This window comes from Pseudomonas sp. GW823-FHT05G12, assembly GCF_058795575.1.
In genome coordinates this window covers 285,342-398,932 of sequence record NZ_CM179501.1, presented here as the reverse complement: position 1 = coordinate 398,932, position 113,591 = coordinate 285,342, and the positions used below count along the sequence as shown (strand labels likewise).

Below are 113,591 nucleotides of genomic sequence, written 5' to 3'. Positions count from 1 at the left end.
GCATCAATACAGGGTTGTAGGTTCGCCGGCCGTTGCCCAGGTGATAGCAACCCGTCAGGTGATCGACCATCTGCCCGGTGAAGGCAATATTCCTTGCACCAGCACAGGCCCCGTATGCTGAATAGGACTTTGGAATCCCGCCCATGTGGGCAGGGATAACGGGTTGCAGCATGCCATGCATGATGAACGCTCAGCCGATAGTGATCGCTCATCCTACTCGCCTGGAACAGGACTGCTAACTGATAGAAATGATAGGTTCTTGGTACTTATTCACAGGTTTTGACTCAGGTGATCCTGAATTTTCACCTGCACTCAGGGTTCAAGCGTGTGTGAGCCCCGATTGGCTGTTTTCTGATCAAAGCACTCGAAGACAGGAACGGCGTGGCCTACAGCCGGTATCAAACAGATTATCCACAGACCGGCTCACAGAGATTGTGGGAAAATCCTGGCAAAAAGCAGCATGCCCGCATCAGGCGATGCCAAGGGAAGCTGATCATTTTATGATCTAAACCGTGTAAGCGCCGTTATATAAGGCTCCCAGCCATGCACCAACAATTTATCCACACCTTGGCGAACAGATTCCGTGGGCAAAACGGAGCGTACCTGACATTCAGCCGTTTTGCTGGAATCCAGGCATGTGAGGGGGGAAGTGAATAACTTATACACAGGGGACTGGGCTATGAATTGTGTCGCAGGGGCCGCAGCGGGCCCCAGGATCTCGAGTCTGGCTCAGGATTGTCAGGGCTGCTAAGCGGCCTATCGCGTAACACAGGCCGCTCCCACGGGACTCAGCGCAATACGCCCTCTTCCACCAGCAGCTTGAGGATCGCCTCAGCGCCTTCCTGCGGCGAAACGTCCTTCAGCACCTTGCCACCACCGCCACTGGCCTTGGCCGTCGCCGCCTTCATGCGGTCGGCGCCGCTCTTGGCCTTGATCACCTTCAAGCGCTTGGGCCTTGGACGGGCCGGTTGCAGCTCGGCTTCAGCCAACAGCTCATCTTCGACAATGGCCACGTTACGCGCCGCCAATACCCCCCGGCGCGCAGGCCCAAAAGCGCTCTGGCGCGGCTTGGGCGCCGCGTTATCCACAGTCGCCAGCAATGGCAGACGCACCTTCAAGCGACGCCGCTGACCACGCGGCAGAGCCTGCAACACCTGCGCGGTGCCGTTGTCGATCGACTCCACCTCAGCCAACCCGACAATCAGCGGCCAGCCGAGCTTTTCGGCCAGCAGGAACGGCAACATGCCCGACCCCTCGCCAGTCTCGGCCTGGCTGCCGGTCAGCACCAGTTGGGCCCCGGCGTCGCGCAGATAATCGCCCAGCACGCCCAGCACATCGGCCCCGGCCGGTTGCTCCAGCACGTCGAGGTGGTCCAGGCCCATGCCCAGGTAAGCGCGCAAGGCCTCTTCCTGTGGATCGCCCGCATGCACCACCTGCAAGTTATCCCCAGCCAGCTGCAAACCCAACTCCACGGCGCGGGCATCCTGCTCGGCGCGGCGGGCGCGGCCGGAGCTGGGGTGGGCACCAATGGAAACCAGGCTGATCACTTTCGTACTCATGCTCGTGCCCTTATGCCGCGTCGCGCTGGCCGCCGCTGCGGTAGTTGTCCACAGCCTCGATCAGCGCCTTGAGAATCGCCGAGCTGTCGCCAATCACCGACAGGTCAGCCCGTTTGATCATGTCGCAGCCCGGATCCATGTTGATCGCCACCACCTTGTCGCAGGCACCGATACCCTGCAGGTGCTGGATCGCGCCCGAGATACCCACAGCCACGTAGACACGCGCGGTAACCCAGGTGCCGGTAGCCCCCACCTGGCGGTTGCGCGGCATGAAGCCGTCGTCCACCGCCACCCGCGAGGCACCTTCGGTAGCGCCGAGGGCTGCGGTGGCCTTGTGGTACAGGTCCCAGTCCTTGACACCGTTGCCGCCCGAGACGATGAACTCCGCTTCGGCCATGGCAATGGTGGCCGGGTCGACGGCCACCGAGCCAAGGTCTTCGATGCGCGGCAGGCTGCGCACCACACTTGTGGACAACTCCACCGGCAACGCTTCGTGACGGGTTTCGCTGACCGGCTCGGCGCACTCGGCCGCCGCCAGGATCAGGCGCGGCACAGTGCGTTGCAGGTCTTGCTGGCCGGCGCCGGCGCGGCCGATGCACTGGCCGTCCTTGACCTGCCATACCCGCGTTGCCGGGCGCTCGCCCAGCGCGGCGCCCAGGCGCCGACCCAGTTCCCCGCCACCGGTGCGGCTGTCAGGCAGCAGCCAGTGGCGCGGCGCGAACTGGTTATCCACAGCCCGCAGGCCTTGCACCAGTTGCTCCGGTGCATAACCTTCAAAGGCCTCGCCTTCGATAACCAGCAGGCGATCGACACCGGCTGTGGAAAAGTTGCTTTCCTTGTGCTCGTTGAACACCACGGCCAGCACCGCCCCGTCGCTGCCAGCCAGGCTGTGGGCCAGGCCAAGCAGGTCGCGGTCGTGGCTGCTCAGGCGGCCGCCAACCATGTCCGGCACGACGGCAATGTAGAACGCCGGCGCCGCCACCTGGTGCAGTGGCAACTTGACCTCGGCTGCTGCCGTGCGCCGCCCGCCCGCGCCGGTGCCCTGCTGGGCGCCGCTGCGGTCGATGCGCTTGATGCCGGCCGGGCCGACAAAGCCTGCGGCAATCGCATGTGGGTTCTTGCGGATGATGCCGTTGGGCCCCATCCAGCTGGTCTGTTGCGTCTGCATCGCGGCATGCAGCGGGTGCAGACGGTTACGGGCGATCCACTCGGCGCGTGGATCGCGGCGGATAATGTCGCTCATCAGTGCACCTCCGCAGGTTCACGTTTAGCCGTTTGCGGCTTTGGGACAGTGGATGCGTCCTCCTCGATCAGCACGTCGGCCACCAGTTCGGCCAAGTCCTTGATCTGTGGGCGCGGCTCGACCACGCCTTCAAGCATGGCGGTGCACTGCGGGCAACCCACGGCTACCAGCTCGGCCTCGGTCTCACGGATGTCGTCCATGCGCATATCGGGAATACGCTGCTTGCCAGGGATGTCAGTGATCGGCGCACCGCCACCACCACCGCAGCAACGGGAACGGAAGCCCGAGCGCTGCATCTCGCGCACCTCGATACCCAGCGCCTTGAGCACTTCGCGCGGGGCTTCGTACTCGCCGTTGTAGCGGCCCAGGTAGCACGGATCGTGGTAGGTGACGCTGCCGCCCTTGTGCTGGCCCAGGTTGAGCTTCTTGGCCGCGATCAGTTCGGCGATGTAGGTGCTGTGGTGCTGCACCTGGTAGTCACCGCCCAGGGCGCCGTATTCGTTCTTCAGCACATGGAAGCTGTGCGGATCGCAGGTGACGATACGCTGGAACTTGTACTTGGCCAGGGTCTGGATGTTGCGCTTGGCCAGTTGCTGGAAGGTTGCCTCATCGCCCAGGCGGCGCGCCACGTCGCCGCTGTCGCGCTCTTCCAGGCCGAGTACGGCGAAGTCCACACCCGAGGCTTTCAATACTTTGACAAACGAACGCAAAGTGCGCTGGTTACGCATGTCGAAGGCACCATCACCGACCCAGAACAACACTTCGGTCGCTTTCACTTCAGACAGCAGCCGCAGGTTAAGGTCGGCAGCCCAGTTCATGCGCCCGCCGGGGGCGAAGCCGCCAGGGTTGTCGGTGGCGATCAGGTTGTCCAGCACCTCGGCGCCCTTGTTCGGGGTGGCGCCCTTTTCCAGGGTGAGGTGGCGGCGCATGTCGACGATGGCATCGACGTGCTCGATCATCATCGGGCACTCCTCGACGCAGGCACGGCAGGTGGTGCAGGACCACAGCGTCTCGGCGTCGACCAGGCCATTGACGATCGGCTGGTGTGGATTGCCGCCGTGTTCGCCGATTGGTTTGCCAGGGTATGGGCTACCGGCGAATTGCGCGTCAGTGCCACCGGCAAGGCCGATGACCATGTCCTGGATGAGTTTTTTCGGGTTCAACGGCTGGCCAGCGGCAAAGGCCGGGCACATGGCTTCACATTTACCGCACTGCACGCAGGCATCGAAGCCCAGCAGCTGGTTCCAGGTGAAGTCCACCGGCTTTTCCACGCCAAGGGGAGCGTTCGGGTCTTCCAGATCCAGCGGCTTGAGGCCGGTGGAGCGACCGCCGCCGAAGCGTTCGGCACGGCGGTGCCAGGCCAGGTGCAGGGCACCGGCGAAGGCGTGCTTCATCGGGCCGCCCCAGGTCATGCCAAAGAACAGCTCCGACACACCCCACAGCACGCCCAGGCCCAGAATGGCGACCATCACCCAGCCACCGGTGTTGGCCGGCAGGATACCGGCGACCGGCAGGGTGGCAATGAAGAAGCTCACGGCGAACGCCAGCAAACTCTTCGGCAGGCGCATCCACGGGCCCTTGGACAGGCGAGAGGGCGGGTTGAGGCGGCGTTTGAAGACAAAGATGGCACCGGTGAACATGATCACCGTGGCGATCAGCAGTGCGTAGCCGAGAATCTTGCTCTGCAGGCCAAAACCATGCACCAGAATGGCCAGCACAGCAGACAGCACAAAGCCGCCCGCAGTGGCCACGTGGGTCTTGGACATGTATTTGTCGCGCTCAACCACGTGGTGCAGGTCCACCAGGTAGCGGCGCGGCATGGCCAGCAGGCCGCCGATCAGGTTGACCTTGGACGGCCGGCCACGGCGCCACATGCGCACCCGGCGCAAGGCACCGAGCACTGCCAGGCCAAGGGCAGCGAACAGCAGGATGGGTAGAAGGGTGTTCAACATGGGAGACTCCCACAAACAGCTGGATTCTTGCGCCGACCAGAGGGCGAGACTGGCCCCATGTAAGAGCGGGTTCACCCGCGAATGCGTCCGGTCAGGCAACAGTGTTGTCAGTGCTGACGCATTCGCGGGTAAACCCGCTCCTACAGGGATCGCGCCCGATGGCGGCGACTGTTAACGATCAGAAGTCCTTGCACAGGCGCAAGGCGTCGTAGATCGCCGCATGCACGTTGCGCTGGGCCACGCAGTCGCCGATGCGGTACAGCAGGTAGCCTTCGCCCGGCTGGCTGAGGATCGGCTGTGGCTTGATGGCGAACAGCGCCTCCACGTCGATCTGGCCCTTGTTGCGCGAACCTTCCTTGAGCGCGTAGTACAGCTCCTCGTCAGGGCGCACGCCGTTTTCAACCACGACTTGATCGACCACGCGCTCTTCCTTGGCGCCGGTGTATTCGTTCTCCAGTACCGCCACCAGCTTGTCGCCTTCGCGGTAGACCTTTTCCAGCATCATGTCGCCGGTCATGATCACTTCTTTGGGGTACATGCTGCGGTAGTAGGTGGGGAAGGTGGTACCACCCATGGCCACACCTGGCTTGATGTCGTCGGTGACGATCTCGACCTGGCTACCCTTGTCGGCGATGAAGTCGGCGACCGACATACCGGTGAATTCGCAGATGGTGTCGTACACCAGCACGTTCTTGCCCGGCGCTACCTTGCCATCGAGCACATCCCAGCTGCTGACCACCAGCCCTTCAGCGGCGCCCCAGTGCTCGTTCTGCTCCAGGAACGAGTGTCCACCTACGGCCAGCACGATGACGTCCGGGCGCAGGTCCTGGATGGCGGCCACATCAGCGGCAGTGCCCAGGCGCAAGTCGACTTTCAGGCGAGCCAGCTCAAGCTGGTACCAGCGGGTGATACCGGCAATCTGGTCACGCTGCGGGGCCTTGGCGGCAATGGTGATCTGCCCGCCAATCTGGTCCCTCTTCTCGAACAGGGTCACGTCGTGGCCGCGTTCAGCAGCCACGCGGGCCGCTTCCATGCCGGCAGGGCCTGCGCCAACCACCACCACCTTGCGCTTGACGCCGGTGGTCTTCTCGATGATGTGCGGCACACCCATGTACTCACGGGAGGTCGCGGCGTTCTGGATGCACAGCACATCCAGGCCCTGGTACTGGCGGTCGATGCAGTAGTTGGCACCGACGCACTGCTTGATCTGGTCGATCTGGCCCATCTTGATCTTGGCGATCAGGTGCGGGTCGGCCATGTGCGCACGGGTCATGCCGACCATGTCCACGTAGCCGCCTTCAAGAATGCGCGTGGCCTGGTTCGGGTCTTTGATGTTCTGCGCGTGCAGCACCGGGACCTTGACCACTTCCTTGATACCGGCCGCCAGGTGCAGGAACGGCTCCGGCGGGTAGCTCATGTTGGGGATGACGTTGGCCAGGGTGTTGTGGGTATCGCAACCCGAGCCGACCACGCCGATGAAGTCGAGCATGCCGGTGGCGTCGTAGTAGGCGGCGATCTGCTTCATGTCCTCGTGGCTGAGGCCATCAGGGTGGAACTCGTCACCGCAGATACGCATGCCCACGCAGAAGTCGTCACCCACTTCGGCGCGTACGGCTTTCAATACTTCCAGGCCGAATTTCATGCGGCCTTCAAAGGTGCCGCCCCATTCGTCGGTACGCTTGTTGACCCGTGGGCTCCAGAACTGGTCGATCATGTGCTGGTGCACCGCCGACAATTCCACGCCGTCCAGGCCGCCCTCTTTGGCGCGACGCGCAGCCTGCGCGTAGTTGCCGATTACCCGCCAGATCTCTTCCACCTCGATGGTTTTGCAGGTGGCGCGGTGCACAGGTTCGCGAATGCCCGATGGCGACATCAGCGTCGGCCAGTTGAAGCCGTCCCAGCGCGAGCGACGGCCCATGTGGGTAATCTGGATCATGATCTTGGCGCCATGCTTGTGCATGGCGTCGGCAAGGTTCTGGAAGTGCGGGATGATGCGGTCGGTCGACAGGTTGACCGATGCCCACCATTCCTGCGGGCTGTCGATGGCCACCACCGACGAGCCGCCACAGATGGCCAGGCCGATGCCGCCCTTGGCCTTCTCTTCGTAGTACTTCACATAGCGGTCGGTCGTCATGCCGCCGTCAGTGGCGTAGACCTCGGCATGCGCGGTGCTGAGCACACGGTTGCGGATGGTCAGTTTGCCGATCTGGATCGGCTGGAACATTGCTTCGAATGCCATGACGCTATCTCCGGCTTACAACGGCTTTGTAACGAACAGGCCATCTTCGTGGCCTTCTTCCGACCCGCCATAGACCTGCTCGGCCACGGTGCGGATCTTGCTGCCGCGGGCAGCGAGAATCTGGTCCATCGCGCCAGCGAACCAGCCGGTGAACATGTAGTCGACCTTGCGGCCGCACTTGCCATAGACGTACACGAACGCAGAGTGCTTGAGCTTGACGCTGCAGGTACCTTTATCCAGGTCGATATCCTGGATCTCGAACAGGCCCCAGCCACGCTGGCTCAGGCGCTTCATGTAGTGCTCGAACACCGCCACGCCTTCCAGGCCATGGCACTCGGCCTCTTTTTCACACCAGTGCCAGGCAGACTTGTAGCCAGCCTTGTAGAGGATCTCGGCATAGGCGTCGGCGCCCAGCACTTCCTCGATGCCCATATGGTTATTGACGAAGAAATGCCGAGGCACATACAGCATCGGCAAGGCGTCGCTGGTCCAGACACCGGTCTCGCTGTCGACTTCGATTGGCAATTGCGGGGCGATTTTGGCCATGGAAACTCAACTCCATAAAATTTTTTGTGGGTGCCCCGGCGTTGCTGGCAGGGGCTATCAGGCTTGGAGAGCGGCTTACTCGCCCCAGACATCCTTGAGGACGTTTACCCAGTTCTCGCCCATGATCTTGCGCACCACGCGCTCGGAATGGCCGCGTTTGAGCAAGGTCTCGGTGAGGTTGGGGAATTCGCCGACGGTGCGAATGCCCAGCGGGTTGATGATCTTGCCGAAGTTGGTCAGGCGGCGGGCGTAGCCCTTGTCATGGGTCAGGTATTCGAAGAAGTCCTGGCCGTGACCCTGGGTGAAGTCGGTACCGATACCTATGGCGTCTTCACCGACGATATTCATGGTGTACTCGATGGCCTCGGCGTAGTCATCGATGGTCGAGTCAATGCCTTTGGCCAGGAACGGCGCGAACATGGTGACGCCGACGAAACCGCCGTGATCGGCGATGAACTTCAGCTCTTCGTCCGACTTGTTGCGCGGGTGCTCTTTCAGGCCCGAGGGCAGGCAGTGCGAGTAGCACACCGGCTTTTTCGATTCGAGGATGACTTCTTCGGAAGTCTTGGAGCCGACGTGGGACAGGTCGCACATGATGCCGACACGGTTCATCTCGGCAACGATCTCGCGACCGAAGCCGGACAGCCCGCCGTCACGCTCGTAGCAGCCGGTGCCCACCAGGTTCTGGGTGTTGTAGCACATCTGCACGATGCCCACGCCCAGCTGCTTGAACACATCCACATAAGCGATCTGGTCCTCGAACGCATGGGCGTTCTGGAAGCCGAAGAGGATGCCGGTCTTGCCCAGCTCCTTGGCCTTGCGGATGTCGGCGGTGGTGCGCACCGGCATCACCAGGTCGCTGTTGTCGCGGATCAGCTTCTGGCTGGACGCGATGTTGTCGACGGTAGCCTTGAACCCTTCCCAGACCGACACCGTGCAGTTGGCCGCAGTGAGGCCGCCTTTGCGCATGTCTTCGAACAGCTCGCGGTTCCATTTGGCGATGATCAGGCCATCGATGACGATGCTGTCGGCGTGTAGTTCGGCTGGGCTCATCAGGCTGTCCCCTTTTATAGAGTTGGGTCGCGCCAAACCTTCTGCCGGCGCTTTGAGGCCAGCATATGCCTGTGCCCCGAGGCGCCCCGGTGCAAAAACGACAGGGGGTTTGCCGAAAGCGTCAATGCGCGACAAGAGCGCGTCTGGCGCGTGTTCCGGGGATGAGAGACAGTCTCGATAACGACATTTGCGGCCGGTACATGAACATTTGGTCAGGGAGCTACCACCTGACCTCTGGCTGAGCGAGAATCCCTGCGATTCGACAGCCTGTTGAGGAGAAAACGGATGAAATCAATGGCATGGCTGGTGCTGCTGGCCATCGTGAGCGGGGCCCAGGCCGGTGAGGAAGAAAGCACACCTTGCGACAATGTGGAGACCGACCAGCAAACGTTCGCCTGTGCAGCATTCAACAAGCAGGTCGCCGAGCGTGAGCTGCAGTCGGCCTACGACGAACTGATCGAGCGCATGCGTGATCAGTTTGGCGACGAGGCTGGCCTGATGTCGCGAATAGAGGCAGCCGAGAAAGTCTGGAGCCAACTGCGCGATGCAGACTGCAAGGTCGAAACCCATGCTGAACAACCCGGCAGCAACGCCTACCAGATCGCCTGGAACAGCTGCATTGCACAGCGCAGCGATGAGCGGGCGGAGTATTTGCGCAGCCTGGGCTCGCAAAACAGTGACGAGCCGGCACCCGAAGATTGATCAGCACGCGCGAGTGAAGGATCAACTCCAGAGGAACAACATGCCGCTGATGCCCCCTGCGTAATTGCTCGATAGTGCCCTCAGACCACGTGCTCACCATGTGTGTCTTGGAACTCACAACTATCAAGGAATTACAAAGTGGCTGACATCAAAGTTGAAATGGAAAAAATCCGCAAAGAGGGTCAAGAGCGCGTAGCCGCTACCGGCCAGACCATCTGCATCTTCGCTGACAATGTGCCTGCCAACATTGCAGAAGACATCCTGGCCGGCATGCGCTTGATGACCGAACTGGCCAATAAGAAGTTCGACAAGGAAACCCAGCAGCGCGAGTGGTACAACTTCTACAACGATGGCCTGATCAAGTTTGGCTGGACCATGACGGGCGCAGCACATGCCGAAGATGCCATTGATGAGGACAACCTGACCCTGGCAGAGCTGATCACCAAGTCCGTCACCATCAGCGTCTCCGCGGACCCTCGTCGCGCCGCCTGCGCCAGGCGTGTTCTGCAAATTGTCGTGCAGAAGCCGGAAGTCAAGGCGCACCTGGAAAAGCACAGCCATAGCGAAACCGGCAAATCGAGCAACTTCGTGGTCGCCCAGTGCGAAATGACGCCACAAGGCCTGCCTGCGATGCACATGACCAGCTTCCAGGCCAGCTACGACTCGAAAGTCGAGCGTGAAGGCGCCCTGACCCGCAAGGTCGACAAAACCTCTACCCGCGTCTATCGCGCTTCGCAACAAGGCACGTTCAGCGTTCGTCACTTCGACGCTGCACGTGATCTTGTGAATGAGAAGATCAAAGGCGACCTCGGCGCGTTTCTCGCTATCTGATTAGCGAGGCCGGGTACCAGAGCGCGCTGGTACCCGGTTCTGGTCATCTGCATCCATCAAGGAGCAATGCCACATGGACGATACGAGCCTGGACACCCGAATATTCGAGGAGCGGCTAAGCATCAAGCCTGCGCCCTGGCTGACACTCGATACATGGGAAGATTTGCAGCTATGCCTGCGTTATTCGCAAGCAGTAGCCAATGAAAAATACTCGATGGAAACCCAGCCTCAGCAATGGTTCACTGTCGCTATCGCCACCTTGCAATCATTGAAATTCACCCTGCTCGAACATACACATAAAACCATTGTGTATGAGCCGCACTTGCTTGCATTAAGCGATGTGTACAGTGGCTTTCTACCCCCACCGCGCGAAAAAGGGCCTTGGTTCAAGAGCCTCGACGAAAATGTTCAAGCCGCTCTGCAGTCGGCAGGTACGCGTACCTTCACCGTCATGAACGCCTCTTCACATCTCAGTATCGAAATGGACCATGAAGGGGACCAGGTCCCGGTTGCGATCCTGTTCTATGCCTACTGCATTACCGACCCGGTCGAGCCCACTAGAAAGCTGAACCTGATATTCGATCACCTGGGTGCACGCTTCAATGCAGCAGGTTTCGCCCAGCTTCGCGAGGATCTGCAAGCAAGGAATCGCGAAAAGCTAAGGGCCATTCTCGAGCGTGAACTGGATTGAAGCTCACTTTGTACCGCTGGGCCGTCGCTCCTCCCGCGGGCACCGTCCAAACCTCAGCTTGTAGCGCCGCGTGAAATAGGATGGCAGTTCAAACCCGCACGCAAGGCTGACTTCAGTCACCGACATGTCGGTCTGGGCCAACAGCTGGCGCGCCTTGTCCAGCCGTAACCCGAGATAGAAACCACTCGGTGTTGCATCCAGGTGCATGCGAAACAAACGCTCCAGTTGACGCCTTGTCACCTTGATCGCGGCAGCCAGTTCCAGCGTACTCAGCGGTGGCTCGATGTGTTTTTCCATTTCGCCAATGGCATGGACCAGCTTCTTGTTGCTGATGCCATAACGCGCACCGATCTGCATGCGCTGGTGGTCCTGGCGCTGACGGATACGACCCAGCACGAACTGCTCGGACACCTTGACCGCCAGTTCGCTGCCGTGAGACTGGGCAATCAGGTGCAGCATCAAATCGATCGAGGCCGTTCCGCCGGCACAGGTGATGCGGCTGCGGTCGATCTCGAACAGCTCCTGGGTGGCTTGAAGGCCTGGATAGCGTTCCTTGAATGCCTCCAGCGCCTCCCAATGCAATGTCGCCCGGTAGCCCTCGAGCAGCCCTGCCTCGGCCAGCACCATCGCGCCCGTGTCGATGCCACCGAGCATGACAGCTTCGTGGTTGAGCCGGCGCAGCGCATGCAGCAGTTTGGGTGCGACATTGGCCAGTGGCTCAAAGCCCGCAACCACCAGCAGGATGTTGGCCGGCTCTCCTTCCCCCAGGGCGGCATCGGCATTGATCGACATGCCATTGCTCGCCAGCACCGCCTCACCGTCCAGGCTAAGCACCTGCCACCGGTACAACTGCCCACCAAAACGATTGGCCACCCGCAGCGGCTCCACTGCCGAAATGAACCCCATGGCAGAAAAGCCGGGCACCAACAGAAAGGCAATCGTCTCCATCATCCCCTCCTCCACAGAAACTGGTCGCCCCGGTGCTAATTCCTGTCGCTAGCGTGCGCTTGGGCAAGGTAGCGCCAGCGTAGCGTATTCACACGGTCCGCAGAGGCCGCCCTCAATAACAATATGCACTGCCGATGGAGAGCCACCATGCACAGCTTGATCCGCCGCAGCCTGTTGCCCCTTGCCCTGAGCAGCATCGTCGCCACCCCGCTTTTCGCCGCCGAGCCCGCCGCCTGCAAAAACGTGCGCCTTGGCGTGGTCAACTGGACCGACGTCATTGCCACCAGCGCCATGGCCCAGGTACTGCTCGACGGCCTGGGGTACCAGACCAAACAGACCAGTGCCTCGCAACAGATCATCTTCGCCGGCATACGCGACAAACGCCTGGACATGTTCCTGGGTTACTGGAACCCGATCATGACCCAGACCATCACCCCGTTCGTCGATGCCAACCAGGTCAAAGTGCTGGACAAGCCAAGCCTGGAGGACGCGCGCGCCACCTTGGCCGTGCCGAAATACCTCTACGACAAGGGCCTGAAGACTTTCGCCGACATCCACAAGTTTGAGAAGGAGCTGGGCGGCAAGATCTATGGCATCGAACCGGGTTCCGGCGCCAACACCCAGATCAAGGCAATGATCACCAAGAACCAGTTCGACCTGGGCAAGTTCCAGCTGGTCGAGTCCAGCGAGGCCGGCATGCTCGCCGCCGTCGACCGCGCGGTGCGGCGCAAGGAGGCCGTGGTGTTCTTCGGCTGGGCGCCGCATCCGATGAACGTGAACATCGACATGGCCTACCTGGGTGACAGCCAGGATGCGCTTGGGCCTGACGAAGGCCGTGCGACGGTGTGGACGGTGACGGCGCCGGACTATGCCGAACGCTGCCCCAATGCCCACCGCCTGCTGGCCAACCTGAAGTTCAGCGCCGAGGACGAGAGCCGCATGATGCAGCCACTGCTCGACCACAAGGATGCGCTGGAATCGGCCCGCCAGTGGCTCAAGGACCACCCCGAGGACAAAGCCCGCTGGCTTGAGGGTGTGACCACCTTCGATGGCAAGCCGGCTGCGGACAACCTCAAGCTTACCGCCAACTGACAGGGCCCTTTCGCGGGCACGCCCGCTCCCACAGGTACAGCGCCACACTCGGGATCACATTGATCCTGTGGGAGCGGGCATGCCCGCGAAAAAGCCAACACAGACATCACAAGGAACTGCACCATGAACCACGACGTCATCATCACCTGCGCCCTCACCGGTGCCGGCGACACCGCCTCGAAAAGCCACCTGGTCCCGGTCACCCCCAAACAGATCGCCGAATCCGCCGTAGAGGCCGCCAAGGCCGGCGCCACCGTGGTCCACTGCCACGTCCGCGACCCGCAGACCGGCCGTTTCAGCCGTGATGTAAACCTCTACCGCGAAGTCATGGAGCGTATCCGCGAAGCCGACGTGGACATCATCGTCAACCTCACCGCCGGCATGGGCGGCGACCTGGAAATCGGCCCGGGGGAAACGCCGCTGGCGTTCGGTTCGGGCACCGACCTGATCGGCCCGCTGGAGCGCCTGGCCCATGTCGAAGCACTGTTGCCGGAAATCTGCACCCTCGACTGCGGCACCCTCAACTTCGGCGATGGCAACTCGATCTACGTGTCCACCCCGGCCCAACTGCGCGCCGGCGCCAAGCGCATTACCGAACTGGGGGTGAAGGCCGAGCTGGAAATCTTCGACACCGGCCACCTGTGGTTCGCCAAGCAAATGATGAAGGAAGGCCTGCTCGAAGACCCGTTGTTCCAGCTGTGCCTGGGCATCCCGTGGGGCGCACCTGCCGACACCACCACCATGAAGGCCATGGTCGACAACCTGCCTGCCAACGTCACCTGGGCCGGCTTCGGCATCGGCCGCATGCAGATGCCCATGGCCGCGCAGGCCGTGTTGCTCGGCGGGAATGTGCGGGTGGGCCTGGAAGACAACTTGTATCTGGACCGTGGCGTGCTGGCCAGCAATGGCCAACTGGTGGAACGCGCAAGCGAGATCATCACCCGCATGGGTGGCCGCGTGCTCAGCCCGGCAGAAGGCCGGGAAAAAATGAACCTCAAGCGCCGCTGATTCAACGATCGCAAATGCGCCGAAGACCCTGTGGGAGCGGGCGTGCCCGCCAAGCAGGCAACGCGATGGATGGCACCGGCCGTGCCGGTGTTCGCGGGCATGCCCGCTCCCACAGGGTTAGCCATGAACCCTGATGACTGTGTTTTACCCTGAGGACTAGCTATGCCCTTTATCACTGAAATCAAAACCTTCGCCGCCCTGGGTAGCGGCGTGATCGGCAGCGGCTGGGTCGCCCGCGCCCTGGCCCATGGCCTGGATGTGGTGGCCTGGGACCCGGCGCCCGGCGCCGAACAGGCACTGCGCAAACGTGTCGCCAACGCCTGGCCGGCACTGGAAAAACAAGGCCTGGCCCCTGGCGCATCGCAAGACCGCCTGAAGTTCGTGGCAACCATCGAGGAATGCGTGCGCAACGCCGATTTCATCCAGGAAAGCGCACCAGAGCGCCTGGACCTCAAGCTCGACCTGCACGCCAAAATCAGCGCCGCAGCCAAGCCTGACGCAATCATCGGCTCAAGCACTTCGGGCCTGTTGCCCAGCGAGTTCTACGAGTCGTCGACTCACCCTGAACGCTGCGTCGTCGGCCACCCGTTCAACCCGGTTTACCTGCTGCCGCTGGTCGAGATCGTCGGCGGTAGCCGCACCTCACCCGAGGCCATTGAAGCTGCCAAAACCATCTACACCGCACTCGGCATGCGCCCGCTGCATGTGCGCAAGGAAGTGCCAGGCTTCATCGCCGACCGCCTGCTCGAAGCGCTCTGGCGCGAGGCCTTGCACCTGGTCAACGACGGCGTTGCCACCACGGGCGAAATCGACGACGCGATCCGCTTCGGCGCAGGATTGCGCTGGTCGTTCATGGGCACGTTTCTGACCTATACCCTGGCCGGTGGCGATGCCGGCATGCGCCACTTCATGTCACAGTTCGGCCCGGCCCTGAAGCTGCCCTGGACGTACCTGCCAGCACCGGAACTGACCGACAAGCTGATCGACGATGTGGTGAGCGGCACTTCCGAGCAACAGGGCGAGCGCAGCATCGCTGCACTGGAGCGCTACCGTGACGACACCCTGCTGGCGGTACTGGAAGCGGTGAAGTCCAGCAAGGCCAGCCACGGCATGTCGTTCAGCGATTAAGGAGACCAAGATGCCTGCTCTGATCACCTACCGCACCACGGTCCAGGAGGACTGGGTCGATTACAACGGGCACCTTCGCGATGCCTTCTACCTGCTGATCTTCAGCTACGCGACCGATGCCCTGATGGAGCGCATTGGCCTGGACGCCGACAGCCGCGGGCAAAGCGGTAATTCGCTGTTCACGCTGGAGGCGCACATCAATTATCTGCACGAGGTGAAGCTGGGCACCGAGGTGTGGGTGCAGACGCAGATCATCGGTTTTGATCGCAAGCGTCTTCACGTGTATCACAGCCTGCACCGGGCAGGGTTCGACGAGGTGCTGGCGGCAAGCGAGCAGATGTTACTGCACGTGGACCTGGCGGGGCCGCAGTCAGCGCCTTTTGGGCACACAACTGTTTACCAATTGAACCACTTGGTAGAGCAACAGGAGGGGGCGCCGGCGCCGCAATACATCGGGCGCACCCTAAAACTTCCTTCTTGAATGATCAGGGAGCCGGCGCCAAGGTCTCCACAGATACGAAGCACCCTGGCGCCTTCACCCGCAACAATCAGACAGTACAGAAGCGGATAATCATAACGATCACTCGTATGACACTCTATAGACTGGCCCTATCAGCCTTCTTGTAAATGTGAACCCTTCTGGTTTACCACCGCCAGAATGTACACTCGTGATGACGAAATCCCCAGAAAAGTTACTTCCCGTATAGCAGCTCTTTACCGTGTACAAAATGTTGGCGAAGCATAATTTTCTCGGGGTCGAACCACTGTAGAAGTCTTTTACATCAACCCGTACGGGGTCGACATCATTATCCTTGCATTCCGTATACCATGAGAGCAAGACTTTTCCACCCGGCCTCAAATCAATGAAGCAACCACGGTTCGACCCGTGCAACCACAAACGAACGGGATGGGCAGGGTCCGGATAAAAATTGGCAACAGTGTCCCGATTTTCATTGAAAGTCCGCGCCACATCATTTTTATCTACCGTACCCATAGGAGCCCCTTGATACTGCAGCCGCGGGTTGGAGAAATAGGGTATGGCACCATGCGAGGTCTTCATATGCGTATGAAAATTTGGCGCTGTATGCTTGTAGCCATAAGCGTAGCTTGGTAACTCCGGTCTTTCCTCCTCGTGGTTATGCGTAGCCCCCATATTATGACCTAATTCATGAGCTAACGCACCAAAGCAACTAATAGCCGAAACAGCCGTCTCCTTTTTCGCCGGCGTATAAGCTAAACCACAGTAATTACTGAACGTCGAAAGCATTGAAACCAGATCGGCGCGCGCCTTCTGACGCTCGATATCTATCTTGGCCCCTAGTGGTTTATCAGCCATCATACTCCTCAGCTGAGTTTCGGCATCTATACCTGCTTCACTGTAGTCAGAATCGTAAATTCCAGACAGCTCGTAGACAGCATCGACTTTACTATTGATCAAGTATTGATTCGCGCTCTGTAACGCCTGAGCCAACTCGATCTTATAATTCGGAAATAGCGCCCTGGACTGCTGGGTTGTCACGAGTAGCACCCTAATCGTACTTTTTGACGACAGAGGCGCAGTAAGTGACGTGGTATTGCCCTGTGGTTGCACCGGAGCAGATATCGGCGCTGCTTCTGGTGGTAATTTTGATTCATCAACCTTGACCAAAACTTGCTGGCCTTTGCCAACCGCCGTTAACCGGTACAGCTGCCCCTCCACCCGGATATCCCCAACGACCAGGTTACCGTCACTCACCAACGAAACCCAGTTTAGCGGATCCATATCGATTTCCGCAGGTGAGGGGTAGAGCTGCCTGCGATTGGAAGGCATATCGCCAACCCACCCTACCATTCCCGAAGCAACACTATCGCTTCTTGACAACTTGAAACTCACCGTTCGGCCGTCAGTCAGAGGTATTGATAGCATCGCCGTATCTTTCGATACAAGCCCAGGCTTGACCTGCACTTCCTTAACTTCAGCATCTTCTGCCACACTCAACAAAAGCTTCAAATACTGGTCAGTACCCGATTGCCGCTCAAGGGCGGCGAGGTTCTGGTCTGGCTTGATCTGAAACAGCGTATCCGCCGAACTGTCGAGATAGTTTGTAGGGTCCGAAGCGGTGCATCCTCCAAAAAGAAACACAGCACCTAGCAAGCAGAATTTCAATTGTTTCCGGTTCATGTTCATGCTCCAGATATCGGAGCTTTACTGGACCACGGGCATCGATTCCCAACAACTGACATAAATAACAGTTGCAAAAAAATAACCCCGGGAAGCCGTGAGCTACCGGGGCCAAGAGCGAGCAACATCCACTGCGTGTGAGCGAGGGTGACCAAACCCTCTGTACCGTGAATGGCCTCAGTGTGCGTGCTTGCCTGGCAGGGGATTTAGTCGTAAACGACCTGTTCTTAGCCAAAGCAGCCATGGCGACATTCTGTCCTTGCGAGGCTGTCGCACACGTCACAGAATCGGTCGTAAATCACAGCAGCACTCTCTTAGCGATAAAAGGGACAACAGCCATGATGCATGCGGATTTGATTGATCAGGACGACCTCGCCGGCCACCTGCGCGCGCGCGGTTTCGATATTCCTGCCGGGGCCAGTGCCGAACAGGCGTGTGAAGCGGTGGTTCGTGGGCTGACTGAGCCCAATGCGCGGGCGCTGAAGGGGATGGTGGAGCAGATGTACACCGGTAGTGCGACGATCCTGCCGGCAGTGCGCCAGGCCATCGACAAGCAACTGTTGCCAGCGTTGGCGCAGTTCAACAAACGCGCGTAATTCATTTACCCAGGCCCGGCCTCTTCGCGGAACAAGCCCGCCCCCACAGATCACCGCTGGCTTAGTTCAGCGGGTGACCTGTGGGAGCGGGCGTGCCCGCGAAGAGGCCGGCGCGGTATCAGAGCCTTACACTGGCAAATGTCGACTCGTTGCGCGCCTGGCTCAGGGCCGCCATCGGCCCGCTGTGCGGCGACAGGGTCATGGCCTGCGGAATCGGCATCATGGCTACCTGCTGTGCGGTGTTGGAGCCCACACGCTCGTCACGCGGCGGAATACCGAAGTACTCGCGATAGCACTTGGAGAAGTGCGGGGTCGACACGAAGCCGCATACCGATGCCACTTCGATGATCGACATCGGCGTCTGCTTCAGCAGCTGCCGCGCGCGGATCAGGCGCAACTTCAGGTAGTAGCGCGAAGGTGAGCAGTGCAGGTACTTCTGGAACAGGCGCTCCAGCTGGCGTCGCGAAACCGACACATAGACCGCCAGTTCGTCCAGGTCGATCGGTTCCTCAAGATTGGCCTCCATCAGCGCGACGATTTCCTGCAACTTCGGCTGGTTGGTGCCAAGCATGTGCTTGAGCGGCACACGCTGGTGGTCCTGCTCGTTGCGAATACGCTCGTAGACGAACATCTCGGAGATCGCCGCCGACAGCTCGCGGCCGTGATCACGGCTGATCAGGTGCAGCATCATGTCCAGCGGCGCGGTGCCACCGGAGCTGGTGAAGCGGTTGCGGTCAAGGGTGAACAGGCGGGTGCTCATGTTCACCCGCGGGAAGGCTTCCTGCATTGCGGCCAGGCATTCCCAGTGCACGCTGCAATCGAAGCCGTCGAGCAGGCCGGCGCAGGCCAGTGCCCAACTGCCGGTGCACACGGCGCCCAGCCTGCGCGACTGACGGGCCTGGGCTTGCAGCCAGGTGACGTGTTCACGGGTGACGGAGCGCTGGATGCCAACACCACCACAGACAATCACGGTGTCGATGGGCGGAGCATTGCTGATTGCGGCATCCGGTGTGATTTGCAGGCCATCGCTGGCCCACACCTGGCCGCCATCGATCGTCAGCGTGTGCCAGCGATACAGCTCACGGCCAGACAGCTGATTGGCCATGCGCAGCGGCTCGACCGCCGATGCCAGGGAAATCAGGGTGAAATTGTCCAATAGAAGAAACCCGATGGACTGGGGTGTTGTGCGGTTCTGGGTTGGATTCCCGGAGGTGTACGACGTCATCGCGATTTCTCCTCACACAAATGCAGGGTGTGCCTCAGGCGGGCACTTACTTCTTGTTATGACCCCTCGGTCATTTTCCGGGGGTAGGCTTGCCAATCTCAACGCAAACGTCGTGCCTAAAATTGAACGGCTATCCAAAAAAACCTGAAAACGACGCCTTTACTGGGCATTTCAAGTGCTTGCATCGTGTTGGCCAGTCGTCCAGAACAGGCGAGCTAGCGCGTTGCCTGTAACGGTTGAGCAGTTTAGTGACACGCGCCGCGTGGGTTTCCCAGAAGCGACACCCTTAAGTGTCACCGACAAGGCCTACACTGATCGCGACATCCGACGATCGGTAGGCGGGGCGCCCATCACCGCACCATAAAGAGGCATAGGCGGTTGTGTTGCACCTGCATCAGCCTCAAGGGCTCTTCGCGGGCAAGCCCGCTCCTACAGGGATTGCACAGTTCCTGTAGGAGCGGGCTTGCCCGCGAAGACGCCCAGAAGGTCAGATCAGGAAATCAGCACTCGATAGCGCTGACCGCCAGGCCGCCGCGCGAGGTCTCTTTGTACTTGTCGTGCATATCGGCGCCGGTATCGCGCATGGTGCGGATTACCTGGTCGAGGGAAATGAAGTGCTCACCATCGCCGCGCAACGCCATCTGCACCGCGTTGATGGCCTTCACCGCAGCAATCGCGTTGCGCTCGATGCAGGGCACTTGCACCAACCCGCCCACCGGGTCGCAGGTCAGGCCAAGGTTGTGTTCCAGGGCAATTTCAGCGGCGTTCTCAACCTGTGGCGGGGTGGCGCCGAGCACTTCGGCAAGCCCCGCTGCGGCCATCGCGCAGGCCGAGCCGACTTCCCCCTGGCAGCCCACTTCGGCACCAGAGATCGAAGCGTTCTTCTTGCACAGGATGCCCACAGCGGCGGCAGCCAGGAAGTAATCGACAACACTGGATTCATCCACCGCATCGCTGAAGCGCATGTAGTAATGCAGCACTGCCGGAATGATGCCCGCCGCGCCGTTGGTAGGCGCGGTCACCATGCGCCCACCGGCGGCGTTTTCTTCATTGACCGCCAAGGCAAACAGGTTGACCCATTCCATGGCACTCATGGTCGAGCCGATCACGTTGGGCTTGCCGATTTCCTGCAGGCTGCGGTGCAGCTTGGCGGCGCGGCGACGCACGTTCAGCCCGCCGGGTAGCGTGCCCTCGTACTTGAGGCCGTTGTTGACGCATTCCTGCATGGCTTCCCAGAGCTTGTGCAGGCCAGCGCGGATGTCTTCCTCGCTGCGCCAGACCTTCTCGTTGGCCATCATCAATTGCGACACGCTGAGGTCGTTTTGCTTGCACAGGCGCAGCAGTTCGGCGGCGCTGTTGAAGTCGTACGGCAGCACTGTCTGGTCAGCATCCAGCACACCGCTGGCGGCTTGGGCTGCATCGACCACAAAGCCGCCGCCCACCGAGTAATAGGTGTCGCGGTGCAACTCGCCCTGCTCGCCTTCGGCAATCAGGGTCATGGCGTTGGGGTGATAGGGCAGGTTCTCGTCCAGCAGCAGCATGTCGCGGGCCCAGACAAACTCGATGGGCAAGCGGCTATCCAGCTGCAGGGTGTTGGTTTCGCGCAGGTCGGCGATACGCGGCACGATCTGGGTCGGGTCAATGGCGTCAGGCCACTCGCCCATCAGGCCCATGATGGTGGCGTTGTCGGTGCCATGACCGATACCGGTGGCCGACAGCGAGCCATACAGGCGCACTTCGATCCGCTTTACACGTTCCAGCTCGCCGCGTTCTCGCAGGCCCTGAACGAACAGGGCGCCAGCACGCATGGGGCCGACGGTGTGGGAGCTGGAGGGCCCGACACCGATCTTGAACAGGTCGAACACGCTGATGGCCATTGTCGAATCACCTCTTGCTGGGCTTGTCTCTGCGCGCCATGCGCAGGGCGGCGTAGCTGCTAGGCTCAAACAGCGGGCCGCCTTGAATGCCAGCATCATCGGGCTTTTACCGCCCACCTCGCCGTCTGCAACCGACGTACTTTTGTCCAGCAGCGCCGCGCTGTTTTCAACCAGGAACTGCGCCCACCGCGCCGTTTTCCAGCGGCCTGGTGACGCAAAAATGCGCGCGAGGGGGTGGAAAAATCCATAAGCGACATCGCCCATACTGGATACGACCCGTTCCGTACTGGATACGACCCCACCAGTAGGCGATTGCCCGGCGCTGGAGGATTATCGAAAGCGACTCGTAAAGCACGGCCACGCATCCTGCCCTCTGCAGGCCTGGTCGACCGGACCCTCAGAAAGCCCGGCGACCCACGCGAACCCGAAGACAATATCTCAGGAGTCCATCCATGAAAGGTTCACCCTCGCTGTTGCTGGTTGCGTTGCTGTCCGCGCCATTGCTGGCCCAAGCAGCCGAACCCGAGCAATGTCAGACTGTACGCTTCTCCGATGTCGGCTGGACCGACATCACAGTCACGACCGCGACCACCAGCGTTGTGCTCGAAGCCCTGGGTTACAAAACCCACACCACCATGATCTCGGTACCGGTGACGTACAAGTCGCTGGCCACCGGCAAGGACCTGGACGTGTTTCTCGGCAACTGGATGCCGACCATGGAGAACGACATCAAGCAGTACCGCGATGCCGGCACGGTAGAAACCGTGCGCGCCAACCTGGAAAACGCCAAGTACACCCTGGCAGTCCCCCAGGCGCTGTACGACAAGGGCCTGAAGGATTTCAGCGACATTCCCAAGTTCAAGAAGGAACTGAACGGCAAGATCTACGGCATCGAACCGGGTAACGACGGCAACCGCACCATCCAGAGCATGATCGACAAGAACGCCTTTGGCTTGAAGGACGCCGGTTTCAAGATCGTGCAGTCCAGCGAGGCGGGCATGCTGTCGCAGGTTGATCGCGCGCAGAAACGCGGCGAGGCCTTGGTGTTCCTGGGCTGGGAGCCACACCCGATGAACACCCGCTTCAAGATGCAGTACCTGACCGGCGGGGACGAATTCTTCGGCCCCGACTTCGGCAAGGCGACCGTGCTGACAAACACCCGCAAGGGATATACGCAGGAATGCAGCAACGTTGGCCAACTGCTTAAGAACCTGTCGTTCGAGCTCAAGGATGAAAGCACCATGATGGGCTATGTCCTGGACGACAAGATGAAACCCGAAGCCGCCGCCAAGAAATGGATCAAGGACAACCCAGGCAAGCTGGATGCCTGGCTGGCCGGCGTTACCACCGTGGATGGCAAACCTGGCCTGGAGGCGGTCAAGGCCAAGCTTACGCAATAACGAACTACGCAGTAGCGCTACCTCGGGGCAGGACCGTGCCTGCCCCGGGTTGATTTCAATCTATGCAGGTGGAAGCTCGCTATCATGCTTATCGATCAGAAAATACCCCTGGGCCAGTACATCGCGTCGTTCGTCGAATGGCTGACCCAGAACGGCGCGAATTACTTCGACGCCATCGCGCAAGGCCTGGAGTTCATGATCCATGGCGTCACCAGCGCCCTGACTTTCTTCAACCCGTTCGTACTTATCGCCCTGTTCGCCGCCCTGGCGCATTTCATCCAGCGCAAGTGGGCACTGACCGCATTTGTCGCCCTGTCGTTCCTGCTGATCCTCAACCTGGGTTACTGGCAGGAAACCATGGAGACCCTGGCGCAGGTCACCTTCGCCACAGTGGTATGTGTGGTGATCGGCGTGCCTCTGGGCATCCTCGCTGCGCACAAGCCGATGTTCTATACCGCCATGCGCCCGGTGCTCGACCTGATGCAGACGGTGCCCACCTTCGTCTACCTGATCCCTACCCTGACCCTGTTCGGCCTGGGCGTGGTGCCGGGGCTGATCTCCACCGTGGTGTTCGCCATTGCCGCGCCCATTCGCCTGACCTACCTGGGCATCTGCGACGTGCCGCAGGAGCTGATGGACGCCGGCAAGGCCTTTGGCTGCTCGCGTCGTCAGCTGCTTACCCGTATCGAACTGCCGCACGCGATGCCAAGCATCGCCGCCGGTGTCACTCAATGCATCATGCTGTCGCTGTCGATGGTGGTCATTGCCGCCCTGGTTGGCGCTGATGGCCTGGGCAAACCTGTGGTCAACGCACTGAACACCGCCGATATCTCCCTGGGCTTCGAAGCGGGCCTGGCGATCGTGCTGCTGGCAATCATGCTCGACCGTATCTGCAAGCAACCGGAACTGCCGGTAAGGGGTGAGGCATGAGCATCATTCGTTTCGAAGACGTCGACGTCATCTTCTCCAACAAGCCGCGCGAGGCACTGGCGCTGCTGGACCAAGGCCAGACCCGCGAGCAGATCCTCAAGCAGACCGGCCTGGTGGTAGGTGTCGAAAAGGCCAACCTCGATATCAACAAAGGCGAGATCTGCGTGCTGATGGGCTTGTCCGGCTCGGGCAAGTCGAGCCTGCTGCGCTGCATCAACGGCCTCAACACCGTCAGCCGTGGCAAGTTGTTCGTCGAACACGAAGGCAAGCACATCGACATTGCCAACTGCTCCGCGGCCGAGCTGAAGATGATGCGCACCAAGCGCATTGCCATGGTATTCCAGAAGTTTGCCCTGATGCCTTGGCTGACGGTGCGCGAGAACATCAGCTTCGGCCTGGAAATGCAGGGTCGCCCGGAAAAGGAACGGCGCAAGCTGGTCGACGAGAAGCTTGAGCTGGTGGGCCTGACCCAGTGGCGCAACAAGAAGCCGGATGAGCTTTCTGGCGGCATGCAGCAGCGCGTGGGCCTGGCCCGGGCGCTGGCGATGGATGCCGACATCTTGCTGATGGACGAACCGTTCTCGGCCCTGGATCCACTGATCCGCCAGGGCCTGCAAGATGAGCTGCTTGGCCTGCAGGCCAAGCTGAGCAAAACCATCGTGTTCGTCAGCCATGACCTGGACGAGGCGCTGAAACTGGGTACCCGCATTGCGATCATGAAAGACGGTCGGATCATCCAGTACAGCAAGCCGGAGGAGATCGTGCTGAACCCGGCTGACGAATACGTGCGCACCTTCGTCGCCCATACCAACCCGCTGAACGTGCTGTGCGGGCGCAGCCTCATGCGCAGCCTGGACAACTGCAAGCGGGTCAATGGCTCGGTGTGCCTGGACCCAGGTATCGATTCGTGGCTGGACCTTGGCGAAGGCGGCGCGCTCAAGCGTGCACGCCAAGGCCAGAACGGGCTGGACATGCAGAAATGGGCACCGGGGCAAGATGTGGAGCTGCTGGAGCGCAGGCCGACCGTGGTGCACGCCGACATCGGCATGCGTGAGGCACTGCAGATTCGTTATCAAACCGGCAACAAGCTGGTGCTGCAGGATAACGACAGGGTGGTGGGGATACTCGGGGATACCGAGCTTTACCACGCGCTGCTCGGCAAGAACCACGGTTGAGGCAATTGGGGCCGCTTCGCGGCCCTTTCGCGGGCACGCCCGCTCCCACAGGTTTGGACTGCCCCCAAGAAGTTGGACACCAATCCAACTCTTGGGGGGCAGTCCAGGTTTGCTGAGATCTCTGTGGGAGCGGGCGTGCCCGCGAAGGGCTGCAAAGCAGCCCCGATCAATGGATCAGCGAACAACAATCCCGCGCGAAGCCATGTAAGCCTTGGCTTCAGGCACTGTGTACTCGCCAAAGTGGAAGATGCTGGCCGCCAGCACCGCGCTGGCATGCCCTTCCAGAATGCCGTCTGCCAGGTGCTGCAGGTTACCCACACCCCCCGAGGCAATCACCGGAATCCCCAGCGCATCACTGATAGCGCGGGTAACGCCCAGGTCGAAGCCGTTCTTCATGCCGTCCTGGTCCATGCTGGTCAGCAGGATCTCGCCAGCGCCCAGGCCTTCCATCTTCTTCGCCCACTCGACTGCATCCAGCCCGGTCGGCTTGCGCCCGCCGTGAGTGAAAATCTCCCAGCGCGGCGCTTCACCTGGCCCGGACACCTTCTTGGCATCGATGGCGACAACGATGCACTGCGAACCGAAACGGTCCGCCGCCTCACCGACAAACTCTGGGTTGAACACCGCGGCGGTGTTGATCGAGACCTTGTCGGCACCGGCGTTGAGCAGGTTGCGGATGTCCTGCACGGTCCGCACGCCACCACCAACCGTCAGCGGGATGAACACCTGGCTGGCCATGCGCTCGACGGTATGCAGCGTGGTGTCGCGCCCATCGACGCTGGCGGTGATGTCGAGAAAGGTGATTTCGTCGGCACCTTGCTCGTCGTAGCGACGGGCGATTTCCACCGGGTCGCCGGCATCACGGATGTTCTCGAACTTGACGCCCTTGACCACCCGGCCGTTGTCCACGTCCAGGCAAGGGATAATGCGCTTGGCCAGTGCCATGGTTCAGTCCTCAGCCTTGGTAGTTGTCACAGAAGGCCTGGGCCTCAGCGACATCCAGGGTGCCTTCGTAGATGGCACGGCCGGTGATGGCGCCGATGATGCCCGGGGCCTTGGCGTCCAGCAGGGCCTTGATGTCACCCAGGTTGTGAATGCCGCCCGAGGCGATCACCGGGATACGGGTGGCTTCAGCCAGTGCCTTGGTGAAGGGCACGTTGCAGCCCTGCATCATGCCGTCCTTGGCTATGTCGGTGTAGACGATCGCCGAGACGCCATCGGCCTCGAAACGCTTGGCCAGGTCGATGACCTGCACCGAGCTCACTTCGGCCCAACCGTCGGTGGCGACGAAACCGTCCTTGGCGTCCAGGCCGACGATGACCTTGCCCGGGAAGGCTTTGCACGCTTCAGCGACGAACTCGGGCTGCTTGACGGCCTTGGTGCCGATGATCACGTAGCTGACGCCAGCCTTGACGTAGTGTTCGATGGTTTCCAGCGAACGGATACCGCCGCCGATCTGGATCGGCAGGTTCGGGTAGCGCTTGGCGATGGCGGTAACCACTTCACCATTGACCGGCTGGCCTTCGAAGGCGCCGTTGAGGTCGACCAGGTGCAGGCGGCGGCAGCCACCCTCGACCCACTTGGCGGCCATGCTCACCGGGTCGTCGGAAAATACCGTAGAGTCTTCCATGCGGCCCTGGCGCAGGCGCACGCAAGCACCGTCCTTCAGATCGATAGCGGGGATAATCAGCATCTTGGGAACCTGTCTATTTGTTGGGTTTCAGGGCTTCTCGAGTGCCCACAGGTCGCTTTCGATGCTCTCGAACCGCTCCTTGAGGTGCAGCTGAACATCGGCAATCGCCCTGTTGTAGTAATGGGGTGCAATCTCTTTGCTGAACAGCTCGAGGACCTCGGCCACCTCGAACGACCCCAACTGCAGCTCGAAGCGGTCTTCGAGAAAACGCTTCAAGCTGTCGAGCGCTTCGCGCTCCTGCTCGGGGGCCAGGGTGATGGTCGGGGCTTTGGTCTTCGACCTGCTCATTTACCAGCGCCCGTCCCAGGCGATGAAGTTCTGCAGCAGCTGCAGGCCATGGGTATGGCTCTTCTCCGGGTGGAACTGCACGGCAAAACGCGAACCGTCGGCCAGCGCTGCGGCAAAGTCGACGCCATAGTGACCGCGACCCACCACCTGGCCCGGCTTGCCGGCATTGATGTAGTAGCTGTGCACGAAGTAGAAACGTGCGCGGTCAGGGATGTCGTGCCACAGCGGGTGGTCGATGGTCTGGCTGACTTCGTTCCAGCCCATGTGCGGCACCTTCAGGTGCTCGCCCTCTTCTTGCAGGTCTTTGCCGAAAAAGCGCACCTGGCCAGGGAACAGGCCAATGCAGTCGACGCCAGTGTTTTCCTCACTGTGCTCGAGCAGCGCCTGCATTCCGACGCAGATGCCGAGGAACGGGCGGTCCTGGCTGACTTCGCGCACCAGGCTGTCGAAGCCCAGGCGGCGGATCTCGGCCATGCAGTCGCGAATCGCGCCCACGCCCGGGAACACCACACGGTCGGCCTCGCGGATCACTGAGGCATCGCTGGTAACCAGCACCTTACCTGCACCTACGTGCTCAAGCGCCTTGGCCACCGAGTGCAGGTTACCCATGCCATAGTCGATTACGGCTACCGTTTGCATTTACAGGCACCCTTTGGTGGAAGGCATCTGCCCGGCCATACGCTCGTCGAGGGTGATGGCCATGCGCAGGGCGCGGCCGAAAGCCTTGAATACGGTTTCGATCTGGTGGTGGGTATTGTGGCCACGCAGGTTGTCGATATGCAGGGTTACCAGGGCGTGGTTGACGAAGCCCTGGAAAAACTCCTGGAACAGGTCGACATCGAAGCCGCCAACGCTTGCACGGGTATACGGTACGTGCATCTGCAGGCCTGGGCGGCCAGAGAAGTCGATGACCACGCGTGACAGCGCTTCGTCCAGCGGCACGTAGGCGTGACCGTAGCGGAAGATACCTTTCTTGTCACCGATGGCTTGGGCGAATGCCATGCCCAGGGTGATGCCGACGTCTTCGACGGTATGGTGATCGTCGATATGCGTGTCACCCTTGCACTCGATATCCAGATCGATCAACCCATGGCGGGCGATCTGGTCCAGCATGTGTTCAAGGAAGGGCACACCGATATCGAATCGGGCCTTGCCACTGCCATCGAGGTTGATCGAGCACTTGACCTGGGTTTCCAGGGTATTGCGCTCGACGGAAGCCTTACGTTCAACCATCACCAGCTCCGCAAAATCATTGGGCGAAAAGGGTTTCATTATAGGCCCAGAACGCGCCAGCTTGAAACGCGGATGACATATGGCAAAGCCAGGTTTTACGCGGGCTGGATGCCGCTACAGGTCTATACAACCACAACGGCCCGCTCCTGCATCTGCGAAAGGGGCGCAACGCGCCCCCCCTGCTGATCAATGGAACAGCACAGCGGTCTTCTGCAAGGTCACCCAGACACCCCAGGCCAACGGCACGACCACCACCGCCCAGGCCAGCAGCACCAGTGGCAGGCTGCCTGGAGCCGCTTTCCACTCCAGCGACCGCGCCCCATCGGCGCCCTTGTCATGGCTCAACGCCCGCTCGGCCGCCAGTTCGGCATCACTCATGAAGTGCTTGTCGGCCACCGGGCGCACCAGCATGTTGCAGATAAAGCCCAGCACCAGCAGACCCGCGAGGATGTACAAGGTCATGTCATAAGCCGCCGCCCGCTCCACGCCCGCTGCCAGTTGATACTCGCGCAGGTAGGTGATCAGCACCGGCCCCAGCACCCCCGCTGCCGCCCAGGCGGTCAGCAGGCGGCCATGGATGGCACCCACCATCTGCGTGCCGAACAGGTCGGCCAGGTAGGCCGGCACGGTTGCAAAACCACCTCCATACATCGATAGGATGATGCAGAACGCTGCCACGAAAAGCGCCACGTTGCCCAGGTGCCCCATGTTCGGCACCAGGCTGTACAAGCCCACGCCCAAGGCGAAGAAGGCAAAGTAGGTGTTCTTGCGGCCGATGTAATCGGAGAACGATGCCCAGAAGAACCGGCCGCCAATGTTGAAAAGGCTCAGCAGGCCGGTAAAGCCGGCGGCGATCGCGGCAATCTGCGCCAGCTGCGCAGTGCTCAGCTGGCTGAAGGTCAGTTCGTTGCCCAGTAATTTACCGGCGAACACTTCCTGCAGCAGCGGTGACGCCATGCCCAAAATGCCGATGCCCGCCGACACGTTCAGGCACAGCACCAGCCAGATCAGCGCGAACTGCGGGGTCTTCCAGGCCACACTGACGTGCACATGACGGTCGGTGACCATGGCGTTACCGGCATTCTTCAACGGCGCAGCCCAGCCCTCAGGCTTCCAGCCGGTCGGTGGTACGCGATACGCCAGGGCGCCAGCGGTCATGAACACAAAGTAGATTGCCGCCATGGCGACAAAACTCTGCCATACGCCAACCTCGTGCTCATTGCCAAAATGCCCCATAAGCGCGGTGGCCAGCGGCGCCCCGACCATGGCCCCGCCGCCAAAGCCCATGATCGCCATACCGGTGGCCATGCCGCGTTTGTCCGGGAACCACTTGATCAAGGTCGACACGGGTGAGATGTAGCCCAGGCCCAGACCGATACCGCCAATCACGCCCGAGCCAAGCCACATCAGCCACAGCTGATGGGTTTTCACACCTATCGCCGAAAGCAGCATGCCACCGCACCAGCACAAGGCCGACACCAGGCCAGCCTTGCGCGGGCCGGCGTGCTCCAGCCAGCCGCCCAGCACCGCCGCCGAGCAACCGAGGAAGACGAAGAACAGGGTGTAGATCCAGCTCAGCATCGAGATTGGCCAGTCGCATTCGGCGCTGAACATCCGGGCCATGAAGCCCATGTCTGCCGCACAGGCGACGGGGGCGGTGATCCCCAGGGCTTGCGACAAAGGCAGCCAGAATACCGAGAAGCCGTAAGCCATACCGATGCACAGGTGAATGGCCAAGGCAGCTGGCGGGACCAGCCAGCGGTTGAAGCCCGGGCGGGCGATTATGCGTTCCTTCGACAGGAAGCCTGGCTCACTGGCCGAGCTTCCCGTCGCGACGGTACTGGTCATGAATCTGATCCTTGTTATAGGGAGGGTGCTCGCAAAGCGGCGCAAGGGTAGCAGCATCAGGCAGCATGAAAGCAATCTGCCATCGTTCATTTTCGCCTGACTGAAACGGTCATGTTCCCGGCAAAAGCTCAATATTAGGCTGTCGAAAGCCGTACCCTCTGATGCAGGCGTAGGAATTTCCTACATCTCTAGTCGTACAAGCAGGGGTAACCGCTACAGCGTTATACTCTGCCGCCTGAACTCACTAACGGACTAAAAGGACTCGCCCATGAAAGCGTTCGGCAAAATCCTGGGGCTGGGGCTTCTCGGGTTACTGCTGATCATCGTGGCGCTGGGCTTCGCCCTGACCCACCTCTTTGATCCCAACGACTACAAAGACGAGATTCGCCAGCTGGCACGCGACAAGGCGCACGTCGAACTGACCCTCAACGGTGACATCGGCTGGAGCCTGTTCCCGTGGCTGGGCCTGGAGCTGCACGAAGCCAGCATCGCCACCCTGAACAAACCCAAGGAACCGTTCGCCGACCTGCAGATGCTTGGCCTTTCGGTCCGTGTGCTGCCGCTGCTGCGCCGCGAAGTGCAAATGAGCGACGTACGTGTCGAGGGCCTGAACCTGACCCTGGCGCGTGACGAACAGGGTCATGGCAACTGGGAGGACATCGGCAAGCCGCTGCCCGCGCAGAATGGCGCAAGCACCGATGCATCCGCACAGGCACCTGCCGAGCAGACGCCTGCGACCACCAACAGCAACGACCGCGCCATCAAGCTGGACATCGACAGCCTGACCGTGAACAACGCCCGCGTGCAGTACACCGATGCCAAGACCGGCCACAGCTACAGCGCCGAAAGCATCCAGCTGAGCACCGGCCCAATCCATGAAGGCGCAAACATTGCGCTCAAGGCCAGCGCCTTCATCAGCGCCAGCCAGCCGAGCATCAAGGCCCGTACCGAGCTGGCTGGCGAATTGCGCTTCGACCGCAAGCTCAAGCGCTACAACTTCGAAGACATGCGCCTGTCGGGCGAGACCTCGGGTGAGCCTACCGGCGGCAAGACCGTGACCTTCGCCGCCCAAGGCCAACTGCTGGTCGACCTGGCCGCCAATGTCGCCTCGTGGAACGGCCTGAAACTTTCGGCCAACCAACTGCGCGCCCTCGGTGAGCTGAACCTGCGTGATCTGGACAAGGCACCCCAGCTGAGCGGCGGCCTGTCCATCGCCCAGTTCAACCTGCGCGCCTTCCTTGAAAGCATTGGCCACCCGCTGCCGGCCACCAACGACCCGGCCGCCTTCGCCAAGCTGGAGCTGGTGACTCGCCTGCAGGGCACACCCAGCAGCCTGGCCCTGGAAGACCTGGCAGTGAAGCTGGACGACAGCACCTTCAGCGGCCGCGTGGCCGTCGAAGATTTCGCCAAACAAGCCCTGCGCCTGCAGCTTAAGGGCGACACCTTCGACGCCGACCGCTACCTGCCGGCCAAGAGCGAAGAAGCCAAGGGCGCCACCGCTGCGCGCCAGGCCGAGGTCAAGCAACAAGAGGCCAGCGCCGTAGCCGGTGCCGGCACCACACCACTGCCCAACGCCCCAACACAAGTGGCATGGAGCGACGACAAGCTGCTGCCGGTCGACCGTCTGCGCGCCCTCGACCTGCAGGCCGACCTGGCCTTCGGCTCGTTGACCCTGGATAAGCTGCCGATCGAGAGCGCCCAGCTCAAGGCCGTTGGCCAAGGCGGCCTGTTGACCCTGCAAACCCTGCGCGGAGAGCTGTACAACGGCACCTTCGAAGCCAAGGGCACGGTCGACGTGCGCCCTGCCGTGCCACAGCTGGGTGTGAACACCAATATCCAGCGGGTGCCGGTGGAACACTTCATCAAGACCGAAGGCAAGGAACAGACGCCGCCGGTCAAGGGCCTGCTGACCCTGACCAGTGATCTGACAGCCACCGGTAACAGCCAGAAAGCACTGGTCGACACCCTGAACGGCAGCGCAAACTTCGCCATCAACGATGGCGTGCTGGTCAATGCCAACCTGGAACAGCAGCTGTGCCAGGCCATCGCCACGCTCAATCGCAAGACGCTGAGCAGCGAACCACGCGGCAAGGACACCCCGTTCCAGGAGCTGCGCGGCAGCCTGGTAGTACGCAACGGCGTCGCCAGCAACCCGGACCTCAAGGCGCGCATCCCGGGTCTGACCGTCAATGGCCATGGTGACCTCGACCTGCGCGTGCTGGGCATGGACTACAACATCGGCATAGTCGTCGAAGGCGACCAGCGTGCCATGCCGGACCCGGCCTGCCAGGTCAACGAACGTTATGTGGGTGTTGAAGTCCCCCTGCGCTGCCGTGGTCCGCTGGAACTTGGCGCAAAGGCCTGCCGCCTGGACCAGAACGGCCTGGGCAAGGTTGCCGCCAAGCTGGCCGGCAACCGCCTGAAAGACAAGATCGATGAAAAACTTGACGAAAAACTTGGAGACAAAGTGAGCCCGGAACTGAAAGACGCGCTCAAGGGGCTGTTCAACCGATGAGCCCCGAGCAGTTCTCCAGCGCAGTGCTGGACTGGTATGACGAGCACGGCCGGCACGACCTGCCCTGGCAACAGGGCATCACGCCGTACCGGGTGTGGGTGTCGGAAATCATGTTGCAGCAGACCCAGGTCAGCACCGTGCTCAATTACTTCGACCGCTTCATGCAGGCCCTGCCAACCGTGCAAGCCCTGGCCGAGGCACCGGAGGACGAAGTGCTGCACCTGTGGACGGGCCTGGGCTACTACACCCGCGCACGCAACCTGCAAAAGGCCGCCAAGGTCGTCGTCGAACAACATGGCGGCGAATTCCCGCGCAGTGTCGAGCAGCTTACCGAGCTGCCCGGCATTGGCCGCTCCACTGCCGGCGCCATCGCCAGCATCAGCATGGGCATCCGCGCACCGATCCTCGACGGCAACGTCAAGCGCGTGCTGGCACGCTACACCGCCCAGGCCGGCTACCCTGGCGAACCCAAGGTTGCCAACCAGCTATGGGCCACCGCCGAGCGCTTTACCCCGCAACAACGCGCCAACCACTACACCCAGGCGATGATGGACATGGGCGCCACGCTGTGCACGCGCAGCAAGCCCAGTTGCCTGATCTGCCCGTTGCAGCGCGGCTGCGAAGCGCACCTGCACGGCGAAGAAACCCGCTACCCCGAGCCCAAGCCACGCAAGGCTCTGCCGCAACGGCGCACACTGATGCCACTGCTGGCCAACCACGAAGGTGCCATCCTGCTTTATCGACGCCCTTCCAGCGGCCTTTGGGGGGGCTTGTGGAGCCTGCCGGAGCTGGACGACATCGCCCAACTCGACGACCTGGCCTACCAGCACGGCCTGCGCCTGGCTGGCCGCCACGCCATGGACGGCCTGACCCATACCTTCAGCCACTTCCAGCTGGCGATCGAGCCCTGGCTCGTGCACGTCGACCCGGTCGGCGAGCACGTGGCCGAGGCCGACTGGCTCTGGTATAACCTCGCCACCCCGCCGCGCCTGGGCCTCGCCGCCCCGGTGAAAAAGCTGCTTGAACGCGCGGCCGACGAACTGATCGCAGGAGACGCCCGATGACCCGCACCGTGATGTGCCGCAAATACCAAGAAGAACTGCCAGGCCTGGAACGCCCGCCCTATCCCGGTGCCAAGGGCCAGGACATCTTCGAACACATCTCGCAGAAAGCCTGGGCCGACTGGCAGAAGCACCAGACCATGCTGATCAACGAGAAGCGCCTGAACATGATGAACGCCGAGGACCGCAAATTCCTCCAGGCTGAGATGGACAAGTTTTTCGCCGGCGAAGAATACGCCCAGGCCGAAGGCTACGTTCCACCGGCCGAATGACCCCAAAAATCGTAAGCGACGGAATTAATTTAAAATTTTTTCAAAAAGTCGTTGACGAGCGGTCCGGAAATCTATTTAATTCACCTCGTCGCCCAGATAGCTCAGTCGGTAGAGCAGAGGATTGAAAATCCTCGTGTCGGCGGTTCGACTCCGTCTCTGGGCACCACCTTCAAGCTTCTGGTGGTTGCAAAGTTACCCGAAGCGACAACAAGAAACCCGCCTAGTGCGGGTTTTTTGTTGTCTGTGATTTTTAACTTCAGGCGGCTTCGAAGAACACCAGATTTCACAACGCAACCTGAAGGCTCGCCATGCAATCGAGAAACCCGCAGCCTAAGCAGACTGCGGGCCAACCCTTACTCGTCCGACATGGAACGAAGATGATTGAATGCGTCCTCGGTCATGTGCCCCATGTAGGAGATGCTGTGCAACTGAAGGTGGCCGTGTTGCTTGCCTTTTTCGATAATGGCGGCGATGTCAGCCTTTGTAATCCTTTGCTCGTCGCAACCGGCGAAACCGGTTGGATAGTAAACCCTGCCATCGTCCGTGTAGCCGTACAGGGTGACCAGATAAAAGTGCTTCATGACTCCTCCTTTGTAGCGCAAACGTGCGCATCACTCACAGACGCCGAATTGGCGCAGTGACAGGCTGCCAGCCAGCATGGCTGGCAGCAGGAGAGAAGCTACGCAGGGCCCACGGTCCGCATAATCTGGATATGTATCCCACAGACATCTCAAGCTGCAGCGCCCAGGCGCGCTGCTTGGGTTTATCGGGCAATTGCGCTTCAATACGCGCACTTTCAGACACACCCAAGGATTTCCCCATGGCCACCCCCACCAAGCAACAGAAACGCGCCAAGCGCGCCGCCAGCAAGGCCAAGCAGAACCGCATGGTTCGCAGCGGCCAAGCGGTCAAGGCCAGTGCCGGCGACAGCGCCAGCGTCGAGCAGGTGTACAACAAGGCCATGGAGTCGGGCAGCTACGACGCGATGTTCAACAAGATGAAGGAAGCTCAGGAAGGCGGCCTGGTGCCAATGATCTCGGTGTTCCTGGTGGATCCGCTGCTCGCCCTGGTGCTCAAGGGGCACAAGGAAGAACACGCCACCGACTACATCGTGCTGGTGTTCAACGCCTACCGCAAATGGCTGGACGGCGCTGACGAAGAGACCACCATGGCCTGGCTGGAGAGTGATGAGTTCCAAGACGCCTATATCGCCGCTTCCGAACTGGTGGCCAAACAGCAGCAACAGCAGAAGCAGTTCGGCTGACAGGGCCATATAACCTGTTGCGCCCCCTGTAGGAGCGGGTTTACCCGCGAATACGATGGCGGCTGCAACGGTGATTAGCCAAGGAAATTGGCCAGCAGCCCGGCCCTTTCGCGGGTAAACCCGCGCCTACGGGCCTGTGGTGAACCTGCGGGCTTGCCCGCGAAAGGGCCATCACAGGCCACAAAAAAAGGCCGCACCCTTCACAGGGCGCGGCCTTCTCATTTCAGCCAGCGCCGATCAGCTGTCCAGCGCCGCCCGCCCGGCAGCCTCGCGCTTGCGGTGCACCAGCAAGCCAGCCGCCACCACACCAATACTCAGCAGCGCAGTCGCAATGATCTCCGCACGGTGATCCTCACGCAGCGCCATGACCACCAGAATGGCAACGATGAAGGCAATGGTCGCCCAGGTCAGGCCCGGGAACAGCCACATCTTGAAGGTGATCTTCTCGCCGCGGGCTTCACGCTGGGCGCGCATGCGCAGCTGCGAAACGGCAATCACCAGGTACACCAGCAGCGCGATGGCGCCAGAGCTGGCCAGCAGGAACTCAAACACCTGGGCCGGTGCCACGAAGTTGGCGAACACGCAAAGGAATGCCGCTGCGGTGGACAGCAGTACCGCCACATGCGGGGTCGCCGCCTTGGTGGTGCGCTGGGCGATGGCCGGAGCATCACCACGCTTGCTCAGCGAGAACAACATGCGCGAAGAAGTGTACAGCGCCGAGTTCAGGCAGCTGGTCACGGCAATCAGCACGACAATGTCGACGATCAGCTTGGCATTCGGCACACCGATACGGCTCAGCACGGTCTGGTAGGAGCCCGTCTCGGCAAGGGCCGGGTCGTTCCACGGCACCAGGGCCACGACCAGGAAGATCGACACCAGGTAGAACAGGCAGATACGCCAGATTACCGAGTTGGTGGCACGGCTGATCTGCTTGCCCGGGTCCTTCGACTCGGCAGCGGCGATGGTGACGATTTCGGTACCCATGAACGAGAACATGGTGGTCAGCATGGCTGCCAGCACCGCGCCCAGGCCGTTGGGCATGAAACCCTGGGTATCGAACAGGTGGCTGGCACCGCTCACCTGGCTGCTCGGTACAAAGCCGAACAAAGCAGCACAGCCCACGGCGATGAAGCCGATGATCGCCAGCACTTTGAGCAGGGCAAACCAGAACTCGAACTCACCGTAGTTCTTCACACTGCACAGGTTGGTAAGTGTCAGTGCCAGGGTAATGACGAGGGAGAACGCCCACAGGTCAACCGCCGGGAACCAGGCATGCAGAATGGCTGCGGCGGCGTTGGCCTCCAGCGGAATCACCAGCACCCAGAACCACCAGTACAGCCAGCCAATGGTGAAACCGGCCCAGCGCCCGATGGCACGGTCGGCATACGTAGAGAACGAACCGGTGTCAGGCGAGGCGACTGCCATTTCACCCAACATACGCATGACCAGCACGACCAGCGTACCGGCGGCAGCGTAAGCCAGCAGCACGGCAGGGCCGGCCGCTGCGATGGCGTGGCCGGAGCCTACGAACAGGCCGGCACCGATGACGCCAGCGATGGACAGCATGGTCACATGCCGTTGTTTGAGCCCCTGAGCGAGGTCATTGGAATTGTTACCGCTCATTGAAACTACCTTTGTAAGGAGTGGACCACGCCGACTGCGAGTACAGAGCGCGCCAGGGTTGACCTAGGCGTCGCTGCAATCGGCGGTTTCCAACTGGCAATAAGCGCGCCATATGACGAATGCACTCGTCAGAAAATTCTGCAGGCCTTTTAGGATGCGGCCTGGAGGGCTTTCGGCCATTGCATGACCGAAAGGGCATCAAATCAGCGGATTACTGAAATACCCACTTACAAATGCACCAAAGGTGCTCCTCGGTAACACCTGTGCACCACTGCAATGCCAAAAAGTGCAACCCATGGGTACAACCTTGTGACATCAACATGGCATTCTTGGGTGAACCCGTTTCCATTGCCAAAAGGTCGGGTTTACCCCTCCAATGGGTCAAAACAGCTTCCATGAGCCGGCCAAAGCTGGCACCATCGCGCCTTTTTTCATCAAGGCTCTGGTGCTGGGCGACACCTTCGCGGACATCTGCGCGACGTTACGCTGTAGCGATGCGACAAACTGCCCCACCAGCGCCCCCAGTCCCCGGCGACCCTGTTGGCCGTCATAATGCCGCTATGCTAGCTTGGCGCACGCCAGGAAGGCCGCCAACAGCTGGGAACGCACCCGAACACATGAGGACCGCACATGGCTCAGGCCACGCCCGCGCTGGAAATCCGCAATTTGCACAAACGCTACGGCGAGCAGGAAATTCTAAAGGGCATTTCGCTGACCGCTCGCGACGGTGACGTGATCTCCATCCTGGGGTCGTCCGGCTCCGGCAAGTCCACCCTGCTGCGCTGCATCAACCTGCTCGAGAACCCGCACCAGGGCGAAATCCTGGTCGCCGGCGAAGCCCTCAAGCTCAAGGCCGCCAAGAATGGCGACCTGATCGCAGCCGACAACCGCCAGATCAATCGCCTGCGCAGCGAAATCGGCTTTGTCTTCCAGAATTTCAACCTGTGGCCGCACATGTCGATCCTCGACAACATCATCGAGGCGCCACGCCGCGTGCTCGGCCAAAGCAAGGCCGAGGCCATCGAAGCCGCCGAAGCGCTGCTGAACAAGGTCGGCATCTACGACAAACGCCACAGCTACCCCGCCCAGCTTTCCGGTGGCCAGCAACAGCGCGCCGCCATTGCCCGTACCCTGGCCATGAAGCCCAAGGTCATCCTGTTCGACGAGCCCACTTCGGCGCTCGATCCGGAAATGGTCCAGGAAGTGCTTAACGTTATCCGCGCATTGGCCGAAGAAGGCCGTACCATGCTGCTGGTGACGCACGAGATGAGCTTTGCCCGCCATGTGTCCAGTGAAGTCGTCTTCCTGCACCAGGGCCTGGTCGAAGAGCAGGGATCGCCGCAGCAGGTCTTCGAAAACCCGACCTCGGCGCGTTGCAAGCAATTCATGTCCAGCCACCGCTAACGGAGCAATACATGCACACCTACAAGAAGTTTCTCCTGGCAGCTGCTGCCACGCTGGTGATGTCGGCAAACGCCATGGCCGCAGAAAAACTGCGCATGGGCATCGAAGCCGCCTACCCACCGTTCAACAACAAGGATGCCAGCGGTAACGTGGTTGGCTTCGACAAAGACATTGGCGACGCCCTGTGCGCCAAGATGAAAGTCGAGTGCTCGGTCGTTACCTCCGACTGGGACGGCATCATCCCGGCCCTGAACGCCAAGAAGTTCGACTTCCTGGTGTCGTCGCTGTCGATCACCGACGAACGCAAGCAGGCTGTGGACTTCACCGATCCGTACTACTCCAACAAGCTGCAGTTCATCGCGCCGAAAAACGTCGATTTCAAGACCGACAAAGCGTCGCTCAAGGGCAAGGTCATCGGCACCCAGCGCGCCACCCTGGCCGGGACCTACCTTGAAGACAACTACCCGGATGTCGATATCAAACTCTACGACACCCAGGAAAACGCCTACCTTGACCTGGTTTCCGGTCGTATCGACGGCATCCTGGCCGACAAGTACGTGCAGTACGAGTGGCTGAAAAGCAAAGACGGCTCGAACTTCGAGTTCAAGGGCGAGCCGGTGATGGACAGCGACAAGATCGGCATTGCCGTGCGCAAAGGTGACACCAAGCTGCGCGACGACCTGAACAAAGCCCTGGCAGAAATTAAAGCCGACGGTACGTACAAGAAAATCAACGACAAGTACTTCCCGTTCAGCATCGAATGATCCGCCCTGACCGGCGCGCCCCCGCGGCGCGCCAGTCCCTAAAATGACCTGCCCATGAATATCGACCTGCACGGATTCGGTCCGGCCATGATGGCCGGCACCCTGATGACCGTAAAACTGGCGCTTTGCGCCTTGCTGCTGGGGCTGGTCCTGGGCCTGCTCGGCGCCCTGGCCAAGACCTCACCGCTCAAGCCCCTGCAATGGCTTGGCGGCTTCTACTCGACCCTGGTTCGCGGCGTGCCCGAACTGCTGTGGGTGCTGCTTATCTATTTCGGCACCGTCGGGCTCATGAACAGCCTCGGCGAAGCCCTGAACATGCCCGGCCTTGAGCTCAGCGCCTTTGCCGCGGGCGTGATCGCCCTGGGCCTGTGCTTTGGCGCCTACGCCACCGAAGTGTTCCGTGGCGCCATCCTGGCGATCCCCAAGGGCCACCGCGAAGCTGGCCTGGCGCTGGGCTTGTCCAAGGGCCGCATCCTCTCGCGGATCATCCTGCCGCAGATGTGGCGCATCGCCCTGCCCGGCCTTGGCAACCTGTTCATGATCCTGATGAAGGACACCGCCCTGGTATCGGTAATCGGCCTTGAAGAAATCATGCGTCATTCGCAGATCGGCGTGACCGTGACCAAAGAGCCGTTCACCTTCTACATGGTCGCGGCCTGCATCTACCTGGGCCTGACCGTGCTTGCCATGACCGGTATGCATTTCATGGAAAAACGCGCCGCTCGCGGCTTTGCGAGGGCTGAATAATGAATTGGGAAGTCATCTTCAAATGGCTGCCACGCCTGGCCGAGGGTGCGGTCCTGACCCTGGAGCTGGTGGCCATTGCCGTGGTTGCAGGGTTGATCCTGGCCATCCCGCTGGGCATCGCCCGTTCCTCGCGCCACTGGTACGTGCGCGCGGTGCCGTTCAGCTACATCTTCTTCTTCCGTGGCACGCCGCTGCTGGTGCAGTTGTTCCTGGTCTATTACGGCCTGGCGCAGTTCGATGCAGTGCGCTCCAGTTCGCTGTGGCCGTACCTGCGCGATCCGTTCTGGTGCACGGTGCTGACCATGACCCTGCACACCGCCGCGTACATTGCCGAGATCCTGCGTGGCGCGCTGCAGTCGATCCCCAAAGGTGAGATCGAAGCGGCCCGGGCGCTGGGCATGTCGCGGGGCAAGGCGCTGTTCTACATCATGCTGCCACGCGCTGCGCGCATCGGCCTGCCGGCGTACAGCAACGAAGTGATCCTGATGCTCAAGGCCAGTGCCCTGGCCAGTACCGTGACCCTGCTGGAGCTGACCGGCATGGCCCGTACCATCATCGCCCGCACCTACCTGCCGGTGGAAATCTTCTTCGCCGCAGGCGTGTTCTACCTGGTGATCTCGTTCATGCTGGTGCAAGGCTTCAAGCTGCTGGAGCGCTGGTTGCGCGTGGATGCCTGCCAAGGCCGCTGACATCTCCTAGCCTTCTTCGCGGGCACGCCCGCTCCTACAACAGGCCTATGCTGAACCTTCGTAGGAGCGGGTTTACCCGCGAATAGGCCCTCAACCCCAACACACATCCCGATGCCCAGCCCCCTCCACAACCACCACCTAAGCACCCGCTTCCAGGCCCTCGACCAGTTCCTGATCGAGCACCAACAGCTGTGGAAACCCCGCCCCTTCACCACCCTGCAACTGGCCTGGGAAACCCCCCACCCAGAGCTTGCCGCCCACCTGCGCCAATGTTCCCTGGCAGACGCCGAAGCCGACAGCGCCGCTGACCGCTTGCCTGCCCCATTCCCGCAACTGGCCGAACAAGCCCGACTGCTCGCCACGCTCGGCAGCCTTGCGCAAACCGACCTGCCACCTGCCGCCCACCGCTTGGACGTCGCCGTCCCCGGCCGCAAATGGCAGCAGATCGAAGCCTTCGCCAGCCACCTGGCCTTCCGCGAGCAGCCCCGCCACTGGCTGGACTGGTGTTCTGGCAAAGGCCACCTCGGCCGTCGCCTGCTGCAACCCGGGCAACACCTGACCTGCCTGGAGTACGACGCCGACCTGGTCGCTGCCGGTCAGGCCCTGAGTGCACACCACCACTTGCAAGCACAGCACGTACATCAGGATGTGATGGCCAGCGACAGCGCTCGCCACCTGGCTGACGATAAAAGCGTGGTTGCCCTGCATGCCTGTGGCGATCTGCATGTACGCCTGATGCAACTGGCCAGCCAGCAAGGTTGCCGGCAACTGGCCATAGCCCCGTGCTGCTACAACCGCATCGCCGCGCAGCAGTACCAGGCGTTGTCCACAGCCGCGCAGGCGTCGAGCCTGCAGCTGTCGCTGGACGACCTGGGCCTGCCCTTGAGCGAAACCGTCACTGCCGGCGCCCGCGTGCGGCGCCAGCGTGACACCTCGATGGCCCGGCGCCTGGGCTTCGACCTGCTGCAACGCCAGCAGCGCCAGAGCGATGAATACCTGCCGACACCTTCCCTGCCGGTGGCCTGGCTGGAGAAGCCCTTCGAGCAATACTGCCGTGACTTGGCTGAACTGAAGCAATTGCCAGTGAGCGGCGACCCGGACTGGGCAATGTTGGAAGCTGCGGGCTGGCAACGCCTGGCCGAGGTCCGCAACCTCGAGCGCGTACGCAACCTGTTCCGTCGGCCACTGGAGCTGTGGCTGGTACTCGATCGCGCCCTGTTCCTCGAAGAGCAAGGCTATGACGTGCGCCTGGGCCTGTTCTGCGATTACCCACTGACCCCGCGCAACCTGCTCATTCTTGCGGAACGCGACGGTTAGCCGCAGTACAACCTGTGGATAAGTCTGTGAACAAGCTTGTGATTACCTGTTGGATCCAAGCGCTATTTCAAGCGCTTGGCTTATTCCTGCTTGCGGCTGCAGCCCAGTAAAAACAGGCGTTTGCGCAAAGACCAGCGGCGTAGCGATCCGGCATGCCTTTCGCTCAGGTCCCAAATGCCACTTGTGCATAAACATTTCTTGTGGTTAGCGCAAGCGGCTTTTGTGGGAGCGGCCTTGCGTCGCGAAAGGGCCGCAAAGCGGCCCCCGTTTTCAGCGCAATCTCTGAAATCGCCGGGGCTGCTCTGCAGCCCCATTCGCGACGCAAGGCCGCTCCCACAAATGACCGCGTCAATGCCTAATGCGCCTTGCCCTTGGCAATCTCGATATCGTTCATCAGCGCCTTGGCCATGTCGCAAAGGTAATCGGCTGCACCCAGGAATTTATGGTCGTCCTCCATATCCCCCTCGCGCACCAGGTGCTTGATGTAGCCCATCAGGATCGAGACATGCTCGTAGGCCGCGTCGACGGGGACGCCGGGCTCTACGCGTAGCAGATTGAGGGATGGGTTACCGGCTGCGAGGAAGGTTTCCACGCCTGCGGTTGTGATTGGTTTGGGGCTGTTGGGATCAGAATCGATCGTTTTCACTTTTCAAACTCCCTAGTTCAAAAGGAGTTGCCGTGTTCATTCTTTCTCACGGAACAAAGGCGGCAACCGTGCACGAGGTGAGAAACCGAGTGAACGTAGGAAGCTCGGCCAGACCAAGGTCTGCCCGCGCACAGTCGCCATTACGCAGCCGATACGTTCAAAGTCGGGTTCTCACACCCGGTCGCCAGAGCGACCCGAAAACGGTATCCGTGAGCCACTTCCCCGACAACAGCGTTACTTCGGCGGCGCGCGTAGGATACTTCCGAAGCATCCAAACCCTGAAGCTTTTGACCCCATGGTTCAGAATTCCCTTACACAGATAACCCGGCTTACCCGCCCCCTTGTAGGAGCGGGTTCACCCGCGAAGAGGCCATACCAGACAACACAAGGCTAATGCTCCACCGCCGCAACGGTGTATCATCCGCCCCCCAAATCATTAAAAAGTGACGTCGCGCGCTGCCCGCCAGCCCCGCGACCTTCTGGCGTTGCGCCAGAACCGACAATGGACCACCGGACCTGAGCATCGTGACCCGAGCCAACCCCCTCGCCCTGTTGACCTTCGCCCTGGCCCTGACCGGCTGCGCCGGCGGCACCTCGCCCCACCCCAACAGCAACCTGGGCTGGAACCACCCCGGCATGCAGCTGGGCGGCGACAAAGGCCTGCCCCTGCGCACAGAAGCCCCATGCCGCAAGCGCGGCTGCGACAACGACAAGCTGTTTTTCAACCCGGGCAAAAGCGAGCCTAGCGTCACCACCATGCACCGCGGCTGGTAGGAAAATTCTTCTTTTAGGCCGGTGACTTAGGTCTTTTGCGAACATTCGCAAGGAAGTGGTTTACAGGCGCCAAACGATCGCTATAATGACGCCCCATTGCCGGTATAGCTCAGATGGTAGAGCAACTGACTTGTAATCAGTAGGTCCCGGGTTCGATTCCTGGTGCCGGCACCATACGCAGTATCAAAAAAGGCTCACCGAAAGGTGGGCCTTTTTTGTTTTCCCCCCCGCAGCCCCCAATCCCCTGCCTTACAGATGCCCTGAAGCCACCACGATCGGTGTAGGAGCTGGCTTGCCTGCGATGGGCTGCGCAGCAGCCCCAACCACCCCAAGCAGATGCAATTCTCTGATCACAGCCCAGCTCAAAAACAGACACACCCTCCAACACAAACGCTTTGACTCGCCAACCAATCCCCACTACGATTTATCGCAAATTTTAGATATTTCTTCCGAGGCAAGCCAATGGCGCTTCAATTCCACGAAAGCCCTTTCCACGCCACCCACGACGCAGATACCGCCAGCAAAATGGCCTTGAAAATGGACTTGTCCATTTTCATCACTGACTGCATCAAAAAAATGGGCCTCAAACAGCATGATGCCGCAGCCAAGCTGAACGTAACCCAATCCCGCATATCCGAACTTGCAAATGGCAAGATCGAGAAATTCACCTTGGACGCAATGATGGACATGCTGGACAAGCTCGGCTTTCGCACAACCCTGACCCTGCCCTCGAACGATGCCGGTTCACCTCCCCAGATCGTGATCACCCAAACGCCTGGCAGCTAAACCCTGTATCCCATTTTTCTCAGTTCTTGCTTCAACTCTTTCATCCGCTGTTCGGCGACCTGCATCGCGTGCCGGTCGGACCTGTTGGTCGTTTTTACGAACGAATGCAACACGACGACCATGTCTGCAAATTTGGCCACATACACACATCGGAATGCAGGGCTGCCGTTGATGATGAGCTCAATCGCACCCGCCCCTACCGACTCGGTCAACGACTTGATCGGCCGCTCTGGGTCCTGGCCATACTGGATGCGTCGGAGGTCTTTACCAAAATCGTCCTGAACGTCCTTGGGAAGGTCTTTGTATTCACGCTCAGCAGCTGCACTCACAAACGCAAACTTTTTCAACGGTGTACCCACGGCGAGTTGCTGGATTGGGGACGGCATGGATGCCAGGAGGAGGGAATCTAGCGCAGTGGCTTGCAGTTGGCGGAATTAGAAATGTTTCGCGGTTTGACCCTGAAATATCGTGTTTCTCTCGCCCGCTGAAATCAGTTCGACCTCATTTGGGGCCGGGGTTTGCCGCACTCAGGACGATGGGCTACGACACCAAGGTGGATATCTGCGGCCACGGGTTCCGAGCCATGGCGTGCAGTGCGCTGGTCGAGTCCGGGCTGTGGTCGGAGACGGCCATCGAGCGACAGATGAGCCACAAGGAACGCAACAACGTGCGCGCCGCCTATACCCACAAGGCCGAGTTCCTCGAAGAGCGCCGGATGATCATGACCTGGTGGAGCCGGTTTCTGGAGGCGAACCGCGAGGACCATGTGACGCCGCATGAGTTTGCCAAGCAAACGGGCGAGAACGTCACGCGCCTTCGCAGTGCCAAGAGGACCGAGTAACCCGCCGCACCGCCACCTCAAACTCGCTGTGAAGTTACCCACAGCACCGCATGAAGCTCCTCCGCGCAGGTCCTTTCAAACGGGGCTGCAAAGCCGCCCCGTTTGAAAGGACCATACCTAAGAAAAAAACTGCTGGCACAGCTTACGTCTGTGGAAAACCACTGATGTCCACCGGTGGATAGTTTTATCCACAGGCGCTAAATCCCTGAAATCTCTTTGCTTGACGAATATTGTCCACAGGCGTAGACCGGGAGTTGCAAGCGCTGTCGATGACAGCACCCCAGGTGACCCGAACCTTAAAGGTCACGCCGCTCCCGCGGTGGTTCACCCGCAAGTACGATTCGCGTCCGGCAGCTCGTACGGTCACTACCCATGTGATGGATGCCAACTCATTGTCGTTGCCCCTGCGGCAACCACCCTACCCATCTGCTCAGCAGCAGCCTATTCGCTTGGCCATTTCACGTGCGCCAACCTGCGCCCGTCTCTTTCACTGGAAAGAGACGGGCGCTCCTGACACTGCTGCAGCCCTCATCGCACTTGGCTTTGCGGCAACTTCACTCGTGACAATCGGCGTGACAAACGCCGATGTCATCAGCAACAGCGCTGCAGATGATGGTGCCGCAGACCAGGGAATGGACTGCACCTGACTGACAGTCAGGCATGCCCCGGTCATCGCACCGCTGCGTTCACCCGGCTCAGGATCTTCAGGCACTGGTCTCGTCAGCCAATGCAGCCTCCACCCGCCCACCGGTAACGGTGCTCAGGAGGCCAGATCATGAGATGCCCTTGCTCCCGGTCGTAAGGAGCCGCCAGTCCCGCGTTAGAGGACATCCCCACAGGTCGCAGGGGCCTTGATCCCTGATAACACTAAACATTCTTGGCGGGATGACGTGGGGCGAGATCGGAGAACGGCAGATGAGGTGACTGACATGGCATTGGTAGGTAGACGCGATGGCCGCAATTTCGGTTACGGCAGGCAGTTAAGCTACGCAGGACCGCAGGCGCTGAAAGACATGTTCGGCGGCGGCCACTACGGCACGGTGAAGGCTCACTGTGATCGGTGGCAGGCATTCGTGAAGTGGTGCCGCTTAGAACAGGGGCCGAGTATCAATGATGCGCGGCAGATTGATCGGAAGGTATTGGCCGACTATGCGGCGTATCTGCGCGACGCGGTTAGGCGCGGTGACCTCGCTGTCAGCACCGCACAAAATCGGATATCCAGCGTAAACAGGACCATGGCAGCGCTTCGCGGTGATCGGTGCGTGAAGTTACCAAGTCCGAGCAAGGCTTTGGGTATACAGCGAACCGGGGTCCGACAGTCGGTGCCTCAGGGCCAAGACCGCAAGCAAGTTAAGCAGATCGTCGATATGCTTTGCCGCCATCATCATCTGCGGGCCGCCGCGATTGTTTTGTTGGCGCGAGCCACCGGCATGCGCTTGCGTGAGGCCATCTTGGCAGACCTGCCACGGCTAAGCCGTGAGGCTAACAACCTAGGTCGGATCAACATTCAGGACGGCACCAAAGGTGGCCGTGCTGGGGCCTCGGCCCCACGTTGGATTGCGGTGGACGACCATGTTCGCAAGGCGCTTAGTTTTGCAAGGCAGGTGTCGCCTGCGGGTAGCCGGAACCTGATTGCGTCACACGAAAGCTACCTAAATCTTCTGCAAGAAATTATCCGTCCCACGCGGGACATCCTGCATGCGCGCAACCTCAAAGGTTTTCATGAGCTAAGAGCGGCGTACGCGTGTAAGCGCTATGAGCAAATCACCCAACACCGCGCGCCTATTAATGGCGGGCATCTTTGTCTGGTTGATTGGAACCTTGATCGTGAGGCCCGGAAGCAGCTCAGCTATGAGTTGGGGCACGGTCGAATTGATGTGGTTGCCGCCTACATTGGGGGACAGTCATGAGTAAGCCATTCGACATGGAACTGTTCCTGGCTGGAGTACTGACCGGCTCGCTCGCGACCCGACAACGCCATGTACGCCAAGCAAAAATTATTCAGGCTAAAATCGCAGAGCGATGGCAACGAGAGGCGCCTTGGACTTGGCAGAGAAAGCATCTTGTTTGGTTTCTTAACTCTTGCCTATATCGGCGCAGCACGGCGACACACTATCGTTACTTGCTTACCATACGGCTGCTTACTCGTCGCTTACAAAGATCATGGAGTTTCAACCTTTAATTTTTATCGTACGGCGCGTAGCGATTGGCCAGTCGTGCCTGTTAACGAGTATGCATGAATAGGCCACTCGGAGCGTCAGAGCCACCCTCACAGGTAAGGCTGATATCGTATGGGGCTTCAAATCCCAGAAAAATGTCGTCGTGGGGAATACGCGCCCCGGCCATGTGTGTATACATTCCATTCTGGCACGCCACTCGGCCCAGCAATGAAAACAGCCGAAAAATCAACACGTTAAAGCAGCACGCATCCTTTGCGCAGGTCCTAATTCCGCATAACATCTCAACTATGCATCATTCTTAGCCACCCATCACCGGCACACGCAGACCTTTAGACGTTAACAACTGCTTGGAACATTCTGAGAGATAGCTTATTGTAAGCAGCAGCTTCGTCACGATCGCAGGAGAAACGGCTATAATACGTAAAGCACTCTGCATACACAGCACTGAATTATGCATTTTAACATTAAAACTAAATTAGCTTAAATCACAAAATTAATGGAGTTTGCAAATGGGTGACAAGAAAGTCGTTTTCGTAGCCTTTGCAATTGAGGATGCTCGTATTCGGGACATGATAAAAGGCCAATCTCTCCATACAGACAGCCCTTTTGAATATGTAGACATGTCAGTCAAAGAAGCATACGACGAAGAATGGAAAAAAAAGGTTCGCACTCGCATCCTTAGATCTGATGGCATTCTAGTTATCGTAAGTAAGAACTCAACTGCATCAACAGGACAAAAATGGGAAATCCAATGTGCAAGAGAGGAAGGGAAAGCCGTTAAAGGGATTTGGGCATATAAGGATGATCGTACGTCTATCGCAGGTGTAAACACAATGGTCTGGACTTGGGAAAACATAGCCAACTGGATAGATAGCCTCTGATGCGCCGGGCACTGGTGGTGGGTATAGACGCTTACGAGTCAGTATCAAACCTTCACGGCTGTGTGAATGACTCTTTTGCCGTTAAGTCTATGTTGGACCGACACGCTGATGGCTCAGTGAACTTTGGAGTTCGCCATATCACAGGTACTGGGCCCGCAGACATGGTCTCTAGGGATGAACTCAGGCGTGCGATTGAGGAGCTATTCGCAGGTGACGGTGAAGTCGCTCTGCTGTACTTCGCCGGCCACGGTCACATTGAGGCGACTGGAGGCTACTTATGCTCTTCAGATGTAAGAACGGGTAATGACGGAATACCACTCACCGAAATCATGACGATGGCTAATCGTTCTCGATTCTCCAACCGTGTCATAGTACTAGATAGTTGTCACAGTGGAGTAGCCGGTGGAAGCGCACTTCAACAGAAGGTGGCAGAAATTAGCGAAGGCGTTACTATTCTCACTGCATCGACCGATGAGCAATACGCGTCGGAAGAAAATGGGGCAGGTGTTTTTACTACCCTCTTTGTTGATGCCCTAGGAGGAGCCGCTGCCAATCTAGTAGGCGAGGTCACACCAGGTAGCGTTTATGCACATGTAGATCAGTCTCTTGGATCATGGGGACAAAGGCCAGTATTCAAAACTAATATTGATCGTTTTATCTCATTACGAAAAGTACAGCCGCTACTGGAACTTGCTGACCTCAGAAGAATATCTGAATTCTTTCCCACAGCCGGCTTTCAAATGCAACTCGATCCGACTTACGAACCAGAACGTCACGAATCTTGGAAAACTGATCCGCAAGGCGTACCGCCTCCAGATCCGGACCATAATGCGATTTTTTTGATTCTACAAAAATATAATCGCGTCGGCCTGTTAGTTCCTGAAGGGGCCCCACACATGTGGCATGCAGCAATGGAGTCTAAAACTCTACGTCTCACGGCTCTGGGAGAACATTATAGGCGGTTAGCCGAAAAGGGACTCATATGAGTGATGCGGATTACGAAAGTACCAAAAACACCCTTGATGGCATAATCGAAAAATTAGCGAACCTCGAACATGAGCGGTGGTCTCGGTGGCAAAATTACATGCACAGCAAGTGCATGCGCCAGAGCGACGGCAGCTTGCTGGTACCCTCCGCCCTAGTAGAAAGATGGGAGCGTCAAATGCAAACAGCTTACTGGGACCTAACCGATGAAGAGAAGAACAGTGATCGTGACCAAGTACAACAATACCTGCCACTCATATTAGCCGCACTGACTAACAAGTGAGACATGCTCAAGTGATAGTCTTTTACACCTCAGCCTCCAGCTAACCACGCTGTAGAGGCTGAGCGGTTCAAGCTAACTTCTTAGCGTTTCAGAAAATCAGCGACGCGGCCATGGCTTATCAGGCTCCAAATGACGCTTTCCCGTATCTGAATCCGGCCTTGGCCTAGGCATGTCCTTTGGGCGAGGACGAGGAGTATCTTGAGGAGGACGACTAGGAGGGCGCTTTTCATTACTCATTCGGAAGAGCTCCTGGAATGTAAAACTTATCACTTGGTAGTTCTGAAATAACCTGCTGCTCGCATATTTTCTTAGTTACTGATGACTCAACTCTTTCGGGTGTTTTATCAACAAAACTCCGAAGTCTAGCCTTGATAGTCTTGAAGCGAGCCTGATGAGACTTCTCATAATCCCTGGCCTGGCTAATATCTACGCGCAAATCTCGCAGATCGTGCGCAATGAGTGTATAGGCACCCAAAAGCTCTTCATATTTTCTAATTTTTTTTGCATAATTCAAAAATGGTTTCGCAATTGCAATTACAGCCGCTATGGCTAAAAAAACCTGCCATAACGGTTGGCCAGCTGTGGTCTTCCAAAATGCAAATCCAGCTATCGCGGAGGTAGATGAGGTACTAGCAATTATGACTTCTGCCCAAAAATTCCGACGTTCAAAAGTTTGAAGACGACGCCCATAGTACAGTTGATTTAGTCGTGCCGTGCGTAGCAAGTCGTAAACATCCCAGACCTGATGATCTTTCATTGACATTGGGTCAATCTCCGGGTACGCGAATAGCTCAGCCATATGATTTGGCTGCTATTTTACCTCATGACTCGAGATATTTCACTCCAAAGTTATTCCGCTTAGCTTTCAGAGACGAGCCCATGTCAACTATAGGCTAACAAGTAACGCGACCTTATCAAAAATGCCTCTATCTCAATTTGGTGTAGGCTTGTGGCAGGCCTGAAGAATTTTGATCATCAACTCACCGTAGGCGTAACTAAAGTGTACTGCTCCTTACCTAGGATCTAGGCAAAACGAGAAGTTCGTAAACGATAGTGATCTAACTCAAGATCTGCTGGGGGGGGCGACAGGTAATTGTGCCGATCACTCAGTGAGCTGATGTGCTGGAAGGGTTGCAGGGCTTCAGTACCCGAGGATATCGGTCGGGACAACTGGAAAATTTTGGCTTCAATCTATAGCCAATCCCGATTGGCGCAGGCAATATCTCCTCTTGACAACTAAAATCTGCCACGCAAGGGATTCGCATGAGCTATACGGCTGAGGTGTTCAACGTGATGATCGCGTCTCCGGGAGACGTTGAAGCAGAACGCAATATTGTTAGGGAGGTACTCGCTGAATGGAACGCAATCCACTCATCTAGTCAGAAAATTGTCCTACTTCCTATAGGCTGGGAATCTCATTCGTCGCCAGAAATGGGGGCAGAGCCCCAGGCTCTGATCAACCAACAAATCCTCCACAAATGTGATCTACTTGTGGGTATTTTCTGGACACGAATAGGAACGGCAACTGATGAATATGCAAGCGGTACTGTTGAAGAGATTGAGCGGCACGTAGCTGGTGGGCGCCCAGCGATGCTTTACTTTTCGAGTAAACCTGTAGTTTTAGACACGGTTGAACCAGAGCAATATGCCAAGCTAAAAAGCTTCAAAGAAAGCTGCCGCAGTCGCAGTTTGTACGAAAGCTATGAAACACTTACTGAATTCCATACAAAATTCAACCGCCAGCTTCAGCTAAAAATTAATAGCCATCAACTATTTAGCCAAGCAAAAAAATCTGGCACAGAGAGCATCTCAGTAAGCCAGACAAAGATCCCTGACTTGTCCTACGAAGCCACGTTGCTTTTACACGAAGCCTCCTTAGATAGCTCAGGAGTTATTCTTTATTTGCGTCATCTAGGTGGTACAGATCTGCAAACCAATAACAAAAACCTAATTGACTCCAATGAGCGCAGGGTTATTGCCAAATGGGAAGCTGCGCTACAGGAATTGACAAATAACAAACTTGTAGTCGGGAGAGGTCAAAAGGGTGAGATATATGAAATCACGAACGATGGATATCAAGCAGCAGCCATCTTAAAGCCCGTATAGAACGACATCGAGTCGCTTTCAAATACTTTACACTTAATACGATGGTGCGGGTGTGATAAATATAAACCTTGACGACAAAAAGCTATTCGGAAATGATGCAGGTGAAGATGAAGAGCTGGAAGTTTTAAACGCATACTACATCGACAATACAAACTTTTATGATTATTTCGCCCCCAGCGAGCGGCTTTTCAATTGCAAGCGCGCGCAAAGGGATGGGAAAGTCGGCGCTACTCTCGAGGCTCGAATATCGCCTTAAAACCGAGCATCCGGTTTTCCAATCACCAATAGTGATTAGAGTTAAGGGCAACGAGCTCATCGGGCTTGGTGACTTTCAAGGCTTCGACCATACTCATTTAGAAAACTACTGGAAACAAATTATCTGCAAAAGAATCCTCATTGAAGTCGGCAACCAAGTAAATATTGCATTGACCGGCAATGAAATTTCGATGATTACACTAGCAGAACTTGAAGTCGCAAAAACTAAGAATATAATTAACGCCCTGATTAGTCGAACTATAGAAAAAACCGCAGAGAACGGTAATGAAAGTCCGAAATATAACAACGCCGAGATACAATTGCAGCAGTATCTGGACACCCATGTCAACAAAGTTGTCTGGCTACTAATTGACGACATTGACGCGAAATTTCAAAATACTGTAGAAAGCCAAGCTAGAGTAGGGTCTTTTTTCAGTGCAATTCGCTCACTCGCATTCGATTATAAAGGACTCGTGGTTCGTACAACGGTCCGTAGTGATGTCTGGTCTTGCCTTAGACACCTTGAAGATCTGGACAAACTACAGCAATACATGATCCCAATTGTTTGGACCAAGAAACAGATGAGGGACATGCTTGCTCAAAGAATTTTAGTTTATATTAAGAACCGTCACCCTGACACGCCCGAATCCAAACTTAAAACATCAACCGACTACAATAAGATACTAGACATAGTTTTTAATTCTCCTATAGAGTGGGGTGACAATAAGGACGCTAAACTCTTTGAGGCGATCTCTACATTTTCTAACCGTAGACCGAGATGGATGGGGCAGCTATGCCGAATGGCTGGCAGAAAGGCGAAAGAAAATCCCAGGATCAAAAAAATCAATATTGATCACCTTGATTACATCCTGTCCGAATATGGTGCCAATCGAAGAGACGACTTGATCAAGGAGCACATCCATCAATTTGAGGAACTTTCAAATCTCATTGATGCGCTACGAGCGTCAAAGAAAGAATTTTCATGCTCTGCCTTGGAAGAAATGCTAGAATTTAATTTTATAAGAGGTCGAAATAAAGATCAAATTGCCATGATCGACGGCAAGCCATATTCGGCACCGGAAGATCTGGGTGACTTCTTATATAAACTCGGCATAATTTCGCACATTCATCTAGATGGAAAAGAATTCACCCATTTCACAGATGATCCTGATCTTTATCGCTCCATTGAAAATCGGCGCGATAAAATAACATGGTCACTTCATCCTAGCTACCGAAAGTTTCTTAATGTTCACTAATATAATACAACTTGCCATCTGAGAGTCGCGACTCATGAATCGCTCGCTCCTAATTGAAGCGCTCTTTATTTAACATAAGCCGAGCACTGCCAATCACCCATTGCAGTGCTCGTCGCGTATTTTCCGATTAGCCGGCATAGAAGTACCATGCGATTTCATTAGGATAGTTTTAGAGATAGCGGCAAATATCCATTCTGATAAAAGCTATATAAATCATGCTTTTATTATACTTTTTGACTCCTGGTGCCGCACCCTACGCAGTATCAAAAAGGGCTCACCGAAAGGTGGGCCTTTTCGGCTTTCAGCTACGGCGTTCTCAAAGGTGTTCCGGCCCCCCCTCCGCGATAGTTTGCGTTCCGCCTGTTCTCCAACGTCGCGCAGAGAAGTGGATTCGCCAGTAAGTCGCGTCTTCTGTGGGAGCAGCCTTGCGCCGCGATGGGCCGCAAAGCGGCCCTGGCAATCTCAGACCGGAACAGCGAAACCTCAGCCCTCCCACAAGCGTCAGAAAGCCCTATCAGGCGGCTCTTTGCTCCAGGCTCTCCCACCTCAGGCATGCCAGCGCCAATGTGCGTGGTACCGCTTCACGACCACTGCTGTAGCGGCTGATGCTGCGGGCGCTGACTCCCAGCGCTTCGGCTGCCTGGTCGAGCGTCATCCGGTGCCGCAAATGCCAGCGAATGAAAACTCGGGTGTTTTCATCAGGTGCGTTTTGGGCAAGCGCATCCAGTAGCAGGGTGTCCGCACCAATCTGAATATCCAGCGCTGGCCACTCCACCGACCATCCTCCGTCGCCCAATACGACGCCTTCAAACGCTTTGCGCTTGGACAGTGGCGCCAAGCCAGGATACGTATTGAGGGCATCGCTCATATCCAGGGTGTAATGCTGCCCATTGGTAAATGGTAAGCTCAAGGCTGGCGCCCGATCGAGGTTGTACACTCTTCAGACGGGGACGTTTCATCGATGCCATTTCATCCACTCCTTCAACAAATCGGCCTGATTGGCCGCCACCCAGGCCAGGGTTTCTTGCACCACTTTTGCAGGTGCCCTGCCTTGGCTAACAGTCACAGATTCCAGACTGATCACCACATACCCCACCGCCCGTAAGGTGAACGTGGGGTGGTAGATGATCCCTTTCCCTTGGCTCGATGCGGTACTTGTCGCGAAATCGGTATTTGGTAGACATGGCATGATCGTATCGCCAATTTGGCGATAAGGTAACCGACCGGCTGTGAAGTTACCCAGAGAACTCTCACCGAAAGGTGGGTGCCGTTATGCCCGCCCTCCCCCCTCTCAAACCCTCCGCAACCCCCGCCGCACCTCTTTATCGGCATACATCAACTGATCCGCCGCTTTAAGCGCGGCCTGCAGCGAAGTCGCAGCGGGATCAACACTCGTAATACCAAAACTCGCACCCGCGTAATCGAACCGGCAGTCGTCAAACTCGTAGCTACCAATCAGCAGCGGCACCAGCCGTCTGCGCATCGCTGCGGCAGTTTTGGCCATTTCGTCCGGATGGATCGAAGCGGTCAAGCCGATCACAACGAACTCGTCACCACCCCAGCGCCCAAGTTCATCCGTTGCCCGCAACCCGCCCTGCAAGCGCCGGCTGCTTTCGATCAGGAACTTGTCCCCCACCTCGTGCCCGTACGTGTCGTTGATCGCCTTGAATTCATCGAGGTCGATAAACGCCACCAGCACCCCCTGCCCCGTTCGCTTCGCCAACGCGAAATGCCGATGCAAGGCAGCCAGGATTGCCCGCCGATTCTTCAACCCGGTCAGCGCGTCATAGTTTGCCGCATAGCGTTCTTCCTGGCGGCGCAATAGCATCTGCCCGGCCACACGGCTGGAGAGCAAGATCAAGATCAACCCGAGCGCTGCCACAGAGGCTCCGGTCCAGTAGTACTGCTGACGCATCGGCTGCAGGTGATCAAGCTTTGCCAGCGTCAGCAGCTGATATTGCGCGTCGTTCAGGGGCTGGCGATGCACCAGATAAGGGTGCCCGCCAATCAGCCATTGATCGGCCTGAGCCGCGGCTGCCACTGTGCGGATATCCATGGGCACGCCCGGCTCTTCGTCGCCATCCAGAGGCCTGCGAATATCGGGCGGGAGCAGTGCCGCCACGTTACGCAGCATGAAGGGTTCGCTGGACGCGGTGGTCACGCGCCCCTGACGGTTCACAATCAAGGCAATGTGACGCCCTGTCAGGTAAAGGGCGATGTCCGGGGCATCGAACTTGACCGTGACAGAGCCGAGTGGCTTGCCGTCAGCATCGTCGATGCGGCTGGCTACGAAATAGGAGGGGGTTTTGTTCAGGCGGGCAATGCCGAACATTTCACCACTGCCGGTGCGCAATGCGTCGAGGAGGTAGGCCCTGCCCGTATAGATCTGGCCAACGATGCTGAATGACTCCGCCCAGTTGCTGGCCGTCACCGTATCGTCTGAGAGGTTGTTCATGTAGATACGGGCATAGTGAAGATCACTGGCCAATCTATCCATGAAATCACCCACGCTTCGCACCAGCGGGTCACGGGTGAACTTCGAAGCGCGCTCCTCACGTGTGAGTGCCGCGAAACCGGGCGGATCATGGCGATATCGGGCAGCGAGTTGGATCACCTCGCTTTGACGGGCCACCATGTTGGCCACGCTGGCCATCTCGGTGAACAGGCGGTCTACGACTCGCCCCGTGATCTGGGCTTCGTATTCGGCGCCTGCCGCCAGGTTGTCGAGTTCTTCTGCCGTAAGGCGCTGCGCTACCCACCCGCTCAGGCTTGCCACAAGTGCCAACCAGACGACCACAACGCCTAGCGTCACCCGGCGCGCGATGGATGGAATGTCCCTGCGCTGCCGCCGTTGCGACGGATCGTAACTCACGCCGCGCTTGCCGGTTGAATGGGGCACCAAAGCAACTCCTTTTGCGATACAGCAATGTGCATCATCGACCCTGCGATACCCCGCCAAGGCGAAGCTCGCAAGATTGTAAAACATTCACCTCAGTGGATCGCCAATGGATTGATGCCCGTCAAACGAAGGGCTGGTCGAGGGGTTTACGTTCAGATCAGGCAGCCCTGAGGGAGGATGAACATGGCCAAGAGGTTCCCCACAAACCCTCGCCACCCCGAGCGTATCTGCTGGGGTTGCGACCTGTACTGCCCTGCCAAGGCGCTAGCCTGTGGCAATGGCGCAGACCGGACCATGCATCCGGTGGAACTGTTTGGCGAGGATTGGGATAGCTTCGAGGGCCAGTTGGAGAAGCCGGTTGATCCAGGGCAAGCGGTAGAGCCCAGGTAAGAAAGGGCCGCTTGGCGGCCCAGCGCAGGCCTTGAACCCAGCGCTGGCTCTATGGGACCGGGCTTGCCCGCGAAGCTGGCGATGCGCGTGCAGGCACCGGCTTCGCCGGTGTTCGCGGGTGAACCCGCTCCTACGGGTACAGCGCCAGGCCTTGTGGAAGGGCTTGATCAGAACGCGGTGCTTACCGTCAACGACAGGTTACGCGGGTCGCCGTAGATCGCCCCGGCATAGAACCCGTACTGGCTGTAGTAGTGCTTGTCGAACAGGTTGTTGGCGTTGAGGCTGACACTGGTGTTGTCGGTCAGCTGGTACTTGGCCATGGCATTCCAGATGGCATAACCGGACCAGTTCACGTCAGTGGCACCATTGCTCACACCGTTCGTGGGCTGGCCAGCCGGGCTGGAGATGGCGCGGATGTTGGTCTGCGCAGTCACGCCGGCGCCCAGGGTCAGGCGGTCGAGCGGGCCGCTCAGGCGGTAGGTGGTGGAGGCCTTGAACAGGTGCGACGGGTCGCTGCGGCCGTCGCTGTCGACGCGGCGGAAGTGCAGGTAGGTGTAACCGGCGTAGACGTTCCAGTTGGGGGTCAGGGCGCCTGCGACTTCCAGGTCGATACCGTCGGTTTCCTGCCCGGAGCCGGCCTTGTAGGCGCTGCCGCCAGTCGGAGTGGTCAGGTCGCCGTCCAACACGGCCTTGTTTTCCTGCTTGGTGCGGAAGTACGCCGCCGAGGCGTTCAGGCGGCCATCGAACCACTCACCCTTGATACCTGTCTCGTAGCTTTGCCCACGAATCGGCTCGACCTTGCTGCCACTGCTGGTTTCAGAGGTTTGCGGGGTGAAGATGTCGGTGTAGCTGGCGTATACCGAGTAGTTGTCGTTGAGGTCATACACCGCGCCCAGGTAGGGGGTGACGATGCCGTTTTCTTCCTGGCTGCTGCGCTCGCCGGCCACGCTGCGGGTGACCGAGGAATAGTTGCTGGTGCGCACGCCAACGATCACCGACAACGGGTCGGTGATGCTCAGGCGGGTGGCGGCGTACATGCCCTGCAGGCGAGTGGTGGTCTTGCTGTGAAGGCCGGTGCGCGAGGCGATGAGGTCGTAGTCGTCATCCACGCCATTGTGCCAGTCGGTGACCGGGAAGCCGTTGTTGGCGCGGAACTGGCAACCCAGTGCAGGCGCGCTGGTCATGCCGTCGCCGACCATGGTGCAGGTGTACTGAGGCGACCAGCCGACGGTGCGGCTGTCGTTGTAGCCGACCATGGCCTGGTGGGTGCGGCCAAACAGCTGGAACGGGCCGGAGAGGTCGATCTGCGCCGACTGCTGGGTGGTGTCGCTGGAGCTGTGCAAACCGTTCAGCACGGCGCCGCTGCCGTCCTGGTCCCAATAGCCACCGTAGCTGCCGCGCCCAGCTGAGTTCACCTTGGCAAGGCCGCGATGGTTCAGGGCTTCGGTGGTGGCTTGGGCGGCTTTCAGGTCCAGGGTCCAGTCGTTGTCGAAGCGGTGCTCAAGCGAACCGAACGCAGTGCGGGTGGTGTACTCGCCAAAGCTCCAGCTGGGCACCACGTTGGTGCTGCGCGGCAAGTCGGTCTTGCTGCCGTCGCGGTACCAGATCGGGATGTTCGCGCCCCAGCCGCCACCCACGACCTTGTTGTATTCATACTGGTAACCGGCGCCCAAGGTAGTGGCGTCGTCCAGGTCGAACTCGAAATTGGCCAACGCGGCGCGGGAACGTTCGGACTGGTTGTCGCGGAAGGAGTTGGCATCCTGCTGGGTCATCACGAAGCGCGAACGCAGGCGGCCATCTTCGGACAGCGGCAGGTTCAAGTCAGCACCCAGACGACGCTTGTCCCAGCTGCCGTAAGTGGCATAGGCACTGCCGCCGAAGGTTTTGGTGGGTGCCTTGCGGATCAGGTTGACGGTGGCCGAGGGGTCGCCGGTGCCTCCCAGCAGGCCGTTGGCGCCGCGCACGATGTCGATGCGTTCGTACAGGTCCATGTTCAGCGCATTACCGCTGCCACTGAAATCGGAGCCGCCCTGGGTCTGCAGGCCATCAACCTTCCAGTTGCTGATCGAGTAACCACGCGCGCGGTAGTCGGTGCGCCCACCCACCTCGGACTTGTTGGCCGTTACGCCTGGGGCGGTTTCCAATGCCTGCTCGATGGTATGGATGTCGCGGTCATCCATCTGCTGGCGGGTGATGGTGGTTACCGATTGCGGTGTCTGCCGTGGCGTCAGTGCCAGGCCAGTGGAGCTGCGGGTGCTCTCGACCGTGTAGCCCAACTGGCCGGCATCGTCGGCAGGCAGTAATGCACTGTCTTCGATCTGTGTGGCGTCGAGTTCAAGGGGTTTGCCGTCGGCAGCCACTGCACCACCGCTGATGGCGACGGCGACGCAGAAGGCCAGCGGCTTGAGGCAATTGCCGCTTTGACTGAAAGGGGTGAACACTGTCGTGATGCTTTGGGGATTCATTTGGGAAGGCTTCGTATTTGCAGATGATTTTTTGTTAGGATTCTAGGGATCAGCCCTCCGGGCTCCAGACCCGACATGTACGGGGATGTAATTGAACGTAACGAGCGCCGCCGGCCCTCACCTAACAGGTGTTTTTCTGCATGAGCACGACCCTGCTGGTTGTCGATGATGACGACGAGATCCGCGAACTTCTTTGTGATTACCTGACCGATGCCGGCTACAACGTGCTGGCGGCAGCCGACGGTCAACAGATGCGTGACCAGCTGGCCCGGCACAAAGTGGAGCTGGTGGTGCTCGACCTGATGCTGCCGGGTGAGGACGGCCTTAGCCTGTGCAGGCAGTTGCAGGCCACACCTGGGTTGGCAGTGATCATGCTGTCAGCCAAGGGCAGCACGCTGGACCGCATCATCGGCCTGGAAGTAGGCGCCGACGACTATCTGGCCAAGCCCTTCGAACCACGCGAACTGATCGCACGGATCAAAGCCGTACTGCGTCGTCCGCAACGCCTGGGCACCTCTGCCGAAGAACCCGTGGTGGACGCCCAGCTGTTCGCAGGCTTTCGCCTGGAACACGTCAAGCGCCTGCTCACCCGCCCGGATGGCGAGACCCTGACCCTGCCGCGCTCCGACTACCGCGTGCTGCGCGAACTGCTGGAAGCCAACAACCGTGTGGTCTCCCGTGACCAACTGACCCGCAGCGCGTTCGGCCGCGACCACCTGCCCGACGACCGTTCCGTGGACATGTGTGTCAGCCGCCTGCGCCAGCAGCTGCGCCGGGCGCCGGCGGGGACCGCGCAAATCCTGACCATCCGCAACGAAGGCTACCTGCTGAGTCTCGCCCCCCTCGCGGCCGGTGCCTGACATGCGCTGGTTTCACCGGCTATGGCCTCGCACCTTGTTTGGTCAGCTGCTGCTGATCATGGTCAGTGGCACGCTGGTGATTCAGTTGATGTCGAGCAGCATCTGGTTCGATGTGCGTTTCGCCCAGGCGCTAGAGGTGCCCGTGCGACTGGTTGCTGCACGCAGCGCACCCCTGATTACCCAGGCCGACTGCCACGGCGGTACGCTGCAGGCGCCAGCCCACTACCAGCTTCACTGCGTCGAAAGCCCGCCTGCGCAAGAGCATGACGAGCGCCGCGGGCACAGGCGGGTCGAGCTGTTGTTGCAGCAGGCCCTGAAGTACGAGCTGGGGCATGCCCAGGACGTGCGCCTGATGAACGTGCAACTCACCGACGAACTGGGCCAGCCGATCGTCTGGCGCAGCCTGTTCGGCCTGCGCACGGCCCAGGCGCATATCCAGTTCGCGGTGCCGCTGGCCGATGGCCACTGGCTGACCGTTGCGGGCCAGGAACTTCAGGGCTGGAGTGGCGAGTCGGCCTGGGTGCTGATCAGCGATTACCTGCTGCGGGTGTATGCGCTGCGCATCGTCGCGGTGCTGCTGGTGTGCCTGATTGCCGTGCGCCTGTGCCTGCGCCCGTTGCGGCGCCTGGCCGATGCCGCACGCGGCCTGGGCAGCAACCTCGAGCAGCCTCCCCTGGCGCTGGATGGCCCGGAGGAAGTGCGCCAGGCGGCGCAGGCGTTCAACGCGATGCAGCAGCGGCTGATTGCCATGGTCAACGACAAGGCCTACTTCCTGGCCGCCGTGTCTCATGACCTGCGCACCCCACTGACCCGCATGCGCCTGCGACTGGAGCGCTTACCCGATGACGAACACCGCCAGCGCCTGCAGCAGAACATCACGCAGATGGACAATATGATCGGTCAGGTTCTGGATTACCTGCGTGCCGGAGAGCAGCAGAATTTGCAGCAGGTGGACCTGGACCGATTGGTTGCGCGCCAGTGTGCGGACCTGGCGACTGACCAGGAACCACTGCCGGTGCACGGCCGGGTGAACAGCCTGCGGGGGGATGCCCTGCTGCTGCAGCGCTGCCTGCAGAACTTGTTGGTCAATGCGTTGCGTTATGCCAAGGATGTTTCTGTCACGCTGGAGCGGACCACCACAGGAGTGTTCATCCACATCGACGACCGCGGGCCAGGGATTTCGCCAGCGCTGCTGCCGACCATCACCGACCCATTCGTGCGCGGTGAGGGATCGCGTAACCAGGCATCCGGCGGATATGGGCTGGGGCTGAGCATTGCCCAGCGGATCGCCGCCAGCCATGGGGGTGAGCTGATATTGTCGAACCGTGAGAACGGTGGATTGCGGGTCAGCATACTGCTGCCTGGCTAACGCGATCTTCTGTGGGAGCAGCCCCACACCATAGGACTGCGCAGACCTGGGAATTCGCAATCAGGTAACAGTCTTTTACCGATTACCCAGGTTTTCCGTCCCCTGCGTTTGCCTATCCTAGGCCCGGTCATCCTGCCTGCGATGGACCCATGAAACACTCTCTTCCCAGCCGCTACGCCTGCCTCGTACTCTGCCTTGTCTTCACTTTCGCCAGCCTGCCCCTACTGGCCCAACATGCCTGGCTGTGGCCGGTAACGCTGATCACCGCGCTGCTCAGCCTGGTCGGTCTGAATGACCTGCGCCAAAGCCACCATGCGGTGCGACGCAACTACCCGATCCTGGGCAATATCCGTTACCTGATCGAAACCATCCGCCCGGAAATCCGCCAGTACCTGATCGAAGGTGACGACGACAAGCTGCCGTTCTCCCGCTCGCAACGCTCGCTGGTCTACGCCCGCGCCAAGAACGAAAGCGCCGAGAAAGCGTTCGGCACGCTCAACGACGCCTACAAACCTGGTTTCGAATTCATCAGCCATTCCATGCTACCGGTGGCCACGCCAGACCCTGCGTCGTTCCGCATTGCCATCGGCGGGCCGCAATGCCGAGTGCCCTACTCGGCCTCGATCTTCAACATCTCGGCGATGAGTTTCGGCGCCCTCAGCGCCAACGCCATCGCTGCGCTCAACCGCGGCGCGCGCATGGGTCGGTTTGCCCATGACACTGGCGAAGGCAGTATCAGCCCATACCACCGTGAACACGGCGGCGACCTGATCTGGGAAATTGGCAGCGGCTACTTCGGCTGCCGCACCGAGGACGGTCGTTTCGACCCACAGCGCTTCGCCGAACAGGCCCGCTCGGCACAGGTGAAGATGATCGAGATCAAGCTCAGCCAGGGCGCCAAGCCTGGCCACGGCGGCATTTTACCGGGGCACAAGGTCAGCCCCGAAATTGCCGAGACCCGTGGCGTACGTGTAGGCGAGGACTGCATCTCGCCGGCGGCGCACAGCGCCTTCCGCACACCGGTCGAACTGCTGCAGTTCGTAGCCGGCCTGCGCGAGCTTTCGGGCGGCAAGCCCGTTGGCTTCAAGTTCTGCCTGGGCCACCCTTGGGAATTCATGGGCATTGCCAAGGCCATGCTCGCCACCGGCATCACCCCTGACTTCATCGTTGTCGACGGCAAGGAAGGCGGCACCGGCGCGGCACCTCGCGAGTTCAGCGACAACATGGGCGTGCCGATGCGCGAAGGCCTGATGTTCGTGCACAACACGTTGGTCGGCCTGAACCTGCGCTCCAGCATCCGCATTGGTGCGGCAGGCAAGATCGTCAGCGCCTTCGACATTGCCAGCGTATTGGCCATCGGCGCTGACTGGGTCAATTCGGCACGCGGTTTCATGTTTGCCATTGGCTGTATTCAGTCGCAGAGCTGCCACACCAACAAGTGCCCGACCGGCGTGGCGACCCAAGACCCTCTGCGCCAGCGCGCCCTGGTGGTGCCAGACAAGGCCGAGCGGGTAGCCAGCTTCCACCGCAACACACTGCACGCACTGGCCGAGATGCTTGCTGCCGCAGGCCTGGAGCACCCTTCGGAGCTCAAGCCCAAGCACCTGGCGCGGCGCATCAGCCCCAGCGAAATCGGGTTGTTTTCGGACTTGCACACATTCCTCAAGCCGGGCGAATTACTCAGTGGCTCGATCGAAAGCGAGTTTTATGCGCGGATGTGGCGGATGGCGCGTAGCGACAGTTTTGCGCCGGAGACGGGGGACACTGCAACACGAACTGTGGCATCAAGACTGCGCCACGAAGAGACTGAACCTGCATGACAAACATGACTGGGGCTGCCCTGCAGCCCTTCGCGGGCGTGCCCGCTCCCACAATTTGCAGCGCCATCGAAGGCGGCGCTTTACCTGCGGGAGCGGGCAAGCCCGCGAAGGGCCGCAGCGCGGCCCCAGCTTTCATGCAAAGAACTGCGGATCAGAAGATGCTGATCGGGTACTCGACGAATACGCGGACTTCGTTGCCGTCGTCGTTGTAACCGTTCTGCTGCACAGCGTTGTTGGTACGCAAGAACGAGCTACGCAGCTTGATCGACAGGTCCTTGGCCGGGCCGTCCTGCACCACGTAACGGATCTGGTTGAAGATTTCGCGCTCTTTACCTTCGCCGAAGCCTTGCGGGTTGGCGACGTTGCGGGTGTTGATGTTGTCACCCACCACGTAAGCCAGCTTGTAGGTCAGGCCCGGAATGCCGTAGGCACCGAAGTCCAGGCCGTAGCCCAGCTGCCAGGAGCGCTCGTCTTCGGCGTTGAAGTCGGACCAGTACGAGTTGGCCAGGTAGATGGTGGAACCACCGTCACCCACGCCGCCGGCGTTCTGGTAGAAGCCGTAGTTGTAGCCCGTGCTGCCGGTGCTGCGCTGGTGAGCGAGGGTGAACGAGTGCGCACCGTACGCGTAGGTGGCTGCAAGGCTCCAGATGGTGTTGGAGTCGCCGTTCAGGCCTGCGGCTTTTACGTACTTGTTGTTGATGTCCGACTTGTAGCCGTTGAAGTCCAGGGTCAGGGACTGGTCGCTGGCGATCGGGAAGACGTAGTTCAAGCCCAGGTAGTGCTTCTTCATCACATCTTCGTTGTCGGCGGTGTACAGCGAAGCGGTGAAGTTGTCGGTGAACTTGTAGCTGCCACCTAAGACGTTGATCGACTTCAGGCCACCACCATCACGGCGCTCGGCGCTCTTGCGCGCTTCCTGGGTGAAGCGGCCGGCGTTCAGTTCCAGGCCCTGGATCTCTTTGGAGGTGATCAGGGTGCCGGTGAAGCTTTCTGGCAGCAGACGTGCATCGTCGTACTGCAGCACTGGCAGTGCTGGCATCTGGTCACCGTACTTCAGCACGGTGTTGGAAATGCGGAATTTCACAGCAGCACCACCACGCGCCAGGTTGTGCGGCGAGCTGGCGTTGCCTTCGGCATTGGTGGTTTCGTGCGGTTTGAAGAAGTCGACGCCGCCACCACCGTTGTGGCCTTTGCCGCCATCCAGGCGCACGGCGTACAGGCCGAATGCGTCAACACCGACGCCAACGGTGCCTTGGGTGAAACCGGAGGAGAAGTTGGCGATGAACGCCTGGCCCCATTCGATCTGGTCGTCGGTGCCATGCTTCTTGTCACGGTTGATGTAGGCGTTGCGCAGAAGGACGTTGGCGTGACTGTCCTCGATGAAGCCCTTGCTGTCAGCCTGGTCATTGGCCTGAGCCTGGGTCGCGGCGATCATCGCCAGGGCGACCAGGCTGATCCTGGTTTTCAACATGTTGTTTTCCTTATTTCTTAATCAAAAACGCGCTGCAATATGACGCCAGGAACCAACGCCCCTTCGTAGGTTCGACGCTATGCGGATCCAGCCGGGTGGGCCGACCGGTAATTTCACGGCGGCCCTTGGCAGCAGCTTGGCCAATACCATGGCCAGCAGGCGTTGGCCGAATCCTAGCCGTGTGCGATTACAAATGTCAAAAAGTCGTGAAATGCAGGTTGATATAACCGAAATTAACGGCCTGTCCGGTGCATTTACATGCAGGTTTGCGCTATCAGCGGACAAATTATCTTGTGTAGGAATTTGCCATTTGATCGAACGGACAATTTCCTGGGAGCAGGCAGAGCGTGGCCGCAGAGGCCGTTACAAACGGACACATATGTAAAGACAAGCCTTTACAAATACCCAAGCAAGAGTAAATAGCAAGCATTACCATTCGCACCTAATTTTCAACTGTCCGGTTTGAATGTGCCCATGCTTGTACCCTGCCGTCTTTCACCCCTGACGCTTGGCCTGTCGCTGCTTTTCAGCGCCAGCCTGGCCAGTGCCGCCACCACCACACTGCCGGAGTCGTCGGTTACCGCCGACAGCGAACGCGAGAAGGACAACCCGCGGGTCAAGGAGGTGAGCACCGCAACCCGCACCTCGACGCCCGTGCGTTATGTGCCGCAGGCCATCGATACGGTGAAAACCGCCAATGTGCTGGATTACGGCAGCAACACGCTGGGCAAGGCGCTGGAGGGTATCCCCAACGTCAGCAGCGGCGCCGACACCCGTTTTGACAGCGTACGCATCCGCGGCTTCGAGGCCAGCAACGACTTCTACCTGGACGGTATCCGCGACGACAGCCAGTACATCCGCGACCTGCACAACATCGAGCGGGTCGAAGTGCTGAAGGGGCCTGCTGCGGTACTGTATGGCCGTGGCAGCCAGGGCGGCATCGTCAACAGGGTCAGCAAGGCACCGGAGCCGGGTCGCCGCTCGACTATCGAAGCGCAGGCCGGCAGCGAAGACCTGCGCAGCCTGTATGCCGACCTGAGCGCCGACCCCAGCGACACGGTCAGCCTGCGCCTGAACATGGGCAACCAGGACAACAACAGCTTTCGCGATGGTATCGACGGCAGCCGCCAACTGTTCGCCCCGTCGATCAGCTGGCAGATCACCCCCGACCTGAACTGGCTGGTGCAGTATGAATACAGCCGCTACAACCGCACACCAGACCGCGGCATCCCGAGTGTCAACGGCCGCCCGGCAGACGTCAGCCGCAGCGCCACCTACGGCGACCATCGTGACTACATTGACGACCGCGCCCAGTCGCTGCGCTCGCGCCTGAACTACCAGCTGAACGAAACCTGGCAGCTGCGCCACACCCTGGGCCTGTTCAAACTCGACAGCGAGTTCGACAACACCTATGTCACGGGCTACAACGCCGGCACCAATACCTTGACCCGCCAACGCTGGCAGCAGGACCTGAACACCCGCAACCTGTTCAACAACCTGGAGGCCGAGGGCGACTTCGACACCTTGGGCCTTGAACACAAGCTGCTGCTGGGCCTGGAGTTCGGCAACCAGCGGCGCGATCCGCTGCTATACAGCGCCGGCAGCCAGAGCCTGCCAGGCCTGGGCAAACCCAGCCAGCCGCACAATGGTACGTTGGCGGTATCGAGCAACAACCACACCGTGGTCGACAGCCGCGGGGTTTATCTGCAGGACCAGATTCGCCTGAACGATCAGTGGCAGGTTCTCGCCGGCGTGCGCTTTGACCAGTTCGAAGTGGAAACCACCAACAAGGATGGCTTGCGCGAACCGCAGGACAGCAACAGCACCAGCCCACGCCTGGGCGTGGTCTACACGCCATGGCGCGACCATTCGTTCTACGCCTCGTGGAGCAAGACTTTCTCACCGGTGGGTGGCGGCTTGATCGGCATCACCCCAGGGGCACAGGGCAACACCAATAAAACCGACCCGGAAGAGACCCGGCAGAAAGAAATAGGCGTAAAGAGCGACTGGTTGGACCAGCGCCTGACCACCACCCTGGCCATCTACGAGCTGGAACTTTACAACCGCCGCACCCGCGACCCGAACGACCTGAACATCATCTTGCTCAGCGGCATGCAGCGTTCGCGCGGCATCGAACTGACGGCCACCGGCAACATCGTCGGCAACTGGTATGTACGCGGCGGCATTGGCCTGCAGGATGCGATCATCGTCAAGGACAATAACGGCCAGGAAGGCAACCGCATCAATGACGTGGCCAAGCGCAATGGCAGCCTGTTCGTGACCTGGAAGCCAGAATTGGGGTGGTACGCCGAAACCGGGCTGACACTGGTGGGCGAGCGTTATGCGGACAACCAGAACACCACGGTATTACCAGGGTATGGCCGTTGGGATGCACTGGCGGGGTATCGGACCCATGACTGGGATGTGCGGGCGGCATTGAGCAACATTGCTGACAAGACCTACTACAGCTCGGCGACCAGTGCGGCGCAGATCCAGGTGGGCGATCCGCGTAGCCTTGTGGTGACGGGTAGCTACAGTTTCTGATTTTAAGTTGCCTGTACCTGCCTCTTCGCGAGCATGCCCGCGAAGAGGCAGGTACAGGTGCAATAGATCAGTGCCACACCGCCATCAGCGCCTGCATCTCTGCTTCGCTGATCAACCCTTGGGGGTATCGCCCGGCAAGCAGACGTCGTGGGTCGGTCGTCCTGACCCTGATGCTTCCATGGTGTTTCAACCGCTTCGCCAAAAGCCTGAGCGATTGGCGATCAACTGCCGATGGGCGCAATGCCGACTCACTTGCTGCGTTCATGTCCACACGTACTCCCTGGCCCGTGAGCGGCTAATTTACGTAGGTATTGTTACAGATCAGAGGCGCGGCCTGACCGTGCCATCTCGCTATCTGCTTGAAAAACAATACAAAACGTATGCCAGCTCGGCCTCCGGGCGTCGCCCGCGCAAAAAAGAGGCCCGTCACATGACGGGCCTCTCATTCATTACGGGCTCAGCGCTTGACCGGCGCCGGCTGCTGTTGGGTCAGGCAGTGAATGTTGCCGCCACCCAAGAGCAGCTCGCGGCCCGGGATCATCACCACCTCATGGTCGGGGAAGATCCTTGCCAGGATCGCTCTGGCTTCAGCATCTGCCGGGTCGTCGAAGCTTGGGGCAATGATGCCACCGTTGACGATCAGGAAGTTCACGTACGAACCCGCCAGGCGCACCGACGGGTCACGCTCCTGGCTGCCGGCGACCTGGTCGACACCGGCGCACTCTTCGGCAGTGGCGAACAGCGGGCCCGGGATCGGCATCTTGTGCACGATGAACTCGCGGCCCTTGGCGTCGCGGGTGTTCTTCAGCACATCCATGGCCGCGTGGCAGCGCGCATAGTTGGGGTCGTTGGAATCATCGGTCCAGGCCAGTAACACTTCACCCGGGCGCACGTAACAGCAGAAGTTGTCGACGTGACCGTCAGTTTCGTCGTTGTACAGGCCATCGGGCAGCCATACCACGGTGTCGACCGCCAAGTGATCACGCAGCACCGCTTCGATCTGCTCGCGGCTCAGGTGCGGGTTGCGGTTGCGGTTGAGCAGGCATTCTTCAGTGGTGATCACGGTGCCTTCACCGTCTACGTGGATCGAACCACCTTCCAGCACAAAGCCTTCGGTCTGGTAGCGCTGGCAGCGCTCCATTTCCAGCACCTTGGCGGCCAGTTCCTCGTCGCGGTTCCAGGGTGCGTACAGGCCGCCATCGAAGCCACCCCAGGCATTGAAGCCCCAATCTACACCGCGCACTTCGCCATGGTCGTTGATGACGAAGGTAGGGCCGGTGTCACGCACCCAGGCATCGTCGTTGCTGATTTCAACCACACGAATGTTCGGCTGGTCGAGTTGCCGCCGGGCGTTCTCGTACTGGCCGGCGGAGACCGCGACGGTTACAGGTTCGAAACGGGCAATGGCCTTGGCCAGGGTTACGTGGGCAGCCTGCGCCGGCTTGCCGCCCAGACGCCAGTTGTCCGGGCGCTCCGGCCAGACCATCCATACCTGAGTTTGTGGGGCCCACTCGGCGGGCATGTGGAAACCATCGGCACGGGGCGTGGAGTTGAGGGTTTTCATGGGTGACCTCTGTGATGGCCCTGAGCCGGGTATGCTGGGGCGTTTGTCAATTTATAACCGATATATATCGATATTTGAAGCCTGAAAATCGAAGAATGCCGCGCCATTCGGCGAATTTAAATCGATAACAATCGACACCCACCAGCGCTGGTCTGGTGAAAGGAACGGCCTGCTGTCTACCATAGCCACACCTTATGCATCCTGTTACAGCTACGCGCGGAAATTTCCGGCAAGGCCGACTAGGGTCAATACTTGAACGACGGGCCAGCGAGCCGCTATGAACATCATCCCTACAGCAATCCCTGAAGTACTGATCATCGAGCCGAAGGTGTTCGCTGACAGCCGTGGTTTTTTCTTCGAGGCATTCAACGCCCGTGAGTTCTCAGAGCAAACCGGCGTGAACGTGGCGTTCGTCCAGGACAACCACTCGCGCTCCATCAAGGGCGTGCTGCGTGGGCTGCACTACCAGGTGGCAAACACCCAGGGCAAGCTGGTGCGCGTGGTGCACGGGGAGATCCGCGATATCGCCGTGGACGTGCGCAAAAGCTCGCCAACATTCGGCAAATGGGTCGCGGTGCACCTGTCAGCCGACAACCATCGCCAGCTGTGGATTCCGCCTGGCTTCGCCCACGGTTTTGCGGTGATGAGCGAATCGGCCGAGTTCCTCTACAAGACCACCGACTACTACAACCCTGGCGCCGACCGCTGTATTCGCTGGGACGACCCGGAACTGGCCATCGACTGGGGGCTGCAGCAGCCACCGCTGTTATCGGACAAGGACAAGGTGGGCCTGCCATTGGCAGAGGCGGAAGTGCTGCCTTAACTAGCGCATAATTGCGTCAGACTTTTCTGGCGCATTTACCTGATGATTGCAAAGCCCACGCCCCCACGCCGTCCCCGCTGGCGCAGCCTGGCCCTGCTGGCGCTGATCTTGGCCCCATTACTATGGCCACTGCATCACTTGGCCGAACGCTATTACCAGGAAGAACTGGCCTCGCAGAACCGCCAGACCCTCGACCTGTATGTCGCCAACCTGCTCGGCACCCTGCACCGTTACGAGACCTTGCCGCAAATTCTCGGCGACTTGCCGGCGCTGCGTGGCGTGCTGGCCGACCCTTTCCGCCTGGAAGCGGTGACCAACGCCAACCGCCTGCTCAAGGACATCGTGCAGAAGACCGGTGCCGAGGTGATGTACCTGATGGACGTCAGCGGCAACACCTTGGCCGCCTCGAACTGGGACAAGCACGACAGCTTCGTCGGCCGAAACTTCGCCTTCCGCCCTTACTTCAACGAAGCCATGGCCGGCCACCTGGGCCGTTTCTTCGGCCAGGGCACCACCTCGGCCAAGCGCGGCTATTTCTTTGCCGCGGCCGTGCGCGACCGCGAGCGGATCGTCGGCGTGCTGGTGGTCAAAGTCGATCTCGACCACACCGAAACCCTGTGGGGCCGTACGCCCGAGCAGCTGTTGCTGACCGATCACAATGGCGTAGTCATCCTGACTTCGCGCCCCGACTGGCGCTTCCGTGCTACCCGCACGCTGACCGACGCCGAGCGCCAGGCCATCATCGCCATCCAGCCCTATCCGACCCAGGCCCCACAGCCGCTGGTTCTCAACCCGCAGGCCTGGATCACCCAGACCCGCGACATCAAGGAAACTGGTTGGCAAGTCAGCATCCTCGCCCCGCGCACGCTGGTTGATCGCTCGGTGCAGACGGTAATGGCCATCGGTGCCGGTACGCTGCTGGTACTGATGTTGCTGGCAGGCCTGGTGATGCAACGGCGGCGCCATTACATCGACCGCATCGACTTCGAAGCCCGTGGCCGCCAGGAACTGGAAAAGCGCGTGGCCGAACGTACCGCCGACCTTGAAGGCCTGAACACCCGCCTGAAAAATGCCGTGCTGGAGCGCGAAAACGCTCAGCAAGAGGCAGTGCGCGCACAGGACGAACTGGTGCAGGCCGGCAAGCTGTCGGTGCTCGGCACCATGTCGGCCAGTATCAGCCATGAGTTGAACCAGCCCCTGGCCGCCATCCGCAGCTACGCAGAAAACGCCGAGATCCTGCTCGACCACCAACGTACCGAAGACGCCCGCGGCAATCTCAAGCTGATCGGCGAGCTGACCGGGCGCATGGCCTCGATCATTGCCCACCTGCGTGCCTTCGCCCGTCGTGACCGTCATGCCCCGGAGAGCGTGGCCCTGCAGCCGGCCCTGGACGATGCCCTGGCGCTGCTGGCCAAGCGCCGCCGGGCGATGGCCGTAGAGCTGATCCGCGACCTGCCGGAAGCCACCTTGTGGGTTCAGGCCGGCGAAACCCGCCTGCGCCAAGTACTAGGCAACCTGCTGGCCAATGCCCTCGACGCCCTGACCGAAAAAGCCAACCCGCGCCGCCTGTGGTTAAGTGCCGAGCAACGTGATGACTGCGTCTACCTGTACATCCGTGACAACGGCCCCGGTTTCAGCCGCCAGGCCCTGGAGCACGCCAAGGAGCCGTTCTTCACCACCAAGACCCGCACCCAGGGCCTGGGCCTGGGGCTGGCCATCTGTGAAAGCCTGATGCGCGCCCTGGGCGGTGAACTGCTGCTGGCCAACCACCCGGAAGGTGGCGCAATGCTGACTCTCCAGCTGCGGGTGGCCGCATCTGGCGCTACTTTGCCCAATTCGGAGGACCCCTCGGCATGACCACCGAGACACTGATCGACAGCCGAGCCCAGGTCATCCTGGTGGACGATGACCCCCACCTGCGCCAAGCCTTGAGCCAGACCCTGGACCTGGCCGGGCTCAAGGTAGTCGCCCTGGCCGAAGCCCAAGGCCTGGCCGAGCGTATCGAGGCCGACTGGCCCGGCGTGGTGGTCAGCGACATCCGCATGCCGGGCATCGATGGCCTGCAGTTGCTGGAACAACTGCACGGCCGTGACAGCGAGCTGCCGGTGCTGCTGATTACCGGCCATGGCGATGTGCCGCTGGCGGTGCAGGCGATGCGTGCCGGGGCTTATGACTTCCTGGAAAAACCCTTTGCCACAGACGCCCTGCTCGACAGCGTGCGCCGCGCCCTGGCTTTGCGCCGGCTGGTGCTGGACAACCGTAGCCTGCGTCTGGCACTGAGCGACCGCCAGCAACTGGCAACCCGCCTGGTCGGCCATTCACCGGCCATGCTGCGCCTGCGCGAGCAGATCGGCGCCTTGGCCGGCACCCGCGCCGACGTGTTGATTCTGGGCGAAACCGGCGCTGGCAAAGAGGTGGTGGCTCGTGCGCTGCACGACCTGTCCAGCCGCAGCGAAGGGCCGTTCGTGGCGATCAACGCCGGCGCGCTGGCCGAATCGGTGGTCGAAAGCGAACTGTTCGGCCACGAGCCCGGTGCGTTCACCGGCGCGCAGAAACGCCGTATCGGCAAGTTCGAATTTGCCAACGGCGGCACGCTGTTCCTCGACGAAATCGAGAGCATGAGCCTGGATGTACAGGTGAAGTTGCTGCGCATGCTGCAGGAGCGAGTGGTCGAACGCCTGGGCGGCAACCAGTTGATCCCGCTGGACATCCGCATCATAGCCGCGACCAAGGAAGACCTGCGTCAGTCTGCCGACCAAGGGCGTTTCCGCGCAGACCTGTATTACCGCCTGAACGTGGCGCCGCTGCGTATTCCGCCACTGCGTGAACGCGGCGACGACATATTGGTGTTGTTCCAGCATTTCGCCGATGCTGCCAGCCAACGTCATGGCCTGTCGCCGCATGCGCTGCAACCCGCGCAACGCGCCCTGCTGCTGCGTCATGACTGGCCAGGCAACGTCCGCGAGCTACAGAACGCGGCCGAGCGTTTCGCCCTTGGCCTGGAACTGGCACTGGATGGCCAGGCACCCTCGGCAGCAGCACCGGCAGCGCCCATGCTCAGCGGCAACCTCAGCGAACAGGTCGAGCAATTCGAACGTTCGCTGATCGCCGCCGAACTGGCCCAGCCACACGGCTCCATGCGGAGCCTGGCCGAAGCACTGGGTATCCCCCGCAAAACCTTGCACGACAAGCTGCGCAAGCATGGCTTGAACTTCGACGGCGGCAGCGGCGGGCATGACGATCAAGAGGACAACCGTTAATGAGCACCGATAGCCAGTACCTGCAGTCCGTACTGCACAGCGACATCCCCCTGACCCGCGAAATGGGCCTGGAAGTGATCGATTGGCAGCAGCACACCCTGCGCCTGCAACTGCCGCTGGCGGCCAACGTCAACCACAAAAGCACCATGTTCGGCGGCAGCCTGTACTGCGCAGCAGTGCTGGTGGGTTGGGGCTGGCTGCACCTGCGCCTGCGTGAACTGGGGATCGATGACGGGCATATCGTCATCCAGGAAGGGCAGATCAGCTACCCGTTGCCAGTGACCGGCACGGCGGTGGCGCGTTGTGCAGCGCCCGACGAGAAAACCTGGGAGCGGTTCCTGACCCTGTACCAGCGGCGTGGGCGGGCACGGTTGACGTTGGAGACCACGGTGAGCAATGACGGCAGTGACGAGCCGGCGGTGAGGTTCAGCGGCCAGTACGTCCTGCACCGCTAGCCCAGCAGCCGCTGAAAGTAACTGCGCTGCACAAAACCCAAAGGCTGGCGCAAAACCTGTGGGAGCGGGCAGGCCCGCGAACACCGGCGAAGCCGGTGCCCCGCACCGCGGTGCCTGCTTCGCGGGCTCGCCCGCTCCCACAGGATAGGGTGAGAGTCCGTCAAATCAGGTTCAGGAAGGCCTGGCGCCATGCAGCATTGGCAGGTAATGCCAGGAAATGCGGATTGAGCAGCGACTCGCGTGGCGGATACCGGAACGGCAAGCCATCCAGCCCGATCACTTCGCCACCGGCCCCCTCCACCACACCCTGCGCCGCAGCAGTGTCCCACTGCGAAGTCGGCGCCAGGCGCGGATAGCAGTCTGCGCTGCCCTCAGCCAGCAGGCAGAACTTCAACGAACTGCCGATATTGGCCAGCTCCAGCTCACCCACCGCAGCCCCAAGGCCGGCCAACAGCGCTTCCTGCTCCGGGCTGGAATGCCGACGGCTGGCCACCACGGTAAAACGCTCGCCCTGCGCGGGTTCGTTGCGTACTTGGATCAGCTGGGCTGCCTCGCCGGCATCTGCACGCCAGGCCCCCATCCCGCGCCCACCGAAGTAGCAGCGTCCATTGGTCGGCATCGACACCACGCCAAACACCACGTCGCCGTTCTCGATCAGGGCGATGTTGACCGTGAACTCTTCACTGCCGGCAATGAACTCCTTGGTGCCATCCAGCGGATCGACCAGCCACCAGCGGCTCCAGCTTTGCCGCTCGGCCAGCGAAATATTGCAGTCCTCTTCGGACAGCACCGGAATCTGCGGCGCCAGCGCCAGCAGGCCATCGGCAATTACCCGGTGCGCCGCCAGGTCGGCGGCGGTAACCGGCGAATCGTCGGCCTTGTTGGTCACCGCAACATCGGCGCGCCAGAATGGCAGGATCGCCTCGCCTGCCGTCAGTGCCAGCTTGACCACTTCGTGCATCAGTTGCAGGTCGTTCATAGCTCCAGCAACCCCCGCTGAATCAGCAGGTCACGGGCCAGGTACAGCGCCGCCAGGGCGCGGCCCTCGGTGAACTGCGGATGCATGGCCAAGGCCGACAACTCACGCAGGTTGACCTTGTCGACCCGCATCGGCTCGGGCTCGTCGCCTTCCAGGCGCTCTTCGTACAGGTCGCTGGCCAGCACCACCTGAATCTTCTGACTCATGTAGCCCGGCGACAGCGACAGTTCCGTCAGGTGCTCCAGCTGGTGTGCGCCAAAACCGGCTTCTTCCTTGAGCTCCCGGTCGGCTGCCGCCAGCACGTCTTCGCCCGGCTCGATCAAGCCCTTGGGCAACGACAGCTCGTATTCATCGGTGCCACCGCAGTACTCCTCCACCAGCACGGCGTGCTCGGCATCGAGCATGGCCACGATCATCACCGCGCCGTAGCCATTACCCCGGCCCACCAGACGCTCATAGGTGCGCTCGGCGCCATTGCTGAAGCGCAGCTGTACGGCTTCGACGCGGAACAGGCGGCTACTGGCGACAATTTCGCGGCTGAGTACGGTGGGTTTCTGGCGCATGGGGCGGCTCCTTGGCGTGAACGGGTTACTATACCGTGGCTTGCCGACTGATCGAGAGTTTCCCATGCCTGTTCTTCCCTGGTCTGCCATCGATACCGTCCTGCTGGACATGGATGGCACCCTGCTCGACCTGCATTACGACAACCGCTTCTGGCTGGACCACCTGCCCCAGCGCTATGCCGAGCTGCACGGTGTAAGCCGGGCCATGGCCGAAATGGAGCTGCAACCGCTGTTCGAACGCAATGCCGGCACATTGAACTGGTACTGCCTGGACTTCTGGAGCCGCGAGCTACGCCTGCCCATTCGCGAGCTGAAGCGGGAAATTGCCGACCTGATTGCCCTGCGCCCGGATGCCGATACCTTCCTGGCGGCGATTCGCCAGGCCGGCAAGCGTGTCGTGATGATCACCAATGCCCACCGTGACTCGCTGTCGCTGAAGCTGGAACGGGTGGAGCTGGCGCCGTACTTCGAGCGGCTGATCAGCTCGCACGACTATGGCTACCCGAAGGAAAGCCCGCAGTTCTGGGATGCCCTGCAGGCGGATATCGGCTTCGAACCGGAACGCAGCCTGTTCATCGATGACACGCTGGCGATTCTGCGCAGTGCACGGCGGTTTGGTGTGGGGCACTTGCTGGCGGTGCGCCAGCCCGATAGCCAGGCACAACCACGCGATACCGAAGAGTTTGCAGCGGTCGAGGATTACCGGGCGTTACTGGAAGGCCTGTAAGGCCCCATTCGCGGGCATGCCCGCTCCCACTCAGTGCTGGCGCTGTACCTGTGGGAGCGGGCGCGCCCGCGAAGAGGCCTGTACAGACTTCAGCGATCAGTCAGGAATACGCAGCACCTGCCCCGGGTAGATCTTGTCCGGGTGCTTGAGCATCGGCTTGTTGGCCTCGAAAATCTTGTTGTACTGATTGGCATTGCCATACACGACCATGGCAATGGCTGAAAGTGTGTCGCCCGATTTCACTGTGACGAACCTTGCCGCCTGGACTACCGGCCCGGTCACGGTGATCTGGTCCTCGACACTGGCCACGCCGCTGATGTTGCCCGCCGCCAGGATAATCTTCTCCTTCTCTTCCTGGCTGGCCACTTCACCCTTGAGGATGATCTTGTCTCCTTCTACAGTGGCGGTGATGTTGGGGTTGCCCAGGCCAACAGCTGCCACGTGTTTCTTAAGCTGCTCCTCGGCATTGGCGTTGCCAGGGGTCAGCAGGTCGATCAACTTCTCGCCGGCTTCCTTCACGAAACTGAACAGGCTCATTGCGCTCTCCTTGTTGACGAAACCTTGGACACAGGAGTCTAGGCCAGCTTTACCACTTCCGCCCTGCGCGACCAATCGACGCGGTCTATCAAGGCATAGACCCTAGCGATTAGACGCCGCCGGCCCACGCGCCTAGGCTTGTGCTATCAGAAAGCCGCCGGTATTCAGCGCCCCGATGAACAGCAAACCTCCGGTCTGCGCGGCCTCATCGCCCTTGTCCATGCCCGCCGCCAGCAACACCTACGATTACGTCCAACTCAGCGACGCCAAACGCGACAGCACCCCGCTGGCCGAGGAAGTGGCCCTGGCCATTGTCTATAACGGCCTCAACCAGGCGGTGATGCTGGTCAGTCCTACCGATCTGGAAGACTTCGCCGTCGGTTTCAGCGTCGGCAGCGGCATTGTCGAAGGCACCGCAGAAATCTACGACCTCAAGCTCTCCGGCAGCGGCTCGGCACTGTACGCCGACCTGGAAATCTCCAGCCGGGCGTTCTGGAACCTGAAAAACCAGCGCCGCCAACTGGCCGGCACCAGTGGTTGCGGCCTGTGTGGGGTCGAGGCCCTGGAGCAGGCACTGCCGGATCTGGCCGTGTTGCCGGGTGCACCCCTGCCCCCGGCCCAGTGGCTGGTCGGCCTGCGCGAGCGCATCGACGCCTTCCAGCCACTGGGCCAGCATTGCGGTGCCGTGCATGCAGCATTGTTCATGGACCGCCAAGGCGAACTGCTGCTTGGCCGCGAAGACATCGGCCGGCACAACGCCCTCGACAAACTGATCGGCGCGCTGCTGCGACAACGCATCGACACCCAGGGTGGCCTGGCCATCGTCACCAGCCGCTGCAGCCTGGAGCTGATCCAGAAAGTACTGCGTGCCGGCATCCAGACCTTGGTCAGCCTGTCGGCGCCCACCGGCCTTGCCCTGCAATGGGCGCGCAAGCACAACCTCAACCTTATCCACTTGCCCAAGCACAGCGCACCGCGGGTCTACAGCCCAGCGGCGGAGTCGTAACAGTCGTGACCTCGTACCAACAACTTCCGGACAACACCCCAACCTCCCCCCCTCGCTACAAGCCCTACCACGGCCCCGCCGGCGGTTGGGGCGCACTGCGTAGCGTAGCCAAGGCCTGGGTCGGCAGCGATAATGCGCTGAAGAACATTCGCGCCCTGCTCAAGACCAACCAGAACGGCGGTTTCGACTGCCCCGGCTGCGCCTGGGGGGACTCGCCGGAAAGCGGCATGGTCAAGTTCTGCGAGAACGGCGCCAAGGCGGTGAACTGGGAAGCTACCAAGCGCCGTGTCGATGCTGCCTTCTTCGCCCGTTACAGCGTCACCTCGCTGCTGCAACAAAGCGACTACTGGCTGGAGTACCAAGGGCGTCTGACCGAACCGATGGTCTATGACGCTCCCAGCGACCGTTACCTGCCGATCAGCTGGGATGCCGCCTTCGCCCTGATCGCCCGCGAACTGAACAAGCTGACCAACCCTGACCAGGCCGAATTCTATACCTCGGGACGTGCCAGCAACGAAGCGGCGTACCTGTACCAACTGTTCGTGCGCGCCTACGGCACCAACAACTTCCCTGACTGCTCGAACATGTGCCATGAGGCCAGCGGCGTGGCGTTGGGGCAAAGCGTCGGGGTCGGCAAAGGTACAGTCACCTTCGACGACTTCGAGCACGCCGACGCCATTTTTGTCTGGGGCCAGAACCCCGGCACCAATCACCCGCGCATGCTCGACCCACTGCGTGATGCGGTAAAGCGTGGCGCCCAGGTGGTGTGCATCAACCCGCTCAAGGAGCGTGGTCTGGAGCGCTTCCAGCACCCCCAGAACCCACTGGAAATGCTGACCAACAGTGACCGCCCGACCAACACCGCCTTCTTCCGCCCGGCCCTGGGTGGCGACATGGCGATGCTGCGCGGCATGGCCAAGTTCGTCCTGCAATGGGAACGCGAAGCCCAGGCCAACGGCGAACCGGCCGTATTCGACCACGCCTTCATCGCCGAACATGGCCATGGCGTCGATGAGTACCTGGCCGTGGTGGACGCCACGCCGTGGTCGCACATCCAGGCACAGTCCGGCCTCACCTTGGCCGATATCGAACTGGCCGCGCGTATGTACTGCCGTGGCAAGCGGGTGATCATGTGCTGGGCGATGGGCATCACCCAACACCGTCATTCGGTGCCGACCATTCAGGAAATCGTCAACCTGCAGATGCTGCGTGGCAACATCGGCGTGCCCGGTGCCGGCCTGTGCCCGGTGCGTGGCCACAGCAACGTGCAGGGTGACCGCACCATGGGCATCAACGAGCGCCCGCCAGAGGCGCTGCTGGATGCCATCGAAAAGCGCTTTGGCTTCCCTGTGCCACGGCGCAATGGCCATAACACCGTCGAAGCCATTCACGCGATGCTCTATGGCCGGGCCAAGGTTTTCATCGGCTTGGGCGGCAACTTCGCCCAGGCCACACCCGACACCGAGCGTACCGCCCAGGCGCTGCGCAACTGCGAGCTGACCGTGCACATCAGCACCAAGCTCAACCGTAGCCACCTGGTCCATGGCAAGCAGGCACTGGTCCTGCCGTGCCTGGGCCGCACCGACATCGACCTGCAGGCCGAAGGGCCGCAGGCAGTCACGGTTGAAGACTCGTTCAGCATGGTCCACGCCTCCAACGGCCAGCTTAAGCCGCTGTCGACGCAAATGCGCTCGGAGCCTGCGGTGATCGCCGGCATCGCCGCCGCCACGCTGGGCAAACAACCGGTGGACTGGCACTGGCTGGTGGCCGACTACGACCGCATCCGCGACCTGATCGGCGACACCATTGCCGGTTTCAGCGGCTTCAACCAGCGCCTGCGTAATCCGGGTGGCTTCTATCTAGGCAACAGCGCGGCCAGCCGCGAATGGGCGACCAGCACCGGCCGCGCCAACTTCAAGGCCAACCTGCTGCCCGACACGCTGCTTGACGAACGCGTACGCGCCAGCGGCCAGTTGCCAGACTTGATCATGCAATCGATGCGCTCGCACGATCAGTACAACACCACTATCTACGGCCTGGACGACCGCTACCGCGGCGTGCGTGGCCAGCGCGAGGTGCTGTTCGCCAACGAAGCCGACATCATCCGCCTGGGCTTCCAGCCGGGGCAGAAGGTCGACATCGTTTCGCTGTGGGGGGATGAACATGTGCGCCGGGTGCAAGACTTTACCCTGCTGGCCTTCGACATACCTGCCGGGCAGGCGGCGGCGTATTACCCGGAGGTGAACCCGCTGGTGCCGCTGGAGAGCATTGGCGTGGGTAGCCATACGCCGACATCGAAGTTCATTGCCATCAAGCTGGAGCGTGCGCGGGACGACGGACGCATCCTGTAAAAACGAAAAAAGCCCTGTTCCGTGGCGGCTCAGGGCTTTGTCATAAAGGTCTCAGACAGCCTGAAAACGATAAAGTTTCATAGTAAATACAGCAAGTTAGAGAATTGTGTACAACTCGTGTTACTCGTCGGATTTCCGTTGCCAGCCAAGTCTCTTAGCCTCAAATTCGCCTCGTCATCCCTATGAGGCTCTCTTGATGAAGAAGTACTCCTCGATTCTGTTGTTGTCTTTCAGCTTGCTCAGCGGCGTTGCCATGGCAGGCGGCACCACCGAGGCCGGCATTGGCGGCGCATTGGGTGGGGTACTGGGCTCTGTCGTGGGCAACTCCATCGGTGGCAGCACCGGCGGCGCCATTGGTGCCGGTCTGGGCGGTGCGGCAGGTGGCGCCCTGGGCGCAGACAAACGCCAGCGTGGTGAGGCCGCTATCGGCGGCGCGCTGGGCGCTGCAGGTGGTAACGTGGTCGGTCGCTCCGTGGGCGGCACCACGGGTAGCTACATTGGCGCGGCAGCCGGCGGTGGTGCCGGTGGTGCGCTGGGTAACTACCTGGGCAAAGAGGCCGACGAAGACGATTACCGCGATGGCCGCCGCTATCGTCGCGGCTACGACGACGACCGTCGTCACTGGGACCGTGGTCACCACTATGGCCACCGCAAGCACAAGCGCCACTGGCGCGACTAACGCCTGAGGGCCCTGCCCCCGGCAACAAAAGCCCCGCCCCTGCCAGCGGGGCTTTTTTATGCCTGCCGCTCCAGCACGAGGCCGGACAGAATCACCTGCAGCGCCTCTGGCAACGCCACAGGCCGGCCACTGTCGCGCTCGATGAACACCTGCACTACCGTGCCTGCTGCGCACGCCTCCGGTTCGCCCGGGCGATACAGCGCCAGCCGGTACTCTACCGTGCTGCCCGCCAGTCGCGTCACTCCCAACCCCACCTCCAACAAATCCGGGAAGCCCGGTAGCGCGTAGAAATCCGCAGCCGAACTGACCACGAAGGCGGCCAGTTCACCGTGCCGCAGGTCCAGTTCGGCCTGCTCGACGAGAAACGCCTGGATCGCGGTTTCGAAGAAACCGTGCACCGTTGCACCGGCGATGTGGCCGTTCAGGTCGTTGTCCTGGGGGCGGGTAAGGATCGGGTGGAAGTGGGAGAAGGCAGTGCGCTGAGGGGCTTCGATCATCTGGCTGGCTCTTGTCTACGCAATGGATGCTGACAGTGAAACAGAAAAACCAGACTTTCGCTGCCTATGCGGGCCCCTTCGCGGGTAAACCCGCTCCTATGTATGGACTCGCCCACACTGTCTAGCTGCTTTTTTGAACATAGGAACCCGGTTGCATCTATGTATCAGGCCTGTTCGAGGAAGCTTTTTGCTTCTGGCCAACATCGTGGTGAGCTCGCAGTGTGCCGTTTACATGGAGGCCACTATCAGGCCTGTAGGAGCGGAGGCATCGGTCTGCGACGGTCTTACCTAGGGTCAATGTTCACTAGCAGGGGTTGGAGCGCCTAGCGCCCCGGTGGCATTACCCGGTTGGTCAGAGGCTCATAGCCGCCTCCGGTTTTTCGTTCGGTTTGCGTTGGTAAACCTGATCGCTCTGTAACAGGGCCCAGATAATCCGCAGATTTCGATTAGCCAGCCTGATCGCCGCCTCCTTGCGCCCAAGGCGGGATAGCCAGCGCAAGAGGCGGCGATCATCTGGCTGATCGGAATCAGGCCTTAACTGACTCAAGACAGCATGCGCGCCCTGGATCATCAGGCTGCGTATGTAGCCGTCACCGCGCTTGCTCATCTTGCCCAATCTGATTTTGTTTCCGCTGCTGTGCTGATCGGGCACGATACCGAAGAAGGCGGAATACATTCGGCCACTGGCGAAGCGGCTGGGGTCGGTCTGTTTCGCCACGATCGCCGTGGCAATGATAGGGCCGACGCCGCGAATGGTGATCAGTCGCTGAGCGACTTTATCCTCTTGGGCAGTCGCTTCGAGCCGGCGGCTCAGCGCCGTTATGCGTTCACCTAGAGACAACCAGTCCATCAGCAACTCATCGAGCAACTCGCGCAACAGGTCGGGTAGAGGCAAGGAAGCATCCTCAAGCGCCTGAGGCACATGCTTATTGATCGCGGCATCGCCCTGGGGCATGGATACGCCATGCTCGAGTAGCAAACCACGGATCTGATTACCCAGCGCGGTATGTCGCTTGATGTTACCGCGCCGGATACGGTGCAGCGCTTGAATAGCCAGTGCTGTGGTGCTCTTGATCGGTATCGAAGCGATGCTCGTATCGCGACCGGCACGCAAAATGGCATAGCAGTCGTTACGATCGTTCTTAGCACCGCTGCGATGTTCGGCGACACGTTGCGCCGGCAGGATGCGAACCGGATTACCTTTGGCCTGCAGCAGCCTGGCCCAGGCTTGTGCACCTGGACCGCACTCCATCAAGACGGCCACGGTCGTTGGCAGCCTGAGCAGGAAATCATGGAACGCTTGGCGGGATTTGATGCGATCTTCGTAGATCACCCGACCAGTAGCGTCCTCGCCTGCTAATTGGAAGACCTGTTTGGCCAGGTCTACGCAGATGGTTGTGCAAAGCTCCACATCAGTGGAAGACAGGGAATCGTGTTTCGAACTATGCTTTTTCATGGTCTCGCCCTCGCTGCCGTTGGCTTCTTCGAACACCACCGTGGCACTGTGATGCCTCGGCGGGGGCGAGTCCATCGATTACACGACGGCCTGCGCCCACCGCCAATCAGTGTGTAGGAGCGGGTTTACCCGCGAATACGATGGCGGCTGCGACGGTGAACCACGGGTGGAAATTGGTCAGCAGGTCCGGCCCTTTCGCGGGTAATCCCGCACCCACAAAAAAGCCGCCCCTGGGGGCGGCTTTCTCGTTGCGGCTGAGCTCGGCTTACAGCTGCGGGCCAGCGGCCTTGATGGCGTCGGAAACTTCGAACTTCTTGAAGTTTTCGATGAACAGCTTGGCCAGACCTTTGGCAGCCTCGTCGTAGGCCGCTTTGTCAGCCCAGTTGGTGCGCGGGTTGAGCAGTTCGGTTTCAACGCCCGGAACGGCCTTCGGCACGTCCAGGTTGATGATGTCCAGGTGCTCGGTTTCGGCACCGACCAGTGCGCCGCTCTGGATTGCGGCGATCACGGCACGGGTGGTGGGGATGCTGAAGCGCTTGCCAACGCCGTAGCCACCACCGGTCCAGCCGGTGTTGACCAGGTAGACCTTGGAGTTGAAACCGTTGATACGCTTGATCAGCAGCTCGGCGTACTCGCCAGCCGGACGCGGGAAGAACGGTGCGCCGAAGCAGGTGGAGAAGGTCGACTTGATGCCGCCGCCCGAACCCATTTCAGTGGAACCGACCAGCGCGGTGTAGCCGGACAGGAAGTGGTAGGCCGCCTGCTCGTTGTTCAGGATCGAAACCGGAGGCAGAACACCTGTCAGGTCGCAGGTGAGGAAGATCACTGCGTTAGGCTCGCCGCCCAGGTTCGCTTCCGAACGCTTGGCAACGTGCTCCAGCGGGTAGGCCGCACGGCTGTTCTGAGTCAGGCTGACATCGGTGTAGTCGGCGTGCTTGTTGGCGTCGAGAACGACGTTTTCCAGTACTGCGCCGTGCTTGATGGCTTTCCAGATGACCGGCTCGTTCTTCTCGGACAGGTCGATGCACTTGGCGTAGCAGCCGCCTTCCATGTTGAAGACAACGCCTTCGCCCCAACCGTGCTCGTCGTCACCGATCAGGTAACGGCTTTCGTCAGCCGAAAGGGTGGTCTTGCCAGTGCCGGACAGGCCGAAGAACAAGGTCACATCGCCTTCTTCGCCGATGTTGGCCGCGCAGTGCATAGGCAGTACATCGGCAGCCGGCAGCAGGAAGTTCTGCACCGAGAACATGGCTTTCTTCATTTCGCCGGCGTAGCGCATGCCAGCGATCAGCACTTTCTTCTGGGCGAAGTTGATGATCACGCAACCGTCGGAGTTGGTGCCGTCACGCTCAGGCTCGCACACGAAGTTGGCGACGTTGAGGATCTGCCACTGGTCGCGGCCAGCCGGGTTGAACTGCTCCGGGTTGATGAACAGGCAACGACCGAACAGGTTCTGCCAGGCAGTCTGGGTGGTCATCTTCACCGGCAGGTAGTGCTCGGCTGCGGCCCCTACGTGAACATAGGAAACGAAGTGATCCTGGGCGTTGTTGAACGCCTCGACACGAGCCCACAGGGCATCGAACTTGTCGGCCGGGAACTTGCGGTTGATCGGGCCCCAGGAAATGGCGTCCTGGGTGGAAGGTTCTTCGACGATGAAACGGTCAGCCGGCGAACGGCCGGTACGGTGACCAGTCTCCACGACCAGTGCGCCAGTATCGGCTAGTACGCCTTCACCGCGTTGCAGCGCTTCTTTTACCAGCTCATCGACGCTCAGGTCGGTGTACACGGTGTTGTTGGCTTGCGTCATGAGATACCCCATCCGGCCCGAGGCCGAGTGCTCCAAACGTTTTGTAGTTGTCTTGAAAAAACTACTACAGCGAAAAAAGTGGCCGGATTATGCCAGAAACGCCCAAAAAAAGTAGGCCCCTCCTGTCAGAACTGCGCTTTTGCGCAATTCGACAGGAGATTATCCTGTGATTTAACGTTTCAGTGACGAGTTTCTGAGGCCACGTCAGTACCGCCACCCGCAAACAATTGCGCCACATCGCTGGCATCGAAGAAGTAGCGCTCGTTGCAGAACTGGCAATCGATCTCTACCGTCCCGCCACATTCGTCCACCAGCGCCTTGGCGTCGTGCTCGCCCAGACTGACCAGCGCATTGCCGGAGCGTTCCCGCGAACAGCTGCAATTGAAGCGCAGTGGCTGGATATCGAACAGGCGCACGGCGTCTTCGTGATACAGGCGGTGCAGCAGTGTTTCGTTGCCCTCTGTCCACTCTTCAGGCTTGAGCGTCTTGGCCAGGGCGACCACATGCTGCCAGCTGTCTTCGCGCTCTTCATCATCCGGCTGGCGATCACGTGGCAGTTGCTGCAGCAATAGCCCACGGGCCTTGCCGCCTTCGGCATTGAGCCAGAAACGGGTATTGAGCTGCTGCGACTGGACGAAGTAGTTGGTGAAACATTCAGACAGGTTGGCGCCATCGAGGTCGACGGTCCCCTGGTAGCGCTGGCCCTTGACCGGGTCGATGGTCAGGGTCAGGTGGCCGTCGGGCATCAGCTGCGACAGGGTGGCACCAGCCGGAATCTGGTCCGCTTCGTAGCGGGCCATGCCACGAATCTCGCGCTCACTGGAACATTCCACCATCAGCAGCGGAATCGGCCCGGCCGAACGCGCCTGCAGAATCAGCAGGCCATCGAACTTCATCGCACCCACCAGCAAGGCGGTGGCGGCCATCAACTCGCCGAGCAGCACCTTGACCGGCTGGGGGTACTCATGACGCGCCAACACCGCGGCGTAGCTGTCATCGAGAGACACCCACTCGCCGCGCACATCGCGCTCGTCGAAGATGAAACGTTGGGTGAAATCGGTATCAGGCAAATCGCTCATAGGTTTCGGCTATCTAAAAAATGATGACAAAATGGTTACAAGGGTTGTCGAAAACCGGCGAGAACCCGTGACAGAGCGCTCACAAGGCGCTCCGATTCCTGTTTGCAATAGAGGTATTTTATGGACAATCGACCACTGTTCCAAGCAAGGTGGTCCTGGGGGCCATTGGCAGCCTGTACGCTGCTTCCCATCGCTCTACTGTGTTTCTGGTTATGGCCTTTTGGCCAGATCCTGTGCCTGACTTTCGACGAGTGGCTGTTCCGCAGCCTGAACGCGCCGCTGGCCGATAGCACCACCTGGCGCTACATCTGGACCATCGGCAGCCTACGCCCGTTCGACATCGTCGTCGGCCTGATCCTGCTGGCAGTGCTCATTCGTGGTGACTGGGTGTTCAAGGCTGCTCAGGTTCGCCAGGCATTTTTCGGCTTTCTGGTCACGCTACTCCTCTTAGTGGTGATTCGCGCGCTGTTTTCCAAGTGGGTGGATGCAGCCGGGTGGCAACACAAGAGTCCCTCGATGATCTTCGACGACGTCGTGCACCTGAGTGACTATTACCCGAACCTGGAGGCTGCCTGGGAACTCAAGGACCGCTCCAGCAAGAGTTTCCCGGGTGATCACGCCTCGGTGCTGCTGATCTGGGCGCTGTTCATGAGCGTGTTCAGCCGCGGCCTTGCGCAATACCTCGTGGTCTGGGGGCTCGCAGCGCTGTTCATGCTGCCGCGCCTGGTGGCCGGTGCCCATTGGGGGCAGGACGACTACATCGGCGGCTTGCTGATGGCCGTACTGGCACTGGGCTGGAGCTACTACACGCCGCTGGCGGCCAAAGGCAGCGAGGCGTTGATGCGCTGGACAGCGCCGTTGTTCAAGCTGCTGTCCGCGTTACCGTTGGTCGGACGAATGGCGGTGTTGCGCTAGATTCCTAGGGCTGCGCAGCAGCCCCATTCAATCGTAACTTCCATGCAGCTGGTGAATCTGCCGCCGCTGCTTCTTGGTCGGCCGGCCATCGGTGGTCACGCCCATGGCCCCGGCCTTACGCATTTCAGCCGCCTGTTCACGGCGACGTACACTTTCTTCGGTTTCCTCGTACAACGCCTGCGCCTCTGGGGCACCACGACGCACCACCGACAGCGCCTTCACCACCACCGTGCGCTCATCGAAGCCGGTACGCAGCACGAACTCGTCGCCCACCCGCGGCTCCTTGCCCGGCTTGCAACGCTCGCCCCGGCAATGCACCTTGCCACTCTCGATCGCCGCCTTGGCCAGCGCTCGCGTCTTGTAGAAGCGCGCCGCCCACAGCCATTTGTCCAGGCGAACCTTGTCGTCGTCTTCGGCTTTTTGTGCCATCCCGTTACCTCGGATTCTGTCTTTCATCGAACTGTACTACCTTCACATACGGATGCAAAAAGTCCCCGCCGTGCTTAAAGTTCACCACCTCATTCGCAGGGTGCGCTTCGTGAAGACATTTGACCATTTGACTGTGATCGGCCTGCGCGAGTGGGTCGCCCTGCCTGACCTCGGCGTGGCCGGGCTGCGCGCCAAGATCGACACCGGTGCCAGCACGTCGAGCCTGCATGCCACCGAAGTGGAACCCTTCGAGCGCGACGGCCAGCCCTGGGTTCGCTTCACTGCGCACCTGGGCTCGGTGGTGCAGTTGCGCCACCGCCGCTGCGAGGCACCGTTGGTGACGATGAAGACCATCAAGAGCTCCAACGGCCACGCCCAGACCCGCTACGTCATCCGCACGTCACTGGCGCTGGGTGATGGTGTGTGGGAGGTGGAGTTCACCCTGGCCTGCCGCAAGAACATGCGCTACCGCCTGTTGCTTGGCTCCAAGGCCCTGATACACGGCCAGCTGGTAGTGAACCCAGGCCTGAAATACGTACAAGACAAACCGGCCTTCCCGGCCACCCTTTCCCCTGTCACAGGTGCTGCATGAAGATCGCTGTGCTGTCGCGCAATCCGCGTCTGTATTCCACCCGCCGCCTGGTCGAAGCCGGTACCCAGCGTGGCCACGAAATGGTGGTGATCGATACCCTGCGGGCATACATGAACATTGCCAGCCACAAGCCGCAGATCCACTACCGCGGCAAGCCGCTGGAAGGCTTCGATGCCGTGATCCCGCGCATAGGTGCTTCGGTTACGTTCTATGGCTGCGCGGTGCTGCGCCAGTTCGAAATGATGGGCGTCTACCCGCTCAACGAGTCGGTAGCCATTGCCCGCTCGCGCGACAAGCTGCGCTCGTTGCAGCTGTTGTCGCGGCGCGGCATCGGCTTGCCGATCACTGGTTTCGCCCACTCGCCGGATGACATCCCCGACTTGATCCAGATGGTCAACGGTGCCCCGCTGGTGATCAAGGTACTGGAAGGCACCCAGGGCATTGGCGTGGTGCTGTGCGAAACCCCCCAGGCGGCCGAGTCGGTAATCGAAGCGTTCATGGGCCTCAAGCAAAACATCATGGTTCAGGAGTACATCAAGGAGGCCGGTGGCGCAGATATCCGATGCTTCGTGGTAGGCGACAAAGTAATTGCCTCGATGAAGCGTCAGGCCAAACCGGGCGAGTTCCGCTCCAACCTGCATCGGGGTGGCGTCGCCAGCCTGATAAAAATCACCCCAGAAGAGCGCATCACCGCCATCCGGGCGGCCAAGGTGATGGGGTTGAGCGTGGCGGGTGTGGATATCCTGCGTTCCAACCACGGGCCGTTGGTGATGGAGGTAAACTCGTCGCCAGGGCTGGAGGGCATCGAAGTCACCACCGGCAAGAACGTCGCCGGGATGATCATCGAGCACCTGGAGAAGAATGGCGGGCCCAATCAGACCCGGACCAAGGGCAAAGGCTGATTCAAGCCTGTGCCCGCCTCTTCGCGGCTAAGCCGCTGCCACAGGTACTGCACAATCCCTGTAGGAGCGGCTTTAACCGCGAAGAGGCCAGTGAGCCTCACACAGCATTACGCGGCAGCAGCAGCCCCAGCGGCAACCTGACCCGCGCCTCGATCCCGCCGCCAGACCGGTTACGCAACTCCACGTTCCCGCCATGTTGCGCAGCAATCCGCTTCACGATCGCCAACCCCAACCCGGTGCCCTTGCCGCCCCGCGCCCGGTCACCGCGAATGAACGGGTTGAAAATGGTTTCCAGCTCCGACTCGTCAATACCGGTGCCCCGGTCCAGCACACTGAGCACCACATACGGCGCACTCTCATCACCTGACACATAGGCAGCCACCTCGACCCCCTTGCCAGCATGGTGCAGGGCGTTGCCGATCAGGTTGCCCAGCATGCGCTTGAGCGAAACCCGGCGCAGCGGGAACGGTGGAATCGGCTCCAGACACAGGCGCACACGCTCTACCGGCTGGTTGTACGGAGCCACCACCTCACGCACCAGGTCAGCAAGGTCGACCTCTTCCACCGGCTCGTCACGGCCATCGCGGATGAAGGCCAGGAACTGATCGAGAATCGCGTCCATGTCCTCGATATCGCGAACCATGTCATCGCTCAGCTCGTTGTCGCTGTTCAGCAAGGACAGCGACAGACGCAGACGCGTCAGTGGCGTGCGCAAGTCGTGGGAAACCCCGGCCAGCATCAACTCACGCTCGCGCCCGGCCTGCTCGACATCCTCGGCCATCTGGTTGAACGCCTTGTACACCTCGGTCATCTCGCTGGGGGTATCGCTGATCGGCAGGCGCACACTGCGCCCCTGGCCAAGCTGGCGGGCGGCGAACACCAAGCGTTTGAGCGGCTGGTTGAGCTGACGCACAAAAATCCACGCCGAGGCGGTGGACAACAAGCCAATGGCCAGGAACCAGCCCAGCACGTTCCAGATCTTCTGCCCACGCAATGGATGCGGGTACAGCGGCACTTTCAGCCAACCCGGACCCAGGCTTGGCGCATTGACCCACAACGCGGGCGGTGCATGAATGCGCAGCCGCACTTCGGTGTCGTCACCCAGCTCGGCCTGCATCTGCCGTTGGTAGATCTCACTGTAGGGCCAATGCTGCTCGCCTTCGGGCACACCCGAGCCGGTCACCCGGATAAGACCTGCCGCCTCGGCGATCTTGTCGCGGTTTTCTTCGTCGGCGGCCCAATAGGCGCGCAAGGTCAGCGCTACACCATGGCTGTACTGACGGTCGACCAGCACGTCCTCGTTCATCAGCAGGTAGACCAGGGTCAGCGCCTTGGAGAACAGAACGACGATCAACACCAGCCACAGGGTGCGGGCGAAGAAACTTTGCGGAAACCAGAGCGGTGTTTTCATCGACGTCCAGGCATCATTTTCCGGCGTTTCCGTCCGGTACGAACACGTAGCCCACGCCCCAGACAGTCTGGATGTAACGCGGCTTGGACGGGTCCGGCTCGATCATGCGACGCAGGCGTGAGATCTGCACGTCGATGGAGCGCTCCAGCGCATCCCATTCGCGGCCGCGCGCCAGGTTCATCAGCTTGTCGCGAGTCAACGGTTCGCGGGCGTGCATCACCAGAGCCTTGAGCACAGCGAACTCGCCGGTGGTGAGCATGTGCACTTCGTTGCCACGCTTGAGCTCGCGGGTGGCCAGCGACAGCTCATAGTCGCCGAAGGTGACCGACTCGTCCTCGCTGCCCGGCGCTCCCGGCACGCTCGGCGCCTGGCGGCGCAGCACCGCCTTGACCCGGGCCATCAGTTCGTCCGGGTTGAACGGCTTGCCCAGGTAGTCGTCGGCGCCCAGCTCCAGGCCCTTGATGCGGCTGAGCTCGTCGCCCTTGGCGGTCAGCATGATGATCGGGATCTGGTTGTTCTGCTGGCGCAGGCGCTTGCAGGCGGACAGGCCATCCTCGCCTGGCAGCATCAGGTCGAGCACCACCAGGTTGAACACCTCGCGCTGCAGCAGGCGATCCATCTGCTCGGTGTTGGGCACTGCACGGGCACGGTAGCCCTTGCTGGTGAAGAAACGTTCCAGCAGGCTGCTAAGCCCCGGATCGTCGTCGACGATGAGAATCTTGTCACCTTCAGCGGTGTTTGGCGTGCCGGTCATGAATAACTCCTCTGATATCGCCGCGCATTATGGCGTAGCCATTGCTGCACGTTGCGTGAGCATTGTTAGCAGATTTTTCCCCCGGCGCCAGTTCTGGCTGGCCGGGCGCCATCACCGCAAGCCGTTTGCGATGGGTATAATGCGCGGCTTTCATCCAGCGCCGCCGGGCAAAAAGCCCACAGGCGACCCCCGTATTCACAAATGTCAGGTGGTTTACATGGACAGCATCAACAGCCGTATCGCCGAGGAACTGGGCGTACGCCCGCAGCAGGTCGAGGCGGCCGTGAGCCTGTTGGACGAAGGCTCGACCGTGCCCTTCATCGCCCGCTATCGCAAGGAAGTGACCGGTAGCCTTGACGACACTCAGTTGCGCCACCTGGAAGAGCGCCTGCGCTACCTGCGCGAACTCGACGAGCGCCGGGCCAGCATCCTTTCCAGCATCGAGGAACAGGGCAAGCTGACCCCGGAACTGGCCCGCGAGATCAAGCTGGCCGACACCAAGACCCGCCTCGAAGACCTGTACCTGCCGTACAAGCAGAAGCGCCGCACCAAGGGCCAGATCGCCCTGGAAGCCGGCCTTGGCGAACTGGCCGATGGCCTGTTCAACGACCCGACCCTGGTCCCGGAAAGCGAAGCCGCACGCTTCGTCAACGCCGAAAAGGGCGTGGCCGACGTCAAGGCCGCGCTGGAAGGCGCCAAGTACATCCTGATGGAGCGCTTTGCCGAAGACGCCGCCCTGCTCGACAAGCTGCGCAGCTACCTCAAGCAGGAAGCCGTGCTCAGCGCCCGCGTCGTGGCCGGCAAGGAAGAAGAAGGCGCCAAGTTCCGCGACTATTTCGCTCATGACGAGCTGCTGCGCACGGCGCCATCGCACCGGGCCCTGGCGATCTTCCGCGGGCGCAACGAAGGCGTGTTGAGCGTCTCGCTGAAGGTCGGCGAAGAACTGCCCGGCACCCTGCACCCGTGCGAGCTGATGATCGGCAACCACGTCGGCATCGAGAACCGCAGCCGGCCGGCCGACAAATGGCTGGGTGAAGTGGTGCGCTGGACCTGGAAGGTCAAGCTGTACACCCACCTGGAAACCGACCTGTTCGGCGAGCTGCGCGACAGTGCCGAAGGCGAGGCGATCAACGTGTTCGCCCACAACCTGCATGACCTGCTGCTGGCCGCCCCGGCCGGCCCGCGCGCCACCCTGGGCTTCGACCCGGGCCTGCGCACCGGCTGCAAGATCGCCGTGGTCGACGCAACCGGCAAGCTGCTGGACCACACCACGGTCTACCCGCACGCGCCGAAGAACGACTGGGACCGCACCATTTCCATCATGGCCGCACTGTGCGCCAAACACTCGGTGGAGCTGATCGCCATCGGCAACGGCACAGCCAGCCGCGAAAGCGACAAGCTGGTGACCGAGTTGGTCAAGAAATATCCCGCCCTGAAAATCACCAAGATCATGGTTTCCGAAGCCGGTGCGTCGGTGTACTCGGCATCGGAACTGGCCGCCCGCGAGTTCCCGGACCTGGACGTGTCGATCCGCGGCGCCGTGTCGATCGCCCGCCGCCTGCAGGATCCGCTGGCCGAACTGGTGAAGATCGATCCGAAATCCATCGGTGTCGGCCAGTACCAGCACGACGTGTCCCAACTGAAACTGGCACGTGGCCTGGACGCGGTGGTCGAGGACTGTGTGAACGCCGTGGGCGTGGACGTGAACACCGCTTCGGTGGCGCTGCTGACGCGCATCTCCGGCCTCAATGCCACGCTGGCACAGAACATCGTCGCCCACCGCGATGCCAATGGCCCGTTTGCTACCCGTGCAGCGCTGAAAAAGGTCAGCCGCCTGGGTGAGAAAACCTTCGAGCAGGCCGCCGGCTTCCTGCGCGTGATGAACGGCGACAACCCGCTGGACGCCTCTGCGGTGCACCCTGAGGCCTACCCGCTGGTGCAGCGCATTGCTGCCGATACCGACCGCGACATCCGCTCGCTGATTGGTGACAGCAGCTTCCTCAAGCGCCTGGACCCAAAAAAGTTCACCGACGAAACCTTCGGCCTGCCAACCGTCACCGACATCCTGCAAGAGCTGGACAAGCCCGGCCGCGACCCACGTCCGGAGTTCAAGACCGCCACCTTCCAGGAAGGCGTCGAAGACCTCAAGGACCTGGAACCGGGCATGATCCTCGAAGGCGTGGTGACCAACGTTACCAACTTCGGTGCCTTCGTCGACATCGGCGTGCATCAGGACGGCCTGGTGCATATCTCGGCGCTGTCGGAGAAGTTCGTCAAAGACCCGCGTGAGGCGGTCAAGGCCGGCGATGTGGTCAAGGTCAAGGTCATGGAAGTGGACATCCCGCGCAAACGCGTCGGCCTGTCCATGCGCATGAGCGACACCCCGGGCGAGAAGGTCGAAGGCAACCGCGGTGGTAATCGTGGCAATGGCGGCAATCGCCAGCCGCAGGCACCGCGTCAGCGCGAAACCGCCACCGCAGCCCCGGCCAACAACGCCATGGCCGCCCTGTTCGCCAACGCCAAGCAACTGAAGAAGAAGTAATGGACGTACCTCGCGAATACGTCGAAAGCGCCTTCAGCCAGCTGCTGGGCTGCCGCCTGCAACACCTGGACACCGGTGTTGCCGAAGTAGCCCTGGCGCTCGAGCCCCAGTTGCGCAACCGTGGCCAGAAGCTGCACGGCGGGGCGATCTTCAGCCTGGTGGATATCGCCATGGGCCTGGCCTGCTCGGCCAGCCATGGCTTTGACCAGCAAAGCGTCACCATCGAGTGCAAGATCAACTACATGCGTGCCGTCAGCGACGGCGAAGTGCTGTGCACCGCCCGCGTGCTGCACGCCGGGCGGCGCACCCTGGTGGTCGACGCCGACGTAGTTCAGGGCGACAAGCTGGTGGCCAAAGCGCAAGGAACCTTCGCGGTTCTCTAGCTCACCAAGCAGTATCTGCGGTATTTTCAGCAGTGCGCTGGCACTGCTGGAACCGCGTAAACCAGGCGACAACGCCAGTTCCTTTCTTCCTACCCTTGTAGACCGTTATCTCTACCCCCATATTGGGGCGACTGACGCGTGAAGGAATACATCTTGAGCGAACTCCTCAACCGCCGCCTGAGCCTGCTCGGCGCCAATCTCCCCCTGCTCAAGCAGTGCCTGCACGGTATTGAGCGCGAATGCCTGCGCGTGACCGATGAAGGTCGCCTGGCCCAGACCCCGCACCCGGAAGCACTGGGATCGGCGCTGACCAACGAGCAGATCACCACCGACTATTCCGAGTCGCTGCTGGAGTTCATCACCCCGGCCCTGGCCGATCCGGCCAAGGTGCTCGAAAGCCTCGAAGAGACCCACCGTTTCGTCTACAGCAAGCTGGGCGACGAATACCTGTGGAGCCCGTCGATGCCGTGCACGCTGCCGGCCGAGGAGGACATCCCGATCGCCGAGTACGGCAGCTCGAATATCGGCAAGCTCAAACACGTCTACCGCAAGGGCCTGGCCCTGCGTTACGGCCGCACCATGCAGTGCATCGCCGGTATTCATTACAACTTCTCGCTGCCCGAAGCGCTTTGGCCACTGCTGCGCGAAGCCGAAGGCAGTACGGAAAATGACCGCGACTACCAGTCGTCGGCCTACATCGCACTGATTCGTAACTTCCGCCGCTACAGCTGGCTGCTGATGTACCTGTTCGGCGCCTCGCCGGCCCTGGACAAAGGCTTCCTGCGTGGCCGCCCGCACCAGCTCGAAGAGCTGGATGCCGAAACCCTGTTCCTGCCTTATGCCACCAGCCTGCGCATGAGCGACCTGGGTTACCAGAGCAACGCCCAGGCCGGCCTGACGCCCTGCTACAACAACCTGGCCAGCTACACCGACAGCCTGCGCAAGGCCGTTGGCACGCCCTACCCGCCTTACGTTGAAATCGGCACACATGTGGATGGCGAGTGGGTTCAGCTGAACACCAACATTCTGCAGATCGAAAACGAGTACTACTCGAACATCCGCCCCAAGCGTGTCACCTACACCGGCGAGCGGCCGATCCAGGCCCTGACCTCGCGGGGTGTGCAGTATGTGGAAGTGCGCTGCCTGGACATCAACCCGTTCCTGCCGGTCGGTATCGACCTGACCGAGGCGCGCTTCCTCGACGCATTCCTGCTGTTCTGCGCGCTGGAAGAAAGCCCGCAACTGGACAACGGTGAGTGCGGCCAGTGCACCAGCAACTTCCTGACCGTGGTCAAGGAAGGCCGTCGTCCGGGCCTGGAGTTGCACCGCAATGGCCAGCCGATCAGCCTGAAAGACTGGGCCAGCGAGCTGATCGAGCGTATCCGCCAATTGGCCGATCTGCTCGACCAGGCGCAAGGCTCTGATGAGCACGCCAAGGCCCTGGATGCGCAGCAGGCCAAGGTCGACGACACCTCGCTGACCCCGTCGGCCCAGGTGCTGGCACGCATGACCGAGCATGACGAGAGCTTCGTCCAGTTCTCGCTGCGCCAGAGCCGTGTGCACGCCGAGACTTTCCGCGAGCAACCGCTGAGCAACGAAAAGCAGCAAGCATTCGAGACGCTGGCCCGCGAGTCGCTCGCCAGGCAGTCCGAGCTGGAGCAAGACGAAGTCGGTGACTTCGACCTGTTCGTCGGCGCCTACCAGGCCAGCATCCTGGCAATCAGCAGTTGATGAACCGCACCACCACCTCGCGCAAACCGCGCGCCAGCAGCCAGGCCAGGATCGAGGCGATCCTGGCGGCTGCGCGTGAGCTGTTGGCCGAACAAGGGGTGGCAGCACTTTCTATCTACAGCGTGGCCGAGCGGGCGCAGATTCCGCCTTCGTCGGTGTATCACTTCTTCGCCAGCGTGCCGGCCTTGCTGGAGGCACTTACTGCAGATGTGCACCGGGCGTTTCGCGAAGCCCTGAGCGCTCCGATCGACAGCAGCGCGTTCAGCACCTGGCACGAACTGTCACGGCTGATCGAACAACGCATGCTTGATATCTATCACGAGGATGCCGCGGCGCGGCAGTTGATCCTGGCGCAGCATGGCCTGAGCGAGGTAGTGCAGGCCGACCGGCAGCACGACATGGAACTGGGCGACTTGATGCACAAGTTGTTCGACCAGCATTTTCACCTGCCGGTGATGCCACCGGATGTGGATGTGTTTGCCCTGGCCATGGAGTTGAGCGACCGGGTGTATGCACGGTCGGTGCAGCTGCACGAGGCGATCACCCCGCGCATGGCCGAGGAAGGCAAGCGGGTGTTCGAAGCGTATCTGGGGTTGTATCTGCCGCCGTTTCTGGCCAAGCGTTCCAGCTGAGAAATCTGGGGCCGCTTGGCGGCCCTTCGCGGGCAAGCCCGCTCCCACAGAGCCCGCGCGCACCCTGGAGCTTGCGAAGTACCTGTGGGAGCGGGCGTGCCCGCGAAGGGCTGCAAAGCAGCCCCAATATCAAACCGCCGCATCACAGCTTGGCGATGGACACTTCGGTCGACTTCACAAAGGCAATCACTTCACTGCCCACCTGCAACTCCAGCTCCCGCACGGAACGGGTGGTAATCACCGAAGTGACGATACCCGAAGCCGTCTGCACGTCGATTTCCGACAGTACCGGGCCTTCGAGGATTTCTTTCACAGTACCTTTGAACTGGTTGCGAACGTTGATGGCTTTGATAGTCATGGCTTGCTTCCTTTTGGCTTCTGGGATTCAAAGCGCCCAACGCAGCTGCGTGGGCAGAGGGGCTACAGGATCCGGCTCGGGCGCAGTGCCCGGGGTGGACAGAACACGGTTGAGCACTTCGCTTTCCAGCGCGGCCAGACGGTGCGAACCACGCGCCCGGGGCCGTGCCAGGTCAACAGTGAGGTCGAGCCCGACCTCGCCGTCCTCGATCAGGATCACCCGGTCCGCCACGGCAACCGCCTCGCTGACGTCGTGGGTGACCAGCAGCACAGTGAAGCCGTGCTGACGCCACAGGCGTTCGATCAGTTGCTGCATCTCGATACGGGTCAATGCATCCAGCGCCCCCAGTGGCTCGTCCAGCAGCAGCAGGCGGGGCTGGTGAATCAAGGCTCGGGCCAAAGCCACGCGCTGCTTCTGGCCTCCCGAGAGCGCTGCCGGCCATTCGTTGGCGCGGTCGGCCAGGCCAACCGCATCCAAGGCCTCCAGCGCACGCGGGCGCCAGTCGCCAGACAGCCCAAGGCCAACGTTGTCGATCACCTTCTTCCACGGCAGCAGCCGCGCGTCCTGGAACATCAGGCGGGTTTCTTCACGGGCCTCTTCCAGCGGCGCGGCACCCGCCAGTAGCTGCCCGGCGGTGGGCTGGTCCAACCCGGCCAGTAGCCGCAGCAAAGTGCTCTTGCCGCAGCCGCTGCGGCCGACAATGGCCACGAACTGGCCGGCCGGAATGTGCAGGTCGATACCCTTCAAAACTTCGCGCTGGCCAAAAGTCTTGCGCAGGCCCTTGGAGGCCAGCGGGGTGCCACGCAGCAGGCGTGGCGGCTGTTCCTTGAGCACGGTCATGCGCCCTCCTTCCTGGCAACTTGATAGGCCGGGTGCCAGCGCAGCCACACACGCTCCAGGCCTCGGGCCGCAAGGTCGGCAAGCTTGCCGAGTACGGCATACAGGACGATGGCCAGCACTACCACGTCGGTCTGAAGAAATTCGCGAGCATTCATTGCCAGGTAACCGATGCCGGCGTTGGCCGAAATGGTTTCGGCAACAATCAGGGTCAGCCACATGAAGCCAAGGGCGAAACGCACACCCACCAGGATCGAAGGCAGCGCCCCCGGCAGGATCACCTGGCGGAACAGGCCGAAGCCGGACAAGCCGTAACTGCGCGCCATTTCCACCAACGCTGGGTCAACGTTACGGATGCCGTGGTAGGTGTTCAGGTAGATCGGGAACAACGTGCCCAGCGCGACCAGAAAGATCTTTGCCGATTCGTCGATACCGAACCACAGAATCACCAGCGGGATGAGCGCGAGGTGCGGCACGTTGCGGATCATCTGTACCGAGCTGTCGAGCAGGCGTTCGCCCCAGTTCGACAGGCCGGTGATGAAGCCCAGTACCAGGCCGATGCTGCCGCCGATGACAAAGCCCAGGCCTGCACGCCAGCCGCTGATGGCCAGGTGGGTCCAGATTTCGCCGCTGCGCACCAGCTCGACACCCGCGCTTACCACTGCGCTAGGTGCCGGCAGGATACGCGTCGACAGCCAGCCGGCGCTGACGGCCAGTTGCCATATGGCCAACAGCAGCACCGGCAGCGCCCACGGCGCCAAGCGCTGGGTCAGGTTGGAAGAAGTTGCACGACTCATGGCCAGGCCCTCAGCTCTGCGACACAGATTTGGGCAGGATGTCGTTGGCCACCATCTCGCCGAACGGGCTTACATAACCTCCGGCTTTCGGCTGCTCTGGGCGCTGCACATCCAGGTGCGGGAACAGCAGCTCCGCCACGCGGTAAGACTCTTCCAGGTGTGGATAACCCGAGAAGATGAAGGTATCGATGCCCAAGTCGGCATATTCCTTGACCCGTGCTGCCACGGTAGGGCCGTCGCCCACCAGCGCGGTACCCGCGCCGCCCCGTACCAGGCCAACACCTGCCCACAGGTTGGGGCTGACTTCCAGGTTGTCGCGGTTGCCGCCGTGCAGGGCGGCCATGCGTTGCTGGCCCACCGAGTCGAAACGCGCCAGCGAGGCCTGGGCGCGGGAGATGGTGTCATCGTCCAGGTGCGAGATCAGGCGCTCGGCGGCGGCCCAAGCCTCTTCGTTGGTTTCCCGCACGATCACGTGCAGGCGGATACCGAAGCGTACTTCGCGCCCTTGAGCAGCCGCTTTTTCGCGCACCTGTGCGATCTTCTCGGCAACGGCTGCCGGTGGCTCGCCCCAGGTCAGGTACAGCTCGACCTGTTCGGCCGCCAGGTCCTGAGCGGCCTCGGACGAGCCGCCGAAATACAGCGGTGGGCGTGGTTGCTGAATCGGCGGGTAGAGCAGCTTGGCGCCCTTTACCTGGATGTGCTTACCGTCGTAATCGACGTTTTCGCCTTCCAGCACCTTGCGCCATATACGGGTGAACTCGACCGAAGCTTCGTAGCGCTCCTGATGGTTCAGGTGCAGGCCATCACCCGCCAGCTCGTCCGGATCACCACCGGTCACCAGGTTGAATAGCGCACGGCCATTGGACAAGCGATCGAGGGTGGCCGCCTGGCGTGCTGCCACGGTCGGCGAAATGATGCCCGGGCGCAGGGCTACGAGGAACTTCAGGCGTTGGGTCACGGGGATCAGCGACGCGGCCACCAGCCAGGAGTCCTCGCAGGAACGCCCGGTCGGGATCAGCACCCCACCAAAACCAAGGCGGTCAGCAGCCTGCGCGATCTGCTGCAGGTAACCGTGGTCGACCGCACGTGCGCCTTCGGAAGTGCCCAGGTACTTGCCGTCACCGTGGGTGGGGAGGAACCAGAAAATGTTAAGGCTCATTGGAGTCGTCTCCTCAAGGGTGGCTCTAGCCGGAGCGGCGCCCCGGCACTGGCAGTCAATCAAGGCGCGCTAGCGACTTTGGCAGGGGGTGTCCAGATCACGTCCTTGATGCTCAGCGGCTTGGGTATCAGCTTGAGCGCCTGGAAGGTGTCGGCGATCTTCTGCTGCGCGGCCACCACGTCCGGGGTCAGCGGCGCAGCGCCGTAGCCTTGGCGTTTGACCGAGGTCAGGGTGATGTCGGCAGGCAGGCCGAGCAGCGGGGCAACCTGGTCGGTCACTTCCTGCGGGTTGGCCTGGGACCACTCACCCACAGCGCGCACTTCCTCGATCACGGTGTTGATCACCGCTGGGTGCTGTGTCGCATAGTTGCGGGTGGCGAGGTAGAACTGGTGGTTGTCGACCAGGCCCTTGCCGTCACGCAGGGTGCGCGCTTGCAGCTGCTGCTCGGCGGCGGCCTGGTAAGGGTCCCAGATCACCCAGGCATCCACGCTGCCGCGCTCGAAGGCGGCGCGGGCGTCGGCCGGCGGCAGGTAGACAGGCTGGATGTCGCTGTACTTGAGGCCGGCGTCTTCCAGGGCGCGGACCAGCAGGTAGTGCACGTTGGAGCCTTTGTTGAGGACGACCTTTTTACCCTTGAGGTCCTTCACCGACTGGATGGGCGAGCCCTTGGGCACGAGGATCGCTTCGCTGTGTGGCGCTGGCGGCTCGTAGGCGACGTAGAGCAGGTCGGCGCCGGCGGCCTGAGCGAACACAGGCGGGGTCTCGCCGGTGACACCAAAATCGATGGAACCGACGTTCAGCCCTTCAAGCAGCTGCGGGCCGCCGGGGAATTCGGTCCATTGCACCTGTACACCCTGCTCGGCCAGGCGCTTCTCCAGCGTGCCCTTGGCCTTGAGCAGCACCAAGGTGCCGTATTTCTGGTAACCGATACGCAGGCTCTCGGCCTGGGCTTGGGTAATGGCGCCGAAGGACACAGCCGCCGCAAACAGGGCGACCAGACCACGACGCAAGAAGACTGTGCGCATAGCGCTCTCCTGTGCGAATGGGGTTCGGGTTGCACCTGCTTGCCTCGTTAACGGGCGAGTAAGGTGGTGAAGCGGGTAATGCCGTTCAGATGCTCCAGCGAGCGCTGATCAGACGTTCGTTCAATACGCCGGGGGCCACGGGGCGCGGCCGACGGGCCAGGGCGACGTGGAAGGTTTCCAGCGAGTCGTGCAGGCGTTCTTCCAGCGCCTGTACCAACTGCGCGGGCTTTGTGCCTTCTGCGTAAGCCACCTGGCTGTCGTCGGCAAAGATCCCTTGCAGGGTCTCTTGTGCCTTGAGTGCCGACAGCACCGGCTTCAATGCGTAATCCACCGCCAGCATGTGGGCGATGCTGCCGCCAGTGGCGATGGGCAACACGATCTTGTGGGCCAGGGCGCGCTCGGGCAGCAGGTCAAGCAAGGTTTTCAGGGCACCGGAAAACGAAGCCTTGTACACCGGGGTGGAGACGATCAGGCCATCGGCCTGGGCCACCAGTTGCTGAAAGTGTTGCACATGCGGGCTGTCGAAACGGGCATGCAGCAGGTCTTCGGCGGGGAAGTCACGCACCTGGAACGTCACCACTTCAACGCCGCGATCCTGCAGCCACTGGCGCGAACGCTCGAGCAGCACGCCGGAGCGTGAACGGAGACTTGGGCTACCACCGATTGAGACGACCAGCATTGCTGCGCTTCCTTGTGTTCTGTTGGAGGTGACATTAACAGCTGCCACATATATCTAGAAATCATATTTTTTCATTTGTTTATTCCATTATTGTCTTTACTCATCAAGGCCTCTTCGCGGGCGCGCCCGCTCCCACAGGTTTTTGCAGGCATAAAAAAGGGCCGTCGAAACGGCCCGAAAATCCCTGCTTGGCTAAGAGCAATGCAACGAGGAATCCATTAACGATTGGGTTGAGGGGTCAGGCGCAGATAGGGTTTGACCGCCCGGTAACCTTTGGGGAAGCGCTGCTTGATCTCCTCCTCATCTTTGAGCGAAGGCACGATCACCACTTCGTCGCCGTCCTGCCAGTTACCGGGTGTGGCGACCTTGTGGTTGTCGGTCAGTTGCAGCGAGTCGATCACCCGCAGAATTTCGTTGAAGTTGCGCCCGGTACTGGCCGGGTAGGTAATGGTCAGGCGCACCTTTTTATTCGGGTCGATGATGAACAGCGAGCGCACGGTCAGGGTGTCGCTGGCGTTCGGGTGGATCAGGTCGTAAAGGTCGGACACCTTGCGGTCAGCGTCAGCAATGATCGGGAAGTTGACCACGGTATTCTGTGTTTCGTTGATGTCATCGATCCACTTGTGATGCGAGTCGACCGGGTCCACCGACAGGGCGATGGCCTTGACCCCGCGCTTGGCAAACTCGTCCTTCAGCTTGGCGGTCAGGCCCAACTCGGTGGTGCACACCGGGGTGAAGTCGGCCGGGTGGGAGAACAACACCCCCCAGCTGTTGCCCAGCCACTCGTGGAAGCGGATCTTGCCTTCGCTGGAATCCTGTTCGAAATCGGGGGCGATATCGCCGAGTTTGAGGCTCATGGGCTGCGGCTCCTGGGCTGGGTTCTGTACCGTATGGGTTCAATGTGCCTGCAATCGATTAAAAACAAAAAGAATAAATAACAATTTATTTATAACCATAACGCATACCAATTTACAGGCACAAAAAAGCCTCGCATCACGCGAGGCTTCTTGTTCAGCTACCGCTTACAGGAAGTTGTAAGTGTAGTTCACGATGAAGCGAGTCTGGTCTTTGTCCAGGGCGCTTTCGCCGCTACCACGGTAGACACCTTGACGCAGGCTGAAGCCCAGGCCTTTGAGAGCGCCTTCCTGAAGGGTGTAGTCGACGCGGGCGTCACGTTCCCATTCGTTGTAGGTGCCGTCACCCGACCTGTTGCGAACATCATCACCACGCAGGTAGGACACCGAAGCCTTCAGGCCTGGAACACCCAGAGCCGCAAAGTCATAGGAGTACTGACCAAAGGTTGTATTCTCACCGGCGCGGGCAAACTGGTTGATCATGCTATCGGTGAACAGGTAGAAGCTCGCGCCGCCGTTACCTTCCAGAGAGGAAGTGGAGCCGTCTTTACGGACGCTACCTTGGTTCAGCCAGACGAAACCACCATCATCACCCACTTGCTGGTGACCGAGCATCAGCGCGTGGCCACCCAGGGTGTAGGTGAACATGGCGCTCCAGGTCTTGTTGTCGACCTCGCCCGAGTTCTTCGCATAGCCATTGTTGTTGTCGAAGGCATAGCCAGTCTGGCCATTCTTGCCGTCGCTGCTGCTGTCGAAGTAGCGCAGGTCAGTCTTGAACGACTGGTTGTCGGCAATCTTGAATACGTGGGTCGCACCCAGGAAGTGCTGCTTGTAGAAGTCTTCCAGGTTCGAGTAGTAGTACTGCAGGGTCAGGTCTGGGGTGAGCTTGTAATCACCGCCGGCGAACTGGAACTTGTTGCTGTCGCGGAAGGCGCCGGAAACGGAGAGACCGGTACGGTTGCTCGAAGCACGACCCATGGCGTGGGTCAGTTGACCCGCGTTTATGGTCAGGTTGTCGATTTCCTTCGACTGGAGGGTGCCACCCTCGAAGGTCTGCGGAAGCAGACGACCATCGTTGGAGACCAGGATCGGCAGCATAGGCGCCAGGGCGCTACCGTAGTGGACCTCGGTTTTGGAGAAGCGAGCCTTGGCGTTACCACCAATGCGTGCCCAGTCGTGGACTGCCGAACCATCGGAGTCACTCGGGAAGAACGTGTTGTTGGCATCTTGACGGCTACCACGGCCACCATCCAGGTGAATGCCCCACAGCGCTTGAACATCAACACCAAAGCCTACGGTGCCTTGAGTGAAGCCAGACAGGTAGTCGAGCTTGAAACCCTGACCACTTTCTTTCTGGTCAATACCGCTTTCGCGGTTGTCATCGTTGAAGTACATGGTGCGCGAGCTGAGCGACAGCTTGCTGTCCTCAACGAAACCGGCAGCGCCTGCTTGTTGGGCGAGAACCCCCAGTGCCACGGCCAGAGCCAGGCTGGACTTGTACATGTTTTGCTCCTCTACGTTCTAATTTTTGTGTATCTCTGGCGGAGGGGTCTGATGCCCCGCTCACCGGGATGGGCGATTTAGTCCCAAAGCGTGACCGTTAAGTCAATCGTTTCTAAACGTTTCGCGACTTTGGTCTAAGACGCCACCTGCGCTACAGGATAATGACAATCCTATAAATCCAAAATGACTGTTTTATGAATTTGTAAGACTTTTAAGGAATATATTAGGAACCTTTACTGCCATCCGTTGTAGCAGAGAATCTTCTAATAGCTTTTGGTTATTTGCAAACGTTTGCTCATAACCTAATGCCAAATCGTTCTATAGGGTCTTGCAGGCACCTCTGGCTTCGTCAGGGGTCATGGCTTTAAAGCGTTTGGCTCCTAAGCTAATGCAAAAAAGTTATTTATTTTAATTTTCTTAGATCATTTAGCCTTCTCGTCATCCAACCCGACTTGCCTGACGAGAGGTTCAACCATGATCCCGCACGCTCCGCTGCGCCTGTTCGCTGCCCTGACCCTCGCCAGCACCAGCTGGTTGGCCCAGGCAGCCGACCTGACAGTGGCCTACCAGACCACTGTCGACCCGGCCAAAGTGGCACAGGTCGATGGCGACTACGAAAAAGCCAGCAAGGCCAGCATCGACTGGCGCAAATTTGATAACGGCGCAGACGTGATCACTGCCGTGGCCAGCGGCGACGTGCAGATCGGCTACCTGGGCTCCAGCCCGCTGGCCGCTGCCGCCACCCGCAAGCTGCCGGTTGAAACCTTCCTCATCGCCACCCAGATTGGCGCGGGTGAAGCGTTGGTGGCCCGTGACAGCATCAAGTCGCCGCAAGACCTGATCGGCAAGAAGGTCGCCGTCCCGTTCGTATCCACCGGCCATTACAGCCTGCTGGCCGCACTGAAAAGCTGGAATATCGACCCTTCCAAGGTACAGATTCTCAACCTGGCGCCGCCGGCCATCATTGCCGCCTGGAAGCGCGGCGACATCGATGCGACCTACGTGTGGGATCCGGCCCTGGGCGTGGCCAAGGAAAACGGCAAGGTACTGATTACCTCCGGTGAACTGGCGCAGAAAGGCGCGCCTACCTTCGATGCCTGGATCGTGCGCAAGGACTTCGCCGAGAAACACCCTGATGTGGTCAAGGCCTTTGCCAAAGTCACCCTCGATGCCTACGCCGACTACCGCAAGGACCCAAAAGCCTGGCTGGCCGACAAGGGCAACGTAGACAAGCTGGTGAAGCTGTCCGGTGCCAAGGCCAGCGACATCCCGGTGCTGCTGGAGGGCAACGTCTACCCGCTGGCCGCTGACCAGGCCCACGCCCTGGGCGCGCCGACCACCCAGGCGCTGACGGACACCGCCAACTTCCTCAAACAGCAAGGCAAAGTCGAAGCAGTGCTGCCGGACTACTCGCCGTACGTCAGCGCCAAGTTCCTTCCAAACTGATCCGGAGCCCGTCATGGCCTTGCTCGAGCTGGAGCGCATCAGCGCACAGTACCCAGGCGCCAGCACCCCGGTGCTGGCCGATATCAACCTGAGCCTGGGGCCACGCCAACTGCTGGTGGCCCTGGGGCCTTCCGGCAGCGGCAAGACCTCACTGCTCAACCTGATCGCCGGCTTCGTCGCCCCCAGTGGCGGTCACATCACCCTCGATGGTGTGCCGGTGCAAGGCCCCGGTGCAGAACGCGGCGTGGTGTTCCAGGACGATGCCCTGCTGCCATGGCAGAACGTGCTGGGCAATGTCGCCTTCGGCCTCGAACTGGCCGGCGTACCCCGCGCCCAGCGTGAGGCCAAGGCCCGCGAAATGCTCACCCTGGTCGACCTCGATGGCTTCGGCGAACGGCGCATCTGGCAATTGTCCGGTGGCCAGAAGCAGCGCGTGGGCCTTGCCCGGGCGCTGGCGGCCGACCCTCGGGTATTGCTGATGGATGAACCGTTCGGTGCCCTCGATGCCTTCACCCGTGAGCAGATGCAAGAGCTGCTATTGCAAGTTTGGCAACGCACCGCCAAGCCGGTGTTCCTGATTACCCACGACATCGAAGAAGCGGTGTTCCTCGCCAGCGAACTGGTACTGCTGGCACCCAACCCGGGACGCGTAGTGGAACGCCTGCAGCTGAACTTCGGCCAGCGCTATGCCGCTGGCGAATCGGCCCGGGCCATCAAGTCCGACCCAGCGTTCATCGAAACCCGCGAGCATGTGCTGGCGCGGGTGTTTTCCCAACGCCAAAGCCTGCAGGAGCGCGCATGAGCAGCCTGGACCTGCCGGTCGCCGGCAAACACGACGCCCAAACCCGGCCAGCCGCCACGCTACGCCGCCCGCTGTCTACCCGCTGGATCAGCACCCTGACCCTGGCCAGCCTGCTACTGGTCTGGTGGCTGGTGACGGCCGCCGGCTGGGTAGAGCCCCTGTTCCTGCCCTCGCCCGGCGACATCCTGACCAAGGCATGGACCTTGCTGACCCAAGGCTACATGGATGCCAGCCTGTGGCAGCACCTGAGCGCAAGCCTGGGTCGCATCGGCCTGGCGCTGGTGGCTGCGACCCTGACCGCAATACCAGTCGGCATCGCCATCGGCTACAACCGCGTTGCCCGCGGCATTCTCGACCCGCTGATCGAGTTCTACCGGCCCATCCCGCCGCTGGCCTACCTGCCACTGATCGTCATCTGGTGCGGTATCGGCGAGCTGTCGAAAGTGCTGCTGATCTACCTGGCAATCTTCGCCCCCATCGCCATTGCCACAGCCACCGGTGTGCGCACGGTAGACCCGGCCAAGCTGCGGGCGGCGCAGTCGCTGGGCGCAACCAAGGCCCAACTGATCCGCCACGTCATTTTGCCCAGTGCTTTGCCAGACATCCTTACCGGCATCCGCATTGGCCTGGGGGTCGGCTGGTCGACCCTGGTGGCCGCCGAACTGATCGCCGCCACCAGCGGCCTGGGCTTCATGGTGCAGTCGGCGGCGCAGTTTCTGGTCACCGACGTGGTGGTGCTGGGCATCCTGCTGATCGCCCTGATCGCCTTCGCTCTGGAAATGAGCCTGCGTGCCCTGCAACGCAAGCTGGTGCCCTGGCATGGGCAGATTCACTGAACTCCATTGTCCACGCCAGCACGCTGGCGCCCGATTGAAGAGACCGACATGAGCCTGACCATCACTCCCCTAAGCCCCGCACTCGGCGCCCAGATCAGCGGCGTGGACATCAGCCGCGATATCAGCACAGAAGAGCGCGATGCCATCGAACAGGCACTGCTCCAGCACCAGGTGCTGTTCCTCCGCGACCAGCCGATCAACCCGGAACAGCAGGCGCGCTTTGCCGCACGCTTCGGCGACCTGCACATCCACCCGATTTACCCCAACGTGCCAGACACCCCACAGGTGCTGGTGCTCGACACGGCGGTTACCGATGTGCGCGACAACGCAGTGTGGCACACCGACGTGACCTTTTTGCCGACCCCGGCACTGGGCGCGGTACTCAGCGCCAAGCAATTGCCTGCTTACGGTGGTGATACCCTTTGGGCCAGCGGCATTGCGGCCTTCGAGGCCTTGTCGGCGCCGCTGCGTGAAATGCTGGACGGGCTGACCGCTACCCACGACTTCACCAAGTCGTTCCCGCTGGAGCGCTTTGGCACCACGCCGCAAGACCTGGCGCGCTGGGAGGCCACCCGGCGCAACAACCCGCCGCTGTCGCACCCGGTGGTGCGCACGCATCCGGTGAGCGGGCGCAAGGCGTTGTTCGTCAATGAAGGGTTCACTACACGCATCAATGAACTGAGCGAACTGGAAAGCGATGCGCTGCTGAGGCTGCTGTTCGCCCATGCGACGCGACCGGAGTTCAGCATTCGCTGGCGTTGGCAGGAGAATGACGTGGCGTTCTGGGACAACCGCGTGACCCAGCATTTTGCGGTGGATGATTACCGACCGAACCGGCGGGTGATGCACCGGGCAACCATCCTTGGGGATGCACCCTTCTAGCGGTTGCCCGTCCTGACCTCTTCGCGGGCCGCTCCCGCAGGTACAACACAGGGTTCGAAACCGGTGCCGTGCATGTGGGAGCGGGCAAGCCCGCGAAGAGGCCAGGACAGGAGAGCTTGCTCAGCGGACCAGGTGCAGGTACTGCATGTGCCGCTCGTACTGGTCGAGGATGTCGTTGATGATCTGCTCCTTGCTGTAGCCCACCAGGTCATAGTTCTGGCTGCCTTCGCTCAGGTGCACCTCCGCCCGGTAATAGCGGCGGTTCTTCAACTCCTGCGTACCCAGCCCCCCCAAGGCGAACGATGGCGTGAAATAGCCACGCATCTGCACCTGGTAAATGAACGGCTGTTCCTCGCCATGGCCAATCTTCAGGCTGACGTTGTCATGGCTAGGGTCGTCCTGGGTAATCAGTACCAGGCCTTTCTGCTCGAACACTTCACGCACATCGGCAATCGCCGGGCGCACCACATCATCCATGAAGCGGTACACCTCATCACGCGACGGGAAGTGCACCGCCTGGCTCAGGCGCTGGCGCCAGCCGCCACGGCCGCGACGTGACTGGGCGAACGGGGCCAGCGAGTGCATCTGCGCGATCTGCCGCTGCGACTCCAGGTAGAACGCCTTGTGCAGCCCCCACATCATGCACAGCAGAATGAGCGAGAACGGCAGCGACGTCAGTACCACTGCCGACTTCAGCGAATCGATGCTGCCAGCGAACAACAGCGCACTGGTGATCAGTGCAGTCATCGCCCCCCAAAAGATACGCAGCCAGTTCGGCCCATCTTCATCAGCGTCACCGCCCTTGGCCGACAAGGTCGACAGCACCACGGTGCCCGAGTCGGCCGAGGTGACGAAGAACACGAAGCTGATGAACACCGTGGTGGCGATCACTGCCTTGCTCCAGGGGTAGGTTTCCAGCAGCAGGTACAGGCTCATCGACGGGTTGTCCAACGCCGACTGACCCAGTGCGGTCATGCCGTGGTTGATCACCTGGTCCAGGGCGCTGTTGCCGAAGATCGACATCCACGCCAGGGTGAAGCCCAGCGGAATCAGCAGCACGCCAAAGACGAACTCGCGGATGGTACGGCCACGGGAGATGCGGGCGATGAACAGGCCCACGAACGGCGCCCAGGCAATCCACCAGGCCCAGTAGAACACGGTCCAGCCGCCCAGCCAGCCACGGTTTTCACCATAGGCATACACGTCGAAGCTCTTGCGCGGCAACGCACCCAGGTAGTCGCCCAGGTTCTGGATCAGCGTGTTGAACAGGTGCTGGGTAGGCCCGGCGAACAGCACGAACAGCAGCAGCGCACAGGCCAGGAACAGGTTGATATCGCTCATCACCCGCACCCCCTTCTCCACCCCGGCCACGGCTACGGCCACAGCCGCGCCCATCATCAGGGTGATGAGGATCACCTGCACCCACTGGCTGTGGCTGATACCGAACAGGTAGTCCAGACCGGCGTTCAGATGCAGCACCCCAAAGCCCATGTCGGCGCCCAGGCCGAACACCGTGGCGATGATGCCGAAGCCATCCACCGCATAACCGATCGGGCCGTTGATGCGCTTGCCAATCAGCGGGTACAGCGCCGAACGCAGGGCCAGCGGCAGGTTGTGCCGGTAGGCGAAATAGGCCAATGCCATGCCGACGAAGGCGAACACCCCCCAGCCATGCAGGCCCCAGTGCAGGAACAGGATCTGCATCGCCTGGCGCCCGGCCTCGACCGTGCCGGCTTCGCCTTGGGGCGGTTGCAGCATGTGGGTCAGCGGTTCGGAGACACAGAAGAAGAACAGCGTGATGCTGATGCCGGCGGCGAACAGCATGCCGGCCCACGACAGGTAGCTGAACTCGGGTTCGTCGTGGTCGGCACCGAGTTTGATCTTGCCGTAGCCAGACAAGGCGGTGACCACCACGAAGACCAGGTACAGCGTCATCGCCAGCATGTAGTACCAGCCGACCGTGTTGGCCGCCCAGTTCTGCGCCGCCAGCAACCAGTCACCTGCGGCTTGCGGGTTGGAGATGACTACCAGGCCAAAGATGAGGATGAAACTCGCCGCAAAGTAGAACACCGGGGGGTTCATGCGGATCTTGCCATTGGCAAGGGAAGGGTTCGGTGCACTCATAGGGCGTGCACCTCGTCGAATGACGTGAGGTTCGGAATGAACGGGTTCAGCAAAGGAATCCTCCTGTTGAACACCGGCAGCGGACCAGCGTTTTTTCATTGAACAAGCGTTCAAGTTAAACATGGATCGGATTTCAATGCGAATTGGGGCGCTGATTGGTGTCGTCCTGTTCCGGCCTCTTCGCGGGTTAGCCCTCCCCTACATTGGTATGTTCTTTGTAGGAGCGGGCTTGCCCGCGAAGAGGCCAGCACAGGCAATTGCAATGCGGGATCAGTTCTTGTCCTGGCAATCCAGCTGCAGGTTGGCCTGAGTAATGTTGCTTTCAGCCGGCACACTGCGAGTCAGCCACACATTACCGCCAATGGTCGAACCCTTGCCGATGGTAATACGCCCCAGCACCGTGGCCCCGGCATAGATCACCACATCGTCCTCGACGATCGGGTGGCGTGGCAGGCCTTTATGCAGCGTACCCGACTCATCGCTGGGGAAACGCTTGGCGCCCAAAGTCACCGCCTGGTAGATGCGCACGCGCTCGCCGATGATCGCGGTTTCACCAATCACCACACCCGTACCATGATCGATGAAGAAGCTCGGGCCGATCTGCGCCCCGGGGTGAATGTCGATACCGGTGGCCGAATGCGCCAGCTCCGAACTGATCCGCGCCAGCAGCGGCAGCCCAGCCTTGTACAGGTGGTGTGCCAGCCGGTGGTGGATAATCGCCAGGATGCCCGGGTAGCACAGCAGCACTTCATCGACGCTGCGCGCTGCCGGGTCGCCGTGGTAGGCGGCCAGCACATCGGTGTCGAGCAGAACGCGCAGTTCCGGCAGCGCAGCTGCAAAGCCCTGGATCAGGCTCAGCGCACGGGCGTCGACGCCCGCCAGCTCAGCCTTGCTTTGCCGTGCTGCGTAGCGAAGTTCAAGACGAGCCTGGGCCAGCAAGGCGGTCAGCGCGGCATCCAGGGTATGGCCGACGTAGAAGTCTTCACTTTCTTCGCGCAGGTCGACTGGCCCCAGGCGCATGGGGAACAGCGCCCCGCACAGTTGCTCCAGAATCTGTCTCATCGCTTCGCGCGACGGCAGCTCGCGCCCGCCCTGCTCGCCAATACTGCGGCCATTGCGGGTGCGCCATTGCTCACGGGCTCCGCGCAGGCCAGTGACAATGCTCTGCAACTGCCAATGCGCGGATGAAGGTTGTTCGCTCACGGTTTTCTCCTGCCGTATAGGCCATCTGATTTTGTTGCCAGGCCCGCGAAAGGGCCGAACCTGCCTGCATGCAATCCACTTTACGGCAAATCCGAGGCTTGGAAAAAACAACGCTTTATTCCATCCTGCGCTAAGTCAGGCATAAGCCGCGATGACGGAGTGGGTATCGTCGCCTACCCTCAAAGCAGCCGGCACCTGGCAAAAATCAAAAAAGGGAATATTAAAGTTATTTTTTAGTATTTCCCGGCCTAATCAGCCAACCCTATAGTCGCCACCTCACTACCTAGACAACAAGCGCGGGGCTCTGCCATGTCGAAATTCGCCAAACCGCTACTCAACGCCAGCCTGGCCCTCCTGCTGGGTGCCGGCCTGCTCAGTCAGGCTTTCGCTGGCGAGCAATTGAAGACCATCCAGGAAAAGGGCGTCATCAACGTCGGCCTCGAGGGCACCTACCCGCCATTCAGCTTCCAGGACGAAAACGGCAAACTGACCGGCTTCGAAGTGGAGCTGTCCGAGCTGCTGGCCAAGGAGCTGGGGGTCAAGGCCAAGATCCAGCCGACCAAGTGGGACGGCATCCTCGCCGCACTGGAATCCAAACGCCTGGATGTAGTGGTCAATCAGGTGACCATTTCCGAAGAGCGCAAGAAAAAGTACGACTTCTCCGAGCCCTACACTGTCTCCGGCATCCAGGCACTGATCCTGAAGAAGAAAGCCGAGCAGCTGAACATCAAGGGCGCACAGGACCTGGCCGGCAAAAAGGTCGGCGTAGGCCTTGGCACCAACTACGAGCAGTGGGTGAAAAAGGACGTGCCACAAGCCGATGTGCGCACCTATGAAGATGACCCAAGCAAGTTCGCTGACCTGCGCAACGGCCGCATCGACGCCATCCTGATCGACCGCCTGGCCGCGCTGGAATACGCGCAAAAAGCCAAGGACACCCAACTTGCTGGCGATGCCTTCTCGCGCCTGGAAAGCGGCGTGGCCCTGCGCAAAGGTGAGCCGGAACTGTTGGCAGCTATCAACAAGGCCATCGACAAGCTAAAAGCTGACGGCACGCTGGCCAAGCTGTCCGAGAAGTACTTCGGTGCCGATGTCACCAAATGATCGCTGAAAGCCTGCAACTCGTTGTCGACTCCGCGCCCTTCCTGCTGAAGGGCGCGGGTTATACGGTGCTGCTCAGTGTCGGCGGCATGTTCTTCGGTCTGGTGCTGGGCTTTGCCCTGGCGCTGATGCGGCTGTCGAAGATTCTGCCGCTGAACTGGCTGGCGCGGGTCTACGTGTCGTTCTTCCGCGGCACGCCGCTGCTGGTGCAGCTGTTCGTCATCTATTTCGGCATGCCGCAAATCGGCATCGAGCTCGACCCAATCCCCGCTTCGCTGATCGGCCTGTCGCTGAACATGGCGGCCTACATCTGCGAGATCCTGCGCGCAGCCATTTCCTCGATCGACCGGGGCCAGTGGGAAGCAGCCGCCAGCATCGGCATGACCCGCGTGCAAGCCATGCGCCGCGCGATCCTGCCACAGGCCTTGCGCACCGCGTTGCCACCGCTGGGCAACAGCTTCATCTCGCTGGTAAAGGACACCGCCCTGGCGGCGACCATCCAGGTGCCCGAGCTGTTCCGCCAAGCCCAGCTGATTACTGCGCGCACGTTCGAAGTGTTCACCATGTACGTGGCGGTCGCGGTCATCTACTGGGTGCTGTGCAGCATCCTTGCGCACTTCCAGAACCGCATGGAAGCGCGGGTCAACCAGCATGACCAGGAGCATTGAGCATGATTGAAGTCAAAGGCCTGACCAAGCGGTTCAAGGGCCAGACCGTGCTCAACGGTATCGACCTGACCGTGCAGCCCGGTGAAGTGGTGGCCATCATCGGCCCCAGTGGCTCGGGCAAAACCACCTTCCTGCGCTGCCTTAACCTGCTGGAAACCCCCGATGCCGGGCAGATCCAGATCGGCGCCATCAGCATCGATGCCAACCGACCTTTGGGCGGGCAGCAGAGTGCGATTCGCCGTCTGCGCCAGCAGGCCGGGTTCGTGTTCCAGAACTTCAACCTGTTCCCCCACCGCACCGCCCTGGAGAACGTGATCGAGGGGCCGGTGATCGTCAAGAAGACGCCTCGCGAGCAGGCCATCGAGCTTGGCCGGCGCCTGCTGGCCAAAGTCGGCCTGGCGGGCAAGGAAGACGCCTACCCACGGCGCCTGTCCGGCGGCCAGCAGCAACGCGTGGCCATCGCCCGTGCCCTGGCCATGGAACCGGAGGTAATCCTGTTCGACGAACCGACCTCGGCGCTGGACCCGGAGCTGGTCGGTGAAGTACTGGCGACCATCCGCGGCCTGGCCGAGGAAAAGCGCACCATGATCATCGTCACCCACGAGATGAGCTTTGCCCGGGACGTGGCGAACCGGGTGATCTTCTTCGACAAGGGCGTGATCGTGGAGCAGGGCGAGGCCAAGGCCCTGTTTGCAGCGCCGAAGGAAGAGCGTACGCGGCAGTTCTTGCGCAAGTTCCTCGGGACTGCGGCCTCAGAGTAAACCTGTTCCGGCCCATTCGCGGGTAAACCCGCTCCTACAGTGCACAGATCTTGAGGCATGTGTGTAGGAGCGGGTTTACCCGCGAAGAGCCCGGCACCTCTGTAACAAATCCCCCTTCTATAAATATTCCAAAAAGTTAGTTCATAAAATTTTTATAAATCATTAGGGTATATATACCGGACCACCGGACCAGCACACGTCTGTCGCGATCAGCTGTAGCGACATAACTATTTTGTGAGGTCAGGAATGGTCAGGATCACAATCACCCCAGTGCGTAACGCCAGGGCATTGAGTGCAGCCAAGGAGCGGCACTGATGCCCAGCCAAGCCAACACCCAATTCCATAGCGATCTCGACAGCTCGCCCCCGCTGCTGCCGGCCAAGGTATTGCGCAACGACGCCGAAGCCCTGCAAGCGGCCCGCGAGCTGGCCGAGGTCGCCCGTGAGCAAGCTGCCCGGCGCGACCAGCAACGCAAACTGCCCTGGGCCGAAATCGAACTGTTTACCCGCAGCGGTCTGGGCAGCATCACCGTACCCAAGGCCTACGGTGGCCCCGACGTGTCGTTCGCAACCGTCGCCGAAGTGTTCCGCCTGATCAGCGCCGCCGACCCCGCCCTGGGGCAGATCCCGCAGAACCAGTTCGGCATGCTGCAACTGCTGCGCCTGACGGCCAGCGAGGCGCAACAAGCGCTGATCTTCCGCAGCGTGCTCGACGGCTGGCGCATCGGCAATGCCGGGCCTGAACGTGGCACCAAGGATACCCTCACCCTCAAGGCCCGAATCACGCGCGCCGGCGACAGCTACCGCATAAGTGGCGAGAAGTTCTACTCCACCGGTGCCTTGTTCGCCCATTGGGTGGCGGTAAAAGCCCTAGACGATGAAGGCCGCCAGCGCCTGGCATTCGTGCGCCGGGGAAGCCCGGGGTTGCGCATTGTCGATGACTGGTCCGGGTTCGGCCAGCGCACCACCGCCAGCGGTACCGTGCTGCTGGACCAGGTGCCGGTTGACGCGGAACTGGTGATCGACAACTGGCGCCAGCGCGATATCCCCAACATTCAGGGCGCCGCTTCGCAGCTGATCCAGGCGGCGATCGACGCCGGCATCGCCGAAGCGGCTATCGATGATGCGATCACGTTCGTGCGCGAAAAGTCCCGGCCGTGGATTGAAGCCAACGTCGACCGTGCCAGTGACGACCCTTATGTAATTGCCGACATCGGCCGCCTGAAACTCGAGCTGCACGCCGCCGAAGCGCTGCTGCGCAAAGCTGCTCGGGTACTCGACGAGGTCAATGCTGCGCCTATCGACGCAGCCAGCGCGGCACGGGCCTCGATTGCGGTGGCCGAGGCCAAGGTGCTGACCACCGAGATTGCCCTGCAGGCCAGCGAAAAGCTGTTCGAGCTGGCCGGCAGCCGCGCCACCCTTGCCGAGTTCAACCTCGACCGCCACTGGCGAAATGCCCGGGTGCACACCCTGCACGACCCGGTGCGCTGGAAGTACCACGCGGTGGGCGCTTACCACCTTAACGGCACCCTGCCTGCACGGCATTCCTGGATCTGATTTGCTGCCTTTGGGGCTGCTGCGCAGCCCTTCGCGGGCTTGCCCACTGCCACAGGATTGTCACCGCCTGAACCGGCATCACTTTACCTGTGGGAGCGGGCAAGCCCGCGAAGGGCCGCAAAGCGGCCCCCGGAGAACTCCATGACAATCGCTATCATCACCAGCGACGCCCAAGCCCTGGCCGTCGCCGAAGACATCGCCCAGCAACTGCGCCGCGACAGCGCCTTGCGCGACCGCGAGCGCCGCCTGCCGCTGGCCGAACTCGAACTGTTCACGCGCTCCGGCCTTTGGGCCATCAGCGTGCCCAAAGCCTTCGGCGGTGCCGGCGTTTCCAACGTCACCCTGGCCAAGGTCATCGCCCGTATCGCGCAGGCCGACGGTTCGCTCGGGCAGATTCCGCAGAATCATTTCTACGGTCTGGAAGTGCTGCGGGTAAACGGCAGCCCCGAACAGCAACAGCGCCTGTACGCCGAGGTACTGGCTGGCCGCCGTTTCGGCAATGCCCTGGCCGAGCTGGGCACCAAGACCGCCCACGAGCGCACCACCCGCCTGAGCCGTGACGGCGACGGTTTCCGCATCAACGGGCGCAAGTTCTATTCCACAGGCGCCATCTATGCCCAGCGCATTCCAACCTCGGTCGTGGATGAGCAAGGCGTACAGCAGTTGGCTTTCGTCCAGGCCGACAGCCAAGGGCTGCAGGTGATCGACGACTGGAGCGGCTTCGGCCAGCGCACCACCGGCAGCGGTTCGGTGGTGTTCGATAACGTGTACGTCAGCGCAGCCGACGTGGTGCCGTTCCAGAGCGCCTTCGAGCGCCCCACCCCGGTTGGCCCGCTGGCGCAGATCCTCCATGCCGCCATCGACACCGGCATTGCCCGCGCCGCCTATGAAGACGCCCTGCACTTCGTGCGCACCCGCAGCCGTCCGTGGGTCGACTCCGGCCTGGACAAGGCCACGGATGACCCGCTAACGCTGAAAAGCTTCGGCCATCTGGCGGTCCGCTTGCATGCGGCCGAAGCCCTGCTGGAGCGCGCAGGCGAAT

At 60.7% G+C, this 113,591-nt stretch carries 104 protein-coding genes, 2 tRNA genes and 3 pseudogenes (2 of these 109 cut by a window edge); 61 read left to right on the top strand and 48 right to left on the bottom strand.

Annotated features, from left to right (window positions below; translation table 11 throughout):
- The 7 genes from AC3RCM_RS01765 to AC3RCM_RS01735 all read right to left on the bottom strand — a co-directional run.
- Positions 1-145 carry the beginning of an RHS repeat-associated core domain-containing protein gene (locus tag AC3RCM_RS01765; RefSeq protein ID WP_269200235.1) on the bottom strand. It extends 719 nt beyond the left edge of the window, so the window shows 145 of its 864 coding nt (coding positions 1-145); its start codon is at positions 143-145; its stop codon lies off the left edge, out of view.
- Positions 146-788: 643 nt separating this feature from the next.
- Entirely contained in the window at positions 789-1,559 is a 771-nt protein-coding gene (etfB, locus tag AC3RCM_RS01760) for an electron transfer flavoprotein subunit beta (protein WP_003255694.1), read from the bottom strand.
- 10 nt (positions 1,560-1,569) lie between these two features.
- Complete coding sequence (gene etfA, locus AC3RCM_RS01755; protein WP_064490900.1) at positions 1,570-2,802, bottom strand: electron transfer flavoprotein subunit alpha; 1,233 nt, start codon at positions 2,800-2,802, stop codon at positions 1,570-1,572.
- A complete protein-coding gene (dgcB, locus tag AC3RCM_RS01750; RefSeq protein WP_064490899.1) occupies positions 2,802-4,754 on the bottom strand; it encodes a dimethylglycine demethylation protein DgcB in 1,953 nt (650 codons plus the stop codon). Before dgcB ends, etfA begins: the two co-directional genes overlap by 1 nt.
- A 178-nt stretch (positions 4,755-4,932) precedes the next feature.
- Positions 4,933-6,993, bottom strand: coding sequence for a dimethylglycine demethylation protein DgcA (gene dgcA, locus AC3RCM_RS01745; protein WP_003255697.1), 2,061 nt, complete (start codon positions 6,991-6,993; stop codon positions 4,933-4,935).
- Between the two features lie 15 nt (positions 6,994-7,008).
- The gene (locus AC3RCM_RS01740; protein ID WP_003255698.1) at positions 7,009-7,539 is read right to left on the bottom strand and encodes a DUF5943 domain-containing protein; all 531 of its coding nucleotides are present in this window, start codon (positions 7,537-7,539) and stop codon (positions 7,009-7,011) included.
- Between the two features lie 75 nt (positions 7,540-7,614).
- Entirely contained in the window at positions 7,615-8,592 is a 978-nt protein-coding gene (locus AC3RCM_RS01735) for a dipeptidase (RefSeq protein ID WP_003255700.1), read from the bottom strand.
- A gap of 285 nt (positions 8,593-8,877) precedes the next feature.
- Here AC3RCM_RS01735 and AC3RCM_RS01730 point away from each other — a divergent pair, with 285 nt between their 5' ends.
- The 3 genes from AC3RCM_RS01730 to AC3RCM_RS01720 all read left to right on the top strand — a co-directional run bounded on the left by AC3RCM_RS01730 (position 8,878) and on the right by AC3RCM_RS01720 (position 10,816).
- Complete coding sequence (locus tag AC3RCM_RS01730) at positions 8,878-9,294, top strand: lysozyme inhibitor LprI family protein (RefSeq protein ID WP_274145557.1); 417 nt, start codon at positions 8,878-8,880, stop codon at positions 9,292-9,294.
- 138 nt (positions 9,295-9,432) lie between these two features.
- On the top strand, positions 9,433-10,125 hold the full coding sequence (locus AC3RCM_RS01725; RefSeq protein WP_020193117.1) for a hypothetical protein: 693 nt from the start codon (positions 9,433-9,435) through the stop codon (positions 10,123-10,125).
- 73 nt (positions 10,126-10,198) lie between these two features.
- On the top strand, positions 10,199-10,816 hold the full coding sequence (locus tag AC3RCM_RS01720; RefSeq protein ID WP_064490897.1) for a hypothetical protein: 618 nt from the start codon (positions 10,199-10,201) through the stop codon (positions 10,814-10,816).
- A gap of 3 nt (positions 10,817-10,819) precedes the next feature.
- Here AC3RCM_RS01720 and AC3RCM_RS01715 read toward each other — a convergent pair whose 3' ends face one another.
- Positions 10,820-11,767, bottom strand: coding sequence for a GlxA family transcriptional regulator (locus AC3RCM_RS01715; RefSeq protein WP_011953245.1), 948 nt, complete (start codon positions 11,765-11,767; stop codon positions 10,820-10,822).
- Positions 11,768-11,911: 144 nt separating this feature from the next.
- Between AC3RCM_RS01715 and choX the strand changes: the two genes are divergently transcribed.
- The 4 genes from choX (at position 11,912) to AC3RCM_RS01695 (ending at position 15,473) form a co-directional block, all read left to right on the top strand.
- The gene (choX, locus tag AC3RCM_RS01710; RefSeq protein ID WP_014589378.1) at positions 11,912-12,856 is read left to right on the top strand and encodes a choline ABC transporter substrate-binding protein; all 945 of its coding nucleotides are present in this window, start codon (positions 11,912-11,914) and stop codon (positions 12,854-12,856) included.
- 123 nt (positions 12,857-12,979) lie between these two features.
- Positions 12,980-13,864, top strand: coding sequence for a 3-dehydrocarnitine:acetyl-CoA trimethylamine transferase CdhC (gene cdhC, locus AC3RCM_RS01705; protein WP_064490896.1), 885 nt, complete (start codon positions 12,980-12,982; stop codon positions 13,862-13,864).
- A gap of 162 nt (positions 13,865-14,026) precedes the next feature.
- Positions 14,027-14,992: an L-carnitine dehydrogenase gene (locus AC3RCM_RS01700; protein WP_014755071.1), complete on the top strand. Its 966-nt coding sequence runs from the start codon at positions 14,027-14,029 to the stop codon at positions 14,990-14,992.
- Positions 14,993-15,002: 10 nt separating this feature from the next.
- Positions 15,003-15,473 carry a thioesterase family protein gene (locus AC3RCM_RS01695; RefSeq protein ID WP_492629322.1) on the top strand — a complete coding sequence of 157 codons (471 nt, stop codon included), beginning with the start codon at positions 15,003-15,005 and terminating at the stop codon, positions 15,471-15,473.
- 99 nt (positions 15,474-15,572) lie between these two features.
- Here AC3RCM_RS01695 and AC3RCM_RS01690 read toward each other — a convergent pair whose 3' ends face one another.
- Positions 15,573-17,153, bottom strand: coding sequence for a zinc-dependent metalloprotease family protein (locus tag AC3RCM_RS01690; RefSeq protein ID WP_492629321.1), 1,581 nt, complete (start codon positions 17,151-17,153; stop codon positions 15,573-15,575).
- Positions 17,154-17,491: 338 nt separating this feature from the next.
- Here AC3RCM_RS01690 and AC3RCM_RS01685 point away from each other — a divergent pair, with 338 nt between their 5' ends.
- Complete coding sequence (locus tag AC3RCM_RS01685; protein WP_003255717.1) at positions 17,492-17,749, top strand: hypothetical protein; 258 nt, start codon at positions 17,492-17,494, stop codon at positions 17,747-17,749.
- Between the two features lie 118 nt (positions 17,750-17,867).
- On the opposite strand, the gene gbdR is transcribed toward AC3RCM_RS01685, so the two are convergent.
- Both gbdR and AC3RCM_RS01675 read right to left on the bottom strand, forming a co-directional pair.
- Positions 17,868-18,974: a choline metabolism transcriptional regulator GbdR gene (gene gbdR / locus AC3RCM_RS01680; RefSeq protein ID WP_010951663.1), complete on the bottom strand. Its 1,107-nt coding sequence runs from the start codon at positions 18,972-18,974 to the stop codon at positions 17,868-17,870.
- A gap of 500 nt (positions 18,975-19,474) precedes the next feature.
- The gene (locus AC3RCM_RS01675) at positions 19,475-20,851 is read right to left on the bottom strand and encodes an L-serine ammonia-lyase (RefSeq protein ID WP_010951662.1); all 1,377 of its coding nucleotides are present in this window, start codon (positions 20,849-20,851) and stop codon (positions 19,475-19,477) included.
- A 452-nt stretch (positions 20,852-21,303) separates the two neighbouring features.
- Here AC3RCM_RS01675 and AC3RCM_RS01670 point away from each other — a divergent pair, with 452 nt between their 5' ends.
- The 3 genes from AC3RCM_RS01670 to choV all read left to right on the top strand — a co-directional run bounded on the left by AC3RCM_RS01670 (position 21,304) and on the right by choV (position 24,356).
- Positions 21,304-22,251 carry a choline ABC transporter substrate-binding protein gene (locus tag AC3RCM_RS01670; protein WP_014589371.1) on the top strand — a complete coding sequence of 316 codons (948 nt, stop codon included), beginning with the start codon at positions 21,304-21,306 and terminating at the stop codon, positions 22,249-22,251.
- A gap of 81 nt (positions 22,252-22,332) precedes the next feature.
- Entirely contained in the window at positions 22,333-23,181 is an 849-nt protein-coding gene (choW, locus tag AC3RCM_RS01665) for a choline ABC transporter permease subunit (protein ID WP_172830946.1), read from the top strand.
- Positions 23,178-24,356, top strand: coding sequence for a choline ABC transporter ATP-binding protein (choV, locus tag AC3RCM_RS01660; protein WP_010951660.1), 1,179 nt, complete (start codon positions 23,178-23,180; stop codon positions 24,354-24,356). Before choW ends, choV begins: the two co-directional genes overlap by 4 nt.
- A gap of 174 nt (positions 24,357-24,530) precedes the next feature.
- On the opposite strand, the gene hisF is transcribed toward choV, so the two are convergent.
- The 6 genes from hisF to AC3RCM_RS01630 form a co-directional block, all read right to left on the bottom strand.
- Positions 24,531-25,301, bottom strand: coding sequence for an imidazole glycerol phosphate synthase subunit HisF (gene hisF / locus AC3RCM_RS01655; protein ID WP_003255729.1), 771 nt, complete (start codon positions 25,299-25,301; stop codon positions 24,531-24,533).
- Between the two features lie 10 nt (positions 25,302-25,311).
- Positions 25,312-26,049 carry a 1-(5-phosphoribosyl)-5-[(5-phosphoribosylamino)methylideneamino]imidazole-4-carboxamide isomerase gene (hisA, locus tag AC3RCM_RS01650; protein WP_003255731.1) on the bottom strand — a complete coding sequence of 246 codons (738 nt, stop codon included), beginning with the start codon at positions 26,047-26,049 and terminating at the stop codon, positions 25,312-25,314.
- Positions 26,050-26,076: 27 nt separating this feature from the next.
- The gene (locus tag AC3RCM_RS01645; protein WP_064490892.1) at positions 26,077-26,337 is read right to left on the bottom strand and encodes a DUF2164 domain-containing protein; all 261 of its coding nucleotides are present in this window, start codon (positions 26,335-26,337) and stop codon (positions 26,077-26,079) included.
- On the bottom strand, positions 26,338-26,976 hold the full coding sequence (gene hisH / locus AC3RCM_RS01640; RefSeq protein ID WP_014589369.1) for an imidazole glycerol phosphate synthase subunit HisH: 639 nt from the start codon (positions 26,974-26,976) through the stop codon (positions 26,338-26,340).
- A complete protein-coding gene (hisB, locus tag AC3RCM_RS01635; RefSeq protein ID WP_003255736.1) occupies positions 26,977-27,570 on the bottom strand; it encodes an imidazoleglycerol-phosphate dehydratase HisB in 594 nt (197 codons plus the stop codon). It abuts the gene before it with no gap.
- 186 nt (positions 27,571-27,756) lie between these two features.
- A complete protein-coding gene (locus AC3RCM_RS01630) occupies positions 27,757-29,418 on the bottom strand; it encodes an OFA family MFS transporter (RefSeq protein ID WP_064490891.1) in 1,662 nt (553 codons plus the stop codon).
- A 268-nt stretch (positions 29,419-29,686) separates the two neighbouring features.
- Between AC3RCM_RS01630 and AC3RCM_RS01625 the strand changes: the two genes are divergently transcribed.
- The 4 genes from AC3RCM_RS01625 to AC3RCM_RS01610 all read left to right on the top strand — a co-directional run bounded on the left by AC3RCM_RS01625 (position 29,687) and on the right by AC3RCM_RS01610 (position 33,432).
- Complete coding sequence (locus AC3RCM_RS01625) at positions 29,687-31,933, top strand: AsmA family protein (RefSeq protein WP_064490890.1); 2,247 nt, start codon at positions 29,687-29,689, stop codon at positions 31,931-31,933.
- The gene (mutY, locus tag AC3RCM_RS01620; protein WP_010951654.1) at positions 31,930-32,997 is read left to right on the top strand and encodes an A/G-specific adenine glycosylase; all 1,068 of its coding nucleotides are present in this window, start codon (positions 31,930-31,932) and stop codon (positions 32,995-32,997) included. Before AC3RCM_RS01625 ends, mutY begins: the two co-directional genes overlap by 4 nt.
- A complete protein-coding gene (locus AC3RCM_RS01615; RefSeq protein WP_003255742.1) occupies positions 32,994-33,266 on the top strand; it encodes an oxidative damage protection protein in 273 nt (90 codons plus the stop codon). The genes mutY and AC3RCM_RS01615 overlap by 4 nt, the downstream gene beginning before the upstream one ends.
- Positions 33,267-33,356: 90 nt before the next feature.
- Positions 33,357-33,432 (top strand) — tRNA-Phe (locus tag AC3RCM_RS01610).
- Positions 33,433-33,619: 187 nt separating this feature from the next.
- Here AC3RCM_RS01610 and AC3RCM_RS01605 read toward each other — a convergent pair.
- Positions 33,620-33,847: a hypothetical protein gene (locus tag AC3RCM_RS01605; RefSeq protein WP_019439077.1), complete on the bottom strand. Its 228-nt coding sequence runs from the start codon at positions 33,845-33,847 to the stop codon at positions 33,620-33,622.
- Positions 33,848-34,086: 239 nt separating this feature from the next.
- Here AC3RCM_RS01605 and AC3RCM_RS01600 point away from each other — a divergent pair, with 239 nt between their 5' ends.
- A complete protein-coding gene (locus AC3RCM_RS01600; protein WP_014589364.1) occupies positions 34,087-34,530 on the top strand; it encodes a hypothetical protein in 444 nt (147 codons plus the stop codon).
- 237 nt (positions 34,531-34,767) lie between these two features.
- Here AC3RCM_RS01600 and gabP read toward each other — a convergent pair whose 3' ends face one another.
- A complete protein-coding gene (gene gabP / locus AC3RCM_RS01595) occupies positions 34,768-36,153 on the bottom strand; it encodes a GABA permease (RefSeq protein WP_020190016.1) in 1,386 nt (461 codons plus the stop codon).
- A 630-nt stretch (positions 36,154-36,783) separates the two neighbouring features.
- Here gabP and AC3RCM_RS01590 point away from each other — a divergent pair.
- From AC3RCM_RS01590 to AC3RCM_RS01570, 5 genes are all read left to right on the top strand, one after another.
- A complete protein-coding gene (locus AC3RCM_RS01590; protein ID WP_003255746.1) occupies positions 36,784-37,557 on the top strand; it encodes an ABC transporter ATP-binding protein in 774 nt (257 codons plus the stop codon).
- Positions 37,558-37,568: 11 nt separating this feature from the next.
- The gene (locus tag AC3RCM_RS01585) at positions 37,569-38,321 is read left to right on the top strand and encodes an ABC transporter substrate-binding protein (protein ID WP_021782626.1); all 753 of its coding nucleotides are present in this window, start codon (positions 37,569-37,571) and stop codon (positions 38,319-38,321) included.
- Positions 38,322-38,375: 54 nt separating this feature from the next.
- A complete protein-coding gene (locus AC3RCM_RS01580) occupies positions 38,376-39,068 on the top strand; it encodes an ABC transporter permease (RefSeq protein ID WP_003255749.1) in 693 nt (230 codons plus the stop codon).
- Positions 39,068-39,757 (top strand): ABC transporter permease, encoded by a 690-nt coding sequence (locus tag AC3RCM_RS01575; RefSeq protein WP_014589362.1) that lies wholly within the window; start codon positions 39,068-39,070, stop codon positions 39,755-39,757. The genes AC3RCM_RS01580 and AC3RCM_RS01575 overlap by 1 nt, the downstream gene beginning before the upstream one ends.
- A 111-nt stretch (positions 39,758-39,868) precedes the next feature.
- Positions 39,869-41,074 carry a methyltransferase gene (locus tag AC3RCM_RS01570; protein WP_336092053.1) on the top strand — a complete coding sequence of 402 codons (1,206 nt, stop codon included), beginning with the start codon at positions 39,869-39,871 and terminating at the stop codon, positions 41,072-41,074.
- Positions 41,075-41,429: 355 nt separating this feature from the next.
- On the opposite strand, the gene AC3RCM_RS01565 is transcribed toward AC3RCM_RS01570, so the two are convergent.
- Positions 41,430-41,720: a DUF3077 domain-containing protein gene (locus AC3RCM_RS01565; RefSeq protein ID WP_003255753.1), complete on the bottom strand. Its 291-nt coding sequence runs from the start codon at positions 41,718-41,720 to the stop codon at positions 41,430-41,432.
- A 525-nt stretch (positions 41,721-42,245) separates the two neighbouring features.
- On the opposite strand from AC3RCM_RS01565, the gene AC3RCM_RS01560 reads away from it, so the two are divergent.
- The 3 genes from AC3RCM_RS01560 to AC3RCM_RS01550 all read left to right on the top strand — a co-directional run bounded on the left by AC3RCM_RS01560 (position 42,246) and on the right by AC3RCM_RS01550 (position 43,280).
- Entirely contained in the window at positions 42,246-42,494 is a 249-nt protein-coding gene (locus tag AC3RCM_RS01560) for a hypothetical protein (RefSeq protein WP_010951646.1), read from the top strand.
- 98 nt (positions 42,495-42,592) lie between these two features.
- A tRNA-Thr gene (locus tag AC3RCM_RS01555) sits at positions 42,593-42,668 on the top strand.
- Positions 42,669-42,956: 288 nt separating this feature from the next.
- Complete coding sequence (locus AC3RCM_RS01550) at positions 42,957-43,280, top strand: helix-turn-helix domain-containing protein (protein ID WP_011953230.1); 324 nt, start codon at positions 42,957-42,959, stop codon at positions 43,278-43,280.
- On the opposite strand, the gene AC3RCM_RS01545 is transcribed toward AC3RCM_RS01550, so the two are convergent.
- Positions 43,277-43,627 carry a type II toxin-antitoxin system RelE/ParE family toxin gene (locus AC3RCM_RS01545; RefSeq protein WP_104887855.1) on the bottom strand — a complete coding sequence of 117 codons (351 nt, stop codon included), beginning with the start codon at positions 43,625-43,627 and terminating at the stop codon, positions 43,277-43,279. The two genes, AC3RCM_RS01550 and AC3RCM_RS01545, sit on opposite strands and share 4 nt — an antisense overlap.
- A 173-nt stretch (positions 43,628-43,800) precedes the next feature.
- Here AC3RCM_RS01545 and AC3RCM_RS01540 point away from each other — a divergent pair.
- The 6 genes and pseudogenes from AC3RCM_RS01540 to AC3RCM_RS01515 all read left to right on the top strand — a co-directional run.
- Positions 43,801-44,121 (top strand): annotated as a pseudogene (locus AC3RCM_RS01540) (tyrosine-type recombinase/integrase); the annotation flags it as partial.
- A 929-nt stretch (positions 44,122-45,050) separates the two neighbouring features.
- Entirely contained in the window at positions 45,051-46,031 is a 981-nt protein-coding gene (locus AC3RCM_RS01535) for an integrase domain-containing protein (protein WP_492629320.1), read from the top strand.
- Complete coding sequence (locus AC3RCM_RS01530) at positions 46,028-46,303, top strand: hypothetical protein (protein WP_492629319.1); 276 nt, start codon at positions 46,028-46,030, stop codon at positions 46,301-46,303. The genes AC3RCM_RS01535 and AC3RCM_RS01530 overlap by 4 nt, the downstream gene beginning before the upstream one ends.
- Before the next feature lie 507 nt (positions 46,304-46,810).
- Positions 46,811-47,182 (top strand): TIR domain-containing protein, encoded by a 372-nt coding sequence (locus AC3RCM_RS01525; RefSeq protein WP_492629318.1) that lies wholly within the window; start codon positions 46,811-46,813, stop codon positions 47,180-47,182.
- Entirely contained in the window at positions 47,182-48,168 is a 987-nt protein-coding gene (locus AC3RCM_RS01520) for a caspase family protein (RefSeq protein WP_492629317.1), read from the top strand. Before AC3RCM_RS01525 ends, AC3RCM_RS01520 begins: the two co-directional genes overlap by 1 nt.
- The gene (locus AC3RCM_RS01515) at positions 48,165-48,449 is read left to right on the top strand and encodes a hypothetical protein (protein WP_492629316.1); all 285 of its coding nucleotides are present in this window, start codon (positions 48,165-48,167) and stop codon (positions 48,447-48,449) included. The genes AC3RCM_RS01520 and AC3RCM_RS01515 overlap by 4 nt, the downstream gene beginning before the upstream one ends.
- A gap of 229 nt (positions 48,450-48,678) precedes the next feature.
- Here the strand turns inward: AC3RCM_RS01515 and AC3RCM_RS01510 are convergent, their stop codons facing one another.
- Positions 48,679-49,212: a hypothetical protein gene (locus AC3RCM_RS01510; protein ID WP_492629315.1), complete on the bottom strand. Its 534-nt coding sequence runs from the start codon at positions 49,210-49,212 to the stop codon at positions 48,679-48,681.
- A 500-nt stretch (positions 49,213-49,712) separates the two neighbouring features.
- On the opposite strand from AC3RCM_RS01510, the gene AC3RCM_RS01505 reads away from it, so the two are divergent.
- Both AC3RCM_RS01505 and AC3RCM_RS01500 read left to right on the top strand, forming a co-directional pair.
- Positions 49,713-50,555 carry a DUF4062 domain-containing protein gene (locus AC3RCM_RS01505; RefSeq protein WP_492629314.1) on the top strand — a complete coding sequence of 281 codons (843 nt, stop codon included), beginning with the start codon at positions 49,713-49,715 and terminating at the stop codon, positions 50,553-50,555.
- 158 nt (positions 50,556-50,713) lie between these two features.
- Positions 50,714-52,066, top strand: a complete 1,353-nt coding sequence (locus tag AC3RCM_RS01500; protein ID WP_492629313.1) for a P-loop ATPase, Sll1717 family — start codon at positions 50,714-50,716, stop codon at positions 52,064-52,066.
- A gap of 514 nt (positions 52,067-52,580) precedes the next feature.
- Here the strand turns inward: AC3RCM_RS01500 and AC3RCM_RS01495 are convergent.
- The 3 genes and pseudogenes from AC3RCM_RS01495 to AC3RCM_RS01485 form a co-directional block, all read right to left on the bottom strand.
- A pseudogene (locus tag AC3RCM_RS01495) lies at positions 52,581-53,034 on the bottom strand (DUF2442 domain-containing protein).
- Positions 53,022-53,250: pseudogene (locus AC3RCM_RS01490) on the bottom strand (DUF4160 domain-containing protein). Before AC3RCM_RS01490 ends, AC3RCM_RS01495 begins: the two co-directional pseudogenes overlap by 13 nt.
- Before the next feature lie 107 nt (positions 53,251-53,357).
- Entirely contained in the window at positions 53,358-54,965 is a 1,608-nt protein-coding gene (locus AC3RCM_RS01485; protein WP_492629312.1) for a GGDEF domain-containing protein, read from the bottom strand.
- A 183-nt stretch (positions 54,966-55,148) separates the two neighbouring features.
- Here AC3RCM_RS01485 and AC3RCM_RS01480 point away from each other — a divergent pair, with 183 nt between their 5' ends.
- A complete protein-coding gene (locus AC3RCM_RS01480; protein ID WP_014860378.1) occupies positions 55,149-55,355 on the top strand; it encodes a DUF3079 domain-containing protein in 207 nt (68 codons plus the stop codon).
- Between the two features lie 167 nt (positions 55,356-55,522).
- On the opposite strand, the gene AC3RCM_RS01475 is transcribed toward AC3RCM_RS01480, so the two are convergent.
- Positions 55,523-57,820 (bottom strand): TonB-dependent siderophore receptor, encoded by a 2,298-nt coding sequence (locus AC3RCM_RS01475; RefSeq protein ID WP_088513480.1) that lies wholly within the window; start codon positions 57,818-57,820, stop codon positions 55,523-55,525.
- A gap of 140 nt (positions 57,821-57,960) precedes the next feature.
- Between AC3RCM_RS01475 and AC3RCM_RS01470 the strand changes: the two genes are divergently transcribed.
- From AC3RCM_RS01470 to AC3RCM_RS01460, 3 genes are all read left to right on the top strand, one after another.
- A complete protein-coding gene (locus tag AC3RCM_RS01470; protein WP_060545248.1) occupies positions 57,961-58,680 on the top strand; it encodes a response regulator in 720 nt (239 codons plus the stop codon).
- 1 nt (position 58,681) lies between these two features.
- The gene (locus AC3RCM_RS01465) at positions 58,682-60,049 is read left to right on the top strand and encodes an ATP-binding protein (RefSeq protein WP_492629311.1); all 1,368 of its coding nucleotides are present in this window, start codon (positions 58,682-58,684) and stop codon (positions 60,047-60,049) included.
- A 149-nt stretch (positions 60,050-60,198) separates the two neighbouring features.
- Complete coding sequence (locus AC3RCM_RS01460; RefSeq protein ID WP_014755044.1) at positions 60,199-61,869, top strand: FMN-binding glutamate synthase family protein; 1,671 nt, start codon at positions 60,199-60,201, stop codon at positions 61,867-61,869.
- A gap of 151 nt (positions 61,870-62,020) precedes the next feature.
- On the opposite strand, the gene AC3RCM_RS01455 is transcribed toward AC3RCM_RS01460, so the two are convergent.
- Positions 62,021-63,340: an OprD family porin gene (locus AC3RCM_RS01455; protein WP_003255784.1), complete on the bottom strand. Its 1,320-nt coding sequence runs from the start codon at positions 63,338-63,340 to the stop codon at positions 62,021-62,023.
- A 474-nt stretch (positions 63,341-63,814) separates the two neighbouring features.
- On the opposite strand from AC3RCM_RS01455, the gene AC3RCM_RS01450 reads away from it, so the two are divergent.
- The gene (locus AC3RCM_RS01450; protein WP_104886814.1) at positions 63,815-65,884 is read left to right on the top strand and encodes a TonB-dependent receptor; all 2,070 of its coding nucleotides are present in this window, start codon (positions 63,815-63,817) and stop codon (positions 65,882-65,884) included.
- Between the two features lie 457 nt (positions 65,885-66,341).
- On the opposite strand, the gene aguA is transcribed toward AC3RCM_RS01450, so the two are convergent.
- Entirely contained in the window at positions 66,342-67,448 is a 1,107-nt protein-coding gene (aguA, locus tag AC3RCM_RS01445; protein ID WP_010951636.1) for an agmatine deiminase, read from the bottom strand.
- A 277-nt stretch (positions 67,449-67,725) separates the two neighbouring features.
- Here aguA and rfbC point away from each other — a divergent pair, with 277 nt between their 5' ends.
- The 4 genes from rfbC to AC3RCM_RS01425 are packed head-to-tail and all read left to right on the top strand — an operon-like array spanning position 67,726 to position 71,986.
- Complete coding sequence (gene rfbC, locus AC3RCM_RS01440; protein ID WP_064491780.1) at positions 67,726-68,271, top strand: dTDP-4-dehydrorhamnose 3,5-epimerase; 546 nt, start codon at positions 67,726-67,728, stop codon at positions 68,269-68,271.
- A 42-nt stretch (positions 68,272-68,313) separates the two neighbouring features.
- A complete protein-coding gene (locus tag AC3RCM_RS01435) occupies positions 68,314-70,128 on the top strand; it encodes a sensor histidine kinase (protein ID WP_010951634.1) in 1,815 nt (604 codons plus the stop codon).
- Entirely contained in the window at positions 70,125-71,531 is a 1,407-nt protein-coding gene (locus tag AC3RCM_RS01430; RefSeq protein WP_010951633.1) for a sigma-54-dependent transcriptional regulator, read from the top strand. The genes AC3RCM_RS01435 and AC3RCM_RS01430 overlap by 4 nt, the downstream gene beginning before the upstream one ends.
- On the top strand, positions 71,531-71,986 hold the full coding sequence (locus tag AC3RCM_RS01425) for a thioesterase domain-containing protein (protein WP_010951632.1): 456 nt from the start codon (positions 71,531-71,533) through the stop codon (positions 71,984-71,986). The genes AC3RCM_RS01430 and AC3RCM_RS01425 overlap by 1 nt, the downstream gene beginning before the upstream one ends.
- A gap of 160 nt (positions 71,987-72,146) precedes the next feature.
- Here AC3RCM_RS01425 and cysQ read toward each other — a convergent pair whose 3' ends face one another.
- Both cysQ and nudE read right to left on the bottom strand, forming a co-directional pair.
- On the bottom strand, positions 72,147-72,965 hold the full coding sequence (gene cysQ / locus AC3RCM_RS01420; RefSeq protein ID WP_104886817.1) for a 3'(2'),5'-bisphosphate nucleotidase CysQ: 819 nt from the start codon (positions 72,963-72,965) through the stop codon (positions 72,147-72,149).
- Positions 72,962-73,528 (bottom strand): ADP compounds hydrolase NudE, encoded by a 567-nt coding sequence (gene nudE, locus AC3RCM_RS01415; protein ID WP_104960604.1) that lies wholly within the window; start codon positions 73,526-73,528, stop codon positions 72,962-72,964. Before nudE ends, cysQ begins: the two co-directional genes overlap by 4 nt.
- A gap of 64 nt (positions 73,529-73,592) precedes the next feature.
- Between nudE and yrfG the strand changes: the two genes are divergently transcribed.
- Positions 73,593-74,255 (top strand): GMP/IMP nucleotidase, encoded by a 663-nt coding sequence (gene yrfG, locus AC3RCM_RS01410; RefSeq protein ID WP_021782608.1) that lies wholly within the window; start codon positions 73,593-73,595, stop codon positions 74,253-74,255.
- A 96-nt stretch (positions 74,256-74,351) separates the two neighbouring features.
- Here the strand turns inward: yrfG and lysM are convergent, their stop codons facing one another.
- Positions 74,352-74,792, bottom strand: coding sequence for a peptidoglycan-binding protein LysM (lysM, locus tag AC3RCM_RS01405; RefSeq protein WP_198747276.1), 441 nt, complete (start codon positions 74,790-74,792; stop codon positions 74,352-74,354).
- A 175-nt stretch (positions 74,793-74,967) separates the two neighbouring features.
- Here lysM and fdhD point away from each other — a divergent pair, with 175 nt between their 5' ends.
- From fdhD to AC3RCM_RS01390, 3 genes are all read left to right on the top strand, one after another.
- On the top strand, positions 74,968-75,798 hold the full coding sequence (gene fdhD / locus AC3RCM_RS01400; RefSeq protein ID WP_010951628.1) for a formate dehydrogenase accessory sulfurtransferase FdhD: 831 nt from the start codon (positions 74,968-74,970) through the stop codon (positions 75,796-75,798).
- A 5-nt stretch (positions 75,799-75,803) separates the two neighbouring features.
- On the top strand, positions 75,804-78,149 hold the full coding sequence (locus tag AC3RCM_RS01395) for an FdhF/YdeP family oxidoreductase (protein ID WP_492629310.1): 2,346 nt from the start codon (positions 75,804-75,806) through the stop codon (positions 78,147-78,149).
- Positions 78,150-78,345: 196 nt separating this feature from the next.
- A complete protein-coding gene (locus AC3RCM_RS01390) occupies positions 78,346-78,828 on the top strand; it encodes a YMGG-like glycine zipper-containing protein (protein ID WP_003255803.1) in 483 nt (160 codons plus the stop codon).
- 56 nt (positions 78,829-78,884) lie between these two features.
- Here AC3RCM_RS01390 and AC3RCM_RS01385 read toward each other — a convergent pair whose 3' ends face one another.
- The 4 genes from AC3RCM_RS01385 to hslO all read right to left on the bottom strand — a co-directional run bounded on the left by AC3RCM_RS01385 (position 78,885) and on the right by hslO (position 83,667).
- Positions 78,885-79,325, bottom strand: coding sequence for an acyl-CoA thioesterase (locus AC3RCM_RS01385; protein WP_492629309.1), 441 nt, complete (start codon positions 79,323-79,325; stop codon positions 78,885-78,887).
- Positions 79,326-79,677: 352 nt separating this feature from the next.
- On the bottom strand, positions 79,678-80,736 hold the full coding sequence (locus tag AC3RCM_RS01380) for an IS110-like element ISPpu11 family transposase (RefSeq protein WP_104887826.1): 1,059 nt from the start codon (positions 80,734-80,736) through the stop codon (positions 79,678-79,680).
- Positions 80,737-81,046: 310 nt separating this feature from the next.
- Positions 81,047-82,588, bottom strand: a complete 1,542-nt coding sequence (locus tag AC3RCM_RS01375) for a phosphoenolpyruvate carboxykinase (protein ID WP_003255806.1) — start codon at positions 82,586-82,588, stop codon at positions 81,047-81,049.
- Between the two features lie 179 nt (positions 82,589-82,767).
- Positions 82,768-83,667, bottom strand: a complete 900-nt coding sequence (gene hslO / locus AC3RCM_RS01370; RefSeq protein ID WP_020191055.1) for an Hsp33 family molecular chaperone HslO — start codon at positions 83,665-83,667, stop codon at positions 82,768-82,770.
- 120 nt (positions 83,668-83,787) lie between these two features.
- Between hslO and AC3RCM_RS01365 the strand changes: the two genes are divergently transcribed.
- Entirely contained in the window at positions 83,788-84,582 is a 795-nt protein-coding gene (locus AC3RCM_RS01365) for a phosphatase PAP2 family protein (protein ID WP_492629308.1), read from the top strand.
- 27 nt (positions 84,583-84,609) lie between these two features.
- Here the strand turns inward: AC3RCM_RS01365 and AC3RCM_RS01360 are convergent, their stop codons facing one another.
- Complete coding sequence (locus AC3RCM_RS01360; RefSeq protein ID WP_003255812.1) at positions 84,610-85,011, bottom strand: RNA-binding S4 domain-containing protein; 402 nt, start codon at positions 85,009-85,011, stop codon at positions 84,610-84,612.
- 109 nt (positions 85,012-85,120) lie between these two features.
- Here AC3RCM_RS01360 and rimB point away from each other — a divergent pair, with 109 nt between their 5' ends.
- Complete coding sequence (gene rimB, locus AC3RCM_RS01355; protein ID WP_004576370.1) at positions 85,121-85,603, top strand: retropepsin-like aspartic endopeptidase RimB; 483 nt, start codon at positions 85,121-85,123, stop codon at positions 85,601-85,603.
- Positions 85,600-86,505, top strand: a complete 906-nt coding sequence (gene rimK, locus AC3RCM_RS01350) for a 30S ribosomal protein S6--L-glutamate ligase (RefSeq protein ID WP_003255817.1) — start codon at positions 85,600-85,602, stop codon at positions 86,503-86,505. Before rimB ends, rimK begins: the two co-directional genes overlap by 4 nt.
- A 97-nt stretch (positions 86,506-86,602) precedes the next feature.
- On the opposite strand, the gene AC3RCM_RS01345 is transcribed toward rimK, so the two are convergent.
- Together AC3RCM_RS01345 and ompR are read right to left on the bottom strand one after the other, a co-directional pair.
- Positions 86,603-87,916, bottom strand: coding sequence for an ATP-binding protein (locus AC3RCM_RS01345; protein ID WP_014589336.1), 1,314 nt, complete (start codon positions 87,914-87,916; stop codon positions 86,603-86,605).
- Between the two features lie 13 nt (positions 87,917-87,929).
- Positions 87,930-88,670: an osmolarity response regulator transcription factor OmpR gene (ompR, locus tag AC3RCM_RS01340; protein ID WP_003255821.1), complete on the bottom strand. Its 741-nt coding sequence runs from the start codon at positions 88,668-88,670 to the stop codon at positions 87,930-87,932.
- A gap of 217 nt (positions 88,671-88,887) precedes the next feature.
- Between ompR and AC3RCM_RS01335 the strand changes: the two genes are divergently transcribed.
- The 4 genes from AC3RCM_RS01335 (at position 88,888) to AC3RCM_RS01320 (ending at position 93,958) form a co-directional block, all read left to right on the top strand.
- Positions 88,888-91,212, top strand: a complete 2,325-nt coding sequence (locus AC3RCM_RS01335; RefSeq protein ID WP_020191053.1) for a Tex family protein — start codon at positions 88,888-88,890, stop codon at positions 91,210-91,212.
- Entirely contained in the window at positions 91,212-91,595 is a 384-nt protein-coding gene (locus AC3RCM_RS01330) for a PaaI family thioesterase (RefSeq protein ID WP_003255824.1), read from the top strand. Before AC3RCM_RS01335 ends, AC3RCM_RS01330 begins: the two co-directional genes overlap by 1 nt.
- A gap of 153 nt (positions 91,596-91,748) precedes the next feature.
- A complete protein-coding gene (gene gshA / locus AC3RCM_RS01325) occupies positions 91,749-93,326 on the top strand; it encodes a glutamate--cysteine ligase (protein WP_457251214.1) in 1,578 nt (525 codons plus the stop codon).
- Entirely contained in the window at positions 93,326-93,958 is a 633-nt protein-coding gene (locus AC3RCM_RS01320) for a TetR/AcrR family transcriptional regulator (RefSeq protein WP_492629307.1), read from the top strand. The genes gshA and AC3RCM_RS01320 overlap by 1 nt, the downstream gene beginning before the upstream one ends.
- A 142-nt stretch (positions 93,959-94,100) precedes the next feature.
- On the opposite strand, the gene AC3RCM_RS01315 is transcribed toward AC3RCM_RS01320, so the two are convergent.
- The 8 genes from AC3RCM_RS01315 to AC3RCM_RS01280 form a co-directional block, all read right to left on the bottom strand.
- Positions 94,101-94,316, bottom strand: coding sequence for a TOBE domain-containing protein (locus AC3RCM_RS01315; protein ID WP_003255829.1), 216 nt, complete (start codon positions 94,314-94,316; stop codon positions 94,101-94,103).
- 27 nt (positions 94,317-94,343) lie between these two features.
- Positions 94,344-95,156, bottom strand: a complete 813-nt coding sequence (gene ssuB, locus AC3RCM_RS01310) for an aliphatic sulfonates ABC transporter ATP-binding protein (RefSeq protein WP_064491770.1) — start codon at positions 95,154-95,156, stop codon at positions 94,344-94,346.
- Complete coding sequence (gene ssuC, locus AC3RCM_RS01305; protein ID WP_003255831.1) at positions 95,153-95,950, bottom strand: aliphatic sulfonate ABC transporter permease SsuC; 798 nt, start codon at positions 95,948-95,950, stop codon at positions 95,153-95,155. The genes ssuB and ssuC overlap by 4 nt, the downstream gene beginning before the upstream one ends.
- A 10-nt stretch (positions 95,951-95,960) precedes the next feature.
- The gene (gene ssuD, locus AC3RCM_RS01300; RefSeq protein ID WP_003255833.1) at positions 95,961-97,109 is read right to left on the bottom strand and encodes an FMNH2-dependent alkanesulfonate monooxygenase; all 1,149 of its coding nucleotides are present in this window, start codon (positions 97,107-97,109) and stop codon (positions 95,961-95,963) included.
- Positions 97,110-97,168: 59 nt separating this feature from the next.
- Positions 97,169-98,134, bottom strand: a complete 966-nt coding sequence (locus tag AC3RCM_RS01295; protein ID WP_014589331.1) for a sulfonate ABC transporter substrate-binding protein — start codon at positions 98,132-98,134, stop codon at positions 97,169-97,171.
- Positions 98,135-98,219: 85 nt separating this feature from the next.
- A complete protein-coding gene (ssuE, locus tag AC3RCM_RS01290) occupies positions 98,220-98,813 on the bottom strand; it encodes an NADPH-dependent FMN reductase (RefSeq protein ID WP_003255835.1) in 594 nt (197 codons plus the stop codon).
- A 218-nt stretch (positions 98,814-99,031) separates the two neighbouring features.
- The gene (locus AC3RCM_RS01285; protein ID WP_003255836.1) at positions 99,032-99,670 is read right to left on the bottom strand and encodes a peroxiredoxin; all 639 of its coding nucleotides are present in this window, start codon (positions 99,668-99,670) and stop codon (positions 99,032-99,034) included.
- Positions 99,671-99,835: 165 nt separating this feature from the next.
- Positions 99,836-101,170: an OprD family porin gene (locus tag AC3RCM_RS01280; protein WP_492629306.1), complete on the bottom strand. Its 1,335-nt coding sequence runs from the start codon at positions 101,168-101,170 to the stop codon at positions 99,836-99,838.
- A 474-nt stretch (positions 101,171-101,644) separates the two neighbouring features.
- Between AC3RCM_RS01280 and tauA the strand changes: the two genes are divergently transcribed.
- The 4 genes from tauA to tauD are packed head-to-tail and all read left to right on the top strand — an operon-like array spanning position 101,645 to position 105,136.
- Positions 101,645-102,616, top strand: a complete 972-nt coding sequence (gene tauA / locus AC3RCM_RS01275; RefSeq protein WP_020191047.1) for a taurine ABC transporter substrate-binding protein — start codon at positions 101,645-101,647, stop codon at positions 102,614-102,616.
- Positions 102,617-102,629: 13 nt separating this feature from the next.
- Positions 102,630-103,418 carry a taurine ABC transporter ATP-binding subunit gene (gene tauB / locus AC3RCM_RS01270; protein ID WP_010951613.1) on the top strand — a complete coding sequence of 263 codons (789 nt, stop codon included), beginning with the start codon at positions 102,630-102,632 and terminating at the stop codon, positions 103,416-103,418.
- A complete protein-coding gene (gene tauC, locus AC3RCM_RS01265; RefSeq protein WP_020191045.1) occupies positions 103,415-104,254 on the top strand; it encodes a taurine ABC transporter permease TauC in 840 nt (279 codons plus the stop codon). Before tauB ends, tauC begins: the two co-directional genes overlap by 4 nt.
- A 48-nt stretch (positions 104,255-104,302) precedes the next feature.
- A complete protein-coding gene (gene tauD / locus AC3RCM_RS01260; protein ID WP_492629305.1) occupies positions 104,303-105,136 on the top strand; it encodes a taurine dioxygenase in 834 nt (277 codons plus the stop codon).
- A 120-nt stretch (positions 105,137-105,256) separates the two neighbouring features.
- On the opposite strand, the gene betT is transcribed toward tauD, so the two are convergent.
- Positions 105,257-107,218 (bottom strand): choline transporter BetT, encoded by a 1,962-nt coding sequence (betT, locus tag AC3RCM_RS01255; RefSeq protein WP_010951610.1) that lies wholly within the window; start codon positions 107,216-107,218, stop codon positions 105,257-105,259.
- Positions 107,219-107,530: 312 nt separating this feature from the next.
- Complete coding sequence (gene epsC, locus AC3RCM_RS01250) at positions 107,531-108,463, bottom strand: serine O-acetyltransferase EpsC (RefSeq protein WP_003255846.1); 933 nt, start codon at positions 108,461-108,463, stop codon at positions 107,531-107,533.
- 309 nt (positions 108,464-108,772) lie between these two features.
- On the opposite strand from epsC, the gene tcyJ reads away from it, so the two are divergent.
- The 5 genes from tcyJ to AC3RCM_RS01225 all read left to right on the top strand — a co-directional run.
- Positions 108,773-109,567 (top strand): cystine ABC transporter substrate-binding protein, encoded by a 795-nt coding sequence (gene tcyJ / locus AC3RCM_RS01245; RefSeq protein WP_003255847.1) that lies wholly within the window; start codon positions 108,773-108,775, stop codon positions 109,565-109,567.
- The gene (gene tcyL / locus AC3RCM_RS01240; protein ID WP_003255849.1) at positions 109,564-110,232 is read left to right on the top strand and encodes a cystine ABC transporter permease; all 669 of its coding nucleotides are present in this window, start codon (positions 109,564-109,566) and stop codon (positions 110,230-110,232) included. The genes tcyJ and tcyL overlap by 4 nt, the downstream gene beginning before the upstream one ends.
- A gap of 2 nt (positions 110,233-110,234) precedes the next feature.
- Complete coding sequence (tcyN, locus tag AC3RCM_RS01235) at positions 110,235-110,993, top strand: L-cystine ABC transporter ATP-binding protein TcyN (protein WP_010951607.1); 759 nt, start codon at positions 110,235-110,237, stop codon at positions 110,991-110,993.
- 314 nt (positions 110,994-111,307) lie between these two features.
- Entirely contained in the window at positions 111,308-112,549 is a 1,242-nt protein-coding gene (locus AC3RCM_RS01230; protein WP_129932968.1) for an SfnB family sulfur acquisition oxidoreductase, read from the top strand.
- A 141-nt stretch (positions 112,550-112,690) separates the two neighbouring features.
- Positions 112,691-113,591, top strand: partial view of an SfnB family sulfur acquisition oxidoreductase gene (locus AC3RCM_RS01225; RefSeq protein ID WP_064491765.1) — the 5' portion only. It continues 281 nt past the right edge of the window; 901 of the gene's 1,182 nt are visible here — the first part of the coding sequence; it begins with the start codon at positions 112,691-112,693; its stop codon lies beyond the right edge, outside the window.

Excerpts from the sequence above, each read along its gene's own strand:
- AC3RCM_RS01375 (WP_003255806.1), bottom strand. The coding sequence starts at position 82,588 with ATGACGCAAGCCAACAACACCGTGTACACCGACCTGAGCGTCGATGAG.
- AC3RCM_RS01425 (WP_010951632.1), top strand. The coding sequence starts at position 71,531 with ATGAGCACCGATAGCCAGTACCTGCAGTCCGTACTGCACAGCGACATC.
- gabP (WP_020190016.1), bottom strand. The coding sequence starts at position 36,153 with ATGAGCGGTAACAATTCCAATGACCTCGCTCAGGGGCTCAAACAACGG.
- AC3RCM_RS01690 (WP_492629321.1), bottom strand. The coding sequence starts at position 17,153 with ATGAACCGGAAACAATTGAAATTCTGCTTGCTAGGTGCTGTGTTTCTT.
- ssuE (WP_003255835.1), bottom strand. The coding sequence starts at position 98,813 with ATGCTGGTCGTCTCAATCGGTGGTAGCCCAAGTCTCCGTTCACGCTCC.
- betT (WP_010951610.1), bottom strand. The coding sequence starts at position 107,218 with ATGAACCCCCCGGTGTTCTACTTTGCGGCGAGTTTCATCCTCATCTTT.
- ssuB (WP_064491770.1), bottom strand. The coding sequence starts at position 95,156 with ATGACCGTGCTCAAGGAACAGCCGCCACGCCTGCTGCGTGGCACCCCG.
- AC3RCM_RS01390 (WP_003255803.1), top strand. The coding sequence starts at position 78,346 with ATGAAGAAGTACTCCTCGATTCTGTTGTTGTCTTTCAGCTTGCTCAGC.
- dgcB (WP_064490899.1), bottom strand. The coding sequence starts at position 4,754 with ATGTTGAACACCCTTCTACCCATCCTGCTGTTCGCTGCCCTTGGCCTG.
- AC3RCM_RS01335 (WP_020191053.1), top strand. The coding sequence starts at position 88,888 with ATGGACAGCATCAACAGCCGTATCGCCGAGGAACTGGGCGTACGCCCG.
- AC3RCM_RS01435 (WP_010951634.1), top strand. The coding sequence starts at position 68,314 with ATGATTGCAAAGCCCACGCCCCCACGCCGTCCCCGCTGGCGCAGCCTG.
- etfB (WP_003255694.1), bottom strand. The coding sequence starts at position 1,559 with ATGAGTACGAAAGTGATCAGCCTGGTTTCCATTGGTGCCCACCCCAGC.
- tcyL (WP_003255849.1), top strand. The coding sequence starts at position 109,564 with ATGATCGCTGAAAGCCTGCAACTCGTTGTCGACTCCGCGCCCTTCCTG.
- hslO (WP_020191055.1), bottom strand. The coding sequence starts at position 83,667 with ATGAGCGATTTGCCTGATACCGATTTCACCCAACGTTTCATCTTCGAC.
- ompR (WP_003255821.1), bottom strand. The coding sequence starts at position 88,670 with ATGACCGGCACGCCAAACACCGCTGAAGGTGACAAGATTCTCATCGTC.
- AC3RCM_RS01360 (WP_003255812.1), bottom strand. The coding sequence starts at position 85,011 with ATGGCACAAAAAGCCGAAGACGACGACAAGGTTCGCCTGGACAAATGG.
- cysQ (WP_104886817.1), bottom strand. The coding sequence starts at position 72,965 with ATGAACGACCTGCAACTGATGCACGAAGTGGTCAAGCTGGCACTGACG.
- tauB (WP_010951613.1), top strand. The coding sequence starts at position 102,630 with ATGGCCTTGCTCGAGCTGGAGCGCATCAGCGCACAGTACCCAGGCGCC.
- AC3RCM_RS01365 (WP_492629308.1), top strand. The coding sequence starts at position 83,788 with ATGGACAATCGACCACTGTTCCAAGCAAGGTGGTCCTGGGGGCCATTG.
- AC3RCM_RS01605 (WP_019439077.1), bottom strand. The coding sequence starts at position 33,847 with ATGAAGCACTTTTATCTGGTCACCCTGTACGGCTACACGGACGATGGC.
- AC3RCM_RS01570 (WP_336092053.1), top strand. The coding sequence starts at position 39,869 with ATGCCCAGCCCCCTCCACAACCACCACCTAAGCACCCGCTTCCAGGCC.
- AC3RCM_RS01285 (WP_003255836.1), bottom strand. The coding sequence starts at position 99,670 with ATGAGCCTCAAACTCGGCGATATCGCCCCCGATTTCGAACAGGATTCC.
- choV (WP_010951660.1), top strand. The coding sequence starts at position 23,178 with ATGAGCATCATTCGTTTCGAAGACGTCGACGTCATCTTCTCCAACAAG.
- tauA (WP_020191047.1), top strand. The coding sequence starts at position 101,645 with ATGATCCCGCACGCTCCGCTGCGCCTGTTCGCTGCCCTGACCCTCGCC.
- yrfG (WP_021782608.1), top strand. The coding sequence starts at position 73,593 with ATGCCTGTTCTTCCCTGGTCTGCCATCGATACCGTCCTGCTGGACATG.
- AC3RCM_RS01515 (WP_492629316.1), top strand. The coding sequence starts at position 48,165 with ATGAGTGATGCGGATTACGAAAGTACCAAAAACACCCTTGATGGCATA.
- dgcA (WP_003255697.1), bottom strand. The coding sequence starts at position 6,993 with ATGGCATTCGAAGCAATGTTCCAGCCGATCCAGATCGGCAAACTGACC.
- AC3RCM_RS01630 (WP_064490891.1), bottom strand. The coding sequence starts at position 29,418 with ATGACCAGTACCGTCGCGACGGGAAGCTCGGCCAGTGAGCCAGGCTTC.
- AC3RCM_RS01520 (WP_492629317.1), top strand. The coding sequence starts at position 47,182 with ATGCGCCGGGCACTGGTGGTGGGTATAGACGCTTACGAGTCAGTATCA.
- tcyJ (WP_003255847.1), top strand. The coding sequence starts at position 108,773 with ATGTCGAAATTCGCCAAACCGCTACTCAACGCCAGCCTGGCCCTCCTG.
- AC3RCM_RS01575 (WP_014589362.1), top strand. The coding sequence starts at position 39,068 with ATGAATTGGGAAGTCATCTTCAAATGGCTGCCACGCCTGGCCGAGGGT.
- AC3RCM_RS01330 (WP_003255824.1), top strand. The coding sequence starts at position 91,212 with ATGGACGTACCTCGCGAATACGTCGAAAGCGCCTTCAGCCAGCTGCTG.
- AC3RCM_RS01460 (WP_014755044.1), top strand. The coding sequence starts at position 60,199 with ATGAAACACTCTCTTCCCAGCCGCTACGCCTGCCTCGTACTCTGCCTT.
- rimK (WP_003255817.1), top strand. The coding sequence starts at position 85,600 with ATGAAGATCGCTGTGCTGTCGCGCAATCCGCGTCTGTATTCCACCCGC.
- tcyN (WP_010951607.1), top strand. The coding sequence starts at position 110,235 with ATGATTGAAGTCAAAGGCCTGACCAAGCGGTTCAAGGGCCAGACCGTG.
- rfbC (WP_064491780.1), top strand. The coding sequence starts at position 67,726 with ATGAACATCATCCCTACAGCAATCCCTGAAGTACTGATCATCGAGCCG.
- ssuD (WP_003255833.1), bottom strand. The coding sequence starts at position 97,109 with ATGAGCCTTAACATTTTCTGGTTCCTCCCCACCCACGGTGACGGCAAG.
- AC3RCM_RS01470 (WP_060545248.1), top strand. The coding sequence starts at position 57,961 with ATGAGCACGACCCTGCTGGTTGTCGATGATGACGACGAGATCCGCGAA.
- tauD (WP_492629305.1), top strand. The coding sequence starts at position 104,303 with ATGAGCCTGACCATCACTCCCCTAAGCCCCGCACTCGGCGCCCAGATC.
- AC3RCM_RS01580 (WP_003255749.1), top strand. The coding sequence starts at position 38,376 with ATGAATATCGACCTGCACGGATTCGGTCCGGCCATGATGGCCGGCACC.
- ssuC (WP_003255831.1), bottom strand. The coding sequence starts at position 95,950 with ATGAGTCGTGCAACTTCTTCCAACCTGACCCAGCGCTTGGCGCCGTGG.
- AC3RCM_RS01695 (WP_492629322.1), top strand. The coding sequence starts at position 15,003 with ATGCCTGCTCTGATCACCTACCGCACCACGGTCCAGGAGGACTGGGTC.
- AC3RCM_RS01675 (WP_010951662.1), bottom strand. The coding sequence starts at position 20,851 with ATGGCCATCAGCGTGTTCGACCTGTTCAAGATCGGTGTCGGGCCCTCC.
- gbdR (WP_010951663.1), bottom strand. The coding sequence starts at position 18,974 with ATGACGTCGTACACCTCCGGGAATCCAACCCAGAACCGCACAACACCC.
- AC3RCM_RS01715 (WP_011953245.1), bottom strand. The coding sequence starts at position 11,767 with ATGATGGAGACGATTGCCTTTCTGTTGGTGCCCGGCTTTTCTGCCATG.
- choX (WP_014589378.1), top strand. The coding sequence starts at position 11,912 with ATGCACAGCTTGATCCGCCGCAGCCTGTTGCCCCTTGCCCTGAGCAGC.
- AC3RCM_RS01550 (WP_011953230.1), top strand. The coding sequence starts at position 42,957 with ATGGCGCTTCAATTCCACGAAAGCCCTTTCCACGCCACCCACGACGCA.
- nudE (WP_104960604.1), bottom strand. The coding sequence starts at position 73,528 with ATGCGCCAGAAACCCACCGTACTCAGCCGCGAAATTGTCGCCAGTAGC.
- AC3RCM_RS01535 (WP_492629320.1), top strand. The coding sequence starts at position 45,051 with ATGGCATTGGTAGGTAGACGCGATGGCCGCAATTTCGGTTACGGCAGG.
- AC3RCM_RS01590 (WP_003255746.1), top strand. The coding sequence starts at position 36,784 with ATGGCTCAGGCCACGCCCGCGCTGGAAATCCGCAATTTGCACAAACGC.
- AC3RCM_RS01615 (WP_003255742.1), top strand. The coding sequence starts at position 32,994 with ATGACCCGCACCGTGATGTGCCGCAAATACCAAGAAGAACTGCCAGGC.
- hisH (WP_014589369.1), bottom strand. The coding sequence starts at position 26,976 with ATGCAAACGGTAGCCGTAATCGACTATGGCATGGGTAACCTGCACTCG.
- AC3RCM_RS01740 (WP_003255698.1), bottom strand. The coding sequence starts at position 7,539 with ATGGCCAAAATCGCCCCGCAATTGCCAATCGAAGTCGACAGCGAGACC.
- AC3RCM_RS01510 (WP_492629315.1), bottom strand. The coding sequence starts at position 49,212 with ATGTCAATGAAAGATCATCAGGTCTGGGATGTTTACGACTTGCTACGC.
- AC3RCM_RS01600 (WP_014589364.1), top strand. The coding sequence starts at position 34,087 with ATGGCCACCCCCACCAAGCAACAGAAACGCGCCAAGCGCGCCGCCAGC.
- AC3RCM_RS01295 (WP_014589331.1), bottom strand. The coding sequence starts at position 98,134 with ATGCGCACAGTCTTCTTGCGTCGTGGTCTGGTCGCCCTGTTTGCGGCG.
- AC3RCM_RS01280 (WP_492629306.1), bottom strand. The coding sequence starts at position 101,170 with ATGTACAAGTCCAGCCTGGCTCTGGCCGTGGCACTGGGGGTTCTCGCC.
- AC3RCM_RS01500 (WP_492629313.1), top strand. The coding sequence starts at position 50,714 with ATGATTATTTCGCCCCCAGCGAGCGGCTTTTCAATTGCAAGCGCGCGC.
- AC3RCM_RS01670 (WP_014589371.1), top strand. The coding sequence starts at position 21,304 with ATGAAAGGTTCACCCTCGCTGTTGCTGGTTGCGTTGCTGTCCGCGCCA.
- AC3RCM_RS01525 (WP_492629318.1), top strand. The coding sequence starts at position 46,811 with ATGGGTGACAAGAAAGTCGTTTTCGTAGCCTTTGCAATTGAGGATGCT.
- hisF (WP_003255729.1), bottom strand. The coding sequence starts at position 25,301 with ATGGCACTGGCCAAGCGCATTATCCCTTGCCTGGACGTGGACAACGGC.
- AC3RCM_RS01430 (WP_010951633.1), top strand. The coding sequence starts at position 70,125 with ATGACCACCGAGACACTGATCGACAGCCGAGCCCAGGTCATCCTGGTG.
- aguA (WP_010951636.1), bottom strand. The coding sequence starts at position 67,448 with ATGAAAACCCTCAACTCCACGCCCCGTGCCGATGGTTTCCACATGCCC.
- AC3RCM_RS01465 (WP_492629311.1), top strand. The coding sequence starts at position 58,682 with ATGCGCTGGTTTCACCGGCTATGGCCTCGCACCTTGTTTGGTCAGCTG.
- AC3RCM_RS01505 (WP_492629314.1), top strand. The coding sequence starts at position 49,713 with ATGAGCTATACGGCTGAGGTGTTCAACGTGATGATCGCGTCTCCGGGA.
- AC3RCM_RS01320 (WP_492629307.1), top strand. The coding sequence starts at position 93,326 with ATGAACCGCACCACCACCTCGCGCAAACCGCGCGCCAGCAGCCAGGCC.
- AC3RCM_RS01455 (WP_003255784.1), bottom strand. The coding sequence starts at position 63,340 with ATGTTGAAAACCAGGATCAGCCTGGTCGCCCTGGCGATGATCGCCGCG.
- AC3RCM_RS01700 (WP_014755071.1), top strand. The coding sequence starts at position 14,027 with ATGCCCTTTATCACTGAAATCAAAACCTTCGCCGCCCTGGGTAGCGGC.
- AC3RCM_RS01450 (WP_104886814.1), top strand. The coding sequence starts at position 63,815 with ATGCTTGTACCCTGCCGTCTTTCACCCCTGACGCTTGGCCTGTCGCTG.
- hisA (WP_003255731.1), bottom strand. The coding sequence starts at position 26,049 with ATGCTGATTATCCCCGCTATCGATCTGAAGGACGGTGCTTGCGTGCGC.
- cdhC (WP_064490896.1), top strand. The coding sequence starts at position 12,980 with ATGAACCACGACGTCATCATCACCTGCGCCCTCACCGGTGCCGGCGAC.
- AC3RCM_RS01645 (WP_064490892.1), bottom strand. The coding sequence starts at position 26,337 with ATGAGCAGGTCGAAGACCAAAGCCCCGACCATCACCCTGGCCCCCGAG.
- mutY (WP_010951654.1), top strand. The coding sequence starts at position 31,930 with ATGAGCCCCGAGCAGTTCTCCAGCGCAGTGCTGGACTGGTATGACGAG.
- AC3RCM_RS01475 (WP_088513480.1), bottom strand. The coding sequence starts at position 57,820 with ATGAATCCCCAAAGCATCACGACAGTGTTCACCCCTTTCAGTCAAAGC.
- lysM (WP_198747276.1), bottom strand. The coding sequence starts at position 74,792 with ATGAGCCTGTTCAGTTTCGTGAAGGAAGCCGGCGAGAAGTTGATCGAC.
- AC3RCM_RS01720 (WP_064490897.1), top strand. The coding sequence starts at position 10,199 with ATGGACGATACGAGCCTGGACACCCGAATATTCGAGGAGCGGCTAAGC.
- hisB (WP_003255736.1), bottom strand. The coding sequence starts at position 27,570 with ATGGTTGAACGTAAGGCTTCCGTCGAGCGCAATACCCTGGAAACCCAG.
- AC3RCM_RS01315 (WP_003255829.1), bottom strand. The coding sequence starts at position 94,316 with ATGACTATCAAAGCCATCAACGTTCGCAACCAGTTCAAAGGTACTGTG.
- AC3RCM_RS01585 (WP_021782626.1), top strand. The coding sequence starts at position 37,569 with ATGCACACCTACAAGAAGTTTCTCCTGGCAGCTGCTGCCACGCTGGTG.
- tauC (WP_020191045.1), top strand. The coding sequence starts at position 103,415 with ATGAGCAGCCTGGACCTGCCGGTCGCCGGCAAACACGACGCCCAAACC.
- AC3RCM_RS01530 (WP_492629319.1), top strand. The coding sequence starts at position 46,028 with ATGAGTAAGCCATTCGACATGGAACTGTTCCTGGCTGGAGTACTGACC.
- AC3RCM_RS01625 (WP_064490890.1), top strand. The coding sequence starts at position 29,687 with ATGAAAGCGTTCGGCAAAATCCTGGGGCTGGGGCTTCTCGGGTTACTG.
- AC3RCM_RS01345 (WP_014589336.1), bottom strand. The coding sequence starts at position 87,916 with ATGAAAACACCGCTCTGGTTTCCGCAAAGTTTCTTCGCCCGCACCCTG.
- AC3RCM_RS01385 (WP_492629309.1), bottom strand. The coding sequence starts at position 79,325 with ATGATCGAAGCCCCTCAGCGCACTGCCTTCTCCCACTTCCACCCGATC.
- AC3RCM_RS01735 (WP_003255700.1), bottom strand. The coding sequence starts at position 8,592 with ATGAGCCCAGCCGAACTACACGCCGACAGCATCGTCATCGATGGCCTG.
- AC3RCM_RS01685 (WP_003255717.1), top strand. The coding sequence starts at position 17,492 with ATGATGCATGCGGATTTGATTGATCAGGACGACCTCGCCGGCCACCTG.
- AC3RCM_RS01230 (WP_129932968.1), top strand. The coding sequence starts at position 111,308 with ATGCCCAGCCAAGCCAACACCCAATTCCATAGCGATCTCGACAGCTCG.
- fdhD (WP_010951628.1), top strand. The coding sequence starts at position 74,968 with ATGAACAGCAAACCTCCGGTCTGCGCGGCCTCATCGCCCTTGTCCATG.
- AC3RCM_RS01480 (WP_014860378.1), top strand. The coding sequence starts at position 55,149 with ATGGCCAAGAGGTTCCCCACAAACCCTCGCCACCCCGAGCGTATCTGC.
- AC3RCM_RS01730 (WP_274145557.1), top strand. The coding sequence starts at position 8,878 with ATGAAATCAATGGCATGGCTGGTGCTGCTGGCCATCGTGAGCGGGGCC.
- etfA (WP_064490900.1), bottom strand. The coding sequence starts at position 2,802 with ATGAGCGACATTATCCGCCGCGATCCACGCGCCGAGTGGATCGCCCGT.